80 protein-coding genes and 1 pseudogene are annotated in these 83,478 nt (G+C 56.1%); 42 read left to right on the plus strand and 39 right to left on the minus strand.

What is annotated here, in order from left to right:
• The 10 genes from pcaF to paaA form a co-directional block, all read right to left on the minus strand.
• Positions 1-1,122, minus strand: a 1,122-nt coding sequence (gene pcaF / locus DEO48_RS02490; RefSeq protein WP_109844270.1) for a 3-oxoadipyl-CoA thiolase, incomplete at its 3' end; no start/stop codon positions are given.
• A complete protein-coding gene (gene paaI, locus DEO48_RS02495) occupies positions 1,115-1,543 on the minus strand; it encodes a hydroxyphenylacetyl-CoA thioesterase PaaI (protein WP_109844271.1) in 429 nt (142 codons plus the stop codon). The genes pcaF and paaI, both read right to left, overlap by 8 nt.
• The gene (paaH, locus tag DEO48_RS02500) at positions 1,533-2,957 is read right to left on the minus strand and encodes a 3-hydroxyacyl-CoA dehydrogenase PaaH (RefSeq protein WP_109844272.1); all 1,425 of its coding nucleotides are present in this window, start codon (positions 2,955-2,957) and stop codon (positions 1,533-1,535) included. Before paaH ends, paaI begins: the two co-directional genes overlap by 11 nt.
• A 1-nt stretch (position 2,958) precedes the next feature.
• Positions 2,959-3,747 carry a 2-(1,2-epoxy-1,2-dihydrophenyl)acetyl-CoA isomerase PaaG gene (gene paaG, locus DEO48_RS02505; RefSeq protein ID WP_109844273.1) on the minus strand — a complete coding sequence of 263 codons (789 nt, stop codon included), beginning with the start codon at positions 3,745-3,747 and terminating at the stop codon, positions 2,959-2,961.
• Positions 3,747-4,514, minus strand: coding sequence for a 2,3-dehydroadipyl-CoA hydratase PaaF (gene paaF / locus DEO48_RS02510; protein WP_047174259.1), 768 nt, complete (start codon positions 4,512-4,514; stop codon positions 3,747-3,749). Before paaF ends, paaG begins: the two co-directional genes overlap by 1 nt.
• Positions 4,511-5,581: a 1,2-phenylacetyl-CoA epoxidase subunit PaaE gene (gene paaE / locus DEO48_RS02515; RefSeq protein ID WP_109844274.1), complete on the minus strand. Its 1,071-nt coding sequence runs from the start codon at positions 5,579-5,581 to the stop codon at positions 4,511-4,513. Before paaE ends, paaF begins: the two co-directional genes overlap by 4 nt.
• Positions 5,582-5,588: 7 nt before the next feature.
• Entirely contained in the window at positions 5,589-6,086 is a 498-nt protein-coding gene (paaD, locus tag DEO48_RS02520) for a 1,2-phenylacetyl-CoA epoxidase subunit PaaD (RefSeq protein ID WP_032657425.1), read from the minus strand.
• Between the two features lie 11 nt (positions 6,087-6,097).
• Positions 6,098-6,844: a 1,2-phenylacetyl-CoA epoxidase subunit PaaC gene (paaC, locus tag DEO48_RS02525; RefSeq protein WP_109844275.1), complete on the minus strand. Its 747-nt coding sequence runs from the start codon at positions 6,842-6,844 to the stop codon at positions 6,098-6,100.
• Positions 6,845-6,852: 8 nt separating this feature from the next.
• Positions 6,853-7,140, minus strand: coding sequence for a 1,2-phenylacetyl-CoA epoxidase subunit PaaB (paaB, locus tag DEO48_RS02530; protein ID WP_003857353.1), 288 nt, complete (start codon positions 7,138-7,140; stop codon positions 6,853-6,855).
• An 11-nt stretch (positions 7,141-7,151) separates the two neighbouring features.
• On the minus strand, positions 7,152-8,081 hold the full coding sequence (gene paaA / locus DEO48_RS02535; RefSeq protein ID WP_047749457.1) for a 1,2-phenylacetyl-CoA epoxidase subunit PaaA: 930 nt from the start codon (positions 8,079-8,081) through the stop codon (positions 7,152-7,154).
• A gap of 284 nt (positions 8,082-8,365) precedes the next feature.
• On the opposite strand from paaA, the gene paaZ reads away from it, so the two are divergent.
• The 6 genes from paaZ (at position 8,366) to DEO48_RS02565 (ending at position 15,530) form a co-directional block, all read left to right on the plus strand.
• Positions 8,366-10,411, plus strand: a complete 2,046-nt coding sequence (gene paaZ, locus DEO48_RS02540; RefSeq protein ID WP_109844276.1) for a phenylacetic acid degradation bifunctional protein PaaZ — start codon at positions 8,366-8,368, stop codon at positions 10,409-10,411.
• A 196-nt stretch (positions 10,412-10,607) separates the two neighbouring features.
• Positions 10,608-11,090: an Hcp family type VI secretion system effector gene (locus DEO48_RS02545; RefSeq protein WP_109844277.1), complete on the plus strand. Its 483-nt coding sequence runs from the start codon at positions 10,608-10,610 to the stop codon at positions 11,088-11,090.
• Positions 11,091-11,200: 110 nt separating this feature from the next.
• Positions 11,201-11,497 carry a polymorphic toxin type 44 domain-containing protein gene (locus DEO48_RS02550; RefSeq protein WP_223604042.1) on the plus strand — a complete coding sequence of 99 codons (297 nt, stop codon included), beginning with the start codon at positions 11,201-11,203 and terminating at the stop codon, positions 11,495-11,497.
• Positions 11,475-11,870: a hypothetical protein gene (locus DEO48_RS02555; protein ID WP_045398970.1), complete on the plus strand. Its 396-nt coding sequence runs from the start codon at positions 11,475-11,477 to the stop codon at positions 11,868-11,870. The genes DEO48_RS02550 and DEO48_RS02555 overlap by 23 nt, the downstream gene beginning before the upstream one ends.
• 161 nt (positions 11,871-12,031) lie before the next feature.
• Positions 12,032-14,305, plus strand: a complete 2,274-nt coding sequence (gene tynA, locus DEO48_RS02560; RefSeq protein WP_109844278.1) for a primary-amine oxidase — start codon at positions 12,032-12,034, stop codon at positions 14,303-14,305.
• A gap of 118 nt (positions 14,306-14,423) precedes the next feature.
• Positions 14,424-15,530: a GGDEF domain-containing protein gene (locus DEO48_RS02565; RefSeq protein ID WP_047742015.1), complete on the plus strand. Its 1,107-nt coding sequence runs from the start codon at positions 14,424-14,426 to the stop codon at positions 15,528-15,530.
• Between the two features lie 138 nt (positions 15,531-15,668).
• Here the strand turns inward: DEO48_RS02565 and DEO48_RS02570 are convergent, their stop codons facing one another.
• Complete coding sequence (locus DEO48_RS02570; protein ID WP_109844279.1) at positions 15,669-17,168, minus strand: aldehyde dehydrogenase family protein; 1,500 nt, start codon at positions 17,166-17,168, stop codon at positions 15,669-15,671.
• Between the two features lie 241 nt (positions 17,169-17,409).
• On the opposite strand from DEO48_RS02570, the gene feaR reads away from it, so the two are divergent.
• Positions 17,410-18,318, plus strand: a complete 909-nt coding sequence (gene feaR, locus DEO48_RS02575) for a transcriptional regulator FeaR (RefSeq protein ID WP_033145415.1) — start codon at positions 17,410-17,412, stop codon at positions 18,316-18,318.
• Here feaR and DEO48_RS02580 read toward each other — a convergent pair whose 3' ends face one another.
• From DEO48_RS02580 to DEO48_RS02595, 4 genes are all read right to left on the minus strand, one after another.
• Complete coding sequence (locus DEO48_RS02580; protein ID WP_023311566.1) at positions 18,319-18,636, minus strand: YdbL family protein; 318 nt, start codon at positions 18,634-18,636, stop codon at positions 18,319-18,321. It abuts the gene before it with no gap.
• Between the two features lie 7 nt (positions 18,637-18,643).
• The gene (locus DEO48_RS02585) at positions 18,644-18,835 is read right to left on the minus strand and encodes a YnbE family lipoprotein (RefSeq protein ID WP_014169918.1); all 192 of its coding nucleotides are present in this window, start codon (positions 18,833-18,835) and stop codon (positions 18,644-18,646) included.
• Complete coding sequence (locus DEO48_RS02590) at positions 18,832-21,471, minus strand: YdbH family protein (RefSeq protein WP_109844280.1); 2,640 nt, start codon at positions 21,469-21,471, stop codon at positions 18,832-18,834. The genes DEO48_RS02585 and DEO48_RS02590 overlap by 4 nt, the downstream gene beginning before the upstream one ends.
• A 127-nt stretch (positions 21,472-21,598) precedes the next feature.
• Positions 21,599-21,922, minus strand: a complete 324-nt coding sequence (locus DEO48_RS02595) for a hypothetical protein (protein ID WP_109844281.1) — start codon at positions 21,920-21,922, stop codon at positions 21,599-21,601.
• Positions 21,923-22,248: 326 nt separating this feature from the next.
• Between DEO48_RS02595 and DEO48_RS02600 the strand changes: the two genes are divergently transcribed.
• Positions 22,249-23,238: a 2-hydroxyacid dehydrogenase gene (locus DEO48_RS02600; RefSeq protein ID WP_023311563.1), complete on the plus strand. Its 990-nt coding sequence runs from the start codon at positions 22,249-22,251 to the stop codon at positions 23,236-23,238.
• A gap of 19 nt (positions 23,239-23,257) precedes the next feature.
• On the opposite strand, the gene DEO48_RS02605 is transcribed toward DEO48_RS02600, so the two are convergent.
• Positions 23,258-24,466, minus strand: coding sequence for an MFS transporter (locus tag DEO48_RS02605; RefSeq protein WP_047174250.1), 1,209 nt, complete (start codon positions 24,464-24,466; stop codon positions 23,258-23,260).
• 458 nt (positions 24,467-24,924) lie between these two features.
• Between DEO48_RS02605 and DEO48_RS02610 the strand changes: the two genes are divergently transcribed.
• Entirely contained in the window at positions 24,925-25,596 is a 672-nt protein-coding gene (locus DEO48_RS02610; protein WP_033145409.1) for an MgtC family protein, read from the plus strand.
• Between the two features lie 243 nt (positions 25,597-25,839).
• Positions 25,840-26,274, plus strand: a complete 435-nt coding sequence (gene uspF / locus DEO48_RS02615) for a universal stress protein UspF (protein ID WP_023311561.1) — start codon at positions 25,840-25,842, stop codon at positions 26,272-26,274.
• A 100-nt stretch (positions 26,275-26,374) separates the two neighbouring features.
• Here the strand turns inward: uspF and DEO48_RS02620 are convergent, their stop codons facing one another.
• Positions 26,375-28,957 carry an EAL domain-containing protein gene (locus DEO48_RS02620; RefSeq protein ID WP_109844282.1) on the minus strand — a complete coding sequence of 861 codons (2,583 nt, stop codon included), beginning with the start codon at positions 28,955-28,957 and terminating at the stop codon, positions 26,375-26,377.
• Between the two features lie 321 nt (positions 28,958-29,278).
• Entirely contained in the window at positions 29,279-31,312 is a 2,034-nt protein-coding gene (gene dcp, locus DEO48_RS02625; protein ID WP_109844283.1) for a peptidyl-dipeptidase Dcp, read from the minus strand.
• A 142-nt stretch (positions 31,313-31,454) separates the two neighbouring features.
• Here dcp and ydfG point away from each other — a divergent pair, with 142 nt between their 5' ends.
• Positions 31,455-32,201 (plus strand): bifunctional NADP-dependent 3-hydroxy acid dehydrogenase/3-hydroxypropionate dehydrogenase YdfG, encoded by a 747-nt coding sequence (ydfG, locus tag DEO48_RS02630; RefSeq protein WP_023311558.1) that lies wholly within the window; start codon positions 31,455-31,457, stop codon positions 32,199-32,201.
• Positions 32,202-32,292: 91 nt separating this feature from the next.
• Positions 32,293-32,979, plus strand: a complete 687-nt coding sequence (locus DEO48_RS02635; protein WP_023311557.1) for a GntR family transcriptional regulator — start codon at positions 32,293-32,295, stop codon at positions 32,977-32,979.
• Between the two features lie 33 nt (positions 32,980-33,012).
• Here the strand turns inward: DEO48_RS02635 and DEO48_RS02640 are convergent, their stop codons facing one another.
• The gene (locus DEO48_RS02640; RefSeq protein WP_109844284.1) at positions 33,013-33,444 is read right to left on the minus strand and encodes a universal stress protein; all 432 of its coding nucleotides are present in this window, start codon (positions 33,442-33,444) and stop codon (positions 33,013-33,015) included.
• A 287-nt stretch (positions 33,445-33,731) separates the two neighbouring features.
• Here DEO48_RS02640 and ydfZ point away from each other — a divergent pair, with 287 nt between their 5' ends.
• A complete protein-coding gene (gene ydfZ / locus DEO48_RS02645) occupies positions 33,732-33,935 on the plus strand; it encodes a putative selenium delivery protein YdfZ (RefSeq protein ID WP_014883679.1) in 204 nt (67 codons plus the stop codon).
• Positions 33,936-33,978: 43 nt separating this feature from the next.
• Here the strand turns inward: ydfZ and DEO48_RS02650 are convergent, their stop codons facing one another.
• From DEO48_RS02650 to DEO48_RS02670, 5 genes are all read right to left on the minus strand, one after another.
• On the minus strand, positions 33,979-35,442 hold the full coding sequence (locus tag DEO48_RS02650) for a mannitol dehydrogenase family protein (protein ID WP_109844285.1): 1,464 nt from the start codon (positions 35,440-35,442) through the stop codon (positions 33,979-33,981).
• Positions 35,443-35,662: 220 nt separating this feature from the next.
• The gene (locus tag DEO48_RS02655; RefSeq protein WP_109844286.1) at positions 35,663-37,030 is read right to left on the minus strand and encodes an MFS transporter; all 1,368 of its coding nucleotides are present in this window, start codon (positions 37,028-37,030) and stop codon (positions 35,663-35,665) included.
• A 72-nt stretch (positions 37,031-37,102) separates the two neighbouring features.
• The gene (locus tag DEO48_RS02660) at positions 37,103-38,122 is read right to left on the minus strand and encodes a Zn-dependent oxidoreductase (RefSeq protein WP_109844287.1); all 1,020 of its coding nucleotides are present in this window, start codon (positions 38,120-38,122) and stop codon (positions 37,103-37,105) included.
• A gap of 14 nt (positions 38,123-38,136) precedes the next feature.
• Positions 38,137-39,351: a D-mannonate dehydratase ManD gene (gene manD, locus DEO48_RS02665; protein ID WP_109844288.1), complete on the minus strand. Its 1,215-nt coding sequence runs from the start codon at positions 39,349-39,351 to the stop codon at positions 38,137-38,139.
• A 110-nt stretch (positions 39,352-39,461) separates the two neighbouring features.
• On the minus strand, positions 39,462-39,788 hold the full coding sequence (locus DEO48_RS02670) for a YnfA family protein (RefSeq protein ID WP_045401189.1): 327 nt from the start codon (positions 39,786-39,788) through the stop codon (positions 39,462-39,464).
• A gap of 152 nt (positions 39,789-39,940) precedes the next feature.
• Here DEO48_RS02670 and DEO48_RS02675 point away from each other — a divergent pair, with 152 nt between their 5' ends.
• Both DEO48_RS02675 and speG read left to right on the plus strand, forming a co-directional pair.
• Complete coding sequence (locus tag DEO48_RS02675; RefSeq protein WP_023311550.1) at positions 39,941-40,279, plus strand: DUF1283 family protein; 339 nt, start codon at positions 39,941-39,943, stop codon at positions 40,277-40,279.
• A complete protein-coding gene (gene speG / locus DEO48_RS02680; RefSeq protein WP_023311549.1) occupies positions 40,279-40,839 on the plus strand; it encodes a spermidine N1-acetyltransferase in 561 nt (186 codons plus the stop codon). Before DEO48_RS02675 ends, speG begins: the two co-directional genes overlap by 1 nt.
• 17 nt (positions 40,840-40,856) lie before the next feature.
• Here the strand turns inward: speG and DEO48_RS02685 are convergent, their stop codons facing one another.
• On the minus strand, positions 40,857-41,567 hold the full coding sequence (locus DEO48_RS02685; protein ID WP_109844289.1) for a YnfC family lipoprotein: 711 nt from the start codon (positions 41,565-41,567) through the stop codon (positions 40,857-40,859).
• Positions 41,568-41,786: 219 nt separating this feature from the next.
• Here DEO48_RS02685 and DEO48_RS02690 point away from each other — a divergent pair, with 219 nt between their 5' ends.
• From DEO48_RS02690 to dmsD, 4 genes are all read left to right on the plus strand, one after another.
• Positions 41,787-42,542, plus strand: coding sequence for a glycosyltransferase family 25 protein (locus DEO48_RS02690; RefSeq protein WP_181366954.1), 756 nt, complete (start codon positions 41,787-41,789; stop codon positions 42,540-42,542).
• Positions 42,543-42,675: 133 nt separating this feature from the next.
• Entirely contained in the window at positions 42,676-42,942 is a 267-nt protein-coding gene (locus tag DEO48_RS02695) for a DUF1161 domain-containing protein (RefSeq protein ID WP_109844291.1), read from the plus strand.
• A gap of 131 nt (positions 42,943-43,073) precedes the next feature.
• Positions 43,074-45,512 carry a selenate/tellurate reductase subunit YnfE gene (gene ynfE, locus DEO48_RS02700; RefSeq protein WP_109844292.1) on the plus strand — a complete coding sequence of 813 codons (2,439 nt, stop codon included), beginning with the start codon at positions 43,074-43,076 and terminating at the stop codon, positions 45,510-45,512.
• A gap of 93 nt (positions 45,513-45,605) precedes the next feature.
• On the plus strand, positions 45,606-46,220 hold the full coding sequence (gene dmsD / locus DEO48_RS02705; protein ID WP_109844293.1) for a Tat proofreading chaperone DmsD: 615 nt from the start codon (positions 45,606-45,608) through the stop codon (positions 46,218-46,220).
• 40 nt (positions 46,221-46,260) lie between these two features.
• On the opposite strand, the gene DEO48_RS02710 is transcribed toward dmsD, so the two are convergent.
• On the minus strand, positions 46,261-47,976 hold the full coding sequence (locus tag DEO48_RS02710; RefSeq protein ID WP_109844294.1) for a SulP family inorganic anion transporter: 1,716 nt from the start codon (positions 47,974-47,976) through the stop codon (positions 46,261-46,263).
• A 169-nt stretch (positions 47,977-48,145) separates the two neighbouring features.
• On the minus strand, positions 48,146-48,571 hold the full coding sequence (locus DEO48_RS02715) for a VOC family protein (RefSeq protein WP_109844295.1): 426 nt from the start codon (positions 48,569-48,571) through the stop codon (positions 48,146-48,148).
• A gap of 255 nt (positions 48,572-48,826) precedes the next feature.
• Here DEO48_RS02715 and DEO48_RS02720 point away from each other — a divergent pair, with 255 nt between their 5' ends.
• Positions 48,827-49,375 (plus strand): hypothetical protein, encoded by a 549-nt coding sequence (locus DEO48_RS02720; protein ID WP_223604024.1) that lies wholly within the window; start codon positions 48,827-48,829, stop codon positions 49,373-49,375.
• A 122-nt stretch (positions 49,376-49,497) separates the two neighbouring features.
• Here DEO48_RS02720 and DEO48_RS02725 read toward each other — a convergent pair whose 3' ends face one another.
• A complete protein-coding gene (locus tag DEO48_RS02725) occupies positions 49,498-50,334 on the minus strand; it encodes a MipA/OmpV family protein (RefSeq protein ID WP_109844296.1) in 837 nt (278 codons plus the stop codon).
• A 200-nt stretch (positions 50,335-50,534) separates the two neighbouring features.
• On the opposite strand from DEO48_RS02725, the gene DEO48_RS02730 reads away from it, so the two are divergent.
• The 3 genes from DEO48_RS02730 (at position 50,535) to DEO48_RS02740 (ending at position 53,217) form a co-directional block, all read left to right on the plus strand.
• A complete protein-coding gene (locus DEO48_RS02730) occupies positions 50,535-51,212 on the plus strand; it encodes a response regulator transcription factor (RefSeq protein WP_109844297.1) in 678 nt (225 codons plus the stop codon).
• Positions 51,212-52,600, plus strand: coding sequence for a HAMP domain-containing sensor histidine kinase (locus DEO48_RS02735; protein ID WP_109844298.1), 1,389 nt, complete (start codon positions 51,212-51,214; stop codon positions 52,598-52,600). The genes DEO48_RS02730 and DEO48_RS02735 overlap by 1 nt, the downstream gene beginning before the upstream one ends.
• Positions 52,601-52,737: 137 nt before the next feature.
• Positions 52,738-53,217, plus strand: a complete 480-nt coding sequence (locus DEO48_RS02740) for an Rrf2 family transcriptional regulator (RefSeq protein ID WP_029739386.1) — start codon at positions 52,738-52,740, stop codon at positions 53,215-53,217.
• A 67-nt stretch (positions 53,218-53,284) separates the two neighbouring features.
• Here DEO48_RS02740 and oqxB read toward each other — a convergent pair whose 3' ends face one another.
• Together oqxB and DEO48_RS02750 are read right to left on the minus strand one after the other, a co-directional pair.
• The gene (gene oqxB / locus DEO48_RS02745; RefSeq protein ID WP_023311530.1) at positions 53,285-56,440 is read right to left on the minus strand and encodes a multidrug efflux RND transporter permease subunit OqxB; all 3,156 of its coding nucleotides are present in this window, start codon (positions 56,438-56,440) and stop codon (positions 53,285-53,287) included.
• A 23-nt stretch (positions 56,441-56,463) separates the two neighbouring features.
• Complete coding sequence (locus DEO48_RS02750; RefSeq protein ID WP_023311529.1) at positions 56,464-57,639, minus strand: efflux RND transporter periplasmic adaptor subunit; 1,176 nt, start codon at positions 57,637-57,639, stop codon at positions 56,464-56,466.
• A gap of 336 nt (positions 57,640-57,975) precedes the next feature.
• On the opposite strand from DEO48_RS02750, the gene DEO48_RS02755 reads away from it, so the two are divergent.
• Positions 57,976-58,326 carry a helix-turn-helix domain-containing protein gene (locus tag DEO48_RS02755; protein ID WP_061715355.1) on the plus strand — a complete coding sequence of 117 codons (351 nt, stop codon included), beginning with the start codon at positions 57,976-57,978 and terminating at the stop codon, positions 58,324-58,326.
• Here the strand turns inward: DEO48_RS02755 and DEO48_RS02760 are convergent.
• Positions 58,250-59,164, minus strand: coding sequence for a LysR family transcriptional regulator (locus DEO48_RS02760; RefSeq protein WP_258306051.1), 915 nt, complete (start codon positions 59,162-59,164; stop codon positions 58,250-58,252). The genes DEO48_RS02755 and DEO48_RS02760 overlap by 77 nt on opposite strands.
• 100 nt (positions 59,165-59,264) lie before the next feature.
• Between DEO48_RS02760 and DEO48_RS02765 the strand changes: the two genes are divergently transcribed.
• From DEO48_RS02765 to DEO48_RS02780, 4 genes are all read left to right on the plus strand, one after another.
• Positions 59,265-60,245 carry a nitrilase family protein gene (locus DEO48_RS02765; RefSeq protein WP_109844299.1) on the plus strand — a complete coding sequence of 327 codons (981 nt, stop codon included), beginning with the start codon at positions 59,265-59,267 and terminating at the stop codon, positions 60,243-60,245.
• Between the two features lie 77 nt (positions 60,246-60,322).
• The gene (locus DEO48_RS02770; protein WP_109844300.1) at positions 60,323-60,640 is read left to right on the plus strand and encodes a YebG family protein; all 318 of its coding nucleotides are present in this window, start codon (positions 60,323-60,325) and stop codon (positions 60,638-60,640) included.
• Between the two features lie 865 nt (positions 60,641-61,505).
• Positions 61,506-61,892: a fimbria/pilus periplasmic chaperone gene (locus DEO48_RS02775; protein ID WP_109844301.1), complete on the plus strand. Its 387-nt coding sequence runs from the start codon at positions 61,506-61,508 to the stop codon at positions 61,890-61,892.
• 227 nt (positions 61,893-62,119) lie between these two features.
• Positions 62,120-62,728 carry a helix-turn-helix domain-containing protein gene (locus DEO48_RS02780; protein WP_109844302.1) on the plus strand — a complete coding sequence of 203 codons (609 nt, stop codon included), beginning with the start codon at positions 62,120-62,122 and terminating at the stop codon, positions 62,726-62,728.
• Between the two features lie 88 nt (positions 62,729-62,816).
• Here the strand turns inward: DEO48_RS02780 and DEO48_RS27365 are convergent, their stop codons facing one another.
• On the minus strand, positions 62,817-63,029 hold the full coding sequence (locus DEO48_RS27365) for a helix-turn-helix transcriptional regulator (RefSeq protein ID WP_109844303.1): 213 nt from the start codon (positions 63,027-63,029) through the stop codon (positions 62,817-62,819).
• Positions 63,030-63,107: 78 nt separating this feature from the next.
• Positions 63,108-63,992 carry a LysR family transcriptional regulator gene (locus tag DEO48_RS02790; RefSeq protein WP_109844318.1) on the minus strand — a complete coding sequence of 295 codons (885 nt, stop codon included), beginning with the start codon at positions 63,990-63,992 and terminating at the stop codon, positions 63,108-63,110.
• Between the two features lie 114 nt (positions 63,993-64,106).
• Here DEO48_RS02790 and DEO48_RS02795 point away from each other — a divergent pair, with 114 nt between their 5' ends.
• The 9 genes from DEO48_RS02795 to clcB all read left to right on the plus strand — a co-directional run bounded on the left by DEO48_RS02795 (position 64,107) and on the right by clcB (position 73,190).
• Positions 64,107-65,234 carry an alpha/beta hydrolase gene (locus DEO48_RS02795; protein WP_109844304.1) on the plus strand — a complete coding sequence of 376 codons (1,128 nt, stop codon included), beginning with the start codon at positions 64,107-64,109 and terminating at the stop codon, positions 65,232-65,234.
• A gap of 49 nt (positions 65,235-65,283) precedes the next feature.
• Entirely contained in the window at positions 65,284-66,480 is a 1,197-nt protein-coding gene (locus DEO48_RS02800; protein WP_109844305.1) for an MFS transporter, read from the plus strand.
• Positions 66,481-66,552: 72 nt separating this feature from the next.
• Positions 66,553-67,176 carry a glutathione S-transferase family protein gene (locus tag DEO48_RS02805; RefSeq protein ID WP_109844306.1) on the plus strand — a complete coding sequence of 208 codons (624 nt, stop codon included), beginning with the start codon at positions 66,553-66,555 and terminating at the stop codon, positions 67,174-67,176.
• 154 nt (positions 67,177-67,330) lie between these two features.
• Positions 67,331-68,068, plus strand: a complete 738-nt coding sequence (locus DEO48_RS02810; RefSeq protein ID WP_109844319.1) for a YoaK family protein — start codon at positions 67,331-67,333, stop codon at positions 68,066-68,068.
• A 276-nt stretch (positions 68,069-68,344) separates the two neighbouring features.
• Positions 68,345-69,055, plus strand: coding sequence for an osmoprotectant ABC transporter permease OsmY (osmY, locus tag DEO48_RS02815; RefSeq protein ID WP_109844307.1), 711 nt, complete (start codon positions 68,345-68,347; stop codon positions 69,053-69,055).
• An 18-nt stretch (positions 69,056-69,073) separates the two neighbouring features.
• Positions 69,074-69,973 carry an osmoprotectant ABC transporter substrate-binding protein OsmX gene (osmX, locus tag DEO48_RS02820; protein ID WP_023327329.1) on the plus strand — a complete coding sequence of 300 codons (900 nt, stop codon included), beginning with the start codon at positions 69,074-69,076 and terminating at the stop codon, positions 69,971-69,973.
• Between the two features lie 8 nt (positions 69,974-69,981).
• On the plus strand, positions 69,982-70,629 hold the full coding sequence (osmW, locus tag DEO48_RS02825; RefSeq protein WP_023311514.1) for an osmoprotectant ABC transporter permease OsmW: 648 nt from the start codon (positions 69,982-69,984) through the stop codon (positions 70,627-70,629).
• Positions 70,629-71,777, plus strand: coding sequence for an osmoprotectant ABC transporter ATP-binding protein OsmV (gene osmV, locus DEO48_RS02830; protein WP_109844308.1), 1,149 nt, complete (start codon positions 70,629-70,631; stop codon positions 71,775-71,777). Before osmW ends, osmV begins: the two co-directional genes overlap by 1 nt.
• Before the next feature lie 102 nt (positions 71,778-71,879).
• On the plus strand, positions 71,880-73,190 hold the full coding sequence (clcB, locus tag DEO48_RS02835) for a voltage-gated ClC-type chloride channel ClcB (protein ID WP_109844309.1): 1,311 nt from the start codon (positions 71,880-71,882) through the stop codon (positions 73,188-73,190).
• Here clcB and bioD read toward each other — a convergent pair.
• The 3 genes from bioD to DEO48_RS02850 form a co-directional block, all read right to left on the minus strand.
• Entirely contained in the window at positions 73,125-73,820 is a 696-nt protein-coding gene (bioD, locus tag DEO48_RS02840; protein ID WP_109844310.1) for a dethiobiotin synthase, read from the minus strand. The two genes, clcB and bioD, sit on opposite strands and share 66 nt — an antisense overlap.
• Positions 73,821-73,950: 130 nt before the next feature.
• Positions 73,951-75,171, minus strand: coding sequence for a sugar metabolism global transcriptional regulator Mlc (gene mlc / locus DEO48_RS02845; protein WP_109844311.1), 1,221 nt, complete (start codon positions 75,169-75,171; stop codon positions 73,951-73,953).
• 94 nt (positions 75,172-75,265) lie between these two features.
• Positions 75,266-76,198 carry a LysR family transcriptional regulator gene (locus tag DEO48_RS02850; protein WP_109844312.1) on the minus strand — a complete coding sequence of 311 codons (933 nt, stop codon included), beginning with the start codon at positions 76,196-76,198 and terminating at the stop codon, positions 75,266-75,268.
• Positions 76,199-76,319: 121 nt separating this feature from the next.
• Between DEO48_RS02850 and DEO48_RS02855 the strand changes: the two genes are divergently transcribed.
• The 4 genes from DEO48_RS02855 to DEO48_RS02870 all read left to right on the plus strand — a co-directional run bounded on the left by DEO48_RS02855 (position 76,320) and on the right by DEO48_RS02870 (position 80,927).
• Positions 76,320-77,573, plus strand: a complete 1,254-nt coding sequence (locus DEO48_RS02855; protein ID WP_109844313.1) for an MFS transporter — start codon at positions 76,320-76,322, stop codon at positions 77,571-77,573.
• A gap of 74 nt (positions 77,574-77,647) precedes the next feature.
• Complete coding sequence (locus DEO48_RS02860; RefSeq protein ID WP_109844314.1) at positions 77,648-79,132, plus strand: carboxypeptidase M32; 1,485 nt, start codon at positions 77,648-77,650, stop codon at positions 79,130-79,132.
• Positions 79,133-79,360: 228 nt separating this feature from the next.
• Positions 79,361-79,825 carry an acid resistance repetitive basic protein Asr gene (gene asr / locus DEO48_RS02865; RefSeq protein ID WP_109844315.1) on the plus strand — a complete coding sequence of 155 codons (465 nt, stop codon included), beginning with the start codon at positions 79,361-79,363 and terminating at the stop codon, positions 79,823-79,825.
• A 280-nt stretch (positions 79,826-80,105) separates the two neighbouring features.
• A complete protein-coding gene (locus DEO48_RS02870; RefSeq protein WP_109844316.1) occupies positions 80,106-80,927 on the plus strand; it encodes a serine protease in 822 nt (273 codons plus the stop codon).
• A gap of 38 nt (positions 80,928-80,965) precedes the next feature.
• On the opposite strand, the gene mdtI is transcribed toward DEO48_RS02870, so the two are convergent.
• Complete coding sequence (mdtI, locus tag DEO48_RS02875) at positions 80,966-81,295, minus strand: multidrug/spermidine efflux SMR transporter subunit MdtI (RefSeq protein ID WP_109844317.1); 330 nt, start codon at positions 81,293-81,295, stop codon at positions 80,966-80,968.
• A complete protein-coding gene (gene mdtJ, locus DEO48_RS02880) occupies positions 81,282-81,644 on the minus strand; it encodes a multidrug/spermidine efflux SMR transporter subunit MdtJ (protein WP_023311502.1) in 363 nt (120 codons plus the stop codon). Before mdtJ ends, mdtI begins: the two co-directional genes overlap by 14 nt.
• A 422-nt stretch (positions 81,645-82,066) precedes the next feature.
• On the opposite strand from mdtJ, the gene DEO48_RS02885 reads away from it, so the two are divergent.
• The gene (locus DEO48_RS02885) at positions 82,067-83,101 is read left to right on the plus strand and encodes an AI-2E family transporter (protein ID WP_047742060.1); all 1,035 of its coding nucleotides are present in this window, start codon (positions 82,067-82,069) and stop codon (positions 83,099-83,101) included.
• Positions 83,102-83,104: 3 nt separating this feature from the next.
• Here DEO48_RS02885 and DEO48_RS02890 read toward each other — a convergent pair.
• A pseudogene (locus tag DEO48_RS02890) lies at positions 83,105-83,478 on the minus strand (alcohol dehydrogenase); the annotation flags it as partial.

Raw genomic sequence — 83,478 nt, forward strand, 5'->3', positions numbered from 1 at the left:
CAGTTCGTTGCTCGCGGCCAGCGCCAGCCTGGCGCCGCTCATGCCCAGCGGGTGGCCCAGCGCAATCGCGCCACCGTTCGGGTTAACGTGCGCGGCATCATCCGGCAGGCCCAGCTGACGCAGCACGCCCAGCGCCTGCGCGGCGAAAGCTTCGTTAAGCTCGATCACGTCCATATCGTTAATGCTGAGTCCGGCGCGCTCCAGCACCTTGCGAGTGGCGGGGACCGGACCGAGCCCCATCAGACGAGGCTCCACGCCCGCCGTCGCCATCGCCACGATCCGCGTGCGCGGGACCAATCCCTGCGCCAGCGCCATCTTCTCGCTGGCGACGATCAGCGCCGCAGCGCCGTCGTTGACGCCGGAGGCATTCCCCGCCGTGATCGCCCCGTTCTTACGAAACGGCGTTTTGAGCCCGGCGAGCTGTTCGAGCGTGGTGTCCGCGCGCGGATGTTCATCCACGCAGAACTCCGTGACCGCCCCTTTTTTGCCAGGCACCGGTACTGGCACAATCTCCTGCGCCAGAATGCCGTTCTGCTGCGCCTGCGCGGTACGCTGCTGGCTGCGCAGCGCGAACGCGTCCTGATCGGCACGGCTGATATTTAACAATTCAGCTACATTCTCTGCCGTTTCCGGCATACTGTCAGTTCCGAATTGCTGATGCATGAGCGGATTCACAAATCGCCAGCCGATGGTGGTATCAAAGATTTCCGCTTGACGCTGAAACGCGGCGGTGGCTTTGCCCATCACAAACGGCGCGCGCGACATCGACTCCACGCCGCCCGCGATCAGCAGCTCGCCATCGCCTGCCTTAATGGCGCGCGCCGCAAAACCAATCGCGTCAAGACCCGATCCGCACAGGCGGTTAATGGTGGTTCCGGACACCGTCTGCGGCAGCCCGGCCAGCAGGGACGACATGCGCGCTACGTTGCGGTTATCTTCCCCCGCCTGGTTGGCGCAGCCGAAAATCACGTCGTCGATCCGCTCGAGGTCGAGTTGGGGGTAGCGGGCCAGCAGCGCGCGCAGCGGCACGGCACCGAGATCGTCGGTTCGGACTGCGGCAAGCGCGCCGCCGTAGCGCCCCACCGGGGTTCGAACGCCATCACAAATAAATGCATCACGCATCTGCCTCTCCTGTCACGCTGCCGCCGATGCGGTGAGATTTCCCGCGAAAAAGGGCGACGGTTTTCTGTTGTTGGTTCTGGATTTCAATGTCGTACACGCCGGTCAGCTTGCCCTGGTGCATCACCCGCGCGGTGGCAGTGAGCGTGTCCCCGGCAAAGCCCGGACGCAGAAAATCAATCGAGCAGCCTGAGGCTACCGCCGCCAGCCCCTGGCTGTTGCAGGCGTAGGCAAAGGCGGTGTCTGCCAGCGAAAAAAGCTGTCCGCCGTGGCAGGTTTGGTGGCCGTTAAGCATCTGCGGGGTGATGGTCATGGTCACCACCGCGAAGCCTTCATCCATGTCGACAATGTCCATCCCCATCGCTTGCGCGCAGGCGTCCCGTTCGTACATCGCGCGGGCGTTATGCCAGGCGTTATGACTCATAGCTACTCTCCAGAAGCGCGCGCTGGCGCAGCAGTGAACAGGGGCGATAGCGCTCCTCGCCGTAATGACGCTGCAGGTTCTCCAGCAGCGTCAGCAGGCGCTGCCAGCCCAGCCGCTCGCCCCAGGCGATCGGCCCGCTCGGGTAGTTCACGCCCAGGCGCATGGCGGTATCGATGTCCTTTTCGCTGGCGACCCCTTTTTGCAGGGCATCCAGCGCTTCGTTGGCAATCATCGCCAGCGTGCGCCAGACCAGCAGGCCGGGATAATCGGCAATTTGCACCACCCGGTTACCCTGCTGCTGCAGGTAGCGGATGGCCTTTTGCGTCGCGGTGTGCGGGTTGCTGGCGGCCGACGCAATCACCGCCACGTCGTGCTCAATGCGGTCCACCACCACCACCGGGCCGTTGAGCCGCAGCGCCAGCGCCTGAGCGGTTTCGCCCTGCGTTTCGATCAGGTACACATCATCAATTTCAGTGACACCGTCACCTCTTCTTTCCACACGCATCGGGCTGTAGCTGTCGTTCACGGCCGGCACCCACTGCACGGCGGGTTTGTCACCCTGCCAGTCGTAGACGCCCTTCCCGCTCTTTTTGCCCAGCCTTCCCGCCAGCACCAGCTCCTGCTGCACCAGCGAAGGCAGAAAACGACGCTCCTGCCAGAAGGCGTTAAATACCGAGCAGGTCACCGCGAAATTCACGTCCTGACCAATCATGTCGGTCAGCTCCAGCGGCCCCATCGGGAAACCGCCGCCGTCGCGCAGGGCGGCATCAATCACCTCCGGCGGGGCGACCTGCTCTTCCAGCGCGCGCCAGGCCTCGGAATAAAACGGACGGGCGACGCGGTTGACGATGAACCCCGGCGTTGACTGGCAGCGAACGGGCTGTTTACCCCAGTTCAGCGCCAGCTCGCACAGCGCGTCGGCTACTTCCGGAGAGGTCGCCAGCCCGCTGACCACCTCCACCAGCTTCATCACCGGCGCCGGGTTAAAGAAGTGCAGCCCTGCGACGCGCTCCGGGTGGTGGACGTCCGCCGCAATCGCCGTGACGGAGATGGAAGAGGTATTGCTGGTCAGCACCGTCTGCGGCGGGCAGATCTCAGCCAGCTGAGCAAACAGCGCCTTTTTCACCTCCAGACGCTCGGAGGCCGCTTCTATGACCAGATCGGCCGCGGCGAGCGCCTCGATATCCGTGACCGGAAGCAGCCGGGCGAGGATCTGGCTCCCGGCATCGGCGGAGAGTTTTCCGCGCGTCACCCGGGAGGCCAGACGCTGGCGGATCCCGTCGATGGCCCGCGATATCGCGTCGCTGGAGATGTCGTAGATCAGCACCTGATGCCCATGGCTGGCGGCGACTTCGGCAATCCCTGCGCCCATCGTGCCGCTGCCAATCACGGCGACAGTCCGTATGTTCAGCATCTTATTTCCCCGTAAAGTTCGGCGCGCGCTTCGCCAGGAAGGCGCTGACGCCCTCGCGGTAGTCGTCGCTGCGCCCGGCCAGGCGCTGATAGTCGCGCTCCAGATCGAGCTGGGTGTCCAGGGTGTTGGTTTCCGCGGCGTTTATCGCCTGCTTGATCAGCCCCAGCCCGAAGGTCGGTTGAGACGCAAAGTGCAGCGCCATCTGCTGCGCGGTAGTGGAGAGCTGTTCGTCATCCACCACCTGCCAGATCATCCCCCAGGCCTGCGCCTGTTCGGCGCTGAGCTTGTCGCCGAGCAGCGCCAGCCCCATGGCGCGGGCGCGTCCGGCCACGCGCGGCAGCAGCCAGGTGCCGCCGCAGTCCGGCACAAGGCCGAGCTTGCTGAAGGCCATCACGAAGCTGGCGGAACGGGCGGCAATGACCATGTCACACCCCAGCGCCAGCGTGGCCCCCGCGCCGGCCGCCACGCCGTTAACGGCACAAATGACCGGTTTCGGCAGCTTTGCCAGGCGGCGCACCAGCGGGTTATAGAAGGTTTCAACGGACATCCCCAGATCCGGCGCCGGGCCGTTGGGGTCGACGTTGCGGTCGTTCAGATCCTGACCGGCGCAAAAGCCGCGTCCCGCCCCGGTGATCAGCAGGCAGCGAACGGTGTCATCACGCTCGGCCTGTTTCAGGCACTCGGCAAGCTGCTGGTGCATCACGTCGTTAAAGCTGTTCAGACGCTCCGGACGGTTCAGCGTAATGGTCATTACGCCCTGCTCAACATGACTGAGAATACATTCCACAATTAGCGTCCTTTAAAGTCGGGGGTGCGTTTTTGTAAGAAGGCGTCGATGCCTTCCCGGCGGTCTTCGGTGGCAGAAAGCAGCGTAAACAGCTGGCGCTCCTGGGCCAGACCGGCCTGGAGCGGCACCTCCTGAGACTGGCGCAGCGCCTGTTTCGCCGCCTGCAGCGCCAGCGGAGAGTGGCGCGCCATCAGCGCCGCCTGCTTCAGGGCATACTCCAGCGTCAGCGCTGGTGGGAAGACGTCGCTCACCAGCCCGGCGCTCAGCGCCTGCTGCGCGGAGATACTCTCGCCGGTCAGCACCATTTTGCTGGCAAGGGATTTACCGACGCTGCGAATCAGACGCTGGGTGCCGCCCGCGCCGGGCATAATGCCCAGCGTAATTTCCGGCAGGCCAAAGCGGGCGTTATCGCCAGCAACGATCGCGTCGCACAGCAGCGCCAGCTCGCAGCCTGCGCCCAGCGCGAAGCCGTTCACGGCGGCAATCAGCGGTTTAGGAAAAGCGTTAATCCGCGCCCACAGCTGCGGGCGAATATCGTTCAGCGTGGCGGGCAGGTCTTTCTCCGCCATTTCGTTGAGATCGGCCCCGGCGGCAAAGCAGCGCTCGCTGCCGTAAATCACGCAGACGGAAATCTCGATGTCAGAAGCCGCGGCCTCCAGCTGTTCCGCAAGCTGCGTCAACAGCGCATTGTTGAGGGCGTTGCGCGCCGCCGGACGGTTTAGCGTCAGCTGCAGCACGCGGCCATGACGGGTAACAGTCAGTTCGCTCATGCCATCCCCTTCGCGTCGAAGTCGACAATCACGTCGGCGGTTAACGGCAGCGACTGGCAGCTCAGCACGTATCCGGCGGCCAGCTCGTCCGGCTCCAGGCTGTAGTTGGTCGCCATATCCACCTTCCCGCGCAGCACTTTGCATTTACAGGTGGCGCACACGCCGCCCTTGCAGGCATACGGAAGATCCGCCCCCTGACGCAGGGCGGCATCCAGGATGCTTTCGTCGTCCGCCGTCAGGGTGATTTCGCGATCGCGCCCGTCCTGGCGCACGGTCACTTTTTGTCCTTCCGCCTGGACGTGCACCGCGCGTTTAGCGGTGGTCCCCGGGGTGTTAAAGCGCTCAAGGTGAATGGATTTGTCCGGCATCCCCAGCGCCTTCAGCGTCGCTTCGGCGTCGTCCATCATCGCCGACGGGCCGCAGATAAACGCCTCGTCGTACTGGCGGAAGTTAATCAGGGTTTTCGCCAGCGCCTGCAGCTTTTCCCCGTCGATGCGGCCAAAGAGCAGATCGCTGTCCAGCCGCTCCTGGCTGAAGATAGAGACCAGCTGCAGCCGCTGCGTGTACTTGTCCTTCAGGTCCGCCAGCGCCTGGCGGAACATCATGCTCTGGCTGCTGCGGTTGCCGTAGATCAGGGTGAAATGGCTGTTCGGCTCGGTCGCCAGCGTCGCGGAGATAATCGCCAGCATCGGGGTGATCCCGGAGCCTGCCGCAATTGCCAGATAGTGGCCTTCGCGTTCGGCCCGCGGCTGGTAGCCAAACTGTCCCTGAGGAACCATTACCTCCAGCGCCATGCCCGCTTTGATCTCATCCCGGGCATAGCGGGAAAAGCGCCCGCCTTCAATCGCCTTGACCGCCACGCTGATTTCGCCCGGGGCGGTACTCCGGCAGATGGAGTAGCAGCGGCGCAGCTCGTCCCCGTCAAGCTTCGTTTTTAAGGTCAGGTGCTGGCCGGGACGGAAGCGGTAGGCCTCCTGCAGCGCCTGCGGCACTGCGAAGGTGATAGTCACCGCGTCGCGGGTTTCGGGTTCCACTTTTGCCACTGTTAATGAATGAAACGTTGTCATGGCAGCCTCAAATACATTTGAAATAGTCGAAGGGCTCGCGGCAGGTGTTGCAGCGGTAGAGCGCTTTGCAGGCCGTCGAACCAAATTCACTGATAAGCGAGGTGTCGGTGCTGGCGCAGCGCGGACAGCTCACCTCTGCCGGAACGTGTGCGTGGCAGCTATGCCCCACGGGCGGGCTGATGCCGTACGCCCGCAGGCGCTCGCGCGCGTCGGCGGTCATCCAGTCGGTGGTCCAGGCGGGTTCAAGCTGGAGCACAATGTGTACCGGAGTAAAGCCGTTCGCGGTCATCGCGTCGCGGATCGCCCCCAGCAGATGTTCCGTCGCCGGACAGCCCGAGTAGGTCGGCGTAAAGCCAATGACCCAGCCTTCCCCCTGCGCCTTCACGCTGCGCACCATGCCTAAATCGGTGATGGTTAATACCGGCACTTCCGGGTCCGGGATCTGGCTGAGCAGCGACCAGATCTGCGGGATTTGCGCGGGCGCGATGTCGACGAGGCGTTGCATAGCGTTCTCCTTTACCACTGCTGACCGGGATACGCGCGCTGGAGATACTGCATTTCCGCCAGCATCGGGCCCAGATGTTCGGTATGCAGCCCCCTCTTGCCCCCGGTGCGGTACGCCACCTCTGCGGGAACCTGCAGGCAGGCCTCATTGAGACCGGCAAAGACTTCGCTTTCCCACGGCTGACGCAGGAGGCGCGGGTCAACCGCCACGCCGGACTCAATCAGCTCCCGCTCGACGTCATCGGCTTCAAACAGCTCGGCCGTAAAACGCCACAGGTTGTCGATGGCCTGCTGCATTTTTTGCGCGGACGTTTCGGTCCCGTCGCCCAGACGCACCAGCCAGCCGCGGCTGAAGCGCAGGTGGTAGCGCGCCTCTTTAACCGCTTTGGCGGCAATGGCGGCAAGCTGGCCGTCGCGGCTTTGGGTCAGGCGTTCATACAGCGCCACGTTCCAGGCATCCATCAGGTACTGGCGGGCAATGGTGTCGGCGAAGCTGCCGTTCGGCTGCTCCACCAGCAGGACGTTGCGGAACTGGCGCTCGTCGCGGCCAAACGCCAGCGTGTCTTCATCGCCCTGGCCTTCCTGCTCCGCGGCATAGGTCAGGAAATTGCGCGCCTGTCCCAGCAGGTCGAGGCCGATATTGGCGAGCGCGAGATCGATCTCCAGCTCCGGCGCGTGGCCGCACCAGGCGCCGAGACGCTGGGAAAGCACCAGACCGTTGTCGCCCAGACGCAGGGCATAGGCAGTCACTGAATTCATTCTTTGCCTCACATATGCTCGATGCCGTCGGGGATGGTGTAGAACGTCGGGTGGCGGTAAACCTTGCTTTCCGCCGGGTCGAAGAACTCACCGCTCTCTTCCGGCTGGGAGGCGACAATCTCGCTCGCCTTAACCACCCAGATAGAACACCCTTCGCTGCGGCGGGTGTAGGCGTCGCGCGCATTTTCCAGCGCCATGCGATCGTCGGCGGCATGCAGACTGCCCACGTGACGGTGGGATAATCCTTGTTTGCTGCGTACGAATACTTCGTACAGCGGCCAGTAGACGTTGCTCATCGTGATTCCTCTTAAGCCACTTTGCGGGCGTGTTGTTTTTCCGCGTGCGCCAGTGCGGCTTCGCGCACCCACGCCCCCTCTTCCCAGGCTTTACGTTTCGCGGCCAGGCGCTCGTGGTTGCAGATGCCGCGCCCGTTAATGACCTCGTCAAACTCCTGCCAGTCAATCTCGCCGAAGCGATAATGACCGCTCTCTTCATCAAATCGCAGGTCGGGATCCGGCACCGTCATGCCCAGCATCTCCACCTGCGGCACCGTGTTGTCGACAAAGCGCTGGCGAAGCTCGTCATTGCCGAAGCGTTTGATTTTCCAGGCCAGGCTGCGGGCGCTGTTCGGCGAGTTGTCGTCGTTCGGCCCGAACATCATCAGCGCCGGCCACCAGAAGCGGTTGATGGCGTCCTGCAGCATCTGACGCTGGGCCTCGCTGCCCTGCGCCAGCGCCATGCAGGCCTCAAAGCCCTGGCGCTGGTGGAAGCTCTCTTCTTTACAGATTTTCACCATCGCGCGGGCATACGGACCGTAGGAGGTGCGGCACAGCGCCACCTGGTTGACGATGGCCGCGCCATCCACCAGCCAGCCAATCACGCCGATATCGGCCCAGCTCAGGGTCGGATAGTTGAAGATGGAGGAGTATTTCATCCTGCCGTCAAGCATCTTCTGGTAGATGTCTTCCCGCGCGCAGCCCAGCGTTTCCGCCGCGCTGTAGAGGTAGAGCCCGTGCCCGGCTTCGTCCTGCACCTTCGCCAGCAGGATCGCTTTTCGGCGCAGCGTCGGCGCGCGGGCGATCCAGTTCCCTTCCGGCAGCATGCCGACAATTTCGGAGTGCGCATGCTGACCAATCTGACGGATCAACGTCTTACGGTAGGCGTCAGGCATCCAGTCCTGAGGCTCAATCGCCGTCTCCTGCGCTATGCGCTGCTCAAACCGTTGTTCTTGCGTCACGTCATCACCTTTATGATTCGTTAGTTTGCAAATTAAAGCGTAATGTTGAATCACTTTGTTTTTTAAAAGTTACACAAAGGTTAAATATAACCCCAAGAATTGTTTCCTGATTATGTGACACTGCTCGCAAGGCTTTTACTACAGGCGCGCTGGAGAGCGTCCTGGCGCGCCGCGTTTCATCAGAGCGGATCACAATGTTAACAATTCATTAAAACTCAGCTTGATTTTTATGATTCATGATCAAACTATTAATGGGTAAATTACGTAACATTTGGAGATAAGCGATGCAGCAGTTAGCCAGCTTCTTATCCGGTACCTGGCAGTCTGGCCGGGGCCGCGAACGCACTATTCATCACGCCATCAGTGGCGAAGCGCTGTGGAGCGTGACCAGCGAAGGGCTGGACATGGCGGCCGCCCGTCGCTATGCGATTGAGCGCGGCGGCGAAGCGCTTCACGAGATGACCTTTATCGAACGTGCGGCCATGCTGAAGGCGGTGGCAAAGCACCTGCTTAGCGAGAAAGAGACGTTTTATGCCCTGTCAGCTCAGACGGGCGCAACGAAGGCGGACAGCTGGGTGGATATTGAAGGCGGCATTGGCACCCTCTTCACATACGCCAGCCTGGGCAGCCGCGAGCTGCCGGATGACACGCTGTGGCCGGAAGACGAGTTAATCCCGCTGTCGAAAGAAGGCGGCTTTGCGGCGCGCCACGTCCTCACCTCCAAATCCGGGGTGGCGGTGCACATCAACGCCTTTAACTTCCCCTGCTGGGGGATGCTGGAAAAACTGGCACCAACCTGGCTTGCCGGCATGCCCGCCATCATTAAACCCGCTACCGCGACCGCGCAGGTGACGCAGGCGATGGTGAAATCCATCGTGGACAGCGGACTGGTGCCGGACGGCGCCATCAGCCTGATCTGCGGCGGCGCGGGGGATCTGCTCGACCAGCTCGACAGCCAGGACGTGGTGACCTTTACCGGCTCCGCCAGCACCGGGCAAAGCCTGCGCGTGCACCCGAATATTGTGGCGAATTCGATTCCGTTCACCATGGAGGCCGACTCCCTGAACTGCTGCGTGCTGGGGGAAGACGTCTCGCCGGAACAGCCGGAGTTTGCGCTGTTCGTCCGGGAAGTGGTCCGCGAGATGACCGCTAAGGCCGGGCAAAAATGTACGGCCATTCGCCGGATTATCGTCCCGCAAAACCAGATTGACGCGGTGAGCCAGGAGCTGATTGCCCGCCTGGAAAAAGTGGTGGTGGGCGACCCGGCGCAGGAAGGGGTGAAGATGGGTGCGCTGGTCAACGCCGAACAGCGCGCGGACGTGCAGGAGAAAGTGAATCAGCTGATCGCCGCTGGCTGCCAGATCCGTCTGGGTGGCAAAGCGGATCTGCAGGCCCCGGGCGCGTTCTTCCCACCGACCCTGCTGTTCTGCCCGCAGCCGGACGAAACCCCGGCGGTGCACTCAACCGAAGCCTTCGGACCGGTTGCGACGCTGATGCCGTATCGCAACGCGCGCCACGCGATGCAGCTTGCCCGCGCGGGCGGCGGCAGCCTGGCGGGTACGCTGGTCACCGCCGATTCGGTGATTGCCCGCCAGTTTATTGCCGGCGCGGCGCGCGCCCACGGGCGCATTCAGATCCTTAACGAGGAATCATCAAAAGAGTCTACCGGCCACGGCTCCCCGCTGCCTCAGCTGGTGCACGGCGGCCCGGGCCGCGCGGGCGGCGGCGAAGAGCTGGGCGGCCTGCGCGCGGTGAAGCACTACCTGCAGCGCACCGCGATTCAGGGCAGCCCGACGATGCTGGCCGCCATTGGCAAACAGTGGGTGCGTGGCGCAGCGGTGCAGGAAGATCGCGTGCATCCGTTCCGCAAATACTTTGAAGAGCTACAGCCGGGCGACAGCCTGCTGACGCCGCGCCGCACCCTCACGGAAGCGGACATTGTGAACTTTGCCTGCCTGAGCGGGGACCACTTCTACGCCCATATGGACAAGATCGGCGCGGCAGAGTCGATCTTCGGCGAGCGCGTGGTGCACGGCTACTTCCTGATCTCCGCTGCGGCGGGACTGTTTGTTGATGCAGGCGTCGGGCCGGTTATTGCTAACTACGGCATGGAAAACCTGCGCTTTATCGAGCCGGTTAAGCCGGGCGATACCATTCAGGTGCGTCTGACCTGCAAACGTAAAACGCTGAAGAAACAGCGTACCGAGGAGGAAAAACCGACCGGCGTGGTGGAGTGGGCGGTTGAGATCTTCAACCAGCACCAGCAGGCCGTGGCGCTCTACTCCATCCTGACGCTGGTGGCGCGCCAGCAGGGGGATATTTTATCTTGAGCCTTAACTCTTAATCCGCTGATGTGTTGCGTTAAGAGAAAACATAAACTGGATGGCATTGGGAGACCAAACCATCCAGCCTGGTCTGGATAAGTTACAACCAGAAACAGTAATCGAATTGACCATATTATTATCAAGGCTATTATTTTCTGACGTGAATATTTTCAAGTGCAATTACATGGAAGGTTAATTGAATATGGCAATACCCGTATATCTTTTCTTAACGGACGACGGCGGCGCAAAAATCACAGGCTCAGTGGATATTCGTGACCGCGAGGGAAGCATTGAAGTCACCGGCTTTACCCATAACCTCCGCCTGCCAACGGATCCTTTGACCGGTAAAATCACCAGCAAACGCAACCATGCGCCAATCGTTTTTCAAAAGGAAATTGATTCATCTTCTCCTTACCTGATGAAAGCCGTTGCTACTGGGCAAACCCTCAAAACAGCGGAATTCAGGTGGTATCGCATAAATGACGCTGGTCAAGAGGCAGAATATTACAATATGCATCTCGATAATGTTCGCGTCGTTTCCGTTACGCCATTGATGCATGACACTAAAGACCCGACGAAAGAAAAACACAATCATCTTGAAGTCGTTGAGCTACGGTACGACAAAATAACCTGGACATATTGCGACGGTAATTTGCGATTCGCCGATAGCTGGGCAGAGCGTTAACTATGCGTGTGCCTTCATATTCTACTCCATACGATATTGCTTCATTTTCGCCCCCGGGCGTTGACGTTGTCAGCCATATGGTCATCGCTCGATTTCATGGCGGTCCCTCAATGATGACGTACATCTGGTTTTATCAAATGGTGAGAAATCATGGCCCGTGGGACTATAAGCAAGGCCGTTCGCAATACGCTAACTTTGGAAATTTTCATTACGGTGCGGTTGGCGCGGCGGCGGGCATTCCTGATGGAGTGCTGCTACGCGGTGCAGGTACTGCGCAGATCCTTGCTGGCACAAGCGATCCGGTAGAATTTGCTAAATATCATGGTGCCAGTGCTTATGGAGATGACCCTGTTGATCAATTATGGATTAGGGCAGGAATAGATTATGCACGACGTTCGGGATTTTAACTGGCGAATCGTAGTGGCGGTTGTCATTTTTCTGGGGTTTATCTTATACCCTTTCCGCGATCTGTTTACCGTGTATGAAAAATTTCAGGAAAAAATTATCGTTAATGATCGTTTAGCTCTCTACATAACCCAGGTTGAAGCGAGTTCTTTATCCAGAGATACGTTTCACTTTTATCTCTATGATGCGAAAAAAAGCACTGAAGATTTTATGTCTCACGTATCAGATATCAAACCTGTCATGGTTACCAACGATGCTAAAGCCACAGCAACGGTAACAAACGGAGATATTTATCTCCGCGTTCGCGGAAATATTTACTCTTTCACTACAGTTGGGTTCGACGTGCGTATTTATCTGGATAGATCACCTTACTGATCCCATGAAGCCTCTATCTCGGGGATGTGACGTATCCCCGCTCTTTTTTTAACCTGGCAAGACTGGCAAATAACCTGGCAGATGCAGGCAAACGCTTTTCTCATGGGCCTGTCAGGATAAGACTGTCACAACACAATAAACACAACAAGATGAGGTCTACGATGGGAAGCAATTCTTCTTTTTCTGCCCGTAGAACGGCGCTGGCCATGGCCGTTGCGCTGTGTTGCGCCTGGCAATCCCCTGTTTTCGCCCACGGCAGTGAGGCGCATATGGTCCCGATGGACAAAACACTGCAGGACTTTGGCGCGGACGTTCAGTGGGATGATTACGCACAGATGTTCATCATTGCGAAAGACGGTGCCTTTGTGAAGGTCAAACCGGGCGCAAAAACCGCCATCGTCAACGGTAAAACCCTCAAGCTGGAAGTGCCGGTGGTGATGAAAGGCAAGAAAGCCTTTATTTCCGATACCTTCATCAACGATGTTTTCCAGTCCGGCCTTGACCAGACCTTCCAGGTTGAAAAACGCCCTCACCCGTTAAACGCGCTAACGGCGGACGAAATAAAGCAAGCCGTTGAGATTGTGAAAGCCTCGGCGGACTTTAAACCGAATACCCGCTTTACCCAGATCGCCCTGGCAGAGCCCGAGAAAGCCAAAGTGTGGGACTTTGTGCTTAACGGTACGGCAGTGGATGCCCCTCGCCAGGCGAAGATCGTCATGCTCGATGGCAAGCACGTTGTCGAAAGCGTGGTAGACCTGAAGGATAAAAAAATCCTGCGCTGGGAACCGGTAAAAGACGCGCACGGCATGGTGCTGCTGGATGATTTCACCGCGGTTCAGCAGATCATCAACGAAAGCACCGAGTTCGCCGAGGTGCTTAAAAAACACGGCATCACCGACCCGAAAAAAGTGATTACCACGCCGCTGACCGTCGGCTATTTCGACGGTAAAGACGGCCTGAAGCAGGAAGATCGCCTGCTGAAGGTGGTGAGCTACCTGGACGTGGGCGACGGCAACTACTGGGCGCACCCGATTGAGAACCTGGTGGCCGTGGTCGATCTTGAACAGAAAAAGATCCAGAAGATTGAAGAAGGCGCCGTTGTTCCGGTTCCCATGACCCCGCGTCCCTATGATGGACGCGACCGCGTTGAGACGCCGAAAAAACCGCTCAACATCACTGAGCCGGAAGGCAAGAACTACACCATCACCGGCGATATGGTGCACTGGCAGAACTGGGATTTCCACCTGAGCCTGGACTCCCGCGTCGGCCCGATGATTTCAACCGTCACCTATAACGACAACGGCAAAAAGCGCCAGGTGATGTATCAGGGGTCGCTCGGCGGCATGATCGTCCCTTATGGTGATCCGGACGTGGGCTGGTACTTTAAAGCCTATCTCGACTCCGGCGACTACGGTATGGGCACCCTGACCTCACCGCTGGTGCGCGGTAAAGACGTGCCGTCCAACGCCGTGATGCTCAATGAAACAATCCCGGATTATACCGGCGCGCCGATGGAGATCCCGCGCGCGATCGCCATTTTCGAACGCTACGCCGGTCCGGAATACAAACATCAGGAGATGGGCCAGCCAAACGTCAGCACCGAGCGCCGCGAGCTGGTGGTGCGCTGGGTGAGTACCGTGGGCAACTACGATTACATCTTTGACTGGGTGTTCCATGAAAATGGCACCATCGGCATTGACGCCGGCGCAACGGGTATCGAGGCGGTGAAAGGCGTTCAGGCGAAAACCATGCACGACGCCACCGCCAAAGACGACACAAAATACGGCACGCTGATCGACCATAACATCGTGGGCACCACGCACCAGCACATCTACAACTTCCGTCTTGATATGGACGTGGACGGCATCAATAACAAGCTGGTGGCGATGGATCCGGAAGTGAAGCCGAATACCGCCGGGGGCCCGCGCACCAGCACCATGCAGATCAATCAGTACGATATTAATACCGAGCAGCAGGCGGCGCAGAAGTTCGACCCGGGCACCATTCGGCTGCTGAGCAACACCAGTAAAGAGAACCGCATGGGCAACCCGGTCTCGTACCAGATTATTCCTTACGCGGGCGGTACGCACCCGGTGGCGACCGGCGCGAAATTTGCCCCGGACGAGTGGATTTACCATCGCCTGAGCTTTATGGACAAACAGCTGTGGGTGACCCGTTACCACCCGGATGAGCTCTACCCTGAAGGAAAATTCCCGAACCGCTCCATCCACGACACGGGCCTGGGGCAGTACAGCAAAGATAACGAGTCGCTTAACGACCAGGACGACGTGGTCTGGATGACCACCGGCACCACCCACGTCGCCCGCGCGGAGGAGTGGCCGATCATGCCGACGGAATGGGTGCATACCCTGCTTAAACCGTGGAACTTCTTTGACGAGACGCCAACGCTCGGGAAGAAGAAAGACGAAAAATAACCACCCGCCGGGCAATTGCCCGGTTTTTTTTGCCCCAGCGTTTGAGGATCGTCCTGGCTTGCTTATAGTTACTGATATCTCACCTGCATGATTTATCCCCCGGACGGGAAAGGGCTTTATGGAAAAAAGAAAAAAACCGACACTTGAACGGGCAACCTGGCCAACGCGCCATGCTATGGTCATGCACGGGCTGGCGATGAACCTGCCGTGGCTGGCCTTTGTGAATATCAGCTTCGCGGTGATGATTCTGCTGCGACACGTTTTGCTTAATACCAGCGATCCCCTTTATCCCCACTCGCCGCAGCTGACGAGAATGGTCGATGCCTCCATGCTCGGCATTATCATCCTCTCAGCTGCGCTGATCCTCATGGCCTGGCGACGCATCGCCGGCATCAGCGTGGTGCTGTTTATCTGCAGCGCCATCTGGTCGGTCTCCTGCTTCTGGTTTATCACCCAGCTGCTGCTCCCGCACGTCTGGCCGCTGTGCGTCATTTTATTACTCGCGGGCTTAACGGCGCTCTATTTTTATCCTGAAGGGCTACTCGCCTTTGTGCTCCCGCTCTGGATCACCTTGCCGGTAGCAAGCTGGATACGGAACGATGGCCTCAACCTTCACTTTTTTGTTATCTGGAGCGTCTTTACGCTGATCCTGATCTGCGGGCGTTTCATCCTGCTGAGCTGGTTTGACGAGGCCTGGCGACGTAACCAGCAAAATCAGCTGCTGATCTCCAGGCTGGATGCGCTGGCGCATCAGGATCCGTTAACCAAAACCGCCAATCGCCGGAAAATGGAAGTGGTGCTGGAGAACGCGGTTGAGCAGAAAAAAACCTTCTCGGTGATCATGCTGGATATCGACTATTTCAAACGCTACAACGACACCTACGGGCACCAGGCGGGTGACGACTGCCTGACGCGCGTGGCGCGGGTGCTTAAGCAGTCGGTGCGCACGCCTGATGATGTGGTGTCACGCTACGGCGGCGAGGAGTTTGTGGTGATCCTGTTTAACTGTCCGGAAAACATCGCAGAAAAGGTGGCCTTACGCATTCAGGACGGCCTGCGCACAGAAGCTATACCGCACAGCGCGTCAACCGTTAGCGATCGTGTCACCGTGAGCATGGGGATTGCAAGCATGGCGGAAGGGTTAGCGGGCACCGAGATCATCGCCCGCGCCGATGCGGCGCTGTATCGTGCGAAAGAGGCCGGGCGGGATCGGTGGTCGCTTTAATTAAAGCCGGGTGGCGGCTACGCCTTACCCGGCCTGCAAAATTCGCCCGGTGCGGCTGGATGCCCTCACCCTGACCCTCTCCCATGGGAGAGGGAACAAACACTAAAAAGGCAACCTCCAGGTTGCCTTTTGCTTTTACTAGTAGCGCACGCAAACCGATTTGGTTTCACACCAGCCGTCCAGCCAGTCCGGACCGAAGTCGCGTCCGGTGCCGGACTGCTTCATGCCGCCGAACGGCAGGTTGGCGTCAATCAGCGTATGGCTGTTCACCCAGACGGTGCCCGCCTGCAGCCGGTCGGTATACTCCAGCGCCTTGCTGATATTCTGCGTCCAGACGCTGGCAGTCAGGCCATATTCGGTGTCGTTTGCCAGCTGGAGCGCCTCTTCCCCGTCGGCGACGCGTACCAGGTTGACCACCGGGCCAAACACCTCTTCACGGGTCAGGCGCAGTGAGGCATCCGGGTTCACCACCAGCGTAGGCGAAACGTAATAGCCTTTGCCTTCCGGCCCCCGGTTACCGACGATCAGCTCCGCGCTGCGCGACTTCGCTTCGTCAAGGAAGGTCTGCACCTTGTCGCAGTGCGCGCGCGACACCAGCGGGTTGATAAACGCCTCCGGCGACATGCCCGGCCCGACGCTCAGGGATTTCACCGCCTGCTCAAACCCGCTGACCAGCGTGTCAAACAGCGGCGCTTCAATATAGATGCGCGAGCTCGCCGCGCACACCTGCCCCTGGTTCAGGAAGCTGCCGGTCATCAGGCCTTCGATTACCCACGCCGGGTCCGCGTCTTTCAGTACAATGGCCGGGTTTTTCCCGCCCAGTTCCAGAGTCACCCCGGTTAGCGTATCCGCCGCCGCGCGGGCGATTTGCTTACCCGTCGCCGTTGAGCCGGTAAAGCTCACCTTTGCAATATGCGGATGCGAGGTCAGCGCTGCGCCGCACACCGCGCCGCTCCCGGTCACCACGTTGAACACCCCGTCCGGAATACCCGCTTCGCTTGCCAGCTCCGCCACGCGCAGCATGGTCAGCGGCGTGGTCTCTGACGGTTTGATGACAATAGAGCAGCCGGCGGCCAGCGCAGGCATCACTTTCCACATCCCGATCATCAGCGGGAAGTTCCAGGGCACAATCCCGGCCACCACGCCAACCGGCTCTTTACGCGTCCACGCCTGATAGCGGGCGCCCTGCGGCAGCGGAATGGAAAGGTCGAGGGTTTTACCCGTAATTTTGGTGGTCAACCCGGCAGTATAGCGCATCCAGTTCAGGGTGCAGCCGACTTCAAACATGCGGGAAATGTTGATGGATTTGCCCTGCTCCAGCGTTTCAAGCTGGGCCAGCTCCTCGCTGTGCTGTTCGACCAGATCGGCGAAATGAAGCAGGATCCGCTCGCGCTCCGCCGGCAGTTTTCCGGCCCAGCTGCGGGCGATAAACGCGCGCCAGCCGGACATGACGGCACGGTCAACGTCGTCGACGCTGGCATCGGCAGTTGAGGCAATGACCTCGCCCGTGGCCGGGTTGAAGACGTTCAGCCGCTTTTCACTTTCCGACGCGGCCTGACGCCCTTCAATCCACAGGCCATGCTGTCGGTCTAAAAATTGTTGTACGGCAGGCTGAATGGCCACCTGTGATTCAGACATAGGATACTCCTTCGTTATTCTTCGCAGGGTGTCCATCCAGTCTAAGTGGGGTTTTGCGTTCTCGCTTTTGTCTCTGTGACATTCGCTTTGCCACCTGTGACAGGCTCCGCAAATCGCGATAATTGCCGCTTATATCGCTGTTACCGGTGAGTGTTCTTTCCTATAGTCAGCCTCATAGCTCTGACAAAATGCAACACAAATGCAACAATGCGAAAACGTTGACGGTGCAGTGAGAGAAACGATGGCGTGTGCAAGCGAGCAGGAACAGTATCAGCAGTGGCTGGCGCAAATTAACCAGGTTTGCGGGCGTTTTAACGCGCAGCCCACCGGGGGGAAATTCTTCGGCGAGCTGGAGACCAGCTATGCGCGCAGCCTGAAGCTCAGCACCGTGACCGCAGGCGGCGTTAACCTGTTCCGCTCCCGTCAGGAGATCGCTCAGAGTAATGATGCCTGGTTCTATACCGTGTTCCAGCTCGAAGGCAGCGCGGAAATTGAGCAGGATGACCGTCGCGCGCTGCTCAGAACCGGTGATATCACGCTGATTGACGCGTCGCGTCCCTGCTCGATCAACTGGCGGGAAAAATCCCGCCAGATTTCGCTGCTGGTTCCCCGCCAGATTATTGAGCAGCAGTGTCGCTTCCAGGAGATAAGCTGCGCGACCGCCCTTTCCCGCACCTTGCCGACGGTACAGCTGAGCCATCGCCTGCTGATGGAGAGCATGAGCAATGCCGACCTGAGTGACCGTGAAAGCGAAGCGGCGCTCGAGGCGATGATCTGTCTGCTGCGCCCCGCTTTCCAGCAGCGTGAAATCATTCAGCCGCGCAAGGAGCGCCAGTTCCAGCATGTGGTGGCGCTGATTGACGACCATATTCAGTCTGAATCGCTGCGCCCGGAATGGATTGCCGCCGAGAGCGGCATGTCCGTGCGCAGCCTTTACCGCATGTTTGCCGAGAAGGGGCTGGTGGTGGCGCAGTACATCAAAAACCGTCGTCTGGATCTCTGTGCGCAGGCACTGCAATCTACCGGTGATGATGAAAAGCTGGCGGGGATTGGCTACAGCTGGGGGTTCACCGACCATAGCCATTTTTCAACGGCGTTTAAGCAGCGTTTTGGCGTCTCGCCGGGCGAATACCGCAGGCGCTACCGCTAACTACTTTTTGAGCCATTTTCCGTTAATGCCCTTCACGTATTCGCCCGGCTGCGCGCGGGCAACCAGTTTCTGACCGGCCATTTTAGCCACTTCATCGACCGGCAAATTATTGCTGTCAGCCAGCTTCTGGTAGTTTTCCGCGCGCGCCGCATTGATACGATTGACCAGCGCCAGCGTTTCCGCGTCCTGTTGAATCGGGGCAAGATAGCCGCTCAGGGTTTCCCCCACGCGCCCCTGAGCCCGGGCATCGTTTAAGGTCAGCGCAGCCGCCTGCACGTTCATACCCAGCGCCAGTAAAATCAGAGCTAATCGTTTCATGACATCCTCAGAACAGATCGCTGCGCGATTTCAGCAGGGTTTCAACGTCTTTATCGACCTTAATATGGATTTCATGTTCGATTTTGACATTCATATTGATGGTAATCGGCTCCTTTGGCGCAGCGACTTCAATGCGCGGCGTACAGCCGGTCAGTAGCGCGGCAACGGCAACGGTGAGCACACCAGCCATCTTTTTCATTGTTGTTCCTCACTTTCCTTGCCAGTCAAACTGCGGGGAGCAGGTATCGCCGCATGTTGCTCAAACCAGGTTTGCAGGTTGTCCCCAAAGCGCAGGCTGCGCCAGAGGGTAAAGACATTCTCATCATGGCTATAGTTCAGGTTGACGGAGCTGCTTTTGCCATCCACCCGGCTGGTCCCCTTGATGGTCGCCTGCATGGTCAATTCACCCAGATTATCTAAATTGATTCTCGTCCACGAACGCGAAATTTCCATATAGCGGAGCCAGTTAATCGCCGCGCCCGCCACCATATTATCTTTCACGATGGCGTCTGCCGTATCTTTGTCGATGCGCAGCGTCATTGGTCCCGGGTTGGTCAGCCAGCCATCTTTAATGATCCATTTTTCATTGTCCAGCCAGAACGGCAGCGCCCCGCTCACCGGCCCCGACATGGCAAACTGCTTCGGATTGACGGCGCTGATCAGCTCGCTCGAAGAGATATTGTCCACCCGCAGCAGGGCCGGATCGTGCTGAGGCATCCGCAGCTGCTGCATGGTGATCTTCCCGCCGAGGGTTTCCACCTTCACGTTGGTGAGGAGCAGCGGATTGTCCTCCGTCCAGGGATAGTCCCCCTGTAGATCGGCGGTAATGTTGCGCGCGGTCACCAGGTTTTCCACTTCGCCAATGCGCAAGGTGACCGGACCGCGCGTGCCGAGGGACCAGGTTCCCTCGCTGAATCGGAACGGCAGCACAAAATCGACGCCGTTAATCTGGTTATCCGGCATCCAGGCGCTGCCGGATTTCAGCACGCCGTGCCCACCGGCCTCAAAGCCCTGATCGGCCGCCGCCGAGAAGGCGACCTGCGCGTAAAGCTCCCCGTCGCGCAGCGTCATTTTCCAGTCCGGCGGGATCAGCGGCTGGAATACGGTGAGCGACTGTTTTGGCCACCAGGCCTGCCCGCGAAGGCGCACGCCATCCCAGCGTCCGTTCACCTGTACCGGGCCGATTTTGTCCGCATGGAGGTCGCCCTTAAACTGGAAAATGGTCGGGTCAGTGCCGTCAACGCTGAAGGTCAGGACCGAGGGCGGCAACGCGCTGCCGCCGGAGAAACGGGTTTGCCCGGCGTTGAGCGACAGCACACCGCTGAAGGTCGGTTTTTCGGGGTCACGAAGCCAGCGCACCGGCCGATCCAGCACCAGACGCGGCTTGCTGACCTCCATCGTACCGTACTGGAGCTTGTCAAAACCGGTGGAGAGCGCCGTCAGCTCAATAAGATTGTCGCGCCACTCGCCTTTCCCGGCGACATCCCAGCGGGCATGCATCGGCGTAAAGCCGCCTTTCCCCCAGTAGCGCCACTGCCACAGGCCGTTATCAGGTAAAAAGTCGTTGGCCTGGCCGTCCAGGTGGAGTTCAAAATCACCCATCTGGTTTTCATGGGCGCGCAGAATCGCCTGTAATCGACCGTCCACGCCCTTCTGCGTCAGCTTCACGCCCGCCAGCGGCCAGCGGATTTCATCGATATCGAGTGAGTCAATGATGCGCCCGCGCGAGCGGAGCAGCGCGCCCGGCTCAAAGGCCAGCTGCGGTTCATACAGGCTGCCGGTCAGCGTTGCGGGCAATTTGGCGTAAAGAATAAGATCGTTTTGCTTCGCCTCGCCGCTCAGATGCAGGGGCATGTCGCTGTTTTCCATGCCGAGCCTGCCGGGCCCAATGTTCAGTACCGCGTTGCCTTTCCCCGCCTCGCCCTGAGTAAGCACATTCAGCCGTCCGGTCAGGGTGGTTTTATCGAGCCCCTGCTGCCAGTTGTCGGCGCGAAGAGACACCCGGCCGCTCAGCGGCATCCCCGAGAGATCCCAATTCCAGCGCCCGTCGCTGATGTTCAGCTGCTCCGCCGTGACCTGCCACGGCAGGTCGAGCAGCGGATCGGGATTGTCCCGCGCCATCACCACCAGCTGTCCCTGATTGTCTTCCCAGTCCAGATCGGCATCGACCAGAGACGTTAACTGTGGCACGTTAAAGGTCGCGACCGCGTGGCCTTTCACCGGCACGCCGTCCGGCACCAGCGGCAGGGTAAACTCGCCCACCAGCTTAATCGGCTGCGGCTGGTCCGGGAGCTGTACATCGAACTGGCTGACCGAGAGCGTCTGACCGCGAAGCGTGCCTTTAATGCTCACCTGCTCGCCTTTATAGGCGATCTCCTGACTGGACGGCGTCAGCGACGCACGCAGCTCGCCCTGCCACTGCTGCCAGGGCGACAGCGTCAGACGGTGAACCGTGATCCAGGTATTCGGTAATACCGCCTGCCACTGTGCCAGCGTTTTGGGGGCGACCGTTGAGGGTGCAGACTGGGGAATTTTGCTCAAACAGACGGAATTGAGATCCAGCGCGCCGACATCCAGCTTCCAGCGGCTCGGATGTGACAGCGTAACGTTATCGATGCGGGCAATTTCGCAGTCTTCAACCAGATAGCGAAGATCGGGGATCACCAGCGCGTGACGGGTAAGTGTCGGACTCTCTTCGAAAGCGATGCGCGTCCCGACGGGCAGCCAGATCCCGGCGAGCGTCGGTACCCACTGAGCGAGCGTCATCAGCAGCGTCAGCGGCAACAATATGAACAGCAGTAAAAGCGCAAGAGCGGCTTTGTATTTACCCTTCATGGGCAGTTAATATCCTGATTTAGCGAAAGAATTAAGCCGGCAGTGCCGATCATTGTCGCATGTTTAGGCAGTCAGTTGAAGTCAAAGTCAGGTTTAAGGATAGATGCCGTAACGTTAAGTTGCGAAACTAGGGCCTGCTCCGAGGCATCGCCAGAAGGTAAAGCATGGAGAATATCAACGCCCCCCAATACACCGAGTCGTAACGCCAGGGATCAAAATCAATATGTAAAAAACCGCTAACAAACGCGTAGCCGTTGGCAAAAACGTTAATTTGAATGGCTGCAATGGCTATCACAAACAGCGTATAGGCAATGAACAGAGGATATTTACGCAGCCTGTCGACCTTGAGTTTCCCCATCAACAGTAAGAATAAAACCGCAATAGAAACAACAAAATAGTACAAGGCGTGCAGCATCGGCGGAGATAAGGACAACTCCAATTGTTGCGACATGTATCATTCTCCATATTTTTCAGAAACTCACCCGGTTCCTAATATCTTTCCATCACATCCGGAAGCATTGCAGTTTTCATACCCTCTTGCCATTCTTTAACCTAATCCAGACAGGCGTTTCTCGCATCCTCTACCCACTACATTTTCCGCAACATGCCCTGTTCAGATCCGCGCCGAAGATTTCTCGTAGTAAGAATATCATGGAGTTAGGGTGCACATATGCTCTAGAATAATTGATAGAACTTATTGAATTCAATAATATTTTAGAAATTGTAAGATAATTTTAATCATGCTAACGTGAATGCAAAATCACTGGAGAAAGTCTTATGAAACTCGCGGTATATAGCACAAAGCAGTACGACAAAAAGTATCTGCAACATGTTAACGAGGCTTACGGGTTTGAGCTTGAATTTTTCGACTTTCTGCTGTCCGAAAAAACCGCCAAAACGGCGCACGGCTGTGAAGGCGTCTGCATTTTTGTTAACGACGACGGCAGTCGTCCGGTGCTGGAAGAGTTGAAAAAACAGGGCGTGAAGTATATCGCCCTGCGCTGCGCGGGCTTTAATAACGTGGATCTCGACGCGGCGAAAGAGCTGGGTTTGAGGGTGGTACGCGTCCCGGCGTACTCCCCGGAAGCGGTCGCGGAACATGCGATTGGCATGATGATGTCGCTCAACCGTCGTATTCACCGCGCTTATCAGCGTACCCGTGACGCCAACTTCTCTCTGGAGGGGCTGACCGGCTTTACCATGTACGGCAAAACCGCGGGCGTGATCGGCACCGGTAAAATCGGCATCGCCGCCCTGCGCATTCTGAAAGGCTTCGGCATGCGTCTGCTGGCGTTCGATCCGTACCCGAGCGCCGCTGCGCTTGAGCTGGGCGTGGAATACGTCGACCTGCCGACCCTGTTCTCCCAGTCTGACGTGATCTCCCTGCACTGTCCGCTGACGCCGGAGAACTACCACCTGCTTAACCAGGCGGCGTTTGACCAGATGAAAGATGGCGTGATGATCATCAACACCAGCCGCGGCGGGCTGGTTGACTCTCAGGCCGCTATCGAAGCGCTGAAAACCCAGAAAATTGGCGCGCTGGGAATGGATGTGTACGAGAACGAACGCGATCTGTTCTTTGAGGACAAGTCGAATGATGTGATCCAGGACGACGTGTTCCGCCGCCTGTCTGCCTGTCATAACGTGCTGTTTACCGGACACCAGGCGTTTCTGACTGCCGAAGCGCTGATCAGCATTTCGGAAACCACGCTGGGTAACCTGCAGCAGCTGGAAAAGGGCGAAGCGTGCCCTAACGAACTGGCGTAAGCGTGACGCCGGGTGGCGTCTATGCCCCACCCGGCGTACTGTCAGTTTCCCAGGTCCGGTGCGCAAAGCACCACCATAGCAGTACGGCCACCAGCGCAATCGCGCTCAGGACGCTGAATGCTGTGGCAAATGAGTAATGACCCGCAATCGTGCCGGTTAACGCCGGGCTCATGGATGCCCCAACCCCCTGCATCAGCATCACCACGCTCTGCCCGGCATTGACGTGCCCGCTCCCGCGCAACAGCACCACGATAAACGACGGTACCGCGACGCCCAGAATCCCCGCGGCCAGCCCGTCGAGGATTTGTACCGGGATCATCATAATCGGCGCGTCCGTAGATGCCGCCAGAGCCGCGCGCACCGGCATCACCAGCAGCGCCAGCATAATTAAGCGCCAGTAGCCGTAGCGGTCTATTCGGTTAGCGACCCAGATGGCGACGGGGATCATCACGGCCTGGGAGATGATAACGGTGCCCGCCGCGTACAAACCGGGGTTGATCGAGGCGGGCGCGGCGGCCACCCTCATGCTCAGCATCGGCAGCAGCGCGGCGTTCGCCAGGTGAAACAGCAGCAGCGTCAGTCCGGTCACGAACAGCGCCCGGTTTTTTATCAGCACGGCAAATCCGGGAACCGGCAGGCTCGCTGAAGAAGACAGCCCGCGCGCCGCGTCGTTGTCGATATCCCCGTTGCGAATGGCAAGCAGCGCGCAGAGCGTTAACAGCGTGGTACAGGTCATCAGCAGGAAAATCCCGCCGACGCCCCAGTACCACGCAATGCCGCCTGCAATCAGTGCGGTAACAAAGTTGCCGCCGTGATTGAACGCCTCATTTTTGCCCATCTGCGCGCTGAACCCGCCCTGACCGGTCAGCCCCAGGGTAATTCCGGCGATCAGCGGACCGACAAACGCCGCACAGATACCGGTGACGATTTGCGAAACAGCGACAATGCCGCTCTGCTGGCTAAACCAGAGCAGGAGCGTGCTAAGGGTGATGAGCAGGCACACCAGCGCCAGCACGGTCCGCTTGCTGCGCGAGGTGTCGGTGATGAATCCCGCCGGCAGCGTAGCGAGTAGTCCCGCCAGCCCACCGGCCGTCATCAGGATGCCGATATCATCGGGGGTCCAGTGGCGTTCGGTCAGAAAAATACCGAGAAAAGGACCGAGGCCATCGCGGACATCCGCAATGAAAAAACTTGTCAGGCACAATGCCCGCAGCGAACGAAGAGACATACTTCCTGCCTTTGTCTGTTATCGCCTGTAAAAAAGAAAATGTAGTATACCGGGTATTTTTGAAAATCAGATGACGTCTTAAAAAAACATGCTTTCCGAACTTAAACAATTCATAACGGAGTCTGTTTTTTCGCTTTACTCATTATCGCCCCTGACTATACTGGCAATAAATTTTCACAGGAGTCCTTCGTTGGAAAGTTATTTTATCGTCGATACGAAGGTAAGCTAGCGCGATTTTCTCGCTGCTTACCTGAAACGGTGGGCAGCAATCCTCTTTAAGCGATTGTATCCCGATACAGTAAGAACCACTCAATTTGTGGGGAATCGCATGTTCATGTTTACTCATTCACTCTTTCCGCCACCGTTGTCCTGACACGCTTAGCATTTAAACGGCGTCATGATGTGCTTAGCAAAGCACTGACGCTTATTATTTAATAACGTTAACAGGCGACAGGCTGATGTTCCCTTATATCTCTCATCTGCTCGCAGCGATGCTGCTGGGCGCAATTATTGGCGCGGAAAGACAGTGGCGCCAGCGTATGGCCGGGCTTCGTACCAATGCACTGGTTGCCACGGGTGCGGCAGTGTTCATTTTAAGTTCGGTATCGACTTCTCCTGATAGCCCGGGGCGAATCGCAGCGCAGATCGTCTCCGGAATCGGCTTTCTTGGCGCAGGCGTCATTATGCGTGAAGGAATGAATATTCGTGGTTTGAATACCGCCGCAACGCTGTGGTGCTCGGCCGGAATTGGCGTACTGTGCGGATTAGGCCAGTTCTGGAATGCCGCCATGGCCAGCCTAATTATTCTCTGCGCTAACATATTGCTTCGCGAAGCCGCGCAGCGAATTAATCAATTGCCCGTGCTACATGAAGGCGAAAAATGCTATGTCCTTAAAATCACCTGTAATGATGAGCATGAAGATGCGGTGCGGCAAAGCGTCGTAAACATGGCGAAAGAGTTGACGTTAAGTCTGAAAGCGATTTATTCCGCTACTGCGCAAGCAGAAGGTAAAACTGAAATTCGCGCGGAGGTGATGACCCGGGAGGAATACCGAAAATTACTCGATCTGATTATGGGGAATATGGGCGGGAATAAAATTATCGCGTCCGTCAGCTGTCACGCAATATGAACGAGGTACCGGGCATTGCGCCCGGTTGAGGCTTTGGCGTTTTGCAGAAACGGACCGTGACGCGGAGAGATTCATCCCCGAATGCCCCTGTTCGTTGTCACGCCACGTTGACGAGATCAGGGCTGGTTCGACTGTACGCCTATCACATAACCGAAATTTGTCCCCGTTATGACAGCTTGCTCTCTGTTTTACTGAAATTAACGGTCTACCCTGAGTTGTGTAAAAAACACTCAGGAGGGACAAATGTATAATTCAATTTTGGTTCCAATTGACATTTCGGAGGATAGCCTGACGCACATGGTTATCCCCTTCGTTCAGGCACATACAGCACTTAACACAGCTAAAGTTCACTTTCTTACCGTCATTCCATCGCTTCCGTATTATTCATCATTAGGCCTGGCCTATTCGGTAGAAATGCCGAAGCTGAAAGAGTTCCAGCACGCGGCCTTAGCCAAGCTGGATGAAATCGTTAAGCAATTCAAAATTCCTCCAGACAAGGTACAGACTCATGCCGTGACGGGATCTCCAAAAGATCAAATCCTTAAGCTCGCTGACACGATCGATGCCGACCTGATTATCATCGCTTCCCACAAACCTGATATATCGACGTATCTGTTGGGTTCGAACGCTGCGGCAGTGGTTCGGCATGCGAAATGCCCTGTCCTGGTCGTGAGATAGAAGCGGCGTTTACGCTCGTGGATACGAACGGATAGCGGATAACAAAAACCGGGAGACAAGCCCGGTTTTTCATTTACGCAGCCCTGAGTAAAAGCGCGATTTAGAGATTTACTCTGTTGGCGTTTAAATTTAAGTCCGCAATGGCGGCCGGTTTTCCAAGCAGGTAGCCCTGAACTTCATCACATTTATTTTTTTTCAGAAAAGACAGCTGTTCGACGGTCTCCACCCCTTCTGCGGTTACCGCCATGGAATAGGCTTTCCCCAGGTCGATAATTTTCTCCACGACTGACTGGTTCTGCGGCGAGTCCCCAAGGGTAAAAATAAAGCTCTTGTCGAGCTTAAGCCCGTCAAACTGAAACTTCCGCAGATAGCTCAGTGAGGCATAGCCGGTACCGAAATCGTCAATCAAAATGCGGACGCCCATTTTTTTGAGAGACTTCATGGTCTGCAAGGTTTTTTCCGGGTCGGAAAGCGTAACGTTTTCAGTGACTTCAATTTCCAGTCGGTTGGGTTCAAGCCCCGTTTCGTGAAGGATCTCTTTTATCCTTTCGGCAAGATCGCTTGCCTGGAATTCGATAGCAGAAATATTGACGGAGACCGATAATCCCGGCAATTTGTCTTTCGTCTCCGTACAGGCTTTGCGTATGACCCAGTTGCTCAGGCTAATAATCAGCCCGGTTTCTTCTGCCAGCGGGATAAACTGATCGGGCATTGTGGTCCCCCGAGCCGGGTGCTGCCAGCGCACCAGCGCTTCGACGGCCTCAATAGTAGAATACCGGAGGTTATAACGCGGCTGGTAAACCAGGTAGAGCTGTTCTTCGCGAATCGCGGTCTTGAGTTCTAATTCCAGTTTCCTGCGTTCGGTCAACTTTTCCGACATATCCGGGCGATAATAGACCCATCGGTTTCTGCCGGATTGTTTCGCCTGATACAGCGCAATATCCGCGTAGCGGAGAAGATCGTTTGCGCTGCTGCTATCCCGGGGAGCCAGCGCAATGCCCATGCTTACGCCTATCGCCACATCATTGCCCTCAATGGTGAAAGGACGGTTAAGTTCTTGCACGATGCGACGACACACCTCCTCAATCTGGTCTTGCTGGCTGGTGTTGCCGAGGAGAAGCATAAATTCATCCCCTCCCTGCCGTGCGACAAAATCACCTCGACGAACGCAATTTTTAAGACGTAAAGCGACCTCGCCAAGCAGGGCATCGCCGGTGGAGTGCCCAAAAATATCATTGACGGGTTTAAACTTGTCTAAATCAAGGCAAATCATGGCAAAGGGATAATGGTTAAGGTCTTCTTTCGCTAACTTGCCAGCCAGAAATTCCTTTATATGATACCGGTTCGGCAGACCGGTTAATTCATCATGGCGTGACAGGAACTCCACGCGTTTTGTTGCTTCAACTTCCTGAGAGACGTCGGTTGCCGCGCCTCGCAACACCACCGTTCCATCAGGCTGAGCAGAAAACTTTGCCAGAAGCGTGCAATATGACGTGGTTTGTTGCGCGTGAGTATAAGGGCAGTTTTTAAATTCAAAGCGTTCGGTTAAGTCCCGCTGCCTGGCGCAGTCATGTGATAATCCGCTTGTCGACGGAAAGAGTTCATCCAACCTGCGGCCTATCCATTTGCTATTTTCATATCCCGTTATTGTAGAAAAACGCCCCGATAGCCACGTTATCCTTAACGATAAATCTGTTTCCCAGAACCAGTCGCTGGTTGTTTCACTGACGTCCCGAAATCGTTTTTCACTCGTAATAAGATTCAACCGCGCCTGCTCGAGGAGAAACGTATTTTCGTCAAGCATTCTCGCCTTGTGCATAATATGGCGCATTAATATCACCGTCATCAATACCGTCAGAACGACGGAAAGAATGAGCAATGGCAAAAAATAAATTATTAACGCCTGGCCGGGATTTTCACCGTCCCAGATAATTTTCACATCCCCATTCTGGGTGCTTAAGGTAAATTCTGTCTGATTATTTATTTGAGAAGTGGCTGTAGCGGGAGAAGTACGAACGTTCTGGATACCGGCATCCTGCCCAATCGTGAGGAGTTTTTTAGCCGTTAACTTGTCTATAAACACCATTGTCGACGGTTTTCCGGGCATGGTTTGCACGCTCGTATCATCGCCCGTCGTTATCCATTCCGCAGAAACAATGGCCGGCACGGAATCGATAAGCGCTAGCACAGAAACCGGCACTCCCTTTTTTATACTCAACTCATGGAGTAAACGGTCTTTGGTTGATTTGTCTAACCAGCGCTCCAGCTCCTGAAGCTTCAGCTTCCCGTCAACGACGCTGTATCGCGTGCTCCCTTCCGGCGAGAGAACAAACACCCCTTCGTAGCCAAAGTTGTCATACAGGGATTTGCCCAGGTTCTGCTTATCCCATGCCCAGTGAACGTCAGTGTTCAGATGAAGATGTTTGTAGGCATCTCCCCACTCGGCATTGTCTTTCAAATGACTTCGCATGCTTTCCTGGCGGGTATCGAGGGCTTTCCTTAACAAAAATTCATCGTGCTTGTCGCTGATTTCATTCACATTATCTTTTATTATTAACAGGGAAATTATTGCCGCAATAAAAATGCTTATCAACAACGTTACAATATAGGTAAAGGTTTTATTTATCAGGCCTTTAGAAGGCTCGGTATCGGTGAAGCCCGGATTGTTCAGAGGTAGGGTCATCTTTCGCCTTCTTAACTGCTAGTACGTCGATTTGTATGCCACTTTCATTTATCGGCACAAAATAACAAAAATTTATAGCTAAAAATCTGAGATTAAAGAATATTTGATTTCTCTAACCCAGATCAAATTATTAATCATTCACTCTTTTACTACCTAAACTCGGTAAATTAAATATACTGTTCGAAGTAAGTTTTAATCTCACCTGTTTTATTTATAAAGAACGCATATTAAAACTATTTTTGCAGAAGACGTTACAAGCACGTTGGAGCCTATAAAAAAACCGGGCGTAAAGCCCGGTTCTTTTTTCTGACGAGACTGGCTCTACTCACTCAACCCGCGATTTTCCAGCATCGGTTCAATCTTCGGATCGTGCCCGCGCCACTGCCGATAAAGTTCAGCCAGATCCGTGCTGTTACCACGGGACAAAATCGCCTCGCGGAATTTTTGCCCGTTTTCACGAGTCAGGCCGCCCTGTTCAACAAACCACTGATAGCCGTCGTCCGCCAGCATTTGCGTCCACAGGTAGGCGTAATATCCCGCCGCGTAGCCGCCGCCGAAAATATGGGCAAAATAGCTGCTGCGATAGCGCGGCGTTACGGCGGACAGATCCAGCCCCTCTTTTTTCAGTGCTGCCGCTTCAAACGCGTCAACGCTCGAAACGGCTTCGCTAATCCCGTGCCAGTTCATGTCCAGCAGCGCGGCAGCCAGCAGCTCCGTCATGTCATAACCCTTGTTGAAATGGGTCGCGTTGAGCATGCTTTCACGCAGCGCCTCCGGCATCGGTTCACCGGTTTCGTAATGGCGGGCGTAGTGGGTAAACACCTGCGGATGGCTGGCCCAGTGTTCGTTGATCTGCGACGGGAATTCAACGAAATCGCGCGGCGTATTGGTCCCGGAGAGCGTGGCGAAACGCTGGCTGGCAAACAGACCGTGCAGCGTATGGCCAAACTCGTGGAACAGGGTGATCACGTCATCCCAGGAGAGAAGCGCAACGCCGCCGTTAGCCGGTTTTTGGTAGTTACAGACGTTGTAGATCACCGGACGGGCAGCTAGCTCGAAGGATTGCTCGACGAAATTCCCCATCCAGGCCCCGCCCTGCTTGGAATCGCGGGCAAAGAAGTCGCCGTAAAACAGCGCCATGCCCTCACCGGTGTGGTCGAAAATTTCCCAGACGCGGACGTCCGGGTGATACACCGGGATATCGAAGCGCTCCACAAAGCGGATGCCAAACAGCTGGCTTGCGGCCCAGAATACGCCGTCGTGCAAAACGGTATTGAGCGCAAAATAGGGTTTGATTTGCGATTCATCGAGGGCATATTTTGCCTGACGCACGCGCTCGGCATAAAAGGCCCAGTCCCAGGCCTGCACGGTGAAACCGCCCTGTTCGTCATCAATCACTTTCTGAATATCGGCCTGCTCGCGCTCAGCACGGGCACGGGCAGCAGGCACAATGCCGCGCATAAAGGTCAGCGCGGCGTCCGGAGTTTTCGCCATCTGGTCGGCGATACCCCAGCTGGCGTAATCCTCAAAGCCCAGCAGGCGGGCCTGCCGCGCACGCAGCGCCGTAAGGCGGAGGATCAGATCGCGAGTGTCGTTTTCATCCCCTTTCTGGGTGCGCGTCCAGCCAGCGTTGAACAGGTTTTCGCGGGTCTGACGATTGCGCAGCGCGGAAAGAGTGGGCTGCTGGGTCGTGTTCAGAAGCGGGATCAGCCAGCGATCGTTTAGCCCTCGCTCCGCGGCAGCCTGCGCCGCGTCGGCAATCTCGCTGGCGCTGAGCCCATCAAGCTGGTGCGCGTAATCCACCACCAGCCCGCCCGTCTTATCGGCAGCCAGCAGACGCTGGTTGAACTGGCTGGTCAGGGTCGCCGCCTCGGTATTCAGCGCCTTCAGCTCGGCTTTTTCCGTTTCATTGAGACGCGCGCCGGCCAGAATAAACCGCTGATACGTCTCCTCGACCAGCCGGCGGGATTCGGCGTCCAGCGCGGCACGGTCCTGCCAGACGCTCTCCACGCGGGCGAAAAGCACGTCATTCAGCCAGATGTCGTTCGCCAGCGCGGCAAGCTCGGTGGAGAACTCTTCCTCAAGCTCCTGCAGGTACGTATTGGTATTCGCGGAGGTCATGGCGAAGAACACGCTGCTGACGCGCGAGAGCATGGCACCGCTTTTCTCCAGCGCCAGCACGGTGTTGGTGAAGTCCGGCGCAGCGGTTTGGGACACAATGGCGTTTACGTCCGCCCGCTTCTGGCGAAGCGCTTCATCGAAGGCCGGGCGATAGTGATCGTCGGTGATTTCATCAAAATGGGGGGCCTGATAGGGCAGCAGGCTGATGTCAAAAAAGGGATTCGTGGCCGTCATCTTTCGCTCCTGAGTACGGGTATCCTCCCAGAGTAGGCCAGGCCGCCATCCCCTGCAACGCCGTCATACAAATGTTGCCTTAACGCACCCTCTGCGGCCGTGCTATGTTAGTACAACACAAAAAGCGTTGAGGAACAGTGAGATGATTATTTTAGTTACCGGGGCAACGGCAGGTTTTGGTGAAAGCATCACGCGTCGCTTCGTCGCCAACGGGCACAAGGTTATTGCCACGGGCCGTCGTCAGGAGCGCCTGCAGGAGCTGAAGGACGAATTAGGCGACAGCATCCTGACCGCGCAGCTGGACGTGCGTAACCGCGCGGCCATTGAAGAGATGATTGCCAACCTGCCCGCCGAGTGGCGCGCCATCGACGTGCTGGTCAACAATGCCGGTCTGGCGCTAGGCATGGAGCCAGCCCACAAAGCCAGCGTTGAAGACTGGGAAAACATGATCGACACCAACAACAAAGGGCTGGTCTATATGACCCGCGCGGTGCTGCCGGGCATGGTCGAGCGCAACCGCGGCCACATTATCAACATTGGCTCCACCGCCGGAAGCTGGCCTTACGCAGGCGGCAACGTCTATGGCGCGACGAAAGCGTTTGTGCGCCAGTTCAGCCTTAACCTGCGTACCGACCTGCACGGCACCGCCATTCGCGTCACCGATATCGAGCCGGGTCTGGTGGGCGGCACCGAGTTTTCCAACGTGCGTTTCAAAGGCGATGACGCGAAAGCGGGCAAAACCTACGAAAATGCTAACGCGCTGACGCCGGAAGATGTGACCGAAACGGTCTGGTGGGTGGCGACGCTGCCAAAACACGTCAACATCAATACCGTGGAAATGATGCCAGTCAGCCAGAGTTTTGCAGGACTTAGCGTCCATCGTGGCTAAATCCGCCCTTCCCGGCCTGCGGGCCGGGTCTGTTTCGGGTTATAAAAGAATGGTAGTATGTTCAGGCTAACTCTCTGAGAAATGACAACTCATGGCCGCTGAATCGCAACTCAATCCCACCCAGCCCGTTAACCAGCAAATCTATCGCATTTTGCGACGTGATATTGTCCATTGCCTGATCCCACCGGGAACGCCGCTTTCTGAAAAAGAGGTCTCCGTGCGTTTTGACGTTTCCCGTCAGCCGGTACGTGAAGCGTTTATTAAGCTTGCTGAAAACGGACTGATTCAGATCCGCCCGCAGCGCGGCAGCTACGTGAACAAAATTTCACTCTCTCAGGTACGCAACGGCTGTTTCGTTCGCCAGGCCATTGAATGCGCGGTGGCGCGCCGCGCCGCAACGCTTATCAACGACAACCAGTGTTACCAGCTTGAGCAGAACCTGCATCAGCAGCGGATTGCGATTGACCGCAAGCAGCTCAATGATTTCTTCCAGCTTGATGATGAATTCCACCAGAAGCTGGCGCAGATCGCGGATTGTCAGCTGGCCTGGGACACCATCGAGAACATCAAGGCCACCATTGACCGCGTGCGCTATATGAGCCTCGATCACGTCTCCCCGCCGGAAATGCTGCTCCGACAGCATCATGATATTTTCAGCGCGCTGGAAAAACGCGACCCGGACGGTGTGGAAAAAGCGATGACGCTGCATCTGCAGGAAATTAGCGAATCCGTGCAGCTTATTCGTCAGGAAAATAGCGAGTGGTTTAGCGAAGAGTAATATTCGCCGCCCCTTTCGGGTACGGCGGCGTGATTAGCGAACGACTAACACCGGGATCGTGGCGTAGCGCAGAATAGATTCCGCATTTGAACCCAGCAGATGAGTGGTGATGCTCGGGTTTTTCGACCCGATGACAATCGCATCATATTCCCCCTCCTTGCTCAGCCTGATAATTTCATCCCTGACGTTGCCAAAACGCACCATGCTGTGAATATTCTCTGGGGCGATATCGAACAGTCTTTTTAACTCGTTCATTTTCTTACCGGATTCTGCGGTCATATACTCTTCAAACTTTTTAATATCGGCGTTGAACCCGCGCAGCAGAGACCGGCTGCTGGCAGGCAGAATGTTGACCAGGGTAATCGACGCGCCCTCAGCCTTTGCAAGGTTTGCCGCGTGGCGAACCGCTTTGTCGCTCAAATCCATTTCAAACACGTCTACAGGCATCAAAATGTTCTTATACATAAGCCTGACTCCTTATTCCGATGAAGGGTTATTTCCTGCATACAGGATGACATCGGAAATATAAACCAACCCTCAACGCTTCCCTGTCGAAACTATCAATTAATGAAAATAATGGTCCACTTTGTAAATTACCGTCCTGAACCGTCAGCGCCAGACGAAATAAAGAAAAAAGTGTGAGTTTGATCAAAAACAAAAACATGAAGCGCGGACAGGCGTATTTATATGCCCCGTGAACGGCATAACCCGAAATAGCGCCGTAACGAACAGGTTAGAGAGGAGAAAATACCATGATGACATACGACCGTAACCGCAATGCAATCACCACCGGCAGCCGCGTCATGATTAGCGGCACGGGCAAAACCGGCGTGATTAAAGCGATCCACAGCGACGGGCTGGATGCCGCGCAGGTGCGCCGCAGCAAAACGGTTGAAGTGGAAGGATGCGAAGGTAAGTTCGAGCCGATTGAGCTGATTCGCCTTGGGATGCACTAAGCTGTGCGCAGACATGCCGCCGCGCACGGCGGCATGTGCTGAATTACCGTTGAGACGCGTACTGCGCCACGGTCGCTTTCGCGCCTTTTTGCAGCAGCGTCCGGTACGCTGTCATCACCGCAGCCACAAAGCGCGGCTCCTGCGGTAACTCTTTACCAAAGATGGCCTCAATGCCGAGCAGCGCGTTAACCCGACTTTCCCCTTCCGCACTTCCCTTCACCGCCGCCTGAATCACCGCCAGCTGCGGATCGCTCACGTCGATGGCGTTACCCTGCTCGTCCACGCCGCCAACATAACGCATCCACCCTGCCACGCCCAGCGCCAGCAGTGGGAAAGGTTTCTGATGCACCAGGTGCCAGCGCACGGAGTCCAGCATACGCTGCGGGAGCTTCTGGCTGCCGTCCATCGCGATTTGCCATGTCCGATGGCGCAGGGCCGGGTTGCTGTAGCGTGCAATCAGGAGATCGGCATAGCGACCTAAATCAACCCCCTTCACTTTCAGCGTGGGCGCCTGCTCGTTAAGCATCAGCGTATGCGCGGCGAGGCGGTAGTTCTCATCTTCCATACAGTCGTTGATATGCGGGTAACCGGCCAGATAGCCCAGGTACGCCAGGAAGGAGTGGCTGCCGTTGAGCATGCGCAGCTTCATCTCTTCAAACGGGATCACGTCTGACACCAGCTCGGCACCGGCTTTTTCCCACTCGGGACGTCCTGCCACAAAGTTATCCTCGATCACCCACTGGCGGAACGGTTCACAGGCGACCGCCGCCGGGTCACGCACGCCGGTCAGCTGCTCAATTTTATCCAGCGTATCGGGAGTGACCGCCGGCACGATGCGATCCACCATGGTTGACGGGAAGGTGACGTTAGCCTCGATCCAGTCCGCCAGCTCGCCGTCTACCGCTCGGGCGTAAGCACAGGTCACATTGCGCATCACGTGGCCGTTCTCCGGCATGTTGTCGCAGGACATCACGCTAAACGCGGGCAGACCCGCCGCTTTGCGACGCGCCAGCGCTTCCACCACCACGCCCGGCGCGGATTTCGGCTGGTGCGGGTTTTGCAGGTCGGCGACGATAAACGGGTGATCGAGCATCAGTTGTCCGGTCGCCGGTGAGTGGCAGTACCCTTTCTCGGTGATGGTCAGCGAGACAATTGCCACCTGCGGTTCGCACATCGCCGCCAGCACGCACTCCAGCCCGTCGACCTGTGCATGCAGCGCTTTTTTAACCACGCCAACCACGCGGGATGTCCATGCGTCGGCAGACATCTCCGCCACGGTGTAGAGGTTATCCTGCGCGTTCAGATCGGCAATCTGCTGCTCGCCGCCAATCAGGTTAACCTCACAGTAGCCCCAGTCGCTGCCGTACTCAGCGGCGAGGATGTCGGCGTATACCGCCTGGTGCGCCCGGTGAAAGGCGCCAAAACCCAGATGAACGATGCGTGGTTGAAGGCTGTCGCGATCGTACTGAGGCAGCGTCGCGTTGGCCTGTAATAAGGTGTTTTCCATGATTAAGACTCGTTAATTAGAAAGCCGTGGACCACTGCCGCGCCTTCAGGAGCGGCAGCGCCTGCTGACTACACCAACTAGAATGGCAGTTGGGGTAAAAAAGTAACTGCCATCAACCATACTGATACTGCCGTTTGAGATTTTGATTTATATTAACTTTTGCTCATGTGGTGTGACATAAAGCTAAAGTTGTGTGACAGGTCACGTAAGTTATGAACCACTAGCGCCGCGAGGAGACCGCGCCGTAACCCACACTCTCTTCTGGAGCGGACTCCGCTGCGTCGTGCGCCGCGCTCAAATCACGGTCGCGCACTTCCGGCATCAGCATCGCCGAGACCAGCCCAATCGCGGAATAGGCCACCAGCATGGCGACGATCGGCCACCAGGAGCCGGTCATATTGCAGAAGATCCCCGCCAGCACCGGACCAAAGCCCACCGCCACCAGACCGCCCGCCTCTTTCGAGATAGCCATACGGGTAAAGCGATTTCGCGAGCCAAACATCTCCGCCATGGTGATATTTTCCAGCGCAAACAGCCCCAGCACGGCGAAGTTATGGATAACGATGATCGAGAGCATGATTGTCCCCGGCGCATAGCTATTATCGACGATGATCGACAGCATCGGATACGCGAGAAGAATGGCGGAGATATTGAGGATAATGTACGGCAGACGGCGCCCTACTTTATCGGAAAGCCAGCCCAGCAGCGGAATGGAGATAAACCCGAGAATGGAGCTTATCATCAGCGCGTCGGTCGGGATGGCTTTATCGAACAGCAGCGTCTGGACCAGATATCCGGCAAGGAACGTCTGGATCAGACCCGAGTTGCCCGCCTGGCCAAAACGCAGGCCGGTAGCCAGCCAGAAGGATTTACTTTTTACCATTGAACCGAGCGAAGTGTCCGGCTGCACGCTTTGCGCGTCGTTCACTTTCTCAAACACCGGGCTCTCTTTCAGGTTCATTCGCAGCCAGATGGCGAAAATCATCACCACGACGCTGGCGAGGAACGGCACGCGCCAGCCCCAGGCAATCAGCTCTTCACGGTCGAGAGCAAAGAACATCACCGCCCAGATCGCCGTTGCGCTCAGCGTCCCGCAGTTTGTGCCCATCGCCACCAGCGAGGAGATGATGCCGCGTTTGCCTTTCGGCGCGTACTCCGCCAGCATGGTCCCGGCCCCGGAAATCTCCGCCCCGGCGCCCAGGCCCTGGATGATACGCAGCGTCACCAGCAGAACGGGAGCAAAAATCCCAATCTGGGCGTAGGTCGGCAGGACGCCAATCAGCGTGGTGCAGATCCCCATCATGGTGATGGTGATAAACAGCACCTTCTTACGACCAATGCTGTCGCCCATTCTGCCGAAGATAAAGGCGCCGACAATGCGTGCTATGTAGCCTGCGCCGTATGTCCCCATCGCGAGGATCAGCGCCATCGCGGCTGACTGTTCCGGGAAGAAGATCTCGTGAAAGACCAGGGCAGCCCCCAGCGAGTAAAGCTGAAAGTCCATAAACTCCAGGGCGGTGCCCAGCCAGCCGGAAATGGCGGCTTTCACCAGGTCGGAGGTGGTTCTTTGAGGTTGTGCTTGCGTCATAATGGCTATCTCTAAAAGGTAAGATGCGTACCACCAGAGCCTCTCTGCGCAGGCTCTTAACCGCGTATAGGATTATTGTCCGAACGTGAGTAAGACTTTGCAGCACTGCCGCTGGTCTTTTTCAAACAGTTCGATGGCGTCTGTTACATGGTGATAGTCAAAGGTATGGGTGATCAGTTTGTCCGGGTCGATCAGCCCCTTCTTCAACCAGTCGATGACGACCGGGAATTTGTTGGCATTGAGGCGCGAGGAGAAGATCGCCAGCTCTTTGCCGGTGATTCCCTGCTGAACAATCTGGCTCGGCTCGCTGGAGAATCCCATCAGCACGATACGCGCCGCCGGTGAGGCCAGGGTAATCGCCTCCTGCAAAATCGACGGATGACAGGCGGCATCAATGATTAACGTCGGTTTGATGCCCCTTTCGTCCAGCGCGGCCTGCAGCGACCGCTCGCCGTTATTCAACACCCAGTCCGCACCGCTGCGCTGGGCCATTTTCAGGCGTTCGTCGATGCGGTCAACCACGATAACCTGCTTCACCTTATAGACGCCCTTCAGCGCCTGCACGGTGACCAGCCCCATCGGCCCTGCGCCGTAAACCAGCGCGACGTCCTGCCCGGTGGGGCAGGCCTGTCCCGTCACGTTGGCGGCGATGGTGAAGGGCTCAACCATGACGGCGTGTCTATCCGGAATGTCATCGGGGATAGGCCAGGCATTTTTAGCGGGTACCGCCGCGTATTCGCTGAAGCCCCCGTCGCGATGTACGCCCAGCACGACCAGCGAGGTGCAGACGTTCGGTTTTCCGACGGTACACGGATAGCAGTGTCCGCAGCTGATCACCGGATCGACCGAGACGCGCTGGCCCAGACGGGCGCTGTCTACGCCCTCGCCCACGGCGTCAATCACGCCAAAAAACTCGTGCCCGATCGTGCGTGGGTATTTCGCAAACGGGTTATGGCCGCGATAGATGTGGCTGTCCGAACCGCAGATCCCCGCCAGCGTGATTTTGACGCGAACTTCACCCGGGCCTGGCTGCGGAAGTGGCCGCTCTTCAATCACCAGCTGGTTTGGCTGTTGAATCACTACGCTTTTCATCGTTCGCTCCTCGTTTACCAGTTCCACAGCGTGCCGTCTTCAAGACGGGCCACCGGCAGATAGGCCGGATCGTACGGATACTTCGCCGCCAGCTTTTCATCAAACTCGACGCCCAGCCCCGGCTTGTCGCCCGGATGCATGTAGCCGTTATCAAAGCGCCAGCTGTGCGGGAAGACTTCCAGCATCTGTTCGGAGTAGCCCATATATTCCTGGACGCCAAAGTTTGGCACCCACAGGTCGAAATGCAGCGCGGCGGCGTGGCACACAGGCGAGAGATCCGACGGGCCGTGCGAGCCGGTTCGCACCTGGTAGAGCGAGGCGAAGTCCGCGATGCGACGCATCCCGGTGATCCCACCCGCGTGGGTAATGGTGGTGCGGATATAGTCGATGAGCTGCTCTTCGATGAGCTGCTTGCAGTCCCAGATGCTGTTAAACACTTCGCCCACGGCAATTGGCGTGACGGTGTGCTGGCGAATGAGGCGGAAGCAGGCCTGGTTTTCCGCAGGCGTTGGATCTTCCATCCAGAACATGCGGAATTCTTCAATGCTCTTGCCGAAGCGCGCCGCTTCGATTGGCGTCAGGCGGTGGTGCATGTCATGCAGAAGATGTTCATTGAAGCCGAATTTACTGCGCACCGCGTCGAACAGCTTCGGTGTGAAATCGAGGTATTTTTCGGTCGACCACAGCTGCTCTTCCGGCCAGTCGCCTTTGGTCGCAGGCTCGTAGGCCAGCCCCTTCCCTTTGGCCATGCCGTAGGTGGTTTTCATGCCCGGCACGCCGCACTGCACGCGGATCGCCTTAAAGCCCATCTCCTTATGGCGGGCGTAATCTTCCAGCACGTCGTCAATGGTGTGACCGGTCGTGTGGCAGTAAACCATCACGCCTTCGCGGGATGCGCCGCCCAGCAGCTGGTAGAGCGGCATGTTGGCCGCTTTGGCTTTGATGTCCCACAGCGCCATGTCCACGGCGGAGATGGCCGACATGGTGACCGGACCGCGACGCCAGTAGGCGCCTTTATAGAAGAACTGCCAGACGTCTTCGATGCGGTGCGCATCGCGGCCAATCAGCTGCGGGCAGAGGTGGTCTTTCAGGTAGGAAGCAACGGAGAGTTCACGCCCGTTCAGCGTAGCGTCACCGAGGCCGACAATCCCCTCGTCGGTGGTGATTTTAAGGGTGACAAAGTTCCGCCCCGGGCAGGTAACAAACACGTCAGCCGCGACAATCTTCATAATTCCTTTCCTTACATCATTCGTTGTGATGCTGGAAACTTACCCACTAACCAGACTACCATACAAGTATAATGATCATAAAATCAGCTAACGATCACAAAACCGGGGGATCAGGCCCGTCCCCATCCCGCCACAATAATCAGCATTCCGCACAGGGCAATCAGCGCGCCGGCCCAGTCGTACGCGCTGAGCCTGACGCCGTCCACCACGCGTAGCCACAGCAGCGCGGTACAGACATAGACGCCGCCGTAAGCGGCGTAGACGCGGCCGCTCGCGGCAGGATGCAGCGTTAACAGCCAGACAAACAGGGCCAGCGCGACGCTTGCCGGGATGAGCAGCAATACGGATCCCCCCTTCTTCAGCCAGAGCCAGGGCAAGAAGCAGCCGATGATTTCGCATAGCGCGGTGGCAAAAAAAAGCAGCGTCGTTTTGAGCATAGTTAACGTCAGGTGAGGATCTATTTAGACATCATACCTGATGATATCCTTTACTTTTCCATACCTGCTCCGCGGGTATGCCGTCTTTTCGCTTTGGTGTAGAATCTGTTCGGGATAACTTGATTATCTGCACCCGTCTAAAAGGAAACGCTATGACCACATTAAGCAAACGCCTTTGTCTGACAGCCCTGCTGGCGCTGTCATCGTTCGCTTTTGCCGCCTCTGCGACAGCGGAAACCAGCAAGCTCATTATTGAGTCTGGTGACAGCGCGCAAAGCCGCCAGAACGCCGCCATGGACAAAGAACAATGGAATGACACCCGCAGCCTTCGCCACAAGGTCAACAAACGTGCTGAGAAAGAGTGGGATAAAGAAGATGTCGCTTTTGACGCGCGCGATAAGTGCCAGCAAAGTGCAAACGTCAACGCCTACTGGGAGCCAAACACCCTGCGCTGCCTGGATCGCCGCACTGGCCGCACGGTAGCCCCGTAATGTCGGCGCCCTGCGACGTTAAGCTTCGCCCGCTGGAGCGTGAAGACCTGCGCTTCGTCCACCAGCTCGACAATAACGCCAGCGTGATGCGTTACTGGTTCGAAGAGCCGTACGAGGCTTTTGTTGAGCTGTCCGATCTCTACGATAAGCACATTCACGATCAGAGTGAACGTCGTTTTGTGGTGGAGTGTGAAGGCGAAAAAGCCGGACTTGTGGAGCTGGTTGAAATCAACCATGTTCACCGTCGGGCGGAGTTTCAGATCATCATCTCCCCTGAACATCAGGGAAAAGGCCTTGCCTCACGGGCAGCGAAGCTGGCAATGGATTACGGGTTCAACGTTCTGAATCTCTACAAGCTTTACCTGATTGTGGATAAAGAGAACGAGAAAGCGATCCATATCTACCGCAAGCTGGGCTTTATGGTGGAAGGCGAGCTGATTCACGAGTTCTTTATCAACGGCGAATACCGCAATACCATTCGCATGTGCATCTTCCAGCATCAGCACCTGGCCGGACACAAGCCGTCAGGCGCCAGCCTGCTGAAACCGACCGCGCAGTAACCTGCGCGGTTTTATTCTCAGTAGTATTCAATCGTGTTTTTAATGGTGTATTTGCGCTCAACGGCAGGTTTGACGCTATCGTCCGTGATCGTCAGGTCGCAGCTCACCGGATTATTGTGTCGATCGTAATCGCAGCTCTGCTTCACGTTGCCCAGCGGCTTATCATTCAACATGCTCACCGCCGAGTAATCCATCCTTTTGCGAACGTCTTTAGACGGCGTCGACTGGACGGACAGATGCTGATCGCCGGAGACGGTGGTTTTGCCCAGCGGGTAGCCGTCCGCATCGTAGCGATACTTCACTTCCATCTCTTTGCCGTGCGCCGCCACCACAAAACCGTTGTCGTCGGTATCCCACGTTATCCCGGCTGACGGCAGTTCGGCCAGCTGGCATTTCCCCTGCAGCTTCACTTTGCGCTGCTGGGTTTCTGCATCAAGGTAGTAATTGGCATCCAGCACCAGCGCCACGCCGGTATTGGCCTCCAGGTCGTGCAGCTCCAGGGTATCGAAACACCCTTCCGTAGACACGGTGCCGGTGACCCGTTTGGACACTTCGCCCTTCTCGTTGAGCAGCGTCTGGGTGAAGTCTTTCACCGGGCCGCGCAGCGGATCAAAATCAAATTCGTTCGAGAAACTCGCCATTTCGGGCGTAAACGACAGCGGCGCGGAGATGTTGTCGCACCCCACCAGTGTTGCTGCCAGTAGCGTTATCGCTGCGTATTTCTTCACATCATTTACCAATAGAATGAAAGGATTGTTGCTCTCATTGTATCAAATAGAATAGTAGCGATGGATAGCATTTTGGAAATTCATGCCCTCGCGTTCACTGTGGCTAAAAATTATTTTTTATCCCACCTGATATGCACTTACTGATGTTGAACAGCCCCAAATACTGATAAAATGCATAAAATTGGTCCAACTATTCAGTCTTTAAGGTACGTTGAAAGGATGATAACTTTTATAATCAATCTTAAACACTCGCGCGAACGCCGTGCCAAAATGGAGTCTCAACTGTTAAAGTTGAATATTGCACACGAGTTTGTTGAAGCAGTTGATGGTCGGGAAATGACGGAAACTGAACGTAAAAATGTTACACGTGAGGTAAATTATGCTTTCCTTCCGGGTGAAGTGGGTTGCGCGCTAAGTCATCAAAAAATATATAAAAAAATAATAAATGAAAATATAGAAGCAGCGCTGATTCTTGAAGATGATGTTGTACTTAGTAGCGATCTTCGCGAAATATTAAATAATATTACACTTAGCAAGACTAAGCCCGAGATTATACTCCTTAGTCGGGTCAATAAATATTACAAAAAGTCAATTAAAAACATATGCGGCTCATATAATCTACACAAGACGCACCAGGCCACAACAGCGCATGCCTATATTATTAATGAAAAAGCTGCCCACAGGCTCCTTACGAACCTTTATCCTGTGTGGATGGTTTCTGATAAATGGAGCTTATTCGAAGATCTCTCTTTGGCTAAAATTCATTCGTTAGTGCCTTATCCAGTTCGTCTTTCTGAAGATGCTAATGCGTCAACCATTAATGAATCTAAAGGAGATGCCGTGCTGGATGCCAAAAAGAAACAAATATGGGATGCACTGATGCAGGAAAGACCTTTAGCAGCAAAACTTCGTCACCGTTATCGCCGTGCCATTACTCCGTTATTCAATACAATTATCAATCAGGGTAAAGGATAAGCTTACTTTTGTGTTTTGATTACTACCAGGGCGTCGAGTCACTTCCAGGACTATTCAGAAAGATGCGCACAAAAACAAAAGGTTACCTTTATCCTGCTATGCTTAACGTTCACACAGAGAAAAGGAGCTACAGATGAAACGGTTACCCTGGATTACCGCCCTGCTGTTAATGAGTGCCTCAACCGCCGCGCTGGCGGCACCGGATTCCTGCGAGCGCGTGAAAAGCGACATTCAGCAGAAAATTATCAACAACGGTGTGCCTGAATCAGGTTTTACGCTGAGCATTGTGCCGAACGATCAGGCCGACCAGGCGGGCACGCAGGTGGTAGGCCACTGCGCCAACGACAGCTTTAAAATTTTGTACACCCGCTCAGGCAACGGGGCTGCTGAAGCGCAGTAATTTACCCTCAATCCCCTTTGGTTTGATGAGGATTAAGATTTAATACCCCCAAATCAGTAACACTCACCCCATCATTAGCCCGGTTATCATTTCGGGAGAAATAATACGTAATTATAATGATGGGGTGAGCCATGTCCGATACTGAACATCACGGCGGGATTAGCCGTCGAACTCTCGTGAAATCTACGGCAATAGGGTCTCTGGCGCTGGCCGCCGGTGGGATCTCGCTTCCTTTTGGTTTAAAAAGCGCCGCCGCGGCGGTGAAGAACGCCGTCCAGCCTGTTGAAGATAAAGTGGTGTGGGGCGCCTGCTCGGTCAACTGCGGCAGCCGCTGCGCGCTGCGTCTGCACGTCCGCGACGACGAAGTGTACTGGGTCGAAACGGATAACACAGGTGAAGATATTTACGGTAACCATCAGGTGCGCGCCTGCCTGCGCGGGCGTTCTATTCGCCGTCGGATCAATCACCCTGACCGTCTCAACTACCCGATGAAACGCGTGGGCAAACGCGGTGAAGGCAAGTTCGAGCGCATCACATGGGATGAAGCGCTGGACGCCATCACCGCCAGCCTTAAAAACGTGGTCAGCAAATACGGCAACGAAGCGGTGTATATTAACTACTCCTCCGGGATTGTCGGCGGCAATATCACCCGCTCCTCCCCTTACGCTTCGCTGGTGGCGCGCCTGATGAACTGCTACGGCGGTTTCCTGAGCCACTATGGCACCTACAGCACGGCGCAAATCGCCTGCGCCATGCCCTACACCTACGGCAGCAACGACGGGAACAGCACCTCTGATATTGAAAACAGCAAACTGGTGGTGATGTTCGGCAATAATCCGGCGGAAACGCGCATGAGCGGCGGCGGGATTACCTATTATCTGGAGCAGGCCCGCGAGCGCTCAAACGCGCGAATGATCGTTATCGACCCGCGCTATACCGATACGGCAGCCGGACGCGAAGATGAATGGATCCCGATCCGTCCGGGTACCGATGCCGCACTGGTGGCGGGTATTGCCTGGGTTTTGATCGACGAAAACCTGGTCGACCAGACTTTTCTCGATAAATACTGTGTTGGCTACGACGAAAAAACGCTGCCGGAAGGCGCGCCCGCTAACGGCCACTACAATGCGTACATTCTCGGCCAGGGCGATGACAACACGGCGAAAACGCCGGAGTGGGCCTCACGCATCACCGGCATTCCGGCGGATCGTATCATCAAGCTGGCCCGGGAAATCGGCTCCGCGAAACCGGCCTATATCTGCCAGGGCTGGGGACCACAGCGCCAGGCGAACGGCGAGCTGACGTCTCGCGCCATCGCCATGCTGCCGATCCTTACCGGAAATGTGGGCATCGACGGCGGCAACAGCGGCGCACGCGAGTCGACATACACCATTACCATCGAACGTATGCCGATACCGGATAACCCGGTCAAAACGCAAATCTCCTGCTTCAGCTGGACGGACGCCATCGCCCGCGGACCGGAGATGACCGCCCTGCGCGACGGCGTGCGTGGGAAAGATAAGCTGGACGTGCCGATTAAGTTCATCTGGAACTACGCGGGCAATACCATCATCAACCAGCACTCCGATATCAATAAAACCCACGATATCCTGCAGGATGAAAGCAAGTGCGAAATGATTGTCGTCATCGACAATTTCATGACTTCTTCAGCGAAGTATGCCGATATCGTGCTGCCGGACCTGATGACCGTCGAGCAGGAAGATATCATTCCTAACGATTACGCGGGAAATATGGGCTACCTGATTTTCCTCCAGCCCGTGACCGCGCCGAAGTTCGAGCGTAAGCCGATCTACTGGATCATGAGCGAAGTGGCGAAACGCCTCGGGCCGGATATCCATCAGAAATTCACCGAAGGACGCACGCAGGAACAGTGGCTGCAGTTCCTGTATGCCAAAATGCTCGCAAAAGATCCTCAGCTTCCGTCATATGACGAGCTGAAAAAAATGGGCATCTATAAGCGCAAAGATCCGAACGGACACTTCGTGGCCTATAAAAAATTCCGCGAGAACCCGGAAGCCAATCCTCTGAAAACGCCATCGGGCAAGATTGAAATATACTCCAGCAAGCTGGCAGAGATTGCGGCCACCTGGGAGCTGGAAAAAGATGAAACCATCAGCCCTCTGCCCGTCTACGCCTCAACCTTTGACGGCTGGGACGCACCCGATCGCGCGCAGTTCCCGCTGCAGCTGTTTGGCTTCCACTTCAAAGCCCGAACCCACTCGAGCTACGGTAACGTCGACGTGCTGAAAGCGGCCTGCCGCCAGGAGGTGTGGCTTAATCCTGTCGATGCTGCAAAACGCGGCATTAAAAACGGCGATACGGTGCGCGTCTTTAATAGCCGCGGCGAGGTGCGAATTGAAGCGAAGGTCACGCCGCGCATCATGCCCGGCGTGAGCGCCATGGGCCAGGGCGCCTGGCACGATGCCAATATGAGTGGCGATCGTATCGACCACGGCTCATGCATCAACACGCTGACGACCCATCGACCTTCTCCGCTGGCAAAAGGCAACCCGCAGCACACCAATCTGGTGCAGATTGAGAAGGTGTAGAGGGTGAAACGCGAGACCCTGGTTTATTCTATGGTCAGTATTATCGGTTAACACAGTTGCGCGGGCGTCATCCGCGCGAGCAAGGAAGGTTTAATGAAAGACGTCTCACATCGTGAATCGTTCGCGTTCAGCGCCCGGGTGCTGGGCGCGCTGTTTTATTTCTCGCCGGACAGCGAGCAGGCCGCGCCGCTGGTGAGAGCGCTCACCGCTGGCGAATGGATTCAGGACTGGCCCCTGCCATCGGAAACGCTGCAGCCCGTTGCCGATACCTTTGCCTCATCTTCCGATGAGCCGCTGGCGGACGCCTGGCAACGGCTGTTTATTGGCCCGTATGCCCTGCCCGCTCCCCCGTGGGGTTCCGTCTGGCTGGACCGTGAATCCGTATTGTTTGGTGACTCGACCCTCGCGCTGCGCCAGTGGATGCGTGAGAACAATATCGCGTTTGAGATGCAGCAGAATGAGCCGGAAGATCATTTTGGTACGCTGCTGCTGCTGGCGGCGTGGCTGGCCGAGAATGGCCGCGAGTCGGAGTGCGCTCAGCTTCTGGCGTGGCACCTGCTGCCGTGGAGCACCCGCTTCCTGTCGGTGTTTGTCGACAACGCCGGGCATCCGTTTTATACCGCGCTGGGCAGACTTACGCAGCTGACGCTCGCGGACTGGCGAGCTGGGCTGCTTATTCCGGTTGCGGAAAAAACGCTGTATCGCTAAGGGATGTGGCTTGCTCGCGGTTGGCGGGCAAGCCTTTAGCTTATACCTCGCCACCTGATTCACTCGCACTCTCTTTGCTTTGAATGAACCGAAGTGCCAGATAGAGGTCTGGCGCCAGAATCATGTCATCATCATTCATCGTTGGCCGGCTATCTTTAAACCAGCGCGTTAATTCCGTTTTTCTGCCCGCAAGAATTAACGTAATCTCTCGACCTTTCAGGTCGCGCTTTAACTCATTTATGGTTGCCAGAACGCTGATATCTGAATAGGTGAAGCAAGCCACGGCATCAATGACCACCCATTTAGGCTGTACTGCTGCACCATCAACCAGGTTCAATACCCGACGTTTAAAATAAGCCACGTTAAAATAGGTCAACGGGGAGTTAAATCGATACATCAGCACGCCCGGGACCATTTTAATATCGGTTGTATTACCTAATGAGTGAATCATGCCATCGTCGTCAGTGCCCAGTAAGTGCTCGGAGGGACGAAACACCGTACGCAGGAACTGTAACAGGCCAAGCAACACCGCAAGGCCGATCCCCTGGATAACGCCGATAATTAACACACAGCCAAACGTGAAAAAGGCCAGGCGAAATGCCTGTTTATTTCTTCGCCTCAGATTCCACAACCCGCGCAGATCAATTAATGACCAGGATGCGTACATCAAAACAATACCTAATGCAGATACCGGAATAAATTGTAATGGCTGAGTGAAAAATACTACTACAATACCGATGAGTAAGGCTGCGACGATGGAAACCAGCTGACTTTTCCCACCCACTGAATCATTAACCGCGGTCCGGGAATCGGCTCCACTGATAGCAAACCCCTGAGATAATCCCGACATGAGGTTCGCAATACCCAGCGCCCGGAACTCTGCATCAGCGTTAATTTCATAGCCATTTTTCGCGGCGAAACTGCGGGCGGTCAGCATCAGGCTGACAAAACTGACCAACGCCAGGTTCAAAGCCGGGATCACTAAATCACGCATCGGACCGGGCTGGAACGCGCCCCAGTTAACGACGGGTAAACCAGGCTGGAAGCCTTCCCCCCCAATAGTGGCAATACCATACTGTTGTGCAGATGTCGCCCATACCAGTAACGTTGTCATCACAATGGCAATCAACGGTGCTGGCCAGTGGCTGCGATACGTTTTGATCGCCATTAAAATAATTAACGTTAAAAGCGATATTCCAACGGTTAATAAATGGCTGTCGGAAAGACGTCCTGGCAAGGCCATTATTTTCTCAATAACCTGCGCTTCGTCGAGTTTTATCCCCAACACCTTGCCTAATTGCCCGACAATAATCGTCACGGCAACGCCATTAAGCAAACCCGTAAGGATGGGATGTGAAAGCAGATCGGCAAGTGCGCCCAGGCGAAACTTACTGGCAAGCAGGCACCACCCGCCCATCATCAACGTCATGATAATTGTCAGCTGCCAGTGCAGTTCGGGATTACCTGCAGAAAGAGGAAACACAACGGCCGCAATCACCGCGCAGGTCGTGGCATCAGGGCCCACAATAAGCTGACGTGAAGAACCAAAGAGTGCATACGCTATCATCGGTAAAACGCAGGAATAGAGCCCCACGATTGCCCCTACACCCGCCAACTCAGCATAAGCAATAGCCACTGGTAGCGCGACAGCCGCAACGGATAACCCGGCTTTAACATCATTTTTTAGCCAGCTTTTATCGTAGGCTAACAAAGTTTGTAAACCTGGCATGTAGTTTAACAATTGTTTTCCGAGCACGTTATTCTCCGGATAGGGATATTAGCCACGTCATGCTGGCACACTTCTCAGTGAGGTTCTGGCTTTCAAATGCTCCGGATTAAGGCGCCACTGTTCAGAATCTAATAACAGTTCAACTATTTATTATTCTGACTGGTGTTAAACATAGTTCAAAAACGACCGCTTGTGACTATTCTTCGTCTGGGAATGTATCGGCTTCAGAAGAATAATGCTGACAAACGCATGCCAGCTTATGCCCGTCAGGATCGCGCAGATAGGCAACATAAAAATCGGGGCCGTACGCGGTTCGTGTCCCTGGCATGCCTTCACTCTTTCCTCCCGCAACAAGGCCTGCTGCATGGAAACGTCTGACAAGCTCCGCGTTAGCTGCACGGAATGCGAACATGGTCCCGTTTCCCGCCGTTGCGGGTTGTCGGTCAAAGGGAGGACAAATACAGAAGCTAAACCCCTCATCTGGATTATTTTCATCTCCCCACATTGCCCAGTCCTTGGTCCAGGCAGGCAAGCGTGAATAGCCAAGCACTTTAAAAATCGCGTCATAAAACGTCGCGGCGCGCTGAAGATCATTTGTACCTATAGTGATATAAGTCAGCATCTTATCACATCCTCTTTGCCTTTTTCCGAACAGCGATTATACCTCAGAGGCTATGATTTTAGCGGCGGCAAAAAAAGCTGATTTTCACTCGTGTAAGCGCTTGGGGTAAGGGTTCGCAGAACATGTTCTATCGTAATTTCAGCCCCCAATCCGTGACGTGAATATCTCGAGTTTTGGTATGTATGCTAAAATTTATCCAGCTGAAGATCGAAAATAGTCCTTATAATTACAGTACGTTAGCCAAAGTGAGCGAATATGGATAATATTCCACATAAGCAGACAGATCGGAAAAGATGGCCCACATGGCTGTGGTGCGGAAGTTTTTATCTTTTTACGTTGCATTGCTCTGCAGATGAAATAAATCTGTATTCAATAAATACCGGCTCATACGTTTATCATCTGACGCATAATCGAGGACAATACACGGAGAACTTTGAAAATAAGTTCATATCCGTTGAGAGGAAATTCTCGGATACGTCGAAATACAGTCTTGTGCTAGGGACAATGAAAAACAGCTTTAATGACAGATGCCTGGCTGCCGGCGTAAGAAGAGACTGGGCTGGATGGGATAACGGTTGGGTTTTTAAAGGAATCTATGGCTATGTAGGTGAATTTTTCTTTGATACTTTCGATGATTGTGGTGACCATGGTTCATACCATGATTTTAAAAAAGCAACGGGAATAGGATTTTCGCCCTATATATATCATGGGTTCCAGTATAATTTTACGTCTTATTTTGGAATGGATGTGGGTATTATCATACCTTCCGTGTTTGTCATTACGGCACAATGGAGCTTTAGATAAATCCGTCAACCACGTGTGCAGTGCTGTAACTTTCTGCAAAGGGAACCGCCCCGCCATCTCAACCGGAGCGGCTTAAATTACCGCAAATGCGTGCTCAAAACGTTAAGCCACCGCAGCCAACATCAAAAACTGTACGTCACCTTCAAACTCCCCGTGGGCGATGTTTTGCGTTGCACAATGGGGCTATCACCCGCATCCCCCGTCAGTTGCGTAACGCCCGCTGAGGCAAGGACGCTCCAGCGCGAGGTGAGCCTTTGGGTCCAGTCCAGATTCATCGACCAGGCATAAATCCCGGCCCCGGCGTCATGTCGGGCAAAACCCGATGCGCTCGACTGGGCGGCACTGACCCCGTAGTAGGTCTGCATGTACTTGTCGGATCCCCAGCTGCCGGTCAGCGTCAGCGTCACCTCATTTTTTGGTGAGGTGTAGAACGGGCTGGAAATGCCGAAATGAACCGCTTCACCGTTGTCTCTTTCTGAAACCGGTACCTCTGCCTGCATCTGCAGGTGAAGCCAGTCGGTCACCCTGTACTCAAGCCCGGGCACAACGATTGCCGAGCCTTTTATCTCGCCCATTCCTCGCAGCTCGTTGCTGCCGGAGCTGATGGAATCGCTGCTCACGTCTTTATCTTTACGCCCAACTCGATAGCTCAGCGCGGCGCTGTAGTCCAGGTTGCCGATGTTGTTGCCGTAACCGATCCCTCGCGTGGTGCCGATAAAGAAACCGTTTGCCATGGCGTAATCCACCACCTGAGCCGCACTGACGCGGGTTTTATCGGAACCCGAGTAGCGCGGCGCGACGTCCACGCCGCCCCCCAGCGTTAAGACGTTACCCTGACTCTGTTCTGCCGCCAGTGCAGGCATGGCCAGTAACGCCAGAACGAAGCCCGGCACGATGGTTTTCAGGCTGCGGCCCGAAAGTAAATGGGGGAACGTATGACGAAGTTCGATGTTTCTCATTAAAGAAGCCCTTTTGGATTCAAATGACGATGCATGCGGTTAACCGCCATAACGCCCATTTTGAATACCGACCCTAAGGTTCTTTTGAGCCGAACATGAAGAAACACTGAAGCGCGAGCAGGCGCTGTAAACCGGGCAGGTTTCCTGATACCGTTTTTTTCTTAAGATGTTCTTCATTCACGGTTGATACAGTTGCCAGTGTGAAAATTTTACTAATCGAAGACGACCTGGATCTCGGCAACGGCGTACGTATCGCCCTCTCGGATCAAGGATTTGACGTCATATGGGTTCGCCGTAAAGAGGATGCGCTGCATCAGCTGGACGTCTGCGTGCCGGAACTTATTTTGCTCGACCTGGGGCTGCCCGACGGCGACGGCATGAGCCTGATGGCGCGTTTGCGTCAGCAGCTCAAGGGGATCCCGGTCATCATCCTGACGGCGCGAGGCACGCTGCAGGATCGCCTGTGCGGGCTGGATGCCGGTGCGGACGACTATCTCGTCAAGCCTTTTATTCTCGCCGAGCTGCTGGCGCGAGTGAGAGCCCTGGCGCGGCGCAGCTACGGTTTCGAGAATGAAGCGATAGAAATTCGAGGCTTATCGCTTCATGTTCCGACGCGCCGCGTGACGGTGAGCGCGCGCCACGTAGACCTGACGGCGAGTGAATATGCGCTGCTGGAAACGCTGATGCTGCGCGCTGACCGCGTGATTACGCGACGGTTTCTGGAAGAACGGATATTCGGCAACAAAGAGAACCTCAGCAATGCGCTCGACGTGCATATGGGAAACTTGCGGCGAAAAATCGGCGACGGCTATGTGCGGACGGTGCGGGGCGTCGGGTATGTCATTGATACCGTTTCAGTCCAGAAGATGACCGGTTAATGCGAAACGTCTGGTATCACCTGAGACGACCGACGCTGGTACGGCGAATTATCATCGCCCAGATCGTGCTGCTTACCCTGCTGTGGAGTCTTTTTTTAACCTTCATTCTGTGGGATGACCTGCGCAGCCCTCCCATCCTCACGGGCAGTAAGACGTATGAAACCCTTTTTACCCTGGTTGAGAGGATGGACGGACGCCCGCAGGATCGCAGCGCCGTACTGGAAGCCTTCAGCAAGGCGCTGCGTGAGGGCTATGGCGGCGGCGAAGATCCCGCGCTGTCAATCAACTTCATCGTGCGCAAAAATAACGCGATTATTTTTTCATCGCCTGATGCACCAACGGGAGTAACCAACACCCGGTTTGGGGAAATGCAGCGTGTTCAGAGCGATGGTCGTACCTGGACCAGCCGAACCCTTAAATCCGCTCATTCCGACGTGGAGGTCACCCTTTTCACCCCGGCCGGCGGCTGGAACTTCTTTATCTACCTGAACTCGCGCGGCTACTACATCATGCCGCTGCTGGTCTGCTTCCCTTTTCTTCTGTTTCCCGCGTGGCTGTCAATCCGCATTGCGATGCGCCCCTGGAACAAGGTGGTCAATGAAATTACGCTACGCACGCCTGACGATCTCTCCCCTTTAAAAGCCGTTCCCGGACACACGGAGCTTCGCCAGATGGTGGACGCGATCAATGACTTCCTTGCCAGAGTGCGTGAAAGCGCGGAAAGGGAACGGGTTTTCATTGCGGATGCCGCGCACGAGCTGCGTACGCCCCTCGCGGCGATGCGCATCAACGTGGAAGCGCTGCAGTCCTGGGTCATCAGTGAGAACCAGCAGGAGCTGCTTGCGGGGGTGATTCGCAGCAACAGCCGGGCAGCGCGTCTCGTCAACCAGCTGCTTCTGATGATGCACAGCGAAGCGCGCATTGATACGGAAATGGAGCCCGTGCTGCTGACGACGCTCATTCAGGAGCGAATGGCCGAGCTGGAACCGCTGGCGTCTGCGCGCAGGATTGAGCTGGAATTCTTCGCCGAGGATGACATCTGGATCCCGGGAGTCAGGGAACGCCTGGTGTCGCTTATTGATAACCTCATTGAGAACGCCGTGAAGTACAGTCCCGAGGGCGGGCGGATTCAGGTCGATGTCTGCATAGCAGATGGCTTCGCGCGGCTTCGCGTTTCAGATGCAGGGCCCGGTATTCCGGTTGAACTGCGCGAGCGCGTGTTCGACAGGTTTTTCCGCGACCCCAATCAGGTCCAAAGCGGGAGCGGGCTGGGGCTTGCCATCGTCAAAGCGGTGGCGCAGCAACACAACAGCAGCGTAAACCTGAGTACTTCCGCTGAAGGTGGCCTGATGGTGACGGTTGACTTCCCGAACCGCACGTTTTGCTAAATCAGAACAGGGGGTTCGATCGCAAATGCCGCAGATTGCTTCAAAATAATTACCGTATTTGTTATATTGTTGTTTATTGCTTATTCACCTCTGCGGTGCCAAAAAGAACAAGATTCACCGCAACCCAGGACAGAGAAATGTTAGATTACCGCTTCCCGACAGCTTTGCAGATGGTTCTCAGCGTAGCGATGGCGGAGCAATTGGGTGAACGTTCCACGAGTGCGATTCTGGCCTACGGCCTGGAAGCGAACCCGAGCTTCATTCGCAAATTGATGGTTCCGCTGACGCGTGACGGCATTATCGTCTCAACGCTTGGCCGTAACGGCTCAATTCATCTTGGTCGCCCGCCGGAAGAGATCACCCTGCGCGACATCTACCTTTCGGTTATCGAAGATAAAAAGCTGTGGGCGTCGCGCCCTGACGTGCCGGCCCGCTGCGTGGTCAGCGCTAACGCCTGCTGGTACTTCAAATCGATATCCGAAGAAGCCGAGGAGGCTTCGTTAGCGGTACTGGCCCGCCATACCGTGGCAAGCGCCCTGGAAGCGGTCAAAAACGCCGACAGCAGCGGATGGGATCCGCTCCCGGACCTTATTGCCCAGTATCAAAAAACGTCGTAACGTTTTATCTGATGCGAAAAAAAACCGCCTTCACAGTGAAGGCGGTTTTTTATTATCGGCAACGTCCCTATGCGGGCAGAACGTCCCTTTCCTCTTTTTTCCCGCGCGTCACGAACTTACGCAGCGTCACGTAAAACACCGGCGTCAGGAACAGACCAAACAGCGTCACGCCCAGCATCCCGGAGAAGACCGTGATCCCGGTGACGCCGCGCACTTCTGCGCCCGCGCCGTGGCCGAGGATCAGCGGAATAGTCCCGGCAATAAAGGCGATGGAGGTCATCACAATCGGACGTAAACGCAGGCGGCACGCCTCAAGCGCGGCTTCCATAATGCCTTTGCCCTGAATTTCCAGCTCGCGGGCAAACTCCACGATAAGAATCGCGTTTTTACACGCCAGCCCCATCAGCACCACCAGCCCCACCTGCACGAAGACGTTGTTATCGCCACCGGTCAGCCAAACGCCAAACAGCGCGGAGAGCATCGTCATCGGCACGATAAGGATCACCGCCAGCGGCAGCGTCCAGCTTTCATATAGCGCCGCCAGGACGAGGAACGCCAACAGCACCGCGACCGGGAAAACGATCAGCGCCGTATTGCCCTGGGTGGCCTGCTGGAAGCTCAGATCCGTCCATTCAATGTTCATCCCGTTCGGCAGGATCTGCTTAGACATGGCGTCCAGCTGCGTCATCGCCTGCGCAGACGAAAGCACGCGCGGGTCGGCATCGCCAATCAGATCCGCCGCCGGGTAGCCGTTGTAGCGGATCACCGGATCCGGGCCGTAGGTGGTAGTGATTTTCACCATGCTGCCAATCGGCACCATTTCGCCCTGGCTGTTACGGGTGCGTAAATTCGCAATATCTTCCACGCTGTCGCGGAACTGCCCGTCGGCCTGCGCCATCACGCGCCAGGTACGGCCGAACTGGTTGAAGTCATTCACGTAAGACGAGCCAAGATAGGTTTGCAGCGTACCGAAAAGATCGGTCAGCAATACGCCCTGCGCTTTCGCCTTGTCACGGTCGACCTGCACGTCCAGCTGCGGAACGTTAGCCTGGTAGGTTGAGATCGGGAAGTGCATTCCCGGCGTCTGCATAATCGCACCGGACATGGTGTTTACCGCGTTTTGCAGCGCGCCATACCCCAGACCGCCTCGGTCCTGAATGTACAGAGAATAGCCCGACCCCTGACCCAGCCCTAAAATCGGCGGCGGCAGAATGGAGAAGCCAAACCCTTCCTGAATTTGCGCGATTTTCGCGTTGATCTCCGCGTTAATTTCCGCCGCAGTATGTTTACGCTGGTCGAACGGCTTCAGGCCAAAGAAGACCGTGCCGGTATTCGGCGTGTTGGTGAACTGCAGCGCGTTCAGTCCCGGGAAAGCAACCGCGTAGTCCACGCCTTCGGTATTCATCCCGATTTCGCTCATTTTGCGGATCACCGCGTCGGTGCGCGCCAGCGACGAACCTTCCGGCATCTTCACGCCGCCAATCAGGTACAGCTTATCCTGCGTCGGAATAAACCCGCCGGGCACCGCTTTAAACATGACGCCTGCGGCACAGAGCAGCAGCAGATACACCACAAATACCGAGCCGCGTCGTCCCAGCGTTTTGCCCACCAGCCCCTGATAGCCGTTCGAGCTGCGATGGAAAAAGCGGTTGAACGGACGGAAAATCCAGCCGAACAGACGATCGATAAGCCTGGTCGGGAAATCTTTCGGCGCGCCGTGTGGTTTTAACAGCAGTGCCGCCAGCGCCGGAGAGAGCGTCAGCGAGTTAATCGCTGAAATTACCGTAGATATCGCGATCGTCACCGCAAACTGCTTGTAGAACTGCCCGGTAACGCCCGATAGAAACGCCATCGGCACAAACACCGCGCACAGCACCAGCGCAATCGCGATAATCGGCCCGGACACTTCGCGCATCGCCTGATGCGCCGCCGCAAGCGGAGCAAGCCCCTCTTCTATGTTTCGCTCGACGTTTTCCACCACCACGATGGCGTCGTCCACCACGATGCCGATGGCCAGCACCAGCCCGAACAAGCTCAGGGTGTTCAGCGAGAAGCCGAGCAGGTAGAGAATACTGAAGGTACCCACCACCGAAACCGGCACCGCGATCAGCGGAATGATCGACGCGCGCCAGGTTTGCAGGAACAGGATCACCACCAGCACTACCAGCACCACCGCTTCCAGCAGCGTTTGCACGACCGCACGGATGGAGTCGCGCACGAAAACGGTTGGATCGTAAGGTGCCGCCCACTTCATATCTGCCGGGAAGCGCGTGGACAGTTCGTCCATTTTCGCGCGCACCGCGTTAGACAAATCAATGGCGTTCGCCCCCGGCGACTGGAAGATACCAATCCCGACCGCGTCTTTATTGTTCAGCTGGGAACGCAGCGCATAGCTGCCGGACCCCATTTCGATACGCGCCACGTCGCGCAGGCGGACGACCGTACCGTCCTGCGTCGTTTTCAGGACAATATTGCCGAACTCTTCTTCGGTATGCAGACGACCCTGGGCGTTAATGGAGATCAGGAAATCGCTCTCTTTCGGCAGCGGCTCGGCGCCAAGCTGCCCGGCGGACACCTGCACGTTCTGTTCCTGCATCGCCGTCACCACGTCCGACGCGGTCAGCCCGCGGGCCGCCACCTTGTTGGGATCCAGCCAGACGCGCATTGCGTATTCACCCGAGCCGAAAATCTGGATCTGGCCGACGCCCGGCAGGCGCGCCAGCTCGTCCTTCACCTTCAGCGTGGCGTAGTTACGCATATAAAGGGAGTCGTACTTACCGTTGGGCGAAAACAGATGCACCACCAGCGTCAGCGTCGGGGACTGTTTCTGGGTGGTAATACCCAGGCGCCGCACGTCTTCCGGCAGACGCGCTTCGGCCTGCGCGACGCGGTTCTGCACCTGCACCTGCGCCTGATCCGGATCGGTACCCGGACGGAAGGTGACGGTGGTCACCAGCACGCCGTCGGAGCCCGCGACGGACTTCATGTACATCATGTTCTCAACGCCGTTGATCGCCTCTTCCAGCGGCGTCGCCACGGTCTCAGCAATCACTTTCGGGTTGGCGCCCGGGTATTCCGCGCGAACCTGCACGCTTGGCGGCACGACGTCAGGATATTCGCTCACCGGCAGTAGCGGGATGGCGATTAACCCTGTGATAAAAATCAGAATCGACAGCACCGCGGCAAAAATCGGCCTGTCGATGAAAAAGCGGGAAAAGTCCATGGATGGATTCTCAGGTCAAGGGATCAGTTGAGGGCGCTGGTGGCGGTCATGGCAACGGTTTTCGCGTTAACCGGCATCCCCGGCATAAACACTTTTTGTAAACCCTCGACGATGACTTTATCGCCAGGGTTCAGCCCCTGCCGCACGATGCGTAAACCGTCTGCCAGACGGCCCGGCGTAATGTCGCGGCGCTGCGCTTTCCCCTCTTTATCGACGATATAAACGTATTTACGATCCTGATCGGTCAGCACCGCTTTGTCGTCGATAAGCGTGGCTTTGAACTCCGCGCTGCCCGGCAGGCGTACGCGGGCAAAAAGTCCCGGCGTGAACTGACGCTGCGCGTTATCCAGCAGCGCGCGCATACGGATGGTGCCGGTACTCGGCGTCAGCTGGTTATCCAGGAAGTCCACTTTGCCCTGGTGGGGATATCCCTCCTCGCCCGTCAGGCCAATCTCAACCGGAAGCGCCGTATGATTGCTGGACGCCCCCTGCCCGCTGCGGGCAAGATTCTGGTAGTGAAGATAGGTCGACTCGTCTACGTCAAAGTAGACGTAAACCGTTTTCTGCGAGACTAGCGTGGTAAGAACGCTGGCGGTGTCACCCGCCGTCACCAGGTTTCCGCTGGTGATCAGCGCCCGGCTGGCGCGACCGTCGATAGGCGCGGTGACTTTAGTGAAGTCCAGGTTGAGCTGCGCCGCGTCCACTGCCGCCTGCGCGGCGCGAATATCGGCCTGCGCCTGAGTGGCGGCCGAACGACGCTGCTCCCACTCTTCACGGGAAACAACGTTGGTATTGACCAGCTTATCGGTACGATTAGCCTCGCTTTGCGCCAGGCTGGCCTGCGTTTTAGCTCTCGCCAGGTTCGCCTGCGCCTGTTCCAGCGCCGCGCGATAGGTTCGATCATCAATCGTGAACAGCACCTCGCCCTTCTTCACTTCCTGGCCGTCAGTGTAATTCACTTTATCAATGTAGCCGGACACGCGCGGACGGAGCTGAACGCTCTCCACGGCCTCAATCCGGCCGTTAAAGCTATCCCACTGGCTAATGGATTTCACTACCACGTCAGCAGCGCTGACGGCGGGCGCAGGCGGCGCGGCGTTTTGCGCGACGCTGTTGTCGCATCCGACGAGCAGCACGGAGAGCAACATGGCCCCCAGCGCGTTCAGATGAAAGTTACCCCAGGTTTTTTGCAGGCTCATTATTTTTATTCCGGTAATTGTCGCCGCCGGGCAAGACGCAGCAGGAGGCACTGCGCCACTTCCTTTGTCCGGTGGCTGTCTCAAGGCCATTTGTGTCGTTCATCGCCACAAAACTGTAACAGTTGCGAATACACTATCGCGGCGATTGTAGGAAGGCGCTTAACTAAGTGCAAGAATAATTGTTGCACTTTATGTGCTATTTGAGCGGATGTGAAAAGACCCGTTACGGTCAGGGATTTAAATGCAACAATAAAACTTGCAATTAATACAAAAACGCGCCACCTTTTAATGCAACAGACAAAGATACCTTTTGACAGGCAGCGTGGGAGTAACCAGATGAACACTGGCGCATTTATGCATGATTTACTCGACTGGATCGACAACAACCTGGATAGCCGTCTGGACATTGAGTCCGTCGCCAGGCGATCCGGCTACTCAAAATGGCACCTCCAGCGCCTCTTCAAAGAGCATACTGGCTATCCCCTCGCCGGGTATATTCGCGCGCAAAAGCTGCAAAAATCGGTTGAGCGCTTAACCCGCAGCGATGAGCCTATTCTGAACGTGGCGATCGCGCTGGGCTTCGACTCCCAGCAGTCCTTCAACCGCAGCTTTAAGCGTCAGTATGGTCAGGCGCCTGGGGCATGGCGGCGGAGTATGGGTGGCCCGGAAACGCAGCAGCTACGCTAGCAATGAAATTGTCACGGATGACATCCTCCCTGCTTGCGTCCCAGGCGATGCCTACCTTCCAGCTGATTGATTCACCCATGAGCGGAATAATCACCAGCTCCGGCGGCGCGATATGCGTCACGCTGGTGGGCAAAATGGCCACACCGATACCCGCAACCACCATCGCGACGATAGTTTGGATATCATCAGTCAGCTGAGTCGATGAGATGAAAAGACCGTTGTTATGCAGGAAGCGGTCAATCTGCGCGTTTAGACCTCTTCCTCGCTCATCATACAGCCGCAACAGAGGGCGTTTCGTGAGCCACTCTGCGGCAGACAGTGTCGGCGACGCGGCGGGCGCAACCAGGACCAGCCGGTCGGTAAATAGAGGCAGGTATTCAAGCGCCACGGGGGGAGGAACCCTGACAAAACCGACCTGTAGCTCATCATTTTGTAAACGCTCGTACTGCTGGAAGGAAGGCAGATCCGTCAATGACATTTCTACTTCCGGATAGTCCCGACGAAAGTCAGCGATACAGCGTGGCGCCAGATAAAAGCTTGAGAGTCCGAACCCGACGGAAATATGCCCTTCAACCCCTTTCGATACCCGCTCAGCATGCTGCAGAAATTGCCGGGTCTGCCTGACCACTTTTTCAGCCTCTGGCAGCAAACGCCTGCCGCTGGCCGTCAGCATTGCGCCGTGACGACCTCGTGAAAAAAGAGACATATTCACCAGGGATTCGAGGAGATTAATCTGTTTGGTCAATGCCGGCTGCGAGATAAACAGCGCCCGCGCCGCATCGGCATAATTACCTTTTTCCGCCAGCATCAAAAACGCCTTTAGCAGCCGGGTGTTCATTTTCGCATTCCAGATGGTTATCAAATTAAGAAATGTTTTGATTATACAGTTATTGATAATCGTTATGTAATTCAGTCTCGATGACAACCGGAGACGCATCATGAACGAACTGACATCCTTAAAGGCGGCAGCCGTACAGTTTCAGCATCAGGCCAGTAACAAAAAATACAACCTCCTGATAATGGAGAAATTTATTGAACAGGCGGCGCTTGAGCAGGTGAACATTCTTACATTCCCTGAAATGTGCATCACCGGCTACTGGCATGTCCCTAAGCTCACCGCAGCGCAGGTGTCTGCGCTGGCAGAGCCGATTGTTGACAGCCCTTCCCTGACGCTCCTTCGTTCCCTGGCGATAAAACATCAAATGCTTATTGGCGCCGGGCTTATTGAACGCGCCGACGATGGTCGCCTCTACAATGCGTATGTTGCCTGTATGCCGGATGGCTCAATGCACACGCATCGTAAGCTCCATGCTTTTGAACATCCGGCCATCAGCAGCGGGGATAACTTTACCGTTTTTGATACACCGTGGGGCGTGAAGGTCGGGATCCTGATTTGCTGGGACAATAATTTGGTCGAAAATGCGCGCGCGACGGCGCTGCTGGGTGCCGATATTCTTCTCGCTCCGCACCAGACAGGCGGTACCGATTCCCGCAGCCCTCACGGGATGAAGCCTGTTCCGCTGGCGCTCTGGGAAGAGCGGGAAACGCGCAGGGAAGAAATTACGGCCGCATTCAAAGGGCCAAGCGGACGGGAATGGCTCATGCGCTGGCTGCCAGCTCGCGCGCATGACAACGGAGTATTTCTTCTTTTCAGCAACGGTGTCGGTGCGGATGATGACGAGGTGCGCACGGGCAATGCCATGATCCTCGACCCGTATGGAAGGATCGTGAATGAAACCTGGGCGGCAGAAGATGCGATGGTGAGCGCTGAGCTGGATTTGAGCCTGCTTGCTATGAGCACCGGACGCCGCTGGATCCACGGTCGTCGTCCTGATTTATACCAGATACTGACGCAGCCGCAGGGGTATGAACGTGATGCGATCAGCGCACGATTTTCGAATGTCCCCCCTTCTCGCTAGAAATGTGCTCACTTTTTAGCTGCAAGATAAACCGGGAACTGTTATACTGTACATAATTACAGTATGAGGTGCGCATAATGGCTGTTGAAACAAAATTTGTTGTCGTTAGAAAAGGTGAAGAGAAAATGACATTTGCCAGTAAGAAAGAGGCTGACGCTCACGACAAGCTGCTCGATATGGCAGACGCGTTCACCGACTGGCTGTTGCAAAGCGGAATGCAGATGGATGAAACGCAGGCTGAAAATCTTGGCCTGTATCTCGCCGAGCAGAAAGAGACCGTGCAGCATATTCTGCGTACCAGCAAGCTTCCCTATCTCAATGCTCCAGCTGCAACGGATAAAACAGAATCCGATGCGGCTGACACGAAAAAAATCAGGGCTGTGAAAGCGGCCTGATTGTCAGAAAATCATCACAATCCGAAAGCCGTAAGCAGATAACCGCTTACGGCTTTTTTAGCTGTCAGAAGGGATCCACAGCTGATTGATATTAACGATTTTCTTGACCCGTAACGGTTGTTTGAGCGTTCGTTCGTCCCGCATGCCGGACTCGAATGCTGCACTGTAGGTTATAAACCACGCCATATAATTAGCAGTTCCGGTATGTGTTCTTCCAGCCTGTGCCAATCGGTAAGTACAGCATGTAGGATTGACGCAGCGGTCAGGGTGCCAGCTTTAAACATCTCACTTTCCCGGGTACATAATAATAGATGCCATAATGCTCCCGGTAATCATAGACACCATTCATTCTATTCAGAACGGTATTTTTTCTTTTTATTTTCTTTTTATTAAAGAAAAATCAACATTACTTTCGTAGTTATAGTGCAATACTGTTACCAGGCCAAAACCTGGGTCATAACGTCTAAAAATCTCTATTCTGCCTGCGGATATATCAGGCCTGATTCATTCATGAACACGGCTTTACGATAATAGCGGATAATTAAAAACGTTAACACTGATGTAACAACCAGCACACAAATCCTTTTAAGGACATACAAAAAAAGACTTTTCTTAACTTCACCAGTATCATATTTTAATATCCACAAGGAACACCAGACATTAATTTCACGGGCTTTATTTCAATTATTTATTGTGGGATCAGGATTGTAAGTCATATTACGTAGATTAAACTGGCTGCGATGCAATTGCCCTTAGCTATAATATCTGTGAAATTGTTAATATTAACGGCATCCGTTTTTTATATGAAGCGGCTAAAAAAGAATTATCATTAAGCGTGCGCAACCCGGAGGCTAAAGAGAACCTAATGCGCCTTATTATTTCAGGCACACTTTCCCAGTATAAAGAGTCGATGCACAGGCTTCGCGTCAAGGCGATCCCGTCTGCGCCTCGGGAAAATAATACTCAACAGATTGCCGTCTCCACCAGTACCAAACTGATCAATCGTTCTGTCGCGCTTAAGGAAGCCGACTCAGAAGAACAGAGTGATAAGCTCAACTGGCATGTTACTGAAGAGCGGCTTGAAGGATCTTCTGATGAGGCCTATAGCGACGGTAAAACGGGGGCTATCGATACCGCCTCAGCCGTTGGAAGGCCGACGTTTCAGATGCATACACGCGCTATGAGTATGGCCGATGGCACCACACCCCGTAAAATCGGCCCTGTTATTACCATGTCATTGGCATACTACTAAGGTCAGGCTCCGCACGTAAAACCGCTATCGGAAGGCGGTTTCATATTTGTTTCTTCCTCCCCAGGATGTCCAGATGAAGCGAGCACTCCCAACCCAATATTCTGATCAGAACCTTATAAACCTCCAGAACGATTGTTCCGATACGTTCTGATTCGGAATTTTTATCATCTTTTTCAAAAAGTCTTCTATCATATATTAAGAATTATTATTTTTTGGTAACCAAAAGCATGAAACCTGAAACACATTATAATGCACTGATCAAGGCAGTCTCTGACAGCAAGCGGATCCAGAGTGCTAAGCCACGTCAGCTCATTACGCTGGAGAAGCAAGCTGAGCCAGTAACGTTTATCCTGCATGAGGGAGTCGTTGCTATATACAGAAGCAGCGATCGGCTTCTAATCAAATATATCAGAGCCCCGATAATTACGGGTATGAACGAATTAATTGACATCCACGACGGCATGTTTATAAAAGCCTACAAAAGCGTTAGCTATGAGATCCTACCTACAAAAGAGATGCTTGACATCATCAGCACCCAGGGTTTATGGAAAGATGCCTCATACTGTTATATGTATGCCGTCCGTCAATTGCTCCTCGCCCACAATTCATCCGTCGGGCTCTCAACCTATGAGCTGATACGACTGAATTTGATTTCCCTGATGAATGAAGATGAAGCGCTCAGCGATCATGTCAACGTCAGTGATTATATTCTGGAAAAAACCCGACTTTCACGCAGTCGTGTTATGAAAATACTGGGCGATTTACGTATCGGTGGTTATATAGAGATCAATCGAGGTATCCTTAAAAAAATTAATAAATTGCCTGAAAAATATTAAACGCATTAACTGGTCATTAACGCAGGGGCGTTATTTCAGACAGCGAATACCAGGCGATAAATGACCTGACGGAAGAACAGCTGCCGCATCAATGCGGCGGCTGAAGCTTGTGTATCGCTTTGCGCAGTTCCAGATCATTTTTTACTCCCAGCTTTACCATAATCTTTCGTTTGTGGGTACTGATCGTTTTCTGACTTCGAAACATTTCGCGTGATAATTCAATTCCGGTTTTACCGCTTTTCAGATTAGAGAAACAGGCTGAAATGTAGGAGTTGTTTTGTGTCCAATAAAGGATGTCAATTGCAGAAGGTTATTTTCCAGGGATTTCCTGCGCTTAATTTACGGTTGACGAGGCGTATTCCAGAAAGACAACGCCGCCCTAAATTTTCAGCGTATCAATCACCGCTCTAAGCGCAGGCGACACGTTACGGTGCGGATAATAGAGATACAGTCCGTCCATGCGCAGGCTAAAGCGCTGCAAAACCCGGATAAGCGTTCCGCGTTCCAGATCGTCAGCCACCAGCTCCACTGGAACATAGGCCAGCCCAAGTCCCAGCCTGGCGGCTTCGGCTTCCATATAGCTGTCAGACAGCGCCCATTGCCCCTCAGGCCTATGGGTGATTTTTTTCCCGTCCTGCACCAGCTCCCACTGATAGTCACTACCGTCGGCAAACTGGTAGGCAATGCAGGGGTGCGTCACTAAATCCGCAGGTGTCTGCGGAAAACCGAAGCGTCTGAAGTGTTCCGGGGCAGCCACTGCGGCCATTTCCATATCAGGCGTGATACGCACTGCAATCATTCCTTGCCCCACTTCCGGCCCGAGTCTGACACCCGCATCGAACCGCTCGGCGATAATGTCGACGAAGCGGCTTTCATTCATCAGTTCCAGCCTGATGTCCGGGTAACGTTGTTTAAAAATGGCGAGCTTTGGCAGCAGACATTTGTCGATAGCGTGCTGGCTGGCATTAATACGTACCGTGCCGGACGGCGTCTGACGATAGTGTGCCAGGGTCGCCAGGCCCGTATCGAGCGTATCGAACGCGGACTCGGCTGTCTGATAAAGCTGTTCCCCCGCGTGGGTGAGCGACAGCTTACGCGTGGTGCGGACCAAAAGCTGAACGCCCAACCGCTCTTCCAGCTCGCGAACCGAGCGGCTGATCCCGGATTGCGCCAGCCCAAGCCGCTGCGCAGCCGCCGTGAAGCTCCCCTCCCGTACCACCTGCATGAACAGGTAAAGCTCATTATAGTTTTCCCGTTTCGCCATCATGCTCACCAATTTATAACAATATGATATGAATCCTAGCAGCTTTTGGCCTCTAATCAGCACTATTTCTGCTAACTATAATGACCGCAACACAACAACCCAGGGTCCATATTCATGAAAACATTCGCCCAAAAACGGTCTGTTGCGATGCTGCTATGTGCATCATTAAGTGGAGTGACAACAATGAGCTATGCAGAAACCACCAACCCAAACGCGCCTGTTTCGATGGTGAGCACATGGGATAAAACCTTCGCCGAAAGTGACAAAGTCGATCACCGCAAGGTGTCCTTCCAGAACCGATACGGGATCACCCTGGTGGGCGATCTGTATCTTCCCAAAAACCGCGGTGACCACAAGCTGGCGGCGATTGCGGTAAGTGGTCCATTTGGCGCGGTCAAAGAGCAGTCCAGCGGTCTGTATGCGCAGACCCTGGCGGAAAATGGGTTTGTGACCCTGGCATTCGATCCGTCCTATACGGGCGAAAGTGGCGGCCAGCCGCGCAACGTCGCCTCTCCGGATATCAACACTGAAGACTTTAGCGCGGCGGTGGATTTCCTGGGATTGCAGAAAGAGGTTGATCGTAATCGCATTGGTATTCTCGGCATCTGCGGCTGGGGCGGTATGGCGCTGAATGCGGCCTCCATGGACACCCGCGTGAAAGCGGTCGCCACCAGCGTGATGTACGACATGAGCCGGGCGATGGGTCACGGCGTGGGCGACGGGAAAGATCGCTACTCAACGTCTGACCGCCGCGCCGTTCTGCAGTATCTGAACGAACAGCGCTGGAAAGATGCAGAGAATGGTACCTTCGCGTACCGCGGCCATGACATTTATGTCGACGAGAACGGCAAAGTGACGGCGGCTGAACGTATTCTGCCAGTGACGCTGCCAGCAGACCCGCATCCGGTACTGAAGGAGTTTTATGACTACTACCGCATGCCGCGAGGCTTCCACGCGCGTTCCGTCAACTCCACCGGCGCGTGGACCGCGACCACGCCATTATCCTTTATGAATATGCCGCTGCTGAGCTACGCCGGGGAAATTACTATCCCGACGCTTATCGTAACCGGCGAAAAAGCACACTCCCGCTACTTTGCAGAAGATGCGTTTAAAGCGGTCGGCAGCAAACAGAAGCAACTGGTGATTGTCCCTGGCGCAAACCATGTCGATCTCTACGATAACGTTGCCGGGAAAATCCCGTTCGGCCAGTTTGAACAGTTCTTCAAAACCAGCCTGAAATAAACCTCTTCGCCGCCCGTGTTGAGCGGGCGGCGCTTTGTGAAAGATGACTATGTCCACTCTGAATCCTGCCTCCTCACAGAATGAGGAACGCGCGCACTGGGGCGGTATTTTTGCCATGACCCTGTGCGTATTTGTCCTGATTGCCTCGGAATTTATGCCCGTCAGCCTGCTCACGCCCCTTGCCAGAGATTTGGGCGTTACGGAGGGGCTCGCTGGCCAGGGGATCGCGATTTCCGGCGCGCTGGCGGTTCTGACCAGCCTCTTCCTTTCCCGGCTTGCCGGGAATATGAACCGCAAACACCTTCTGCTGGGCATGACGCTCCTGATGGCGCTCTCGGGGATGATTATCGCTTTCGCCCCAAACTATCTGGTTTATATGACCGGCCGCGCGCTGATCGGTATCGCGATAGGCGGGTTCTGGTCCATGTCTGCCGCCACGGCCATTCGCCTCGTTCCGCAGCATCAGGTATCTCGCGCGCTGGCGATATTCAACGGGGGGAACGCGCTGGCGACGGTAGTCGCCGCCCCGCTCGGAAGCTATCTCGGCGCCACCATTGGCTGGCGCGGCGCCTTCCTGTGCCAGGTTCCCGTGGCGACAGTGGCGTTCCTCTGGCAATGCTTTAGCCTGCCCGATATGAACGGCAATAAAAATACGGCGTCACGCGCATCCGCCTTTCGGCTATTCCGCCAGCCGGTGGTTTCCATCGGTCTGCTGGCCTGCGGCCTGTTCTTTATGGGACAGTTTGCGCTGTTTACCTATGTGCGGCCGTTTCTCGAAACCGTCACACGCGTCACCCCCTCCGGCTTATCGCTGATTTTACTCACCATAGGCGTCGCGGGATTTGTTGGCACGCTGCTTGTTGCTCTGGTCCTGAACGCCGCGTTTTACCTGACGTTAATCGCCATTCCCCTGCTGATGGCCGTGATAGCAGGCGTGTTGATACTAACCGGCCACAGCGTGTGGCTCGTTTCCCTACTGTTAGGCTTCTGGGGGATGCTGGCGACGGCGGCACCAACGGGATGGTGGACATGGATTGCGCGAACCCTGCCGGAAGATGCTGAAGCCGGCGGCGGATTAATGGTCGCCGTAATCCAGCTTTCTATTGCGCTGGGTTCAACGGCCGGTGGCCTGGTATTCGACCATAGCGGCTGGCAGAGCACGTTTGCAATGAGCGGCATGTTGCTCCTGGGCGCGGTTGTGTTGACGCTTCTGCTTTCGCGTCTTCACAAATCACTCGCCGGATGATTTATTGACGCTTTTCTCAACCGCTGGTGTATTGTTTTTAAACGATTCATCACTCTGAAGAGAAGCGGCGACATGATTAACATCCTCGGCAAAACCACCTCCATTAACGTGCGGAAAGTGCTCTGGACCTGCGAAGAAGCGGGCCTTGCGTATCAACAGGAAGATTACGGCAGCGGTTTTGCGTCAACGGAAACGGATGCCTTCCGCGCGCTGAACCCCAACGCCATGGTGCCGGTGCTGATCGATGACGATTTCGTGCTGTGGGAGTCCAACGCCATCTGCCGTTACCTGGCGCGCAAGGCCGGGCGTCACGATCTGCTGCCCGCAGAACCCCAGGCTTGCGCCAACGTTGAGCGCTGGATGGACTGGCAGGCAACCGAATTTAACAACGCCTGGCGCTATGTCTTCCCGGCGCTGGGGCGTAAAAACCCGGACTTTAACGACCCTGAACGGATTGCGGCGGGAATAAAAGAGTGGAACCACTGCATCACCATTCTGGAAAACCAGCTGCAGCACACCGGCGCCTTTGCGGCGGGCGAGACGTTTACCCTTGCGGACGTGGTGCTTGGGCTGTCGGTGAATCGCTGGAAGATGACGCCGTTTAATAAGCCCGACGTGCCGGCGATTGAGGCCTGGTTTGAACGTCTTAACCAGCGCCCGGCGTTTTTGCGTCACGGCAATAACGGCATGATGTAAAGTCTTCACCCCCCATGTTGAGCAAGGATATTTTATTTAATTACTAAACCCTGAAACGTGTCAGAGGGAATAATAATTAAGCCATATCCTGGACAGCTCGTTGCACCGCTTTGCTAGCCTGACTATTCAGGCAAAGCTCAACCTGGAGGTATTCTTGCTGATTAGACTCAAGAAAGAACGAACGCATAAGGAGGATCGCCGGCTTGCTCTCTGGCTGGCGACCTCGGCAGGTTTGCTGAATGCCATCGCCCTCGGTGCATTTGGTTTTTTCCCCTCACATATGACGGGCAACACCTCACAGTTATCCAGCGAAGTCTCCTCCACCGATCTCAGCGATATCATTTTCTTCGGCTCGATTATTCTCTCCTTTGTCGCAGGCGCCATTATTGCGCGCACGATCGTGATATGGGGCATTATCCATAACGTCAGGCTGATTTTTTGCCAGATCCTGTTTGTTGAAGGGATATTGCTGACCGGCGTCTCCTTCTATGAGATGTATTTTCACGCCCTCACCAGCAACCGCGTGATTATTCTTTTTCTGTGCGGCCTGATGGGCATTCACAATTCAACCTCCACGCAGCTTTCCGGCGGACGGGTGAGATCGACTCACATTACCGGCACGCTGACGGACGCGGGGATATCCCTGGCCTCCGTACTGGTGGCGATGCTGCGCAGGGATTACTCCAAAGATACGGCGGCGCAAAAAAGTCAGCTGAAAACCCACTTGACCACCCTTTTCTCGTTTATTACGGGCGGTATCGCGGGGCTGCTGCTGTTCAGATGGATCGGGTTTAACGCCATGCTGGCGCTCGGGTTGATGCTCGCCGTGGTCGCTACCGTTTCAATTATCACCGTCTCGACGCGGGTTCGACGGGTTCGTGCCTCTCTCTGAAGTGAATGTCCGATATTCGGCGTATGAGCCTTTTAGATGTGACACTGTCACATCTAAAAATTCGCTTTAGGACTATTCTGCCTGCCCCTCAATCAGCCCTTACGCCATAAGGCCTTACCCAAGGTTCTCACTGTTTTCATAGGGTTACTGATTTTACCCCTTCGCTGGAACCCTTCCCAAACGCTTGCTATAGGTGAAATACCCCTGCCGAAACATGGCATAACAACAGGCAACCGGTGGTTGCTATAACGCATGCGCACAGGGAGACACACCGCAATGCACCCATTACTCAAACGTTCGCTGCTGTTTGTCAGCGCCATTATCGTGGTCCTCGCCCTCCTCGTCTGGGGGATCGGGATGGAGACGATTAAGGCGCGCCAGGTTGACCTGGTTTATCTCGGGCAACAGCACATGATTCTGGTTTTCTCATCGATGTTTTTTGCCCTGCTGGTGGGTATTCCAGCCGGTATTCTGCTGAGCCGCCCGGCCGCGCGGGGTGTCGCCGAATATGTGATGCAAATCTTTAACGTCGGCAACACGCTGCCGCCGCTGGCCGTTCTGGCGCTGGCGATGGTGGTCATTGGCATTGGCGATACGCCCGCCATCATCGCCCTGTTCCTCGCCTCGCTGCTGCCGATCGTGCGTAACACCTACGCCGGGCTGTGCTCGGTCCCGCCGTCGCTGCTGGAAGCGGCAAACGGCATCGGGATGACCAAATGGCAGCGTCTGCGTCAGGTTGAGCTGCCAGCCGCCTGGCCGGTCATGCTCTCGGGGATCCGCATCGCCACCGCCATTAACGTCGGTACCGCACCGCTGGCGTTCCTGATTGGCGCCAGCAGCTACGGCGAGCTGATATTCCCCGGTATTTACCTGAACGATTTCCCGACCCTGATCATCGGCGCGGCGGCCACCGCCCTGTTCGCCCTGATCCTCGATACCCTGCTGGCGGCGCTGGGTCGCGCGATGAGTCCCCATCTCGCTCGATAACAATAACAAGGAGCTTTTATGAGACTGTTTTCCGGCCTGACGGCGCTGTGTGCCGCGGCGCTGTTCACCAGCCAGGCGATGGCGGCCCCGCTGATTCTGGCGACCAAGAGCTTTACCGAGCAGCACATACTCTCGGCGATGACCGTGCAGTACCTGCAGAAAAAAGGTTTCCAGGTCCAGCCGCAAACCAACATTGCCACGGTGATCTCCCGCAACGCGATGATCAACAAGCAGATTGACATGACCTGGGAGTACACCGGCACGTCCTTGATCATCTTTAACCACATCAACAAGCGCATGTCGCCGCAGGAGTCTTACGAGACGGTGAAACGCCTGGACGCAAAGCACGGTCTGGTCTGGCTCAAGCCCGCCGACATGAACAACACCTACGCTTTCGCCATGCAGCGCAAGCGCGCCGAGGCGGAACACATCAACACCATGTCGGAGATGGTGGCGAAGATTGAGCAGATCCGTAAAACCAACCCGGACAAAAACTGGCTGCTTGGCCTGGACCTGGAATTTGCCGGACGCAGCGACGGCATGAAGCCGCTTCAGGCGGCCTACAAGATGGATCTGGACCGCCCGCAAATCCGCCAGATGGACCCCGGTCTGGTCTATAACGCGGTGCGCGACGGCTTCGTTGACGCCGGCCTGATTTACACCACCGACGGGCGCGTGAAAGGCTTCGACCTCAAGGTGCTGGAAGATGATAAAGGCTTCTTCCCGAGCTACGCGGTGACGCCGGTGGTGCGTAAGGACACGCTGGAGGCCAACCCCGGCCTGGAAGAGGCGCTCAACACCCTCTCGGCGCAGCTCAACAACGACGTTATCACCGAGCTGAACAAGAAGGTGGATATCGACCATCAGTCACCGCAGCAGGTCGCCCGCGATTTCCTGCGTAGCAAACAGCTGCTGTAGGAGGCGCTATGGAGACGATTCACTACATTCTGGACAACTGGGATTACCTCTTAACCCTCACCCTTCAGCACCTGTGGCTGGTGGCGCTGGCCGTAGGTTTAGCCATCATCATCGGCGTACCGCTGGGCATTCTGATTGTCCGCCACAGGTGGCTGGCAACGCCGGTGCTGGGGATAGCCACCATCGTGCTGACCATTCCGTCCATCGCCCTGTTTGGGCTGATGATCCCGCTGTTTTCGCTGATCGGTCAGGGAATTGGCGCCCTGCCCGCGATTACGGCGGTGTTTCTCTACTCGCTGCTGCCGATTGTGCGTAATACCCATACGGCGCTCGACAGCCTGCCGCCGGGCCTGCGCGAAGCCGGACGCGGCATCGGCATGACCTTCTGGCAGCGGCTGCGCTGGGTCGAGATCCCGATGGCGCTGCCGGTGATTTTCGGCGGGATCCGCACCGCCGTGGTGATGAATATCGGCGTGATGGCGATTGCCGCGGTGATCGGCGCGGGTGGTCTGGGCCTGCTGCTGCTCAACGGCATCGGCGGAAGCGATATTCGCATGTTGATTGCGGGCGCGCTGATGATTTGTCTTTTAGCGATTGTGCTCGACTGGCTGCTGCATCGTCTGCAGGTGGTTCTGACTCCAAAGGGGATTCGATAATGATAAAACTGGAAAACCTCACCAAACAATTTTCACAGAAGCACGGCCAGACCTTTAAGGCCGTCGACAACGTTAACCTGACCGTACCCGAAGGGGAAATGTGCGTCCTGCTCGGCCCATCCGGCTGCGGGAAGACCACAACCCTGAAGATGATTAACCGCCTCATTACTCCAAGCAGCGGGACAATCCTGATCAACGGCGAAGACACCAGCGGGATGGACACCGTCACCCTGCGCCGCAACATTGGCTACGTGATCCAGCAGATTGGCCTGTTCCCGAACATGACCATCGAAGAGAACATCACCGTCGTGCCGCGCATGCTGGGCTGGGAGAAAGCGCGCTGTAAAAGCCGCGCCGAAGAGCTGATGGATATGGTGGCGATGGATCCGCATAAGTTCCTCAACCGCTACCCGCGCGAGATGTCCGGGGGCCAGCAGCAGCGTATCGGCGTGATCCGCGCCCTGGCGGCGGATCCTCCGGTACTCCTGATGGATGAACCCTTCGGCGCGGTGGACCCGATCAACCGCGAGGTGATCCAGAACCAGTTCCTGGAGATGCAGCGCAAGCTGAAAAAAACCGTCATGCTGGTGAGCCACGATATCGACGAAGCCCTGAAGCTCGGCGACCGTATTGCGGTGTTCCGTCAGGGGAAAATCGTGCAGTGCGCCAGCCCGGATGAACTGCTGGCGAAACCGGCGAACGAGTTTGTCGGCTCGTTTGTCGGTCAGGACCGTACCCTGAAGCGTCTGCTGCTGGTATCGGCGGGCGACGTCACCGACCAGCAGCCGACCATTACGGTGCGGGGCTCTACTTCGCTTCCCGAAGCCTTTGCGACCATGGATGATAATGACATTCGGGCCGTTACGGTGGTTGACGAGCACGGCAAACCGCTTGGCTTTGTGAAGCGTCGCGAAGCGCGTAACGCCAGCGGTACCTGCGCCGACATCCTGCATCCGTTCCGCATGACCGGCAAGGCGGAAGACAACCTGCGCGTGGTGCTTTCACGTCTGTATGAGAGTAATACCAGCTGGATGCCGATCGTGGATGAGGACGGTCGCTACAACGGCGAGATTTCGCAGGACTATATTGCCGAGTACCTGAGCTCCGGGCGCACGCGTCGGGCGCTGAATATTCATAGCGACAGCTAACCTTTCTGGCCGGGCATCGCCCGGCCTATTCGCACGCAGACCTTTTGCTAACCCCGCGATTTCCCGCCACAATATCGTATCGTCCCCGTTAAAACGCGACCCATGCAACGTCTTCATACCTACCCCGACATCCGCGCGATGTTTCGTCGCCTGCTGATTGCCACCGTCACCGGCGTGCTGGCCGCGCTGGCCGTTGCGGTATTCCGCCACAGCATGTACCTGCTGGAGTGGCTGCTTCTCAGCAACGACAGCGGCAGCCTGGTGAATGCAGCCGCGTCGCTCTCGCCCTGGCGACGCGCATTGACGCCCGCACTGGGCGGGCTGGCCGCCGGGCTGCTGCTCTGGGGTTGGCAGCGTCTGACCGCGCAGCGGCCTCATGCCCCCACCGATTACATGGAAGCGCTGGAGACAGGAGACGGCCAGTTTGACTTCGGCGCCAGCCTTGTGAAATCCCTTGCGTCGCTGCTGGTCGTTGCCAGCGGAAGCGCCATCGGGCGTGAAGGGGCGATGATCTTGCTTGCCGCCCTCGCCGCCTCCCTATTCGCCCAGCGCTTTACGCCCAAATCCGAATGGAAATTATGGATAGCCTGCGGTGCCGCCGCCGGGATGGCCAGCGCCTATCACGCCCCCCTTGCCGGAAGCCTGTTCATCGCGGAAATTCTGTTTGGCACGCTGATGCTGGCCTCGCTCGGCCCCGTGGTTATCGCGGCGGTGGTGGCGCTTCTCACCACTCAGTTCCTGGCACCGGGCGCGGGTACGCTTTACGCGGTCCATCTGAGCGGCATCCTCACCGCGGCCGATTATGCTCTTCTCGTCGCGATGGGCCTGCTGGCGGGCCTTTGCGGACCGCTGCTGATGTGGCTGATGGACTTCAGCCACGGGCTTTTCCTGCGTCTCAAGCTTTCACCGCCGTGGCAGCTGGCGCTGGGCGGTGCGATCGTCGGGCTGCTGTCTCTCCTCACGCCGAAGGTGTGGGGGAATGGCTACAGCGTGGTTCAGGCTTTTCTGCTCGCGCCGCCGCTGCTGTCGGTGATTGCCGGGGTGTTCATCTGTAAGCTGCTGGCGGTACTGGCGAGCAGTGGATCGGGCGCGCCGGGCGGGGTGTTTACGCCCACGCTGTTTGTCGGGATGGCAACAGGGATGCTGTTCGCACAGCTGTTCGCGCTGTGGCTACCGGGTTCTGAGACGGCGATTTTGCTGGGTCTGGCGGGGATGGCAACGCTACTTGCCGCGACCACGCACGCGCCCATTATGTCGGCGCTGATGGTTTGTGAAATGACCGGGCAGTATTTTTTACTGCCCGGCCTGCTGGTCGCCTGCGTGGTGGCGTCCGTGCTGTCGCGGACGTTACGCCACGACTCGGTCTACGGTCAACACGCCACCGAGGGCAGAGAGATCGATGTACTGCGCTAGCTCGCGCTGCTCGGCGCGCGGCAGGTAAGGCAGTTCACCCACCAGCGGTCCGGGCAGTTTTTTGCTCAGCACGTCGATGATCTCCGCGTAGTGCGCCAGGCCCGGATTGATGCGGTTTGCTACCCAGCCTATCAGCGGCAGGCCGTCATTGGCGATCGCCTGCGCCGTCAGCAGCGCGTGGTTGATGCACCCTTCCTGGATACCCACCACCATCACCACCGGAAGCTGCTCCTGCACAACCCATTCAGAAAGCGGGCGCAGGTCGTTCATCAGGCTGCGCCAGCCGCCTGTCCCTTCCACCACCACGTGGTCCACCTTTTCGCTCAGGTTCGCCAGGCCGTCGGACAACAGGGGATAATTAATGAGGCCGCTGTGCGCTACGCTGCTCTCCTCTTCGCTTAACGCAATGGGATTAACCGCGTGATAAGGCAGTTCCAGCGACGAGACGCTTAGCAGCACCAGGGCGTCTTTATTACGCAATCCCTCTGGCGTCTCTTTACTGCCTTTTGCGACCGGTTTGTACCCTGCCACGCGTTTACCGCTTGCTGCCAGCGCCTGCAGCAATGCGCGGGATACGACGGTCTTGCCGACAGAGGTATCTGTACCAGTAACAAAGAAACGCTTAAGCATGACTCACTCCACCTCTTGGGTATGCTTCGAAAATATAAACCAGGTAAATAATTCAGTGGAGGAAGTCTACGGGATGCATGCGCTACCCGGCTTGAGATAGCGCAATTTTTCTTACATCAGCGGAAAAGAGTTAACCCTGTAACAGGCGGATCAACAGCGAGCCGTTATACATGGCATCTTTGACCAGCGCCGCGCCGGCTATGGTTCCCTGGTTGGAAAACTGTGTGCTTTCTACCGCAATATTTTTGCTGTAGGCGGGAAGCGACTGCTGATGGATACAGGCCGAGATTGCCGGGAAGAGGATCTCCGCCGCCTGGCTCAGCGGTGAGCCAATAAGGATTTTTTGTGGATTGAAGAGGTTCACCATAATGGCCAGAATGCGGCCAACGTTATTACCCACGCCGGTAATAATATCCTTCGCCAGCAGATCGCCCTGGCGCGCGGCGGCGCAGAGGGAATCCACCGTTAAGGGTTGTCCGTGCAGCGAGGAGCTCATGGACTGACTGAGCCTGACCTGCGCCAGCTCAAGCACGCTTTCCACGCTGGCAATGGTCTCCAGACAGCCGTGGTTCCCGCAGTAGCAGCGCTTGCCGTACGGATCGACCTGGGTGTGGCCAATTTCCACCAGGCTACTGCTCCCGGCGTGGAGAAGACGTCCGTCGGTAATCACGCCCGCCCCAACGTTATGGTCGATGACCACCTGAATCACATCCCGCGCGCCGCGCGACGCGCCAAACAGCGCCTCCGCCATCGTCCAGGCGCTGATGTCATGCTGAATATAGACCGGCACGCCGGTATGATTTTTCAGCACCTCACCCAGCGGCATCTCTTTAACATCGTCGTAAAACGGCATGCGGTGAACAATACCATTTTCGGTATCAATAATTCCCGGCATGGTGATGGCAATCGCCGTTAAGCGTTCAAGCCGCTGCTGATGGCGGATAAAGAAGTGATCGATATGCGAGACAATCGCGTCGAGGAGCGGTTCCTCCGCGTTGAGCGGCAGTTCAAGCCGGTCTTCCACCACCAGCTTGCTGCTCAGGTCGCGCAGCGCAAGGAAGATCTCCCCCCGGCTGATGCGCAGTGACAGGTAGTGCCAGGCTTCCGTTTCAACCACCAGCCCGACTGCCGGACGGCCACGGCTGCCCGGCTCCTGAATTTCCGTCTCCTGAACCAGGTGCGCTTCCAGCATCTCGCGGACAATCTTGGTGATACTGGCAGGTGCCAGTTGTGCCAGGCGCGAAAGATCGATACGCGAAACCGGACCAAGCTGATCAATCAGGCGATACACCGCGCCAGCGTTGGTCTGCTTAATCTGATCGATATGCCCTGGCTGACTATCAGCAACCACCTCGTACTCCCTTATTTTCGAGCTTCGAAATAAACTGTTTGCTATGGTGAAGCACTTCCATGGCCGTCGTCAAATATTTACTTAGCCATGTGATTTACCGCACATTTTTACCCTCTTTTCCGTGAAAATGCCGCCCGGCAGAGGCGCTCATTAGCTGCTGTTTGAAGCGCTGTGCGGCATGGCTCTGTTCACGATGTTTTGACCACACCAGCCACATTTCGGAAACGGCATCCTCTTCGGCAATGGTCACCCAGCGCATTTCGCGCAGCTGCACCCGCTTAAAGGAGGCCGGAAGAATAGACACGCCCAGACCGGCCGCGACCAGGCCGATAATAGTCATCGCTTCCCCTACCTCCTGAGTGATGACCGGGGCAAGATCGTAGCGGCGCATCAGTCCCAGGATATCGTCATACAGACCCGTTCCGACCTGCGGGTCAAAAAAGACAAAGGGCTCTTTTACCAGCTCTGCCAGCGAAACCGACGGACGCGACGCCAGCGGGTGATCGTGCGGGATCATAGCCATTAGAGGCTCGCGCAGGATCACCTCCCACGCCAGCGTGTCCGGCAGCTGGGTGTTACGCATCAGCCCCAGATCCAGCGCCCCCTCATTCAGCGGGGCAATCTGCTCGCGGGTGTTGATTTCGCGCGTCTGAATGTGAACATCCGGAAAGTGGCGACGGAATGACGAAAGGGTCTCCGAGACGGCGCTGATGAACGGCGCGGAAGAGGTAAACCCGATTCGTAACTCTCCGGCTTCTCCGAGATAGAGCCGTTCTGCACGGGCGGCGGCGTCATCGACCATGCTCAGGATTTGTCGGCTGTCGATCAGGAACTGCTTACCCGCCGCCGTCAGGCTCACGCTTCGGTTGGTGCGGGCCAGAAGGCGCGCTCCGACCTGCTGTTCCAGGATCTGAATCTGCTGGCTTAACGGTGGCTGAGAGATATTCAGCCGTGCCGCCGCGCGGCCAAAATGCAGCTCCTCGGCGACGGCGACAAAGTAGCGAAGATGACGCAGCTCGATATTCATATTTTTAAAGTATCATTTGAGATTATTAATATATTAGACAGAATATTTACATTTTCCTACCCTGAACAGGTGGTCATACCCGTCACCAGAAATCACGGGGATGTTTAAGCAAGGAAACAGTGTGAGCCGTACAACGACTATTGATATCGATCCGGCAAGAGATATCAATGATTTACCCGCAGCACCGCAGCCGGTCCAGTTCATTAAACGTGGTACCCCCCAATTTATGCGCGTCACGCTGGCGCTCTTTTCCGCCGGTCTGGCCACCTTCGCCCTGCTCTATTGCGTTCAGCCGATCCTGCCCGTCCTCTCGCATGAATTTGGCGTATCGCCTGCCAGCAGCAGCGTTTCACTCTCTATTTCTACCGGCATGCTGGCGATTGGCCTGCTCTTTACCGGGCCGCTGTCCGACGCCATTGGCCGTAAACAGGTGATGGTGACCGCGCTGATGCTGGCCTCAGTCTGTACGTTACTCTCGACCATGATGACCAGCTGGCACGGTATTCTGGTGATGCGCGCGCTGATTGGGCTCTCGCTCAGCGGCGTGGCGGCGGTCGGGATGACTTACCTCAGCGAGGAGATCCACCCGAGCTTTGTTGCCTTCTCTATGGGGCTTTACATCAGCGGGAACTCGATTGGCGGGATGAGCGGACGCCTGCTGAGCGGGGTCTTTACGGACTTCTTTAGCTGGCGTATTGCGCTGGCGGTCATCGGGTGTTTTGCGCTGGCATCGGCCCTGATGTTCTGGAAAATCCTGCCAGAATCGCGCCATTTCCGCCCGACCTCTTTGCGCCCAAAAACGCTGTTTATCAACTTCCGCCTGCACTGGCGCGACAAAGGTTTGCCGCGCCTGTTTCTGATGGGATTCCTGCTGATGGGCGCCTTCGTCACGCTGTTCAACTATATAGGCTACCGCCTGATGCTCTCCCCGTGGCATCTGAATCAGGCCGTTGTCGGTTTGCTTTCTGTGGCCTATCTCACCGGCACATGGAGCTCGCCGAAGGCCGGGGCGATGACCGCACGCTATGGACGCGGGCCGGTGCTGCTGGTATTCACGGGCGTGATGTTACTCGGCCTGCTGCTGACTCTCTTTTCCTCGCTGTGGTTCATCTTTGCCGGAATGCTGCTTTTCTCCGCCGGGTTCTTCGCCGCCCACTCGGTCGCCAGCAGTTGGATTGGCCCGCGCGCGCGTCGCGCCAAAGGTCAGGCATCGTCTCTTTATCTGTTTAGCTATTACCTGGGGTCCAGCATCGCCGGGACCCTCGGCGGCGTGTTCTGGCATAACTACGGCTGGAACGGCGTAGGCGGGTTTATCGCGCTGATGCTATGCGCGGCGCTGCTGGTGGGCACCAGTTTGCATAAACGTCTGCATTAACATTCCAGCGCCTTCGTGTTTAAATCAAGCCGATGCTAATTTTTGTCATCGGCTGATTCAGACACGAGGACTTCATGAAAAACAATAACTACCAACAACTCACCCGCACCTTCCAGCGCCTCTCCCGCTTCTCGCACCTTACCTCCATCGCCAGCTGGGACATGTTCACCATGATGCCGCCGGGCGGCAGCGCCGCGCGCGGCGAGGCGCTGGCGGAGATGAGCGTCCTGCAGCACCAGATCCTGACCGATAAAAAAGTCGGCGACCTGTTAGCGGCGGCGGCAGGAGAAGATCTGAATGACGTCGAGCAGGCCAACCTGCGCGAAATGACGCGCCACTACCAGCAGGCGACCCTGCTGCCCGAATCGCTGGTGGAAGCCAAATCGCTGGCGGGCAGTAAATGTGAACACGCCTGGCGTACCCAGCGTCCCGCCAACGACTGGAAAGGCTTTTCCGCCAATCTGAAAGAGGTGGTCAAACTCAGCCGCGAAGAGGCTCGCCTGCGGGCGGAAGCCAAAGGCTGTACGCCTTACGACGCGCTGCTGGACATTTTTGAACCCGATATGACCAGCGCGCGTCTGGACGTTCTGTTCGGCGATATGAAGTCCTGGCTACCGGACCTGCTGGCAAACGTGGTGGAAAAACAGGCTCAACGGTCGTTTATTCCTCCGCAAGGCCCCTTCCCGACGGCCACACAGCGTGAGCTGGGCCTGGAAGCCATGAAGATGCTCGGCTTCGATTTTAACGGCGGTCGCCTGGACGTGAGCGCGCACCCGTTCTGCGGCGGCGTCCCGGAGGACGTGCGCATCACCACGCGCTATGACGAAGATGAGCTGCTCAGCGCGCTGTTTGGCGTGATCCACGAAACCGGACACGCCCGCTACGAACAAAACCTGCCGCGCGCGTGGGCAGGACAGCCGATTGCGCTGGCACGCTCAACCGCGATCCATGAGTCACAGAGCCTGTTCTTTGAAATGCAGCTGGGGCGCAGTGAAGCCTTCCTCAGGCATCTCCTCCCTGCGGTACACGCCCGCTTTGGCAGCCAGGCGGCGTTTAGCGAAGAGAATTTTATTGCCTGGAACCAGCGCGTCAAACCTGGCTATATCCGCGTCGATGCGGACGAAGTGAGCTACCCGGCACACGTGGTGTTGCGCTATGAGATTGAGCGTGCGCTGATCAACGGCGAGATAGAGGTGGACGATATTCCCGCCCTGTGGGATGAGAAAATGCAGGCCTGGCTCGGGTTATCCACCAAAGATAACTACCGCAACGGCTGTATGCAGGACATCCACTGGACCGACGGCGGTTTTGGATACTTCCCGTCATACACGCTTGGCGCCATGTACGCCGCGCAGCTGTTCCATGCCGCCAGAACCGCACTGCCGGGTCTGCAGGCCTCCATCGCTGAGGGCGATTTTTCCGCACTCTTTGAGTGGCTGCGTCAGAACATCTGGCAGCACGGCAGCCGCTTCAGCACGTCGCAATTAATCACCCAGGCGACGGGTGAAGATCTGAATATCCGTTACTTCCGCGAACATCTGACCTCGCGCTATTTGTAATCTGTTTGGCTGGGGGTGAGGGACCTCAGGTAAAGAAGCCGTATATTCCCCCTCACCCCACCCCTCTCCCTCAAGGGAGAGGGGGTCGTCCGTGCAGAACCCCGGTAATGTACATACGGTTACACGCCGATACCAATCACTCACGGAAACCTCGAATTTACAGGGATATAGTTATTTCAACGGCCCCGCAGTGGGGTTAAATGAAAAACCAAATTCGAGGGTATGAGAATGAATAAAGTATTAGCTCTGGTTGTTGCCGCTGCTATGGGTCTGTCTTCTGCTGCATTTGCTGCTGACACTACCGCAACTGCTGCACCGGCTGCCGCGCCTGCTGCAACCACCACCGCTGCGCCAGCAAAAGCGGTTCACCATAAGAAACACCACAAAACTGCAGCGAAAAAAGAAGCCGCTGCACCAGCAACCGCAGCACCAACCGAGCAGAAAGCTCAGGCTGCCAAAAAGCACCACAAAAAAGCCGCTAAACCAGCTGTAGAGCAGAAAGCACAGGCTGCTAAAAAGCACCACAAAAAAGCAACCAAACCGGCTGTAGAACAGAAAGCGCAGGCTGCTAAAAAGCACCACAAAAAAGCAACCAAACCAGCTGTAGAACAGAAAGCTCAGGCTGCTAAAAAGCATCACAAAAAAGCAGTAAAACACGAAGCTGCTAAACCAGCTGCACAGCCAGCTGCGTAAGAGTACAAGCTTAACCGTGCCCTTCGGGGCACGTTGGTAAACCGGCGCTGAACCGGAACAGGTTCCGCGCCGTTTTTTTATTTCCGGAGGGCGTATGCTGCGACGCTATCGGTTTGAGCTGATTCTGATCCTGCTTATTTTATGCGCGCTCATCGCCAGCCATTTTTATCTTTCCTGATTGTAGCACGCTGATTTTACTCCCACTTTAGCGCTGTCCCGTCTATAGTATTTTCATAGGGTTCACTTTTAATAATCATAATTACCCCCACCAGAGTGTGATATGCGTAAATCTGTTGTGTTGTTACTGGGAACGTTTGGTCTTTTTTCTGGATTCTCACATGCGGATGATGGCGGTGATGACACCATTAGCCCGAAAGAGCTGAAGACGCTTTTTTTTGGTCATGACGATCGTACGCGCGTCGCCGATCCCACCCAGGCCCCCTGGGATGCTATAGGCCAGCTGGAAACCGCCAGCGGTAACTTATGTACTGCGACGCTGATCACCCCGCAGCTTGCCCTGACGGCAGGCCACTGCCTGTTAACTCCGCCAAACGGCAAGCCGGATAAAGCGGTTGCCTTGCGGTTTGTGTCGCAAAAAGGGACCTGGCGCTATGAAATCCACGGCATTGAGGGACGGGTTGATCCGTCTCTCGGCAAACGCCTGAAGCCGGATGGCGACGGCTGGATAGTGCCACCGGCGGCCGCCTCGTGGGATTTTGGCCTGATCCTTTTACGCTACCCGCCTTCGGGCATTACGCCGCTGCCGTTATTTGACGGCGACAAGGCCGCCCTCACCGCCGCGCTGAAAGCCGCCGACCGAAAGGTGACGCAGTCAGGCTATCCTGTCGATCATCTGGATACGCTCTATACGCACACAGACTGTATTGTGACGGGCTGGGCGCAAACCAGCGTACTCTCGCATCAGTGCGATACGTTGCCGGGTGACAGTGGTTCACCGCTGATGCTGAAAACAGACAAGGGCTGGCAGTTGATTGGTGTCCAGAGCTCTGCCCCGGCGGCAAAAGACCGATGGCGCGCCGACAACCGCGCCTTGTCCGTTACCGGTTTCCGCGACCAGCTGGAAGCGCTGGCTACACAGTAAGCCAGCGCGGAGGCCTGAAGCTAAGGATCGCAACGTTATCAGGCGAGTTTTATCATGATCATGCCGGCAAGCAGCAAGATGAGCCCCATCCAGCCCTTGTTGTTTAAGCGCTGGCCGAAGAGCACCCAGCCTGCGGCCAGCGTGGCGGCGATACCAAAACCGCCCCACAGCGCATAGGCCACCGACAGATCGATCCCTTTTACCGCCTGGGACAGGGCGCTGAACGCCCCCAGAACCGCGGTAATCGACATCAGGCCGTACAGTTTACGGCGAAAACCATCCGAGAATTTCAGCAGAACGTTCGCCAGGATCTCCAGCACGATGGCGAGCCCCAGCCAGGCCGCATGAACCCACTCAAACTGTTGCATGGTTCTGCTCCTTCTGCTGTTTGCCAGGCTTACGGGTACCCGATTTAATCAGCACAATACCCGCGACCAGCGTCGTTAATCCGGCGACCTTCATTGTTGTTAATGTTTCGTCAAATATCAGCACGCTGAAGAGCGTAATCAACAAAATACCGATCCCTTCCCACAGTGCATACGCGACGCCCAGCGCAATTTTTTTCACCGCAAACGAGAGGAAAATATAAGAAAGCGAAATCATCACCAGCATCAAAATAAAACCGGTGTTGCCATCGCTGACACTTGCCCATTTCATAGACAGCGTGCCGGTAATTTCAGCGACGATAGCCAGCGCTAATAGGATCCAGTAAAACATGTTTTTCTCCTGCTTGAGAATATAATCCATCGTGGCCCGCTGCGTGCAGCAAACCCAAAAAAAACGAATTGAAATCAGATAGCTAAGCGCTTAGCGCCAGCTCAGGCAGAAGAAATGACTATAGTGCGGTGCGCCAGTGTTGCTCACCAGAAAGCAGGCAGAAGGAGGTGGAGTAGACAGCGGTATTGTTTGAAGAGTACGTCCTGAACATATTGTCCATAAAATTACAATTATCCGCGTTGTTGCTTCTCGTCTTTGCGGATGAAAATTGTCCTCGGTAGTTAAACACACCAGATTTGTACCATAAGCCAGGATTTTACTCAAAGTCTTTGCAATTCTTTACCCATACCGTTTGATTTTGGTTAGTTTATTGCAACGCCTTTCACCTTTATTATAAATATAAAGAAAAATTCGGAGTCACCATGGCTAAACCCATTATTACCCTGAACGGGTTAAAAATTGTCATCATGCTGGGCATGCTGGTGATCATACTGACAGGCGTTCGTTTTGCCGCCGACATTATTGTGCCCTTTATTCTGGCCCTGTTTATCGCTGTGATCCTTAACCCGCTGGTACAGCGCATGACGCGCCTGCGCATCCCGCGCGTGCTGGCGATAACGCTGCTTATCAGCATCATCATTGTGGCGATGGTCTTGCTGGTGGCGTATCTGGGGACCTCGCTCAATGAGCTGGCGCGAACGCTGCCGAAATACCGTTCTTCGTTGGCGATACCGCTGCTGCAGCTGGAACCCTGGCTGCAGCGCGCGGGTATCGAAGTCTCGGTTGAGGAGCTCCTGAAATATATCGACCCCAACGCGGCCATGACGATCGTCACCAGCCTGCTGGCGCAGCTTTCCAATGCCATGACCTCCATTTTCCTGCTGTTTTTAACGGTGGTGTTCATGCTGCTGGAGGTGCCGCAGCTGCCGGCAAAGCTGCAGCAGATGATGGTCCGTCCGGTTGAGGGTATGGGTGCGATTCAACGCGCGCTGGACAGTGTATCCCGCTATCTGGTGCTGAAAACGGCGATTAGCCTGGTCACGGGAGGTGTCGTCTGGGCGATGCTTCTGGCGCTGGACGTTCGCTTTGCCTTTGTCTGGGGGTTACTGGCGTTTGCGCTTAACTACATTCCCAACATCGGCTCCGTGCTGGCGGCGATCCCCCCTATCCTTCAGGTGCTGGTTTTCAGCGGGCTTTATGACGCGTTGATCCTGCTGGCAGGATACCTGGTCATCAACCTGGTGTTCGGTAACATTCTTGAGCCACGCATGATGGGGCGAGGGCTGGGACTCTCCACGCTGGTGGTCTTTTTATCCCTGATTTTCTGGGGCTGGCTGCTCGGGCCCGTTGGGATGCTGCTCTCCGTCCCGCTGACCATTATCGTTAAGATTGGCCTGGAACAGACGGCGGGCGGGCAAACCATCGCCGTGCTGCTGAGCGATATGAGCCATAAATAGCGGTCAGTCCTCCATCGACAGGAGGGGCTTGCGGGTCCTTCCCCCTTCGCGATACGTACCGATCGCCCTCCGCCATTCCGCCAGCGGATACACCGTGACGTCGCTGTACCCGCTGGCGGGCAAATTAAGCCAGATGCGGTCAAACTCCGCGCGCCACGCCTCAGCGCCGAGCGCATCCAGACCGTTTCGGATGTGGAACCACGCCACGCGCGGCGCGGGCCGTTGCTGTCTGAACGTTTGCCCGGAGAGCAGCCCGTAGCAGACAAACATGCCCTGCTCGGGCATCGCGCTGAGGATCGCTTCCGCCAGCGGCCCGCCGGTGGCATCGTAGACAACGTCGGTATGCGCGGCGACGGCGCCAATCCGCTGCGCGTCAT

This window comes from Enterobacter sp. CGMCC 5087 (assembly GCF_003144775.1).
GTDB lineage: Bacteria > Pseudomonadota > Gammaproteobacteria > Enterobacterales > Enterobacteriaceae > Enterobacter > Enterobacter cloacae_M.

Coding starts and splice junctions, on each gene's coding strand:
- paaI (WP_109844271.1), bottom strand. CDS start 1,543: ATGAGTCATAACGCCTGGCATAACGCCCGCGCGATGTACGAACGGGAC.
- paaH (WP_109844272.1), bottom strand. CDS start 2,957: ATGCTGAACATACGGACTGTCGCCGTGATTGGCAGCGGCACGATGGGC.
- paaF (WP_047174259.1), bottom strand. CDS start 4,514: ATGAGCGAACTGACTGTTACCCGTCATGGCCGCGTGCTGCAGCTGACG.
- paaE (WP_109844274.1), bottom strand. CDS start 5,581: ATGACAACGTTTCATTCATTAACAGTGGCAAAAGTGGAACCCGAAACC.
- paaD (WP_032657425.1), bottom strand. CDS start 6,086: ATGCAACGCCTCGTCGACATCGCGCCCGCGCAAATCCCGCAGATCTGG.
- paaC (WP_109844275.1), bottom strand. CDS start 6,844: ATGAATTCAGTGACTGCCTATGCCCTGCGTCTGGGCGACAACGGTCTG.
- paaB (WP_003857353.1), bottom strand. CDS start 7,140: ATGAGCAACGTCTACTGGCCGCTGTACGAAGTATTCGTACGCAGCAAA.
- paaZ (WP_109844276.1), top strand. CDS start 8,366: ATGCAGCAGTTAGCCAGCTTCTTATCCGGTACCTGGCAGTCTGGCCGG.
- DEO48_RS02545 (WP_109844277.1), top strand. CDS start 10,608: ATGGCAATACCCGTATATCTTTTCTTAACGGACGACGGCGGCGCAAAA.
- DEO48_RS02550 (WP_223604042.1), top strand. CDS start 11,201: ATGATGACGTACATCTGGTTTTATCAAATGGTGAGAAATCATGGCCCG.
- DEO48_RS02555 (WP_045398970.1), top strand. CDS start 11,475: ATGCACGACGTTCGGGATTTTAACTGGCGAATCGTAGTGGCGGTTGTC.
- tynA (WP_109844278.1), top strand. CDS start 12,032: ATGGGAAGCAATTCTTCTTTTTCTGCCCGTAGAACGGCGCTGGCCATG.
- DEO48_RS02565 (WP_047742015.1), top strand. CDS start 14,424: ATGGAAAAAAGAAAAAAACCGACACTTGAACGGGCAACCTGGCCAACG.
- DEO48_RS02570 (WP_109844279.1), bottom strand. CDS start 17,168: ATGTCTGAATCACAGGTGGCCATTCAGCCTGCCGTACAACAATTTTTA.
- feaR (WP_033145415.1), top strand. CDS start 17,410: ATGGCGTGTGCAAGCGAGCAGGAACAGTATCAGCAGTGGCTGGCGCAA.
- DEO48_RS02580 (WP_023311566.1), bottom strand. CDS start 18,636: ATGAAACGATTAGCTCTGATTTTACTGGCGCTGGGTATGAACGTGCAG.
- DEO48_RS02585 (WP_014169918.1), bottom strand. CDS start 18,835: ATGAAAAAGATGGCTGGTGTGCTCACCGTTGCCGTTGCCGCGCTACTG.
- DEO48_RS02590 (WP_109844280.1), bottom strand. CDS start 21,471: ATGAAGGGTAAATACAAAGCCGCTCTTGCGCTTTTACTGCTGTTCATA.
- DEO48_RS02595 (WP_109844281.1), bottom strand. CDS start 21,922: ATGTCGCAACAATTGGAGTTGTCCTTATCTCCGCCGATGCTGCACGCC.
- DEO48_RS02600 (WP_023311563.1), top strand. CDS start 22,249: ATGAAACTCGCGGTATATAGCACAAAGCAGTACGACAAAAAGTATCTG.
- DEO48_RS02605 (WP_047174250.1), bottom strand. CDS start 24,466: ATGTCTCTTCGTTCGCTGCGGGCATTGTGCCTGACAAGTTTTTTCATT.
- DEO48_RS02610 (WP_033145409.1), top strand. CDS start 24,925: ATGTTCCCTTATATCTCTCATCTGCTCGCAGCGATGCTGCTGGGCGCA.
- uspF (WP_023311561.1), top strand. CDS start 25,840: ATGTATAATTCAATTTTGGTTCCAATTGACATTTCGGAGGATAGCCTG.
- DEO48_RS02620 (WP_109844282.1), bottom strand. CDS start 28,957: ATGACCCTACCTCTGAACAATCCGGGCTTCACCGATACCGAGCCTTCT.
- dcp (WP_109844283.1), bottom strand. CDS start 31,312: ATGACGGCCACGAATCCCTTTTTTGACATCAGCCTGCTGCCCTATCAG.
- ydfG (WP_023311558.1), top strand. CDS start 31,455: ATGATTATTTTAGTTACCGGGGCAACGGCAGGTTTTGGTGAAAGCATC.
- DEO48_RS02635 (WP_023311557.1), top strand. CDS start 32,293: ATGGCCGCTGAATCGCAACTCAATCCCACCCAGCCCGTTAACCAGCAA.
- DEO48_RS02640 (WP_109844284.1), bottom strand. CDS start 33,444: ATGTATAAGAACATTTTGATGCCTGTAGACGTGTTTGAAATGGATTTG.
- ydfZ (WP_014883679.1), top strand. CDS start 33,732: ATGATGACATACGACCGTAACCGCAATGCAATCACCACCGGCAGCCGC.
- DEO48_RS02650 (WP_109844285.1), bottom strand. CDS start 35,442: ATGGAAAACACCTTATTACAGGCCAACGCGACGCTGCCTCAGTACGAT.
- DEO48_RS02655 (WP_109844286.1), bottom strand. CDS start 37,030: ATGACGCAAGCACAACCTCAAAGAACCACCTCCGACCTGGTGAAAGCC.
- DEO48_RS02660 (WP_109844287.1), bottom strand. CDS start 38,122: ATGAAAAGCGTAGTGATTCAACAGCCAAACCAGCTGGTGATTGAAGAG.
- manD (WP_109844288.1), bottom strand. CDS start 39,351: ATGAAGATTGTCGCGGCTGACGTGTTTGTTACCTGCCCGGGGCGGAAC.
- DEO48_RS02670 (WP_045401189.1), bottom strand. CDS start 39,788: ATGCTCAAAACGACGCTGCTTTTTTTTGCCACCGCGCTATGCGAAATC.
- DEO48_RS02675 (WP_023311550.1), top strand. CDS start 39,941: ATGACCACATTAAGCAAACGCCTTTGTCTGACAGCCCTGCTGGCGCTG.
- speG (WP_023311549.1), top strand. CDS start 40,279: ATGTCGGCGCCCTGCGACGTTAAGCTTCGCCCGCTGGAGCGTGAAGAC.
- DEO48_RS02690 (WP_181366954.1), top strand. CDS start 41,787: ATGATAACTTTTATAATCAATCTTAAACACTCGCGCGAACGCCGTGCC.
- DEO48_RS02695 (WP_109844291.1), top strand. CDS start 42,676: ATGAAACGGTTACCCTGGATTACCGCCCTGCTGTTAATGAGTGCCTCA.
- ynfE (WP_109844292.1), top strand. CDS start 43,074: ATGTCCGATACTGAACATCACGGCGGGATTAGCCGTCGAACTCTCGTG.
- dmsD (WP_109844293.1), top strand. CDS start 45,606: ATGAAAGACGTCTCACATCGTGAATCGTTCGCGTTCAGCGCCCGGGTG.
- DEO48_RS02715 (WP_109844295.1), bottom strand. CDS start 48,571: ATGCTGACTTATATCACTATAGGTACAAATGATCTTCAGCGCGCCGCG.
- DEO48_RS02720 (WP_223604024.1), top strand. CDS start 48,827: ATGGATAATATTCCACATAAGCAGACAGATCGGAAAAGATGGCCCACA.
- DEO48_RS02725 (WP_109844296.1), bottom strand. CDS start 50,334: ATGAGAAACATCGAACTTCGTCATACGTTCCCCCATTTACTTTCGGGC.
- DEO48_RS02735 (WP_109844298.1), top strand. CDS start 51,212: ATGCGAAACGTCTGGTATCACCTGAGACGACCGACGCTGGTACGGCGA.
- DEO48_RS02740 (WP_029739386.1), top strand. CDS start 52,738: ATGTTAGATTACCGCTTCCCGACAGCTTTGCAGATGGTTCTCAGCGTA.
- oqxB (WP_023311530.1), bottom strand. CDS start 56,440: ATGGACTTTTCCCGCTTTTTCATCGACAGGCCGATTTTTGCCGCGGTG.
- DEO48_RS02750 (WP_023311529.1), bottom strand. CDS start 57,639: ATGAGCCTGCAAAAAACCTGGGGTAACTTTCATCTGAACGCGCTGGGG.
- DEO48_RS02755 (WP_061715355.1), top strand. CDS start 57,976: ATGAACACTGGCGCATTTATGCATGATTTACTCGACTGGATCGACAAC.
- DEO48_RS02760 (WP_258306051.1), bottom strand. CDS start 59,164: ATGAACACCCGGCTGCTAAAGGCGTTTTTGATGCTGGCGGAAAAAGGT.
- DEO48_RS02765 (WP_109844299.1), top strand. CDS start 59,265: ATGAACGAACTGACATCCTTAAAGGCGGCAGCCGTACAGTTTCAGCAT.
- DEO48_RS02770 (WP_109844300.1), top strand. CDS start 60,323: ATGGCTGTTGAAACAAAATTTGTTGTCGTTAGAAAAGGTGAAGAGAAA.
- DEO48_RS02775 (WP_109844301.1), top strand. CDS start 61,506: ATGCGCCTTATTATTTCAGGCACACTTTCCCAGTATAAAGAGTCGATG.
- DEO48_RS02780 (WP_109844302.1), top strand. CDS start 62,120: ATGAAACCTGAAACACATTATAATGCACTGATCAAGGCAGTCTCTGAC.
- DEO48_RS02790 (WP_109844318.1), bottom strand. CDS start 63,992: ATGGCGAAACGGGAAAACTATAATGAGCTTTACCTGTTCATGCAGGTG.
- DEO48_RS02795 (WP_109844304.1), top strand. CDS start 64,107: ATGAAAACATTCGCCCAAAAACGGTCTGTTGCGATGCTGCTATGTGCA.
- DEO48_RS02800 (WP_109844305.1), top strand. CDS start 65,284: ATGTCCACTCTGAATCCTGCCTCCTCACAGAATGAGGAACGCGCGCAC.
- DEO48_RS02805 (WP_109844306.1), top strand. CDS start 66,553: ATGATTAACATCCTCGGCAAAACCACCTCCATTAACGTGCGGAAAGTG.
- osmY (WP_109844307.1), top strand. CDS start 68,345: ATGCACCCATTACTCAAACGTTCGCTGCTGTTTGTCAGCGCCATTATC.
- osmX (WP_023327329.1), top strand. CDS start 69,074: ATGAGACTGTTTTCCGGCCTGACGGCGCTGTGTGCCGCGGCGCTGTTC.
- osmW (WP_023311514.1), top strand. CDS start 69,982: ATGGAGACGATTCACTACATTCTGGACAACTGGGATTACCTCTTAACC.
- osmV (WP_109844308.1), top strand. CDS start 70,629: ATGATAAAACTGGAAAACCTCACCAAACAATTTTCACAGAAGCACGGC.
- clcB (WP_109844309.1), top strand. CDS start 71,880: ATGCAACGTCTTCATACCTACCCCGACATCCGCGCGATGTTTCGTCGC.
- bioD (WP_109844310.1), bottom strand. CDS start 73,820: ATGCTTAAGCGTTTCTTTGTTACTGGTACAGATACCTCTGTCGGCAAG.
- DEO48_RS02850 (WP_109844312.1), bottom strand. CDS start 76,198: ATGAATATCGAGCTGCGTCATCTTCGCTACTTTGTCGCCGTCGCCGAG.
- DEO48_RS02860 (WP_109844314.1), top strand. CDS start 77,648: ATGAAAAACAATAACTACCAACAACTCACCCGCACCTTCCAGCGCCTC.
- asr (WP_109844315.1), top strand. CDS start 79,361: ATGAATAAAGTATTAGCTCTGGTTGTTGCCGCTGCTATGGGTCTGTCT.
- DEO48_RS02870 (WP_109844316.1), top strand. CDS start 80,106: ATGCGTAAATCTGTTGTGTTGTTACTGGGAACGTTTGGTCTTTTTTCT.
- mdtI (WP_109844317.1), bottom strand. CDS start 81,295: ATGCAACAGTTTGAGTGGGTTCATGCGGCCTGGCTGGGGCTCGCCATC.
- mdtJ (WP_023311502.1), bottom strand. CDS start 81,644: ATGTTTTACTGGATCCTATTAGCGCTGGCTATCGTCGCTGAAATTACC.
- DEO48_RS02885 (WP_047742060.1), top strand. CDS start 82,067: ATGGCTAAACCCATTATTACCCTGAACGGGTTAAAAATTGTCATCATG.